The following is a 115,099-nucleotide window of genomic DNA, read 5'->3' as shown; positions in this document are numbered from 1 at the left end:
ATGGAGAAAGAGTATGCCTACTGGATGGGCGGCGTCGATGCCCTGCAGCCGGGCCAGGCCAACAAACGCGTGGTGAAACTGGATGACGGCGCGATCCTCAACCGCTACTGGGACGATCGCGACACCCCGCGCCCGGAGTCCTGGCTTGACGATGTGAATACCGCGAAAAGTAACCCTAACCGACCGGCAACCGAGATCTACCGTGATTTGCGTTCCGCCGCGGCCTCGGGATGGGACTTTAGCTCCCGCTGGATGGACGATCCGCAAAAACTCGGCACCATCCGGACCACCAGCATTGTGCCCGTGGACCTGAATGCTCTGATGTTCAAGATGGAAAAACTGCTGGCCCGGGCAAGCCAGGAAAGCGGCGATGCCGCCAGCGCAAACAAGTATGAGGCGCTGGCCACCGCGCGCCAGAAAGCCATCGAGAGCCACCTGTGGAATGATAAAGAGGGCTGGTACGCCGATTACGATCTGAAGAGTAAGAAGGTACGCAATCAGCTCACGGCTGCGGCCCTGTTCCCGCTTTACGTGAAGGCGGCGGCGCAGGATCGTGCCGATAAAGTCGCCGCGGCAACCTCCTCACGTCTGCTACAGCCGGGCGGAATAGCGACCACCACCGTCAACAGCGGTCAGCAGTGGGATGCGCCAAACGGCTGGGCCCCGCTGCAATGGGTGGCGGCGGAAGGGTTGCAGAATTACGGGCAAGAGAAGGTCTCGATGGATGTGACCTGGCGCTTCCTGAAAAACGTTCAGCATACCTATGACCGGGAAAAGAAACTGGTCGAGAAATACGACGTGTCGACGACCGGTACGGGCGGCGGCGGCGGCGAGTATCCGCTGCAGGACGGCTTCGGCTGGAGCAACGGCGTGACGCTGAAGATGCTGGATCGGGTCTGCCCGAAAGAGAAACCGTGCGACAGCGTGCCGGAGAATCGGCCTGCCGCGAATGATGAGGTGGCGCCGGTGAAGGCGACGGCGCAGTAAGTGAGTATTGCCGGGTGGCGGCTACGCCTTACCCGGCCTACTTTTTAAACTCACAGGGCTTTGCTTAGAAACTGTAACTCGCCCCAAGCTGATACGTTCTGTCCCGCCCAATCCAGCAGTTGGTCGCGTCGTAGCAGGTCAGCGTCTCTTTGTTGGTGATGTTCTGCGCACTGGCCTTAAGCGTCAGCCCTGCCAGCGAAGGCAGGATTTCGCCCATCCGATATGAAGCCGCCAGATCGTACTGGGTGGTACCGCCCAGCTTACCCGCATCGTTAGCCGGTGAGATTTCCATCGGGCCGGTATAGCGCGCCCCCGCCCCCAGCATCAGCCCTTTCAGCGGCGTGTTCTCAAAGGTGTAATCCCCCCAGAGATTGAAGGCATTCTCCGGCACCTGCGTTGGACGTTTCCCTTTGTACTTATCATCTTCCGTATTGATCGCGTGGGTGTAAGCATAGTTCGCAATCAGCGTCAGGTTGTCCGTCGGGCGGCTGATGGCAGACAGCTCAGCCCCTTTGGATTCCACCTCCCCGGTCTGACGATAGTTCAGGAAGCCCGGATCGGAGGTGACGACATTTTTCTGACGGATGTTGAACACCGAGGCGGTAAAGGTAGTGGCGTAGTCGGCCAGCAGATATTTCACGCCGCCCTCCACCTGCTTGCTGGTGGTCGGTTTGACATCTTTCGCCGCGAGCGTTCCCTTCGGCGACACCGGTGCAAAGCCTTCGGAATAGCTGATAAACGGTGACAGACCATTATCAAAAGCGTAAAGCGCGCCCAGGCGTTTGGTGACGCGATCCTGAGAGACCCAGTCCTTATCACCGTTTTGCAGATAATTGGTGGTCACGGAACGATAATCGTCGTAGCGCAGGCTGCCCAGCAGATTTAAGCTCCCCCACTCCACCTGATCCTGCAGGTAGTAGCCGTTCTGCTGATAACTCAGACGGTTTTTCTGGGCGGTATACAGGCCCAGCGCGCTTTCGCCGATCTGCGAATAGTCAGGATGACGCATATCCATGCCCGGCGTGGCCGACGCGTAACGGTAGTGGAAATGGGAGTTCAGCTTCTGGTAGTCAAACCCGGCCAGCAGATGGTGTTGCCAGTCGCCCAGCGCCACGGTTTTCGTCACCTGGTTATCGATGTTGAAGCTCTGCAGATCTTCATCGGTGGTGTAGGCAAAGCGGTTGAGCTGATAGACCTCGCTTCCCGTGCCCGTCGCATAGACGCTGCGCTGATGCGTATCGACGTCGAAATAGCGCGCCTTCTGGTTAAAGCCCCAGCCGCTGTCGAACGCATGTTCAAAGCTGTAGCCCAGCATCCACTGGCGCTGCTTAAATCCGTTCCACTCATCACCGGCGTAGTCGCGCTTGCCCGCGTATTTCGAGCGCAGGTAGGCGAGCGGCAGCGGGTTCGACGGCGTCAGGCTTGGGGAGTTCTGCGCCAGCGCATCCAGAGTCAGGCGGGTTTTGCTGTCGGGTTGCCAGGTGACGGACGGGGCAACTAGGTAGTTTTCATACCGGGTGGTGTGCGGCTGATCGTCATTTTCCGTCGCTTTCCCCAGCAGACGGTAGTTCCAGTCGCTATCGGCGATCTGCCCGGTTGAGTCGAGATAGCCCTCTTTCAGGTTGCGGTTGCCGGTGTTAAATCCGAGTTCGGTTCGCGCTTCTCGCTGCGGCTTTTTACTCTGGATATTCACCAGCCCGCCCGGCGAGCCGCCGCCGTAGAGAACCGATGAGGGGCCTTTCAGGATATCAACGCTGTCAATCAACAGCGGATCGATGCGGGCTTTGGTATTGCCGGTGACGTTATAGGGCAGCTGCAGCCCGTTGTAGAACTCCTGGTCGACGGTAAAGCCACGAATTTTATATTCGCTCATGTAGGAGGTATTTCCCCGCACCTCGGTTGAGACCCCTGGTGCATAGCGCAGGATTTCATTCACGGAATTCGCATGGCGCTTGTCAATTTCCGGTGCAGAAACGGTCGTGATGACCTGCGGCGTTTTACTTTCAGCAACGGCCGATTTCGTGGCGCTGTTCGTCCAGGCCGGCAGCGCGCTGCCCTGCTCTGCGCCGGTGACGACGATAGTGGATTCTTCGGCGAATGCCGGAACATGCAGTGCGAGCGAGACGGCGCCTGCCAGGGCGCATAGCGTAAAACGTGAAGGAGTCATAATGTCGTCTTGTTGTTAGATGCGATACGGAACGACAATTATTATCATTTAGATTAACAAATCAATACACAGGCAAAAAAACGGCCCTCCGCAGAGAGCCGTTTACGTCATGTTATGCTCGTCGCAGTAACCTGAATATGCCCAGCACCACAATGGCGCCCACGACAGCGACCAGAAAACTGTGCAGGTCAAAACCACTTATGTTGCCTCCGAAGCCAAACATCGTCGCCAGCCAGCCGCCCACAACCGCACCAACGACCCCGAGTACACAGGTCAAAATAAAGCCGCCGCCATCGTTTCCCGGCATGATCAATTTCGCGATAGCGCCAGCAATAAGACCAAAGATAATCCAGGCGATGATACCCATAGCGATGCCCTCTTGCAGGTTTAACGCATGCGCAGAAAACCTTCTGCACAGCTAACATAAGTATAGGTCATCGCCGGAAAATCATTTTCTTCTCACCGACTTATCTTTGTCTAAACAGGCAAAAAAAACTCACCGGTTTGTATTAAGTTTCATCGCAGATTGCCGATAACGCTAAGACAGTCTGTCATCTATCAAGGAGCCATCCGGCGTGAGTCATTACAGTGAGCAGTTCCTCAAGCAAAATCCGCTGGCTGTATTAGGGGTATTACGCGACCTGCAAAAAGGTGAAGTGCCGCTGCGCATCAGCTGGTCGAATAATCAGTTCATCAGCAAGATCCTTGACGCCTCGCAGGAGCGGCTGGTGATTGATTTGGGCAGCCAGGAGTATGAAAACCGCGCGGCGCTGAAGGCGGAGAATATCGCCGTGATGGCCGAAACGCAGGGCGCCAAAGTGGAGTTTGTCCTGTCGCGACTGGAACTGAGCGAATATCAGGGGCTTCCGGCCTTTGTGACCCCCCTTCCTGGCAATCTCTGGTTTGTCCAGCGTCGCGAATATTTCCGCATCAACGCCCCGCTTCATCCCGCTTACTTCTGCAAGGCCAAAATGCCGGACAAAAAAGAGATCCGCTTCCGCCTCTTCGATCTGTCGCTGGGCGGTATGGGTGCGCTGATGGATACGCCGAAACCCGACGGACTGGTAGAAGGCATGCGGTTCACGCAAATTGAGCTGGATATGGGGGGCTGGGGGCGCTTTTATTTCGATGCACAGCTGATTGCCATCAGCGACCGCACCGTCGTGGACAGCAAAAATGAAACCATCACCACGCCGCGTCTGAGCTTCCGTTTCCTGAATGTCGGGCCCGGCGCAGAGCGCGAGCTGCAGCGCATTATCTACTCCCTGGAGCGCGAGGCGCGGGAACGCGCAAATAAAGTTCTGTAAGGAACATCGGGCAGCGTGACCGCCGCCCGTCTGCGGCATTACATGGCATCCATCGCTTTCTGTACTTTCCAGATATAACGAGGCGCCTGTGGTGCCGGGTGATTTTTCGCCACATGCTCAAAGAATTCGTCTTTGTCCATGCCGTTAATCTCTTCTATCGCCTCTTTGCGGTCAGAGGAGAAGGTTCTCAGCAACGCGCCGGCACCGTTAACGTAAGAGACAACCAGCGCGTACTGCATCACCTCCGGATCCTTAATGCCCTTCAGCACGCCGTGCTCCATGATGCTCAGATAGGCCGTGCCCATTGAAATGTTGCGTTCCGGATTCTTCAGCTCGCTGGTCGACGGCTGACCGCTCCAGCCCATATAGCGGTAAACTTCTTTCCCCGCCGTTGACGCTTTAAGCTGCATCAGCCCCACCGCGTTGGATTTGCTGACAAGCGTGGGGTTACCGCCGGACTCCACGGCAATGATCGCCGTGATGAGACGCGGACTAACGCCCCAGGCTTTCCCGGCTTGTTCACTGATCGGCATCCACTGCATCGCCCGCTTCACCGGCACTTCCGGGTTCCAGGGTGGGTTTTGATAATCATGTTTTGAACTACAGCCAGCGAGCAACACAATCAAAAAAGCAAACCATCTCAATTTCACGTCATCTATCCTTATAGCCGGTCATCGCGGTGCGCCGCTCTTGAAGCAGGCGGCGTATAAGCGGCATGATATAGACAATTAGTTTCTCATTCAGCAAGGAATTGCCATGTCTCAGTTTCATCTCATCGCGCCGTCGGGCTACTGCATTAACCAGGACGCGGCGCAGCGGGGCGTTCAGCGTTTGCTGGAGTCGGGCCACCGGGTAGAAAATCAGAAGATTATCCCCCGCCGCCAGCAGCGTTTTGCCGGTACCGAAGCGCAGCGGCTGAATGATATCAACAGCCTGGTCAGCCTGAAGGGTGAAAATAGCATAGTGCTGGCGGTGCGCGGCGGATATGGCGCGAGCAGGCTGCTGGAGAGCATTGACTGGCAGGGCCTGGCGCAGCGCCAGCAGCAGGATCCGCTGCTGATATGCGGCCACAGTGATTTCACCGTCATCCAGCTTGGGCTGCTGGCGCTGCATAACGTCATCACCTTCAGCGGCCCGATGCTGGCCGGTAACTTCGGCGCGCCGGAGCTGGAAGCGTTCACCGTGGAACATTTCTGGCGCGCGCTGCGTAATCCCTCCTACAGCGTGGAGTGGCGGGGCTTTGGACCGCACTGGGAATGTGAAGGCCAGCTCTGGGGCGGCAACCTGGCGATGCTGGTTTCGCTTATCGGCACGCCGTGGATGCCGCACATCGAGGACGGCATTCTGGTGCTGGAAGATATCAACGAACATCCGTTCCGCGTCGAGCGCATGCTCTTGCAGCTCTATCATGCCGGTATTCTTGAGCGCCAGTCCGCGATCGTGCTGGGCAGCTTCAGCGGCTCTGCCCCGAATGACTATGACGCGGGTTACTCCCTGGAAACCATGATTGAGTTCATTCGCTCGCGGCTGGATGTTCCGGTGATCGCCGGTCTGGATTTCGGCCATGAGCAGCGCACCGTGACCCTGGCGCTGGGGGCGCACGCCTCCCTGATCCATAATGATTCCGGCTCCCGGCTGACCATCAGCGGCCATCCTGTCATAAAGGCATAAAAAAGCCGTTATACCCCCTTAATAAAACGCTGTTGCCGTCGTTAATATGTTAGGGTTTTAGTAACAGCGTTAACATTGAGGTGGGAGTAAGAGAACATTGGATGCCGCAGCGATAATCAGCCTTTTCATTCTGGGTTCGGTCCTTGTAACCAGCAGTATTTTATTAAGTTCATTTTCATCGCGTCTCGGCATACCTATTCTTGTTATTTTCCTCGCCATCGGCATGCTGGCCGGCATTGATGGCATTGGCGGTATCCCATTCGATAACTATCCTTTCGCCTACATGGTGAGTAACCTGGCGCTGGCGGTGATCCTGCTGGACGGCGGCATGCGCACTCAGGCGAGCTCCTTCCGCGTGGCCTTAGGGCCCGCGCTGTCGCTCGCGACGGTTGGCGTGTTGATAACCTCCGGCCTCACCGGAATGATGGCCGCGTGGCTCTTCCATCTCAATATCATGGAAGGTTTGCTGATTGGCGCGATTGTTGGCTCAACCGATGCGGCAGCGGTGTTTTCCCTGCTTGGTGGAAAAGGGCTCAACGAACGCGTTGGCTCCACGCTTGAGATTGAATCCGGCAGTAACGACCCGATGGCGGTGTTTCTCACCATAACGCTTATCGAGATGATTCAGCAGCACGAAAGCGGGCTGAGCTGGACGTTTGCGTGGCATATCCTGCAGCAGTTTGGCCTGGGGATTGTTATCGGCCTGGCGGGCGGCTATCTGCTTCAGCAGACAATCAACCGCATATCGCTGCCGTTGGGGCTTTACCCGTTGCTGGCGCTGAGCGGCGGCATCCTCATTTTTGCCGTTACCACGGCGCTCGACGGCAGCGGCATTCTCGCCGTCTACCTCTGCGGGTTCCTGATGGGCAACCGCCCTATTCGCAACCGGCATGCCATTTTGCAGAACTTCGACGGTCTGGCCTGGCTGGCGCAGATCGGCATGTTCCTGGTGCTGGGGCTTCTGGTCACCCCCTCAGACCTGCTGCCCATCGCGGTTCCGGCGCTGCTGCTGTCCGCGTGGATGATCTTCTTCGCCCGTCCGCTGTCGGTATTTGCAGGCCTGCTGCCGTTTCGCGGCTTCAACCTGCGCGAGCGGATATTCATCAGTTGGGTGGGCCTGCGCGGCGCGGTGCCGATTATCCTTGCCGTCTTCCCGATGATGGCGGGTCTGGATAACGCCCGGCTGTTCTTCAACGTGGCGTTCTTCGTGGTGCTGATTTCGCTGCTGTTCCAGGGAACGTCCCTCGGGTGGGCGGCGAAAAAAGCCAAAGTGGTGGTGCCTCCCGTGGGCTGGCCGGTTTCCCGCGTGGGGCTCGACATCCATCCGGAAAACCCGTGGGAACAGTTCGTTTATCAGCTGAGCGCCGACAAATGGTGCGTGGGGGCTTCGCTGCGCGATTTGCACATGCCGGCCGAAACGCGCATTGCCGCCCTGTTCCGCGACAATGTTCTGCTGCACCCTACCGGCAGCACCCGCCTGCGCGAAGGGGACATTCTCTGCGTGATTGGCCGCGAGCGCGACCTGCCCGCGCTGGGCAAGCTGTTCAGCCAGTCGCCTCCGGTGGCGCTGGACCAGCGTTTCTTCGGCGATTTCATTCTGGAAGCCAGCGCCAGGTTTGCCGATGTGGCGCTGATTTACGGCCTGGATGAAGGTGCTGAAGACGGAGATAGCCAGCAAACGCTGGGCGAAATCATCCAGCAGCGGCTTGGCGCTGCCCCGGTCGTGGGCGATCAGGTCGAGTTTGCCGGGATGATCTGGACGGTAGCAGAGAAAGAAGATAACGCTGTGAGGAAAGTCGGTTTGAGGCCGATGGAAGAGGAAGCGGAGTAGCGTTTTTTTTGCCGGGTGGCGGCTTCGCCTTACCCGGACTACACTCGAGGATTTTGTAGGTCGGGTAAGGCGAAGCCGCCACCCGACACAAACATTTGTTACACCGTCACAACCGGCACTCTCGGTGCCAGCGCGCACATCAGTTCATACCCTACCGTCCCTGCTGCGGCTGCCACGTCATCAATTTTGATTTCGTTACCCCACAGCTCGACCGGCGAACCGATACCCGCCTGCGGGCATGGCGTCAGGTCAACGGCCAGCATATCCATTGATACGGTACCCACCGTTCCCGTGCGGACCCCATCGACCCACACAGGCGTGCCGGTCGGCGCAATGCGTGGGTAGCCGTCGGCATAGCCGCCCGCCACGATACCAATCCGCTGCTCGCCCTTTGCCCGATAGCGGCTACCGTAGCCCACCGTGTCGCCAGCCTTCAGGGTTTGCACACCAATGATTTCGCTGCGCAGGGTCATTACAGGCTTCAGTCCGCTGTTGGCGATATCCTGCCACTGGCCCGAGGGCGACGCGCCGTACAGAACGATCCCCGGACGCACCCAGTTGTAGTGCGCCTCGGGATGCCAGAGTGTGGCCGCCGAGTTGGACAGCGAGCGCGGACAGTCCAGCCCTTCTGCCGCCTGCTCAATGCGGACCATGGCATCGGCAATGCCGTCCGGTTTTTCCGCGTCGGCAAAATGCGCCATCAGCGTCATTTCACCTACGTTCTTCAGCGCGCGCAGCTGCTGCCAGACCGTATGCACCCGCTCAGGCTGGAAGCCCAGGCGGTTCATGCCGCTGTTCACCTTGAGATAGATATCCAGCGGCGCGTGGAGCTTCGCATCCTGAATCGCTTTGATCTGCCAGTTGCTGTGAACGCTGGTGGTCAGCCGGTACTTATCCAGCAGCGGCAGATCGTCGGCGTGGAAGAAGCCCTCGAGCAGCAGTATGGGCCCTTTCCAGCCGCGCTCGCGCAGCAGAATAGCCTCTTCCAGATTAAGTAACGCAAAGCCATCGGTGGCGCTCAGCGCGCTCCAGATACGGTCAATGCCGTGGCCGTAGGCATTCGCTTTCACGACCGACCACACGCGTGCGCCAGGTGCCGCCCGGCGAACAATCTGCAGGTTATCCTTCAGGGCCTGCAGGTTCAGCTGAGCCAGAACAGGACGGGACATGACAACTCCTTAGTTATGCGCGCCGTGCAGGTGCTGTGGACGCGACGGCGTAAACCCCGATTGATAGCGCGCGGCGCTTAAATCGTCAAACGGAATGGCTGGCGTGCGTCCGGAAATCAGGTCGCTCAGCAGCTGGCCGGAGCCACAGGCCATCGTCCAGCCAAGCGTGCCATGTCCGGTATTGGTCCACAGGTTTTTGAACGGCGTGCGCCCCACAATCGGCGTACCGTCCGGCGTCATTGGACGCAGGCCGGTCCAGAACGTCGCCTGCTCGACAAAGCCACCGCGCGGGAAGAGATCCCCTACCACCATCTCCAGCGTTTCACGACGCGGTTTCAGCAGCTCGGTATTGAAGCCGACGATCTCCGCCATGCCGCCTACGCGGATGCGGTTATCGAAGCGGGTAATGGCGATTTTGTAGGTTTCATCCAGAATGGTAGAAACCGGTGCGCCGCTCTCCTCTTTTACCGGAATGGTCAGCGAGTAGCCTTTTAGCGGGTAGACCGGAATATCGAGAATGCCCTTCAGCATGGCGGTGGAGTACGAGCCAAACGCCATGACGTAAGCATCCGCTTTGATCACCTCTTCGCCACACTTCACGCCGTAAATTTTTTCCCCTTCCGACAGCAGCTTGTCGACAGCGGTGTTAAAGCGGAACTTCACCCCCGCCTGCTCGCACATTTGCGCCAGACGCTGCGTAAAGAGCTGGCAGTCGCCGGTTTCGTCGTTCGGCAGGCGCAGGCCGCCCGTCAGCTTATGCGCCACTTCCGCCAGCGCCGGTTCAACCTGACCAAGCTGGCTGGCTTCCAGCAGCTGGTACGGTACGCCAGCATCTTCCAGCACGGCGATATCGCGGGTGGCATTTTCGTACTGCTGCGCCGTGCGGAACAGCTGCAGCGTTCCGCCCTGACGGCCTTCGTACTCAATCCCCGTTGACGCGCGCAGCGCTTTCAGGCAGTCGCGGCTGTATTCCGCCAGGCGCACCATGCGCCCTTTATTCTCCATGTAGTGGCGGGTGTCGCAGTTGCGCAGCATCTGCCACATCCACTTCAGCTGGAACTGCGTGCCGTCAAGGCTGATGGCCAGCGGCGCGTGGCGCTGGAACATCCATTTAATCGCCTTCAGCGGAACGCCCGGCGCTGCCCACGGTGCCGCATAGCCGGGAGAGATTTGCCCGGCGTTCGCCGCGCTGGTTTCCAGCGCAGGGCCTGACTCACGATCGATAACGGTGACGTCATGTCCCGCCTGACTTAAATACCAGGCGCTGGTTACCCCAACGACACCACTTCCCAGTATGACAACACGCATAGCCACTCCATTATGTGCAAAAGAACAATCTTCTAATTACAGATTGATAACCTAGTTGAAAATATTATTCAACATACGACTTTTTTATGGTGACTTACCTCACACATCCCCCAGCATCAGGGGATAGTGCTAATTTGGGATCTCCTGCTGCGCGTTATTTTTAACCAGCATAATATGCTGAGGGACGCCCTTTTTTTGCCGTATCAAAAACGCGAAATCGCAAAGAAAAAATTTCTGCCTCAGCACGCTTTTTAACACGTTGATCTATGCTTGAAAGGAGGCTCTCCAGACAGAGAGAGCACCCACAACGAGGGCGCGCTAATGGCTACTATTGATTCCCTGAACAAGGACAACACACGTCTGAGCGATGGACCCGACTGGACCTTCGAGCTGCTGGATGTTTACCTCGCCGAGATCGACCGGGTCGCAAAACTGTATCGCCTGGATACCTACCCCCATCAGATTGAAGTCATTACGTCCGAACAGATGATGGACGCCTACTCCAGCGTCGGGATGCCGATTAACTACCCGCACTGGTCGTTTGGTAAGAAATTTATTGAAACGGAGCGGCTGTATAAGCACGGCCAGCAGGGTCTGGCGTATGAAATCGTCATCAACTCCAATCCGTGTATCGCCTATTTAATGGAAGAGAACACCATTACCATGCAGGCGCTGGTGATGGCGCACGCCTGCTACGGGCATAACTCTTTTTTCAAGAATAACTATCTGTTCCGGAGCTGGACGGATGCCAGCTCCATCGTCGATTACCTGATCTTCGCCCGTAAATACATTACCGACTGCGAAGAGCGCTACGGCGTGGACGAAGTGGAAAAACTGCTGGACTCCTGCCACGCGCTGATGAACTACGGCGTAGACCGCTATAAACGTCCGCAGAAAATCTCCCTGCAGGAGGAGAAAGCGCGGCAGAAAAGCCGCGAAGAGTATCTCCAGAGCCAGGTGAACATGCTATGGCGTACCCTGCCGAAGCGTGAGGAGGAAAAAACGATCGCCGAAGCGCGTCGCTATCCGTCCGAGCCGCAGGAAAACCTGCTCTATTTTATGGAGAAGAACGCCCCGCTGCTGGAGCCGTGGCAGCGTGAGATCCTGCGTATCGTGCGCAAGGTCAGCCAGTATTTCTATCCGCAAAAGCAGACGCAGGTGATGAACGAAGGCTGGGCGACATTCTGGCACTACACCATCCTCAACCACCTGTATGACGAGGGGAAAGTTACCGAGCGGTTCATGATGGAGTTCCTCCACAGCCATACCAACGTGGTGTTCCAGCCGCCCTACAACAGCCCGTGGTACAGCGGCATTAACCCGTATGCGCTTGGCTTTGCCATGTTCCAGGACATCAAGCGTATCTGCCAGTCGCCAACGGAAGAAGACAAGTACTGGTTCCCGGATATCGCCGGCTCTGACTGGCTGGAAACGCTGCACTTTGCGATGCGCGACTTTAAGGATGAGAGCTTCATCAGCCAGTTTATGTCGCCGAAGATCATGCGTGACTTCCGCTTCTTCACCGTGCTGGACGATGACCGCAACAACTATCTGGAGATCTCCGCAATCCACAACGAGGAGGGTTACCGTGAGATCCGCTCTCGCCTCTCTTCCCAGTACAACCTGAGTAACCTTGAACCGAATATTCAGGTCTGGAACGTGGATTTACGCGGTGACCGCTCCCTGACGCTGCGCTATATCCCGCACAATCGCGCGCCGCTGGATAAAGGGCGTAAAGAGGTGCTGAAGCATGTGCATCGCCTGTGGGGCTTTGACGTGCAGCTGGAGCAGCAGAATGAAGACGGGAGCGTTGAGCTGCTGGAACGCTGCCCGGCGCGGTTAAATACGCTGTAGTTTTTGCCGGGTGGCGGCTACGCCTTACCCGGCCTACGGGTTTTGTAGGCCCGGTAAGCGAAGCGCCACCGGGCGAAAAAAAACCTCTCATACGAGAGGTTTTTTATTTCAGCGGCTCTGAATCGCCAAATCGCCCGGCAGCGTTTTCTGCATACGGTGCCAGATTTCACCGGAATCGTGACCGTAGCGGCGCACCGTCTCATAAACCTGATCGTGCAGGCCTTCAGAGCACAGCTTGCTCAGCTTATGGTAGAAGCCCAGCGCCAGGCTGCGGGCTTCTGGATTGGCAAAGTAGTGGCGGCCAATGCGGGTGTAGAGCCCTTTCATGCCGTTGAGGATCAGACCGTACACCGGGTTGCCGGAGGCAAACGCCAGCCCACGGAAGACGTTGTAATCGAGGGTGGCAAACGCGTCGGCGTGATCTTCCACTTCGTTGGCACTGGCCAGTACCGCAAGCGCATCTTCCGGATGCTGACGGAAAGCCGTACGAATGAAGATCGTCGCGATGTTGGTGCGAACGGAGAGCAGATTATCAATGAGCTGCGGCACGCTTTCATGATCGAGACGCGCCAGCGTTTCAAGAATGTTCAGCCCGGAGGTTTCCCAGAAGTTGTTCACTTTTGTTGGCTTGCCGTGCTGGATCGTCAACCAGCCATCGCGCGCCAGTCGCTGAAGCACTTCACGCAGCGTGGTGCGAGTGACGCCAATCAGTTCAGAGAGTTCGCGTTCAGCCGGAAGAATGGACCCCGCAGGGAAACGATTATTCCAGATGCTTTCAATGATGTACTCTTCCGCGAAACCCGCCGGGCTCTGCGCCTTAATGACCATAGTGAGATTTCCATTACACAGCTTTAGCAAATTGGACTCATCATACCAGAGGCACGCAGTGGCAGGTAGCGCGGCAAAGAGAGAAAAGAGGGATCGCCGTTTCATTTTTGTGAAATTTACACTGCAGCGTTATCCGCCTCAGGCCCGCGATTTTTGCGTATACTGATGTTTTGTCTTACTTGACGGGGAAGGACGTCTGTCGTGGAAATTTCATTTGGGCGCGCGCTGTGGCGCAATTTTTTAGGCCAGTCTCCTGACTGGTACAAGCTTTTACTTCTGGTGTTCCTGGTCGTAAATCCCCTCCTCTTTAGCGTGAACCCGTTTATGGCCGGGTGGCTGTTGGTGGCGGAATTTATCTTCACCCTGGCGATGGCGCTGAAATGTTATCCCCTTCTGCCGGGCGGACTGCTGGCGTTTGAGGCCGTCGTCATCGGCATGACCCGCGCTGAGCACGTCAAGGCCGAGCTGGCATCCAATCTTGAAGTGCTTCTGCTGCTGATGTTTATGGTGGCGGGCATCTACTTTATGAAACAACTGCTGCTGTTTATCTTCACGCGCCTGCTGCTCAGCATTCCGTCGAAAATGTTCCTCTCGCTGGCATTTTGCCTTGCGGCTGCCTTCCTGTCGGCCTTCCTGGACGCGCTGACGGTGGTCGCGGTAGTGATAAGCGTAGCGGTGGGGTTTTACGGTATTTATCACCGCGTGGCCTCCTCTCGTCCGGGCGAGGATTTGCAGGATGACAGCCACGTCGATGCGCATAACCGTGAGGTTCTGGAACAGTTTCGCGCCTTCCTGCGCAGCCTAATGATGCATGCCGGCGTCGGTACCGCTCTGGGGGGCGTGATGACGATGGTGGGCGAGCCGCAAAACCTGATCATTGCCAAAGCGGCGGGCTGGCACTTCGGTGATTTCTTCCTGAGAATGGCGCCGGTGAGCGTGCCGGTGCTGATCTGCGGTCTGGCGACCTGTCTGCTGGTGGAGAAGTTTCGCCTCTTTGGGTACGGAGCACAACTTCCGGAGCCGGTGCGCCAGGAGCTGCATAAATTTGATCTGCAGAGTCGACGCCAGCGGACGTGCCAGGAGACGCTGCGCCTGATTGCTCAGGGGATCATCGGCGTCTGGCTGATCGCCGCGCTGGCGTTCCATCTGGCTGAAGTGGGGCTGATTGGCCTGTCGGTCATTATTCTCGCCACCACCTTTACCGGCGTAACGGATGAGCATGCCATCGGCAAAGCCTTTACCGAAGCCCTGCCGTTTACCGCCCTGCTGGCGGTCTTCTTTGCGGTCGTGGCGGTGATTATCGACCAGCATCTGTTCGCGCCGATTATTGCCTTTGTCTTAAAGGCGTCGCCGGATGCTCAACTGTCGCTGTTTTACCTGTTTAATGGCCTGCTCTCATCGATCTCAGATAACGTCTTTGTCGGGACGGTCTACATCAACGAGGCCAAAGCGGCCATGGAGCAAGGCGTTATCAGCGCCGGACAGTTTGAGCTGCTGGCCGTGGCGATCAACACCGGTACCAACCTGCCGTCGGTGGCGACGCCAAACGGCCAGGCCGCCTTCCTGTTCCTGCTGACCTCCGCCCTCGCCCCCCTCATACGTCTTTCTTATGGCCGGATGGTGTGGATGGCGCTGCCCTACACGCTGGTGCTCACGATCGTGGGATTGCTTTGCGTCAAAATTACCCTCATTCCCTGTACGCAATGGTTGATACAAGCGGGTATACTTGCGGCGCAGTAAATACTGCAACTCGGGCAGTTCGCTGCCCGTTTGCCTTTTCGCACGATAAACATCCAATTACGTTTTATTTCGCCAGGTACAGGTGGCGCGAAAAACGAATTCGTTTACACTGCGATTTCTAAGCATGTTCCAGGGAAATGATTATGTTGAGATTTTTAAACCAGTGCTCCCGCGGTCGCGGAGCGTGGTTGTTAATGGCCCTGACCGCCTTTGCGCTGGAAATGGTGGCGCTATGGTTCCAGCACGTAATGGGACTGAAACCTTGCGTACTCTGTATTTACGAACGCTGCGCCCTGTTCGGCATTATGGGTGCGGGCCTGGTGGGCGCGATTGCGCCGAAATCGCCGCTTCGCTACGCCGCTATCGCGATCTGGCTGTACAGCGCCTGGAAAGGCATTGAACTCTCCTGGCAGCACACCATGATGCAGCTGCATCCGTCACCGTTTATGACCTGCGATTTTGCCGCCCGCTTCCCGAGCTGGCTGCCGCTGGATAAATGGCTGCCTCAGGTGTTTGTTGCATCCGGTGACTGCTCCGTTCGCCAGTGGGAATTCCTGACCCTCGAGATGCCGCAGTGGCTGGTGGGCATTTTTGCCGCCTACTTCGTCGTGGCGCTGCTGGTGCTGATCGCTCAGCCGTTCAAACCGAAGAAACGCGATCTATTTGGGCGCTAATTCGCCCGGCGGCGCTTCGCTTGCGCGGGCCTACGGTTTTGTAGGTCGGGTAAGCACAGCGCCACCCGATATAATAAAAAACCCGCCTCGGCGGGTTTTTTAATCTCAGCGCGTCGGGTGGTTCATGATGTGGTCTTCCCAGTCACGCACCTCAGACTCTTTCACCGCAATGTGACGCACGGAGATACGCTCGCCGTGCATCGCCGCTTTTGAACCGGTCAGCAGCGGATGCCAGGCCGGCAGGTCTTTCCCTTCCGCCAGCAGGCGATACGCGCAGGTATGCGGCAGCCATTCGAAGGTGGGCAGATTATCCCGGGTTAACTTGATGCAGTCCGGCTCGAACTCAAAGCGGCGCTCATAGTTGCGGCACTGGCAGGTCTTAATGTTGAGCTGCTTGCAGGCAACGTTGGTGAAGTAGATTTCATCCGTGTCTTCATCCATCAGCTTGTGCAGGCAGCACTGACCGCAGCCGTCGCATAAGGATTCCCATTCCGCGTCCGTCATGTCGTCGAGAGTTTTGCTTTGCCAGAAAGGGATGTCGTTCATCAGGATGTCCACACGTCAAAAGAAAGCGCACCTTATAACGAGTCTGGCACGTCGTTGCAAGTTTTGCCGCCCTTTTCAGGCGGCAAGAGGAAGTTACAGCACGCGGGTTTTCAGCGACAGGCCGTTAAAACCGACCTCCAGTTCATCACCGCTCACGAGCGGACCAACGCCTTCCGGCGTGCCGGTCAGGATCACATCACCCGGCTTCAGGGTAAAGAAGCGGCTCATGTAGGCGATCAGCGGCACAATCTTATGGATCATGTCTGCCGTGGTGCCCTGCTGGCGGATTTCACCGTTAACCTTCAGGCTGAGCGGGGTATCCTGCGGATCGCCGGTAAATTCGCTCACCGGCACAAACGCCGAAATCGGGCAGGAATTATCAAACCCTTTGGCTTTTTCCCACGGCTGTCCGGCTTTCTTCATTTTGCCCTGCACGTCGCGTAGCGTCAGATCCAGCGCCACGCCGTATCCGGCAATCGCTTTCTGAACATGCTCTTCGGAAGCCTGACGCAGCGTCGCGCCGATCAGCACGGCGAGTTCAACCTCGTGATGCACCGAGCCGAGCCCCTGCGGCAGGGCCAGCGGCTGGCGGATATCGCAAAGCGCCGTTTCAGGCTTAATAAACAGAACCGGCTCCTCTGGCGTCGCACTGCCCATCTCCTGAATATGTTTTGCATAGTTGCTGCCCACGCAAACCACTTTGCTGACGGGATAATCCAGTAATGCACCTTGCCAGTTATGATGTTGATACATGGTCGACCCCTAAACGGTTGATGTGTTGTGCTCAAAAACAGTTGAGACTATTTTTTTCCGTTCGCCTCAAGATGCTGTTTTAATAAATTCTCCGGTGGTGGCGGAAGCTGTAAATAATAGCCCTGCTCGGCTAATGCCGTTTTCACTTTCTCCAGATCGGCATTCACCAGTTTCTTGCGACCATCAAGCGGCAGCAGCATCGCCATCTGCGGTCGGCCAAAGCTCTTCATTAATTCTTCAGGCACGCGTGAAAAATCGTCTTTCTTTTCGACATAAAGATAGGTCTGGTCACGGGTTGTACTTCTGTAGATCACACAAAACATGTTTTTACTCTGAATTAATGGGTGGTTGCTTGCCTCAATATACTCCTGACTATAACATGCCTGATACTCTTCGGAATATCGCAGCGAGTGGTTGCGGTTAATAGCAAATTGAGTAAGGCCAGGATGTCAAACACGCCCATCGAGCTTAAAGGCAGTAGCTTCACCTTATCAGTGGTACATTTGCATGATGCAAAACCCGAGGTTATTCGTCAGGCGTTAGAAGACAAAATCGCCCAGGCTCCCGCCTTTCTGAAGCACGCCCCTGTTGTGATCAACGTCAGCGGTCTTGAGGCGCCGGTTAACTGGAAACTTCTCCAGCAGGCCGTCTCCTCTACCGGACTGCGTATTGTCGGCATCAGCGGCTGCAAAGATACTGAACTGAAAGCGGAAATCGACCGTGCGGGGCTGCCGCTTCTGAATGAAGGCAAAGAAAAAGCCCCCCGTGCGACACCCGTTGCCGTCGAAACGCCCCCTCCTGCGGCGCAAAACGTTACAACCATCACAAAAACGCGAATGATTGATGTGCCGGTTCGTTCCGGTCAGCGCATTTATGCACCAAACTGTGATCTGATTGTTACAAGCCACGTCAGCGCTGGCGCTGAGCTGATTGCAGATGGCAATATTCACGTATACGGTATGATGCGTGGACGTGCGCTCGCGGGTGCAAGTGGCGATCGGGACGCGCAAATATTTTGTACTCACCTGACGGCGGAACTGGTGTCCATCGCAGGTGAATATTGGCTGAGCGACAAGATCCCAGCCGAATTTTATGGCAAAGCGGCTCGCCTGCTTCTGGCAGACGACGCGTTGACCGTTCAACCGTTGAATTGATCCCTTTTTAACAAGGAATTTCTATGGCACGCATTATTGTTGTTACTTCGGGTAAAGGAGGCGTTGGCAAGACCACCTCCAGCGCGGCCATCGCTACTGGTTTGGCCCAGAAGGGAAAGAAAACCGTCGTTATCGACTTCGATATCGGCCTGCGTAACCTCGACCTCATCATGGGATGTGAGCGTCGCGTCGTGTATGACTTCGTGAACGTCATTCAGGGCGATGCCACGCTGAACCAGGCGCTGATTAAAGACAAGCGCACCGAGAACCTCTACATTCTCCCGGCCTCTCAGACGCGTGACAAAGACGCCCTGACCCGTGAAGGGGTAGAAAAGGTGCTCGACGAGCTGAAAAAAATGGAGTTCGACTTCATCGTCTGTGACTCCCCTGCCGGCATCGAAACCGGTGCCCTGATGGCGCTCTACTTCGCTGATGAAGCGATCATCACCACCAACCCTGAAGTTTCATCCGTGCGTGACTCAGACCGTATTCTCGGGATCCTCGCCTCTAAATCCCGTCGTGCGGAAAATGGCGAAGACCCGATTAAAGAACACCTGCTGCTCACCCGCTACAACCCGGGCCGCGTGAATAAAGGTGACATGCTGAGCATGGAAGACGTGCTGGAGATCCTGCGCATTAAGCTGGTGGGCGTTATCCCGGAAGATCAGTCCGTGTTACGCGCCTCTAACCAGGGCGAGCCAGTGATCCTGGATACAATGGCAGATGCAGGTAAAGCTTACGCCGATACCGTTGACCGTCTGCTGGGAGAAGAACGTCCTTTCCGCTTCATTGAAGAAGAGAAGAAAGGTTTCCTCAAACGCCTGTTCGGAGGATAAGTTATGGCATTACTGGACTTTTTTCTCTCGCGGAAAAAGAACACCGCCAACATCGCAAAAGAACGTCTGCAAATTATCGTTGCGGAGCGTCGTCGTAGCGACGCCGAGCCTCACTACCTGCCGCAGCTGCGTAAGGACATCCTGGAAGTGATCTGTAAGTACGTGCAGATTGACCCGGAGATGGTGACGGTGCAGCTGGAACAAAAAGACGGGGATATTTCGATTCTGGAGCTGAACGTGACGCTCCCGGAAGCGGAAGAGTCGCGTCCGTAGGTTTGTGATTTCGTAGCCCCGGTAAGCGCAGCGCCACCGGGGGAATATGCCGGGTTATCCCCCGGCATATTTTTATCGCGGATAACCTTCCAGCAACGTATTCAGGCGATCGGCCATCAATTCCCCGCGCCATCCCGCCATCATTTCCGGTACGCCATTCTGCGGCTTCAGCTTCCAGTGCCAGTTCAGTAGCTGGTTAATCTGACGGCGTGAGGCAAGCAGTTCCGCGCTCAGCTTGCTTTCCGTTGCCACAGTCTGCACCAGCGCTTTGATATCTTTAAACGCTTTGCGATAGCCCGGCATGTCCATCAGGTTCAGCAGCGGTTCCGGCAGCGCGTCGTCGGGTAATTCTTGCGCTTTTGCGACCAGCGCCAGCAGGGTTTTGCCGTGGAAACGGATCTCACTGCCCGAAAGCCCAATGCTGTCCAGCTCGCCAAGGCTGCCCGGCATATAGCGCGCCACCGCCCAGAGATGCTCTTCGCGGACGACAAAGTTAACGGCCAGATCGCGCTCGCGCGCTTTACGCAAGCGCCAGTCTGCCAGCAGCTGCAGGCATGCCAGCTGACGCGTGCGCAGCTGCCAGGCGTTGCTGATGTCGCGCCAGGCCTCTTTCGGATCCACCACTTCCTGACGACGCTGCTGGGTCATACGGCACTCATCCAGCGCAGCCGGGAGCCATCCGGAGGCTTCCGCCTCTTTCATCAGCTGTCCGGCGATCGGCAGCAGGTAAAACACGTCAGCCGCCGCATACTCCAGCTGGCGGGCGGTAAGCGGACGCGCCAGCCAGTCGGTACGGGATTCGCTTTTATCCAGGGTCAGGCCCGTATACTCCTCCACCATGGCGGCAAAGCCCCATGAGAGCGGGCGACCGCTGAACGCCGCGAGGATCTGCGTATCAATCAGCGGCTGAGGCATGATGCCAAAGGTATTCAGAAAGACTTCCAGATCTTCACTGCCTGCATGCAGGTATTTCGTGACGGCGGTATCGAGCAGCAGGTCGCGCATCGGCGTCCAGTCGGTAATGCCGAGAGGGTCGATCAGCGACACGTTTTTACCGTCGTACATCTGAATCAACCCCAGCTGCGGATAGTACGTCCGGGTACGGACAAACTCGGTATCCAGGGCAATGGCAGGAAAGTCGCGCGTCACTTCGCACAGCGAAGCCAGCTCGTCGTTGGTCGTGATCATCTGGTAATTCAAATCGGATTCTCTTTTGTTTGCGCCCATAAAAAACGCCGGCTTAACCGGCGTCTGGGCGATTAACGTGTAGCTCAGGCCTTATTGTCTACTTTGGCACGGGCTTCGTCACGTAATTCTCGTCGTAATATCTTCCCGACGTTGGATTTCGGCAGCTCATCGCGGAATTCCACCAGCTTCGGCACTTTATAGCCCGTCAGCTGACGACGACAAAACGTTACCAGCGCTTCCTCGGTGAGAGAAGGATCTTTCTTGACCACAAATATCTTCACCGCTTCACCGCTGCTGCCGGAAGGCACGCCGACCGCTGCCACTTCGAGTACGCCGCTGTGCTGCATGACCACGTCTTCGATCTCATTCGGATAGACGTTGAAGCCGGAGACCAGGATCATATCTTTCTTGCGATCGACAATGCGCAGGAAGCCCTCGTCATCCATCACCGCGATATCACCGGTATGCAGCCAGCCGTCTTTGATGATTTCGTCAGTCGCGTCGGGACGCTGCCAGTAGCCCAGCATCACCTGTGGACCTTTGACGCACAGCTCACCCGGCTCACCCGGCGCAACTTCATTATCGTTATCATCGACCAGTTTCGCTTCCGTGGAAGGAACGGGCAGACCAATGCTTCCGCTGTGGTAGTCGATGTCATGCGGGTTAACGCTGACCAGCGGCGCGCATTCCGTCAGGCCATAGCCCTCCAGCAGATACTGGCCGGTGAGCTTCACCCAGCGCTCGGCCACCGCCTGCTGAACCGGCATACCGCCGCCCGCAGAGAGGTGCAGCGTGGAGAAGTCCAGCTGCTGGAACTCTTTGTTATTAAGCAGCGCGTTGAAAAGGGTATTTACCCCGGTCATGGCGGTGAACGGGTATTTTGCCAGCTCTTTCACCAGCCCCGGGATATCACGCGGGTTGGTAATCAGCACGTTTTGACCGCCCAGCTCAATAAACAGCAGACAGTTCATGGTCAGTGCGAAAATGTGGTACAGCGGCAGCGCCGTGATGACCAGCTCTTTGCCGGGATGCAGCAGCGGCCCGTAGGTTGCGTTGACCTGCTCAAGGTTCGCCAGCATGTTGCGGTGGGTCAGCATTGCGCCTTTCGCCACGCCGGTGGTACCACCGGTATACTGCAGGAAGGCGAGATCTTCTGAGACCACTTCCGGCTTGACGTACTGCATCCGATAGCCCGCATGCAGCGCGCGGCGGAAGGAGATAGCGTCCGGCAGATGGTATTTTGGCACCAGACGTTTGACGTATTTGACGACAAAGTTAACCAGCGTGCCTTTGGCGGTAGAGAGCTGGTCCCCCATGCGCGTCAGGATGACGTGTTTCACCTGGGTTTTGTCGACCACTTTTTCCAGCGTATGGGCAAAGTTGGACACAATGACAATCGCAACCGCGCCGCTGTCGTTCAGCTGATGCTCCAGCTCGCGCGGGGTATACAGCGGGTTGACGTTGACGACGATCATCCCGGCACGCAGGATACCGAACAGCGCCACCGGGTATTGCAGCAGGTTCGGCATCATCAGCGCGACGCGATCCCCTTTTTGCAGCCCCAGCCCTTCCTGCAGATACGCCGCAAACGCCCGGCTGCGCTCCTCCAGCTTACGGAACGTCATCACCTCGCCCATATTCACAAATGCGGGCTGGTCCGCGTAGCGCCTTACCGAGTGTTCAAATAATTCCACCAGGGATTGATAACGGTCAGGATTGATCTCAGCAGGAACATCTGCGGGATAACGGTTAAGCCAAACCTTCTTCAATGCATCACCTCTGAAATGAGTGTTCGTCGTCATCACAACCCCGATAATAAACAGTTTGTTAACATTATATTAACTCAGCGTACCAGTTTATTAATTGTTCAGATTTAAGGTTGCGAAGCGCGTCACTCTTTTTTTTCGTTTTATCCGTAAAAAAACAGAGACAGCGGCTGAGCCGCTGTCTCTTTTCTAGCAATAACAGTAAGTTACTCAGTAACGATCGTCTGTACCTGTGCAGGTCCCGGGTTATACCAGCCCCAGCCCGGGTAGCCGTAGCGATAGGGATGCGGACCCCACATCCACGGATCGATCGGCTGCGGCGGCATAATCACCTGCTGGGCCAGCCGCCAGCGCTTGTATCCGTTGACCTGCATGGTCATAAATTTATACGGCGTGTTGCCGATTTTGCCCTGCACGGCGCCGGTAATCGGCCCGACGACGGTCACCAGCTGTCCGCGAAAATCGACCGGATCGAGGAACCCGCTGACGTCCGCATAGATACGTCCCCGGGAGGCCTCGCCCAGTACAGGCCGCGCGCCGCTGTCCAGCGGAACGGTGGCGATCTCCAGGCGGGTTTTGCCCTGCTGGTTTTGTACGTCAATCACCTTACCGCCAAAGCGCGCTTCCTGGCCCACGTACAGCTCAGGCGCATTCATCACCCGAACCAGATCCTGCTGTGGCGTCGGGCTGCTGCCCTTAATCGCATCAGGAACGGAAACGCATCCGCTCAGTGCTATGGCAACCGCGCCTGCCATAATAAGGCGTACTACTTTAGTCTGAACCGCCATGATGCGACTCCTTTTTCTCAGTTCCTGTTACTGAGATTCACTCGCGGCCCGGAAGTTTCTTCCACGCGACGGTGTTTCGCAAATAAACCGGTTCCGCCTGTTCAACAGCCACGGTTTTGCCTGCTGCGAGCAACTGGCTGGCAATCGGAAGCATATCTTCCGCAGCCGGCAAAAGCATGTTGCCGTCCACCAGCGTCAACCCGGTGTCGTTCGCCATCTCAGGCCACGCTGGCCAGCCCGTGCCGACGGTCGCCCACTCGCCGGACAGCTGCTTCAGTCGTTCTGTCACCGCTTCTGGCTTAAGCACGGCCTCCGTCTCTTCACCGTGCCACACGCCCTGCTCGTCACGGATGTATTCGGCCCAGTAGACTTCGCCCATGCGGGCATCAATCGCTGCCAGGACGCGCGTTGCCCCGGTCGTGCGCCATGCGCCCTGCGCCATGGTGGCGAGGGTAGAGACACCGATCATCGGCAGTTCGGCGCCCAGCGCCAGCCCCTGCGCAATGCCAATCCCGATACGTACGCCCGTAAAGCTGCCGGGGCCGCGGCCAAAGGCCAGCGCGTCGAGGTCGGTTAAGGAGGTGTTTCCCTGGGTTAAAATGGCTTTTACCAGGGGCAGAATGCGTTGGGTGTGTTCCCGTGGGCACTCTTCGAAATGGGCAGAAACAGCACCGTCGTTCAACAGGGCAACAGAGCAAGCCTCTGTCGCGGTATCAATAGCCAGAATTCGCATCGGTCGTCGCGCTCTCGCAAGGGTCAGTCACAAAATGGCGCGCATCTTAGCACACTCCGGGGTAAATTACTCCGCCGTTGGGTTTGCCAGGAAACGCACCGCGCGTTTTATGTCCCGCGTCCGCGGCGCGGGCGGCAGGCTTGCAAGGAAAGTCGCACCGTAAGGACGCATCACCAACCGGTTATCGCAGATGACCAGCACGCCGCGGTCTGTGACGTCACGGATTAGGCGCCCTACCCCTTGCTTAAGCGTAATGACCGCATCCGGCAGTTGAACCTCGTCAAACGGATCGCCGCCGCGCAGACGACAGTCTTCCATCCGCGCCTTCAGCAGCGGATCGTCCGGGGAGGTAAACGGTAGCTTATCAATGATCACCAGCGAAAGCGTGTCGCCGCGCACGTCCACCCCCTCCCAGAAGCTGCTGGTTGCGACCAGCAGGGCATTACCGGCACTCACGAACTGCTGCAGAAGCTGGCCTTTGCTGGTTTCGCCCTGCAATAGCACCGGCAACGTCATCGTAGCGCGAAACTGCTCGGCGAGGTCGCGCATCATGGCGTGGGAGGTGCAGAGCATAAAGCAGCGGCCGTTATTGGCCTCGATCATTGGCTTCAGCATCGCCGCCAGCAGACGGGCCGCACCCGGCTGGTTGGGAAGCGGCAAATTGCGCGGCACGCAGAGCAGCGCCTGCTTTTCGTAATCGAACGGGCTGGGCAGAAGCAGCGATTCCGCCTGCTCAATGCCGAGGCGCTCGGTGAAGTGGTGCAGATCGTCATTCACCGACAGGGTTGCCGACGTAAAGATCCAGCTGCCCGGCTTCTGCGCCATCACCTCTTTAAATTTATCCGCCACCGTCAGCGGCGTCAGCGCCAGGGTAAAGTGGCGCGAAGTGCACTCGTACCAGTAGCTGTAACCCGGCTGGTTAATCTCTTTCAGCCGTTTGAGCCGCCCGCGATAGAGCGTGGCGCGCTCGAAGGCCGCATCCAGCAGCGCGGAGCGGCCGAGTGACAGTTTTGCCACGTCGTAGCAGAGCTCAAGCGCATCATCGAGCAGCAGCAGCGCGCGCTGGATGTTTTTGTCCGCCAGCAGCTCGCGCAGGTTACCACGATAGCCCGGCTCGCCGAGCTGTAAACGGAAATCCTGCGCGCTCTGCGCCAGACGGTCGGCGCACTTCTGCAGCTGCTGGGTATCTTTGAGTTCGGTCCGGTAAGCAATGGTGAAATCTTTCGCCAGATCCTGCAGCTGACGGCTGGAGAGCGACTGACCAAAGTACTGGCTGGCGATGTCCGGCAGCTGGTGGGCTTCGTCGAAGATCATCACGTCCGCTTCCGGGATCAGCTCACCAAAGCCGCTGTCCTTAACCACCATATCCGCAAGGAACAGATGGTGGTTCACCACCACCACATCCGCATCCATCGCCGTTTTGCGCGCTTTCACCACGAAGCAGTCTTTATACAGCGGGCAGTCGCTGCCGAGGCAGTTGTCGTTGGTGCTGGTCACCAGCGGCCAGGCGGGAGAGTCTTCCGGCACGCTCGCGCAGGTGCTGATATCGCCCTCTTCGGTCTGGTTCGCCCAGGCGCGAAGGATAATGACGTCGCTCAGGGTTTGCACCGGCAGGTCGCCGCCCGCCAGCGCCTGCTGCTCAAGGCGTTCCAGGCAAAGATAGTTGGAGCGCCCCTTCAGCAGGGCCAGACGGCCTTTATATTTCAGTGCCTTTGCCACGGTGGGCAAATCACGGCTGTAGAGCTGATCCTGCAGCGCCTTCGAACCGGTGGAAATAATCACCTTCTTTTTCGCCCGCAGCGCCGGCGCAAGGTAAGCATAGGTTTTACCCGTGCCGGTACCGGCTTCGACCACCAGCGGCTGAGCCTTATCGATGGCGCGTGCAACGGCGTGCGCCATCTGTCGCTGAGGCTCACGGGGTTTGAAGCCGGGGATAGCCTGCGCTAATTGACCTTCAGGGGAAAAATCGTCTGCCACGGTGCTCTCTCACTGTATTTTTGCACAGGGATTATGTCAGCCCATCCTCTCATGTGCCACCCCAAATAGTGACGACAGATGAACAATATGGCAGTCTTGCCGCCTGACGACGAAAAATAACGAGGAAACGTTTATGACAATTGTGCGCATTGATGCCGAAGCCCGCTGGTCTGATGTGGTGATCCATAACCAGACGCTCTACTACACCGGCGTCCCGGCTAACCTGGACGCGGATGCGTTCGAGCAGACGGCCAATACCCTGGCGCAGATTGACGCGGTGCTGGAAAAACAGGGCAGCGACAAATCACGCATTCTGGATGCGACGATTTTCCTGGCAAACAAAGATGACTTCGCGGCAATGAACAAAGCCTGGGATGCGTGGGTGGTGGCGGGTCACGCGCCTGTACGTTGCACCGTACAGGCCACGCTGATGAAGCCGGAATACAAGGTAGAGATTAAGATTATCGCGGCGGTTTAAGCCCGATCACTCTTCATCTTCATCCTCGAAACGCGCCACGATCCGCTCGCCGGTATGCGTGGCGCGCAGTTCTTCCGCCACCTGGGAAATCGCCTGTCCGCTGCTCATCCCCTGGGACATCAGTTCCTGAATTCGCTCAACCGCTTTCTGCTGCTGTTCATGGCTCAGAGAAGGTAAACCTGCAAACATCGTCAACTCCTGCTAAATTATTCGCGCTAATTATTTCACGCTGCCCGGTAGTATGCCACACATGAACATGCGCTTCCCCACTGTTATTACCCTGCCCTGGCGGACAGACGCCGCTGAATACTGGTTTGCCCGCCTGAGCCATCTTCCGTTTGCGATGCTGCTGCACTCCGGCCATGCGGACCATCCCTATAGCCGCTTTGATATTCTGGTCGCCGATCCGCTGAAGACGCTGACAACCGATGTTCTGTCGTTAACGGACGATCCGCTGGCGCAGCTTCAGCACGACATTAACGCGCTGGGCTTATCTGCCACACCCAACCCGGATCTTCCTTTTCAGGGGGGCGCGCTGGGCCTGTTTGGCTACGATTTGGGTCGCCGTTTCGAAACGCTGCCCGAGCATGCGCAGGCTGATATCCCCCTGCCCGACATGGCCGTGGGGCTGTATGACTGGGCGTTAATTGTCGATCACCAGAAAAAAACGGTTTCCCTGCTGAGCCATCGTGACGTGCAGGCGCGTCTGGCCTGGCTTGAGGCGCAACAGGCTGCACCCGCAGAGACGTTCACGCTGACCTCCGGCTGGCGCTCCAACATGAGCGCCGCGGAGTATGGCGAAAAATTCGCGCGCGTTCAGGCGTATCTGCAAAGCGGCGACTGCTATCAGGTTAACCTCGCCCAGCGCTTCGAGGCGACCTATCGGGGAGATGAGTGGCAGGCGTTTACCCGTCTTAATGCCAGCAATAAGGCGCCGTTCAGCGCCTTTGTGCGTCTGGAACAGGGGGCGATCCTCAGCCTGTCGCCCGAGCGTTTTATTCATCTGGCCGAGGGCACGATTCAAACCCGCCCGATTAAGGGCACGCTTCCACGCCTTGCCGATCCCGACGCCGACCGTCAGCAGGCGGAAAAACTGGCCGCCTCGCCAAAAGACCGCGCCGAAAACCTGATGATTGTCGATCTGATGCGTAACGACATTGGCCGGGTGGCCGTGCCGGGCAGCGTCCGCGTGCCGGAACTGTTTGTCGTTGAGCCTTTCCCGGCGGTGCATCATCTGGTCAGCACCATTAGCGCGCGGCTGCCTGACTCGCGCACGGCCTGCGATCTTCTGCGCGCCGCGTTCCCGGGCGGCTCCATCACCGGCGCGCCGAAGGTGCGGGCAATGGAGATCATCGATGAGCTGGAGCCCCACCGCCGTAATGCCTGGTGCGGTAGCATCGGCTATATCAGCCTGTGCGGCACCATGGATACCAGCATCACCATTCGCACGCTGACCGCCTGTAACGGAAACCTTTACTGTTCGGCCGGGGGCGGCATTGTTGCCGACAGCCAGGTCGATGCGGAATATCAGGAAACCTTTGATAAAGTTAACCGTATCCTGAAACAACTGGAGTAAACACGGGTGGAAAAAGAGAATCTGACGCTGGATGACTTTTTATCTCGCTTTCAGCTACTAAGACCGCAGGTCAACCGCGAAGCGCTGAATCAACGTCAGGCGGCCGTGTTGATCCCGGTCGTGCGTCGCGCGCAGCCGGGCCTGCTGCTCACCCAGCGTTCCGCCCATTTACGCAAGCACGCGGGTCAGGTCGCTTTTCCGGGGGGCGCGGTAGACAGCTCCGACGCCTCGCTGATTGCCGCCGCGCTGCGCGAAGCGCAGGAAGAGGTTGCCATTCCGCCAGAGGCCGTTGAGGTCATCGGCGTGCTGCCACCCGTCGACAGCGTCACCGGTTTTCAGGTCACGCCGGTGGTCGGCATTATCCCGCCGGGCCTGCAGTATCACGCCAGCGTCGATGAAGTCTCCGCGGTGTTTGAAATGCCGCTGGATGAAGCCCTCCGACTGAGTCGTTATCACCCGCTGGATATTCAGCGTCGTGGGCATGACCATCGGGTCTGGTTGTCCTGGTATCAGCATTATTTTGTCTGGGGCATGACGGCGGGCATTATTCGTGAGCTGGCGTTGCAAATCGGCCTGAAGCCTTGACTATACTTTACATTCCGCCCTCTTCTGCCAGGTTTGCGATCTGCGTCGCGCTATTAGCAAAACCCATCGTTAACCATTAGTTTAATTCATGTGAATAGTTAAGCCGAGGTCGGTGTTCCCTCTTACACTATGCGCAGTTATAACATCGTTACTGGAACCCCGGTAACCCTGTCAGGAGTGTGAAAGTGATTAGTATATTCGACATGTTCAAAGTGGGAATTGGCCCTTCGTCTTCCCATACTGTTGGCCCGATGAAGGCCGGTAAACAGTTCGTCGATGATCTGGTCGAAAAAGGATTACTGGAAAGCGTTACCCGTGTCGCCGTGGATGTTTACGGCTCGCTGTCATTAACGGGTAAAGGCCACCACACCGATATCGCCATTATTATGGGTCTGGCAGGCAACATGCCGGATACCGTTGATATTGATGCCATCCCGGCATTCATCCGCGACGTGGAAACACGCGGCCGCCTGCTGCTGGCAAACGGCCAGCAGGAAGTCGATTTTCCGCAGGATGACGGCATGCGTTTCCGTAGCGACAACCTGCCGCTGCATGAAAATGGCATGACCATTCACGCTTATAGCGGTGAAAAAGAGATCTACAGCAAAACGTACTACTCCATCGGCGGTGGTTTCATCGTGGATGAAGAGCATTTTGGCAAAGACAGCGTCGGCGACGTCAGCGTACCGTACCCGTTCAAATCGGCGACAGAGATGCTGGATTACTGCAAACAGACCGGTCTTTCCCTGTCCGGCATGGTGATGCAGAACGAACTGGCCCTGCACAGTAAACAAGAGATTGAAGACTATTTTGCCAACGTCTGGCAAACCATGCGCGCCTGTATCGATCGCGGGATGAACACCGAAGGGGTTCTGCCGGGTCCGCTGCGCGTGCCGCGTCGTGCCTCTGCTCTGCGCCGTATGCTGGTGACCACGGACAAATTCTCCAACGACCCGATGAACGTGGTCGACTGGGTGAATATGTTTGCACTTGCGGTTAACGAAGAGAACGCCGCCGGTGGCCGCGTCGTGACGGCGCCAACCAACGGCGCGTGCGGCATTGTTCCTGCGGTGCTGGCGTATTACGACCACTTTATTGAGCCCGTGACGCCGGACATCTATATCCGTTATTTCCTGGCAGCAGGTGCCATCGGCGCGCTGTACAAGATGAATGCCTCCATCTCCGGTGCGGAAGTGGGCTGTCAGGGTGAAGTCGGCGTGGCCTGCTCCATGGCGGCGGCAGGTCTGGCAGAGCTGTTGGGTGCAAGCCCTGAGCAGGTCTGCGTGGCGGCTGAAATCGGTATGGAACATAACCTCGGTCTGACCTGCGATCCGGTCGCGGGCCAGGTGCAGGTGCCGTGCATTGAGCGTAACGCGATTGCCTCGGTGAAAGCCATCAACGCCTCACGTATGGCGATGCGCCGTACCAGCGAACCTCGCGTATCGCTGGATAAGGTGATTGAAACCATGTACGAAACGGGCAAAGACATGAACGCGAAATACCGCGAGACGTCCCGTGGTGGCCTGGCCATTAAGGTGCAGTGCGACTAATACTGCCTTTCGCCCATCTGCAACGGATGGGCGAATTTCCCTCTTCTTCCTCGTCTCCTTCTGCTTTCCCCACTACACTTTCACTGTTGCGTCCGGCTTTTGTGGCTGGTGGCTTATCAGGCGACCGTTCATGCAAACTGCACAAACGATCATTAAAAACTATCGCCGAAAACGCGTTATCGTCTGTGTGACGGTTGCGCTCCTCACGCTCATCCTGACGCTGGGCATTCGCTTTATTTCCCAGCGCAACGTTAACCAACAGCGGATCCTCGATTTTACCAGCCATACCGTTCGCGCCCTTGATAACGTTCTGCTTTCGCTGGAAAACCACCGCAACGTGCTGCAGCCGCTGGTGGGACAGCCCTGCCCGCAGGTGCAGCTGGCGCTGCGACAGCAGGCAGCCATTTTGCAGACGGTACGTTCTATCGCCCTGATTAAAGACGGTATCCTGTATTGTTCGAGTATTTTCGGCAGCCGCAGCGAGCCTGTTCGTGACTTCCTTCAGGAACTCCCCGCCAGCACGGCGAAGCTGATTTTATCGACCGACCAGTGGCTGCTTAAGGGCAGCCCTGTTTTGATCCAGTGGTATCCCGTCTCCCAGGACGGTGAAGAAGGCGTCGTCGAGATTATTAATATCGACCTGATCGCCAGAATGATCCTCGAGCCCCAGCGTCCGCTCATCAATGACGTGGTGCTGACAGTCGGCGATCGTTTTTTACGCTACGGTCAACGCGTCACCGACAGCCTGACGTTTGATGAAGAGAGCGCCCTTTTCCAGCAGTCATCAACCCGAAATCCTTTCACCATTACGGTCAGCGGACCTGGCCCCGGTGAGTTAGCCTTAAAAAGCCTGCCCGCCCAGCTGCCGCTGGGGCTGATGCTCAGCCTGCTGCTGGGCTATCTCGCCTGGCTGGCGACGGCAAACCGGATGAGCTTTACGTGGGAGATCGATATGGGCATTGCGGCGCGGGAATTTGAGCTTTTCTGCCAGCCGCTGGTGAATGCCCGCACCCAGGCGTGCACGGGCGTTGAGATCCTGCTGCGCTGGAATAACCCCCGTCAGGGTTGGATCACCCCGGAGGTGTTTATCCCTCTGGCAGAAGAACATAACCAGATTGTCCCCCTGACCCGCTATGTCATCGCCGAAACGGTGCGCCAGATAGGCTACTTCCCGTCCAGCGCCGGTTTCCACATCGGCATTAACGTTGCCGCCAGCCATTTCCGTCACGCTGTACTGGTACAGGACCTGAACCGTCTCTGGTTCAGCGCCAATCCGCGACAGCAGCTGGTGATTGAACTCACGGAACGGGATGCGCTGCTGGACGCGGATTATCGCATCGTGCGCGAACTGCATCGCAAAGGCGTGAAGCTCGCTATCGACGATTTTGGCACCGGGAACAGCTCCCTCTCCTGGCTTGAGAAGCTGCATCCGGACGTTCTGAAAATTGACCAGTCCTTTACCACCGCCATTGGTACGGATGCCGTGAATTCAACGGTGACGGACATGATCATTGCGCTGGGCCAGCGGCTGAATATCGAGCTGGTTGCGGAAGGGGTCGAAACGGAAGAGCAGGCGCGCTATTTACGCCGTCACGGCGTTCCAGTCCTGCAGGGCTTTTTCTATGCGCGGCCGATGCCGCTACGGGACTTTCCAGACTGGCTGGCGGGAAGTGCTCCCCCGCCAGCGCGTCATAACGGGCACATCGTACCCTTAATGCCACTGCGTTAAGCAGACTTACTCATCTTCGTCGTGGGCAGATTGTTCTTTAACAATACGGACCATATCAACGCGATAGTCGTTGGCTTCGACAATGGTAATGTGCAGCGGCGGCAGCTCGATCACATCGCCAACACGCGGGATCTGGCCATTTACGGCGATAACCAGACCGGCAACGGTCGCGATGTCTTCTTCATCGTTGACCACGTTTTCCAGCCCCAGCGTGTGCGAGAGCGCGTGCAGGTCGGTGGTACCTTTAACCAGCCAGCCTTCGCCATCGGCAACAATTTCCGGCGTTTCGTCTTCATCCGGGAATTCACCGGCGATCGCTTCCAGTACGTCCAGCGGCGTCACCAGCCCCTGCACCACGCCAAACTCGTTGGTGACAATAACAAAGCTACCGCGAGCGCGGCGCAGCACCCCGAGCAGGTTGATCGGATCCAGCGTTTCCGGCACCACAATCGCAGGCGATGCAGCAGCAACGGCTTCGACGTCAACGCCCTCTTCCAGGGCGACCAGCATCTCTTTCGCCCGCACCACGCCGATGATCTCATCCAGTTCACCACGACATACCGGGAACAGGCTGTGCGGTGAAGAGAGCAGTTGCTGGCGAATTTCATCGACGCTCAGGTTAGCATCGACCCAGCTGATCTCCCCGCGCGGCGTCATGATGCCGCGCAGCGAACGGGAGGCCAGAGAGAGCACGCCGTTAATCATGTAGCGTTCCTGTTCCACAAACGCCCCTTCCGGGACCGGAACCGGGTTATGGTTTTCGGAATCAGACTGTACGTTCACCTGACGACGACCGCCCATCAGGCGCAGAATGGCATCCGCGGTCCTGGCGCGCAGCGGCTGATTTGACTGCTGCTTGATAAAGTTACGGCGCGCAATCTGGTTGAACAGCTCGATCAGGATCGAGAAGCCAATCGCGGCGTACAGGTAGCCTTTCGGAATATGGAAGCCAAAGCCTTCAGCCACCAGGCTCAGACCAATCATCAGCAGGAAGCTCAGACACAGTACCACCACCGTTGGATGCTGGTTCACAAAACGCGTCAGCGGTTTCGACGCCAGCAGCATGACCGCCATCGCAATAACCACCGCTGCCATCATGACCGGCAGATGGTTCACCATGCCGACCGCCGTGATCACCGCATCCAGCGAGAAGACCGCATCCAGCACCACGATCTGCAGCACCACCACCCAGAAACTGGCATAGCCTTTACCGTGCCCATCATCGTGCTGACGGTTTTCCAGCCGCTCGTGAAGTTCTGTCGTCGCTTTGAAGAGCAGGAATATCCCCCCGATCAGCATGATTAAATCACGGCCGGAGAAGGTGTAATCCATGACGGAGAACAGCGGTTTGGTCAGCGTGACCATCCACGAGATGACGGAGAGCAGCCCCAGTCGCATGACCAGCGCCAGCGAGAGTCCAATCAGACGCGCTTTATCACGTTGTTTTGGCGGCAGCTTATCCGCAAGGATGGCGATAAACACCAGGTTATCAATGCCGAGAACGATCTCCAGCACGACCAGCGTGAGCAATCCCACCCAGATTGACGGGTCCATTAAGAATTCCATGACAAGCTCCTGCTAAAGGAATGACGAAACGGTGCCCCACTCAATGTGGGCAAAACAGAGGCAGACAGAGTCGATACGTGGCGAGGATCGCCGGTGAAAAAGGCGCGAAATGGCCTGGAAGATGACTGACGTCGGTGACGGTCCATATAGTGGGCTGGAGCCCTATACTCCTGAACAATTAAACGGAGGCTAAACATATCAGAGAGACTGTGTTTTTAGCAAAGATTTACGTTCCTTTGCAAAGTTCTGTAACACAGCGGCTATACGCTACAGATAATTCTGTAACGCGTGGCTAAATTACGGATCTTCATCACATAAATTATTTTTTCACTATCTAAAATAATTCGCGGAAGTCTTAGTTTTTTGAACTCTAACCCTTATCTGAATCGATTCGGTTCGCCAATACGATTCTCAGTACGACTGCCTGGCAGGCGTATTAATGATAATAAAAGGAGGTAGCAAGTGACCATTGCTATTGTCATAGGCACACATGGTTGGGCTGCTGAGCAGCTACTCAAAACGGCAGAGATGCTGTTGGGCGAGCAGGAAAACGTCGGCTGGATCGATTTCGTTCCCGGTGAAAACGCCGAGACGCTGATAGAGAAGTACAACGCTCAGCTCGAGAAGCTGGATACCAGCAAAGGCGTGCTGTTTCTCGTTGATACATGGGGCGGCAGCCCGTTCAATGCTGCCAGCCGCATTGTCGTCGATAAAGAGCACTATGAAGTTGTCGCCGGGGTCAATATTCCCATGCTGGTGGAAACCCTTATGGCACGCGACGACAATCCGTCCTTCGATGAGCTGGTTGCACTGGCTGTTGAAACCGGCCGCGAAGGGGTTAAGGCCCTGAAGGCACAGCCGGTTGAAAAACCTGCCCCTGCGCCTGCAGCGGCACCGAAAGCGGCGGCACCGGCAAAACCGATGGGCCCGAATGATTACATGGTGATCGGCCTTGCGCGTATTGATGACCGCTTAATCCACGGTCAGGTAGCCACGCGCTGGACCAAAGAGACCAACGTTCGACGCATTATCGTGGTCAGCGACGAAGTGGCCGCTGATACCGTACGTAAAACCCTTCTGACTCAGGTTGCTCCTCCTGGCGTTACCGCGCACGTTGTGGATGTCGCCAAGATGATTCGCGTTTACAACAACCCGAAATATGCGGGCGAACGCGTGATGCTCCTGTTCACTAACCCGACAGACGTTGAGCGCATTGTTGAAGGCGGCGTGAAAATCACCTCCGTTAACATTGGTGGTATGGCATTCCGTCAGGGCAAAACGCAGGTCAACAACGCCATTTCAGTCGATGCGAAAGATATCGAAGCATTCAACAAGCTGAATGCACGCGGTATTGAGCTGGAAGCCCGTAAGGTTTCCACGGACCAGAAACTGAAAATGATGGATTTGATCGGCAAAGTTGGGAAATAAGCCCGCGCCGGTTTTTCACATAATGCTTATGTAATAGGAGAAGTACAATGGAGATTACCACTCTTCAGATTGTGCTGGTGTTCGTGGTCGCATGTATTGCGGGTATGGAATCCGTACTTGATGAATTTCAGTTCCACCGTCCTCTGGTGGCCTGTACGCTGATTGGGGCCGTTCTGGGTGACATGAAAACCGGTATCATCATCGGTGGTACCCTGGAAATGATCGCCCTGGGCTGGATGAACATCGGTGCGGCGGTTGCGCCCGATGCCGCGCTGGCCTCTATCATTTCTACCGTTCTGGTTATTGCCGGTCACCAGAGTATTGGTGCTGGTATCGCCCTGGCAATCCCGCTGGCAGCCGCAGGCCAGGTTCTGACCATCATCGTTCGTACTATCACCGTTGCCTTCCAGCACGCGGCGGATAAGGCGGCCGACAACGGCAACCTCACGGCCCTGTCATGGATCCACGTTTCATCCCTGTTCCTGCAGGCGATGCGTATCGCAATCCCGGCGGTTATCGTCGCGATCTCTGTGGGTACCAGTGAAGTCCAGAGCATGCTGAACGCCATTCCTGAAGTGGTCACCGGCGGCCTGAACATCGCGGGCGGTATGATCGTGGTCGTTGGTTATGCGATGGTCATCAACATGATGCGCGCAGGCTACCTGATGCCGTTCTTCTACCTCGGCTTCGTGACCGCGGCCTTCACCAACTTCAACCTGGTTGCACTGGGTGTGATCGGTGCGGTGATGGCGATTCTCTACATCCAGCTCAGCCCAAAATATAACCGCGTCGCGGGTGCCCCAGCGCAGGCTGCTGGTAACAACGATCTCGATAACGAACTGGACTAACAGGTGAGCGAAATGGTTGATATGACAAAAACTACCACCGAGAAAAAACTCACTCCGGGTGATATTCGTGGCGTGTTCATCCGTTCTAACCTGTTTCAGGGTTCATGGAACTTCGAACGTATGCAGGCGCTGGGTTTCTGCTTCTCCATGGTACCGGCGATCAAACGCCTGTACCCGGAAAACAACGAAGCACGCCGTCAGGCCATCAAGCGTCACCTGGAATTCTTTAACACCCATCCTTACGTTGCGGCCCCCGTTCTGGGGGTAACGCTGGCGATGGAAGAGCAGCGTGCAAACGGCGCAGAGATTGACGATGGTGCCATCAACGGTATCAAAGTCGGTCTGATGGGTCCGCTGGCCGGTGTCGGCGATCCTATATTCTGGGGGACCGTGCGTCCGGTCTTCGCGGCACTGGGTGCCGGTATCGCGATGAGCGGCAGCCTGCTTGGCCCGCTGCTGTTCTTCATCCTGTTCAACGCCGTGCGTCTGCTGACCCGTTACTACGGCGTGGCCTACGGCTACCGTAAAGGGGTGGACATCGTTAAGGACATGGGCGGCGGCTTCCTGCAGAAACTGACTGAGGGGGCGTCAATCCTCGGCCTGTTTGTCATGGGCGCGCTGGTAAACAAGTGGACGCACGTGAACATCCCGCTGGTGGTATCGACCATCACCGGACAGGATGGTCAGACCCGCGTCACCACCGTGCAAACGATTCTGGATCAGCTGATGCCGGGCCTGGTCCCGCTGCTGTTGACCTTCGCCTGTATGTGGCTGCTGCGTAAGAAAGTGAACCCGCTGTGGATCATCGTTGGCTTCTTCGTCATCGGTATTGCGGGCTACGCCGTCGGCCTGCTGGGTCTGTAAGTATCAATACTATAGGCCGGGGGCTTGCCCCCGGTTTTTTTTATCTGGAGGATGAATGACTGTCACGGACATCGTACTGGTTTTATTTGTTGTTGCCCTTCTGGCTTACGCGATCTATGACGAGTTCATTATGCCCCGCCGTCACGGCGAGACGCTGCTCTCCCTTCCCCTGCTACGACGCGGCCGCGTGGATGCCTTTATCTTCGTGGGTCTCATCGCCATTCTTATTTACAATAACGTCACCAGCCATGGTGCATTATTAACCACATGGTTATTATGTGCGCTGGCATTAATGGCGATTTATCTGTTCTGGATCCGCACGCCAAAAATCATTTTTAAATCCCACGGATTCTTCTTCGCCAATGTATGGATAGAATATAACCGTATTAAAGAGATGAATTTATCCGAAGACGGCGTGCTGGTGATGCAATTAGAACAACGCCGCCTGCTTATTCGGGTGAAGAATATTGATGACCTGGAAAAGATATACAAGTTACTCGTTAAAACTCAATGAGTTAGATATATAGCAACGGCTATATCCTGTGTTTATTTTGCGCAAGAAACATAGCCGAAGCTATATCCCCACCGCTAATTTGAACGCTATTTGTTAACGATATTTTCACGATTAAAGACAAATGAAAATCGTTATCAATAAACGTTTTAAATAATGCCTTTTCATTGTTGTTTTATATTCTCAAAATATGTTAAGGTTGCGCCCGTCGTTGGGGAGTAGCCGATTTCCTGTTCACAGGAAATGTACGTGTCAACATACTCGTTGAAAAACGTGGCACGTACGGATCGCTTACCGCACATCTTATGTGCATTGCGATCAGGCGAGACCATAGATACATCAACTGCTGTTTACTGGGGGCAGTGATGTGTCATATGGATATCCCCGGTCTGGACGCTGTTATGAATATCTCCGCTACGATCCTTCTCGCTTTTGGCATGTCCATGGACGCCTTCGCTGCTTCCATCGGAAAAGGCGCCACGCTACACAAACCTAAATTCTCAGAAGCCCTGCGTACCGGCCTGATTTTTGGCGCTATCGAAACGCTGACCCCGCTTATCGGCTGGGGACTTGGCATGCTCGCCAGCCAGTTCGTGCTGGAGTGGAACCACTGGATTGCCTTCGTCCTGCTGGTGTTCCTCGGAGGCCGAATGGTCATTGAAGGTTTTCGCGGCGGTGATGATGAACACGAGGAGCCGCAGCATCGCCACGGCTTCTGGCTGCTGGTCACCACCGCTATTGCCACCAGCCTTGATGCGATGGCCGTTGGTGTGGGTCTGGCATTTCTGCAGGTCAATATTATCGCCACCGCGCTGGCTATTGGCTGTGCAACCCTGATTATGTCCACGCTGGGCATGATGGTCGGACGGTTTATCGGCCCGCTGCTGGGTAAACGCGCCGAGATCCTCGGGGGAATTGTGCTGATTGGCATTGGCGCCCAGATCCTCTGGGCACACTTCGCCGGTTAATCTTCGCGCTGCCAGATGTGGATGCTGAAGTCCGTCTGGCAGCGAAATGTTGAATGTGCCGCCAGCGTTTCCCACACCTCCGGTTTTGCCCGCCACGCGAACGGCGTCATCTGCAATAACGCGACGGCCTCTTCCCCTTTCAGCGTCATTTCGTACGCCACCGATTCCGCCTGCTTCAGCGTAAAACCGGCCAGTTGCTCAGAATGCGGGGCATGCAGACGCACTTCGTCGTAGATCAGCCCTTTCAGCTCCATCAGATGACGCGGGCCTGGGGTCACGGTGACCACCCATCCGCCCGGCTTCACCACGCGCGCCAGCTCTTCTGCCTTACACGGCGCGTAGATACGGATAACCGCGTCCATGCTGGCATCGTCAAACGGCAGCCGGTGGCTGGAGGCCACGCAGAACGTCACGTCGGTATAACGCTTTGCCGCCGCGCGTATGGCCACTTTCGACACGTCCAGACCGAATGTCTGCGCGCCCTTCTCACGAGCAACCTCCGCAAACCGTGCGGTGTAGTATCCTTCCCCACAGCCGATATCGAGCATGGCGGTGGCTGAAGCAGGCAGAATGTCATTGAGCATCTGCGTGACGGCCTCCCGCAGCGGCAGATAGTGTCCGGCATCGAGAAACGCGCGGCGCGCCCGCATCATCTCAGCACTGTCGCCAGGATCGCGGGAACGCTTATGCTGCACCGGCAGAAGATTCACGTAGCCTTCTTTTGCCCGGTCAAACTGATGCCCCTGCGGGCAGGTATACCGTTTATCTGAGTGCGTCAGGGGGGCGTGGCAAAGGGGACAGCTGAAGGACATGGCAACTCCGGAGCATAATCAAAGGGCGAAGTGTACCGCTATTCGCCCCTGTTATAAACGCCCGGTTAGCGCATGACGATAAGGTGATCGGACCCCGCCGGTAACCCGTCAGGTTTGATATTCTCCAGACGCAGCACGTTACCCATAATCTCACTGAAGACAGGGGCAGAGACGGCCCCGCCGTAGTAAGCCCCGTTTTGCGGATCGTTAATCACCACCACAAGGGCAAAACGCGGATTGCTGGCAGGGGCAACCCCCGCCGTGTAGGCGACGTATTTATCGACATACTTCCCGCTATCGTCAATTTTCTTCGCCGTACCGGTTTTCACCGCCACCCGGTAATCACGCACGGCAGCCTTAACGCCTCCGCCGCCCGGCAGCGCAACGCTCTCCATCATGTGCTCCACTTCATGGGCAATCTCTTCCGGCATGACGCGATGCCCGATAACGGGGGGATCGATGCGGGTGATCGAGAGCGGACGCTCAAGCCCGTACCCACCAATCGTGGCGTAGACGTGGGCCAACTGGAGCGGCGTAACCATCAGCCCGTAGCCGAAGGCAAAAGTCGCGCGATCGAGCTGGCTCCAGTATTTACGCTGTGGCAACAGCCCCGAGCTTTCCCCCGTTAAGCCAAGCCCCGTATTGGTGCCAAAACCAAAGTTTCGATAGGTATCGATGAGATGCTGGACAGGCATCGCCAGCGAAAGTCGGGAAACGCCGGTGTCGCTCGATTTTTGCAGGATCCCGGTCATCGTCAGCTCAGGGTAAAAGCCCACGTCGCGAATGCGATGCCCGTCAAGGATATACGGGTGGGTGTCAATCACGCTGTCCGGCTGGACCAGCCCCTGCTGCAGAGCCGTCATCAGCACCAGCGGCTTGACGGTTGAACCGGGTTCGAACGTATCGCTGATTGCGCGGTTGCGAAAATCGTTTATCGTCGCCCCTTCACGATTATTGGGGTTAAAATCCGGGTAGCTCGCCATGGCGAGGATTTCCCCGGTTGGGATATTAATGAGCACCGACGCCCCCGACTCGGCCTTGTTCCAGGCCACGGCATTGTCGAGCGCATCTTCGGTGATGGTTTGCAGCCGCTCGTCAATACTTAACTGGATGTTATGCGCCGGTGCGGGCGCAATTTCGGTCAGGTTTTCAACCACGCGTCCATAGCGATCTTCCCTTACCTGACGCACACCCGGCTTGCCGGTGAGTTGCGCGTTGAAGCTCTTTTCCACACCTTCGATGCCCTGCCCGTCAATATTGGTGAAGCCAATCAGGTTCGCTGCCACATGGCCAGCAGGATAAAAACGGCGGGACTCATCGCGCAAATTGATGCCGGGCAGATTCAGTTTGTCGATCCACTTTGCCTGCGCAGGATCGACCTGACGGGCAAGGTAAATAAAACGGCCCTGCGGATTGGCGTTGATGCGTGCCGAGAGTGTGCCGAGGGAGAGATGCAGCGCGCTGGCCAGCGCCTGCCAGCGCTCATCAAGGCCGACGCCCCCTTTTGCCAGCACCGTTTTAGGATCGGCCCAAACGGCCTGGACAGGCACGCTCACCGCCAGGGGGCGACCCTCACGATCCATTATCATGCCGCGCGGCGCATCAATCGCCAGCTGGCGGAGGGATCGCATATCCTCCTGCTTCACCAGATTGTCAGGCTTGATGATTTGCAGCCAGGCAACGCGGCCCAGCAGAAAAGCCAGACTACAAAAAATAGCTAAACAGAGCAGAGCAAAACGCGCCGGCGTGAAATTTCCAGTTGCTGTTATCAATGTCTTCTTCACCTGAACCCCAGGGCTGTAAAACAACGCCCTGATTTAACGGGAAAAGACGGCGAGAAGGTGACGAAACAGTGCTACTAACCTCGCAGCTTTGCAACAAGTTACTAACAAGACCGCGGATGGTAATATTTTGAAAGATAAGGGACATAAAAAAGCCCCGCGACAGGCGAGGCTTTATGTCTGAGAGTGAAGTGCCGGGCACTTCAGTCAGCAGCGGTTCGATCAGATAGCAGTTACGTTAACTGCAGCTGGGCCTTTCTGGCCGTCCTGAATTTCGAACTCAACGTTCTGGCCTTCAGCCAGAGTTTTGAAGCCGTTACCCTGGATTGCAGAGAAGTGTACGAACACGTCTTTGCTGCCGTCAGCAGGAGTAATGAAACCAAAACCTTTAGACTCGTTGAACCACTTAACTTGACCTTTAATCTTTGCCATTTTGCAAAATTCCTTAGAGTGTTTTCTTAGCCCGCAGGCATTAACTGAGATAAAACTGAGACATTACTGCATGAGGCACTAATATAAGGTTCGGCAGAGAAGCGGTATTCAACGACAACGTGTTTACTCAGGACTTCTTTACTGAAAATGCCACACATAAACAGAACTGTACCTCGTTTGACCCAAAACGTGTTATCACACACTATGTTTAATATGGCAAGCCATTTTTAAACATGTCTCGATCCGCCGCACAAATTCGAACAGTGCCTGTCAGGTTTTGCACAATTATGCGCATCACGTACAGACAGCCCTGCTGCGTAACAAAGACCCAGCGTTGCTTTCACACCCGCTGTAATCTAAGACTTTTTTAACATAGCTCAATCATTACGAACCGTCCAGCAAACGGGAAAAGAAATCTTACGTCTTGATTGAGTTAGAACAATTTGTGAAAACTTATGCTTAAATCATTGTAACGCGACCAAATTGTTTCAGAGAAAAAACAGTGTTAATAACCCGCGCCCAGCTGTATTAAAATGCACCAGCGAATAAACAGCGTTATGCACCAAAATAATGAAATTTTTATGACTCTGCATCAAAAGAAGGCAAGCAAAACGTTTCGATAAAAATAAAACATTCCTGCGCGCGTTTACATCAACAATATATGCAACAATTTATCGCTTCGTTTATAAGGATAAATATTCACCAATTTTCAGTATCCTGAAAGAATGGTTAACTGGTGCTAAATTATCGAGTGCGTGAGTTAACTCCTGCACAGGTTCATCTAAGGATTCATCTGCCAGTTCGAACACGCCCCAGTGAATAGGGAACGCCAGAGGTGAGCCCAGCTGCTGCCACAATGCCACCGCAGATTGCGGATCCATATGATGGACAGCCATGAACCATCGTGGGGCATAGGCACCAATCGGTAACGCGGCGGCATCTATCTGGCCCAGGCGTTCAGGAATTAACAGCAGCTCAGGTGAATAACCGGTATCACCGCTAAACCAGAAACGGTGATGTCGTCCTTCCATCACCCAGCCGCACCATAAGGAACGATTGCGGTTCCATGGCGTGCGCATGCTCCAGTGCTGTGCCGGTACGGCGGTCAGCGTCATCCCCTGCCAGGTGAAACTCTGCCACCAGTCGAGTTCGACCACGCGTTTTGCTCCCCGGCGACGAAACCAGTCGGCGAGGCCCAAAGGAACAAAAATACTGACGTCGGGAAAGCGTTTGAGGATTCGGCGAAGGGTTGCGTCATCAAGATGATCGTAATGATTATGGGAAATGACGACCGCATCCAGCTGATGAAGTTGCTCGACAGACAGTACGGGGGGTGTCTTACGCTGGGGTCCCAGGAAAGGCAGCGGAGAAGCGCGTCGAGAAAACACCGGATCGGTAAGGATGATATTGCCGTCCAGCTGCAGCAACACGCTCGCGTGCCCGAGCCACCATACCCCATCTTCCTGAGGTTGCGTAAGCTCAACCGGTTGCCACCACTGGCGGATAAAGTCTTCATAACCCAGCGCGGGCGGCTTCGGTAATCCGGCCGCTTTACGCGCTTTACGCCAACGGTCAAGGTCGCCGGGTTGATGTCCGACAGGATCGGTATTACAAAAACCGTTTGGGGTGTGATGTTTCAGGGAGGGGTCATACCAGGGATTTTTCCAGACCACAGCCACCTCCCAGGACAAAAAGATTAACGCTCAGCCACCAGGCGGATAAAGTCGTCTTCGTCTTTGTTATCTTCAGCGACCGCGTCTTTCGGCGCGTCTTTCTCTTCCGGTTCGTTAGCCTCACACAGACGGCGTAGCAGCGCATTCTGACGTTTTTGCTGATCGAGCAGCGCTTCCAGCAGTTCGATCTGCTCGTTAGTACGGGAACTGGCGCGGTTCACGAAAAACCAGATGACCAGCCCCACAAGCAGTACCACCAAAGAAATCATCAGGGATGCTATATTCAGCAGCCCTGAATTCAGTAACTCACCCATTTCACCACCTCAATAAAAACGTCTATTTTACCACTGGCGCGAAGGAAGGAAATCACGTTGAGAAAAAATGTCTATTACCACGGAATAAACTTGTTTATTGCGCAAACGCCGCTAAAAAACTGTACATCCTGATCGCACATCACATTGATCGTCTGCGTCCATAACACCACGCACGCTATCAGCACGATAATCAGAATTACCCAGCGTATTTTTTTCACTCCACACTCCGTCTAAGGACCTGATGTAACGAGATTATCACGCTTATCTTAAACAAGGACTAACTGTGCCTCCATCGCGTTTTTTTTCAGAATCCTGCACTTGTTTCATCGCGTAAACGCTTTACGCTAGCATTACGATAACAACGATAAAAGAGGTAATGATGCGATTCATCATTCGAACAATTATTGCACTGGCCATTGTCTGGATTGGCCTTCTGTTAACGGGCTATGGCGTGCTCGTGGGGAGCACCGAAAACGCAGCCGGGCTAGGCATTCAGTGTAAATACCTCACAGCACAGGGAATGAGCACTGCCCAGTATCTGCATACTGACAGCGGGATCGTTGGCTTAACCCACTGCCCTGTACTGCGTAAAACATCCGTCGTGATTGATAATGGCTAATCAGCCAGGTGAATGACATACAAAAAACGCCGCATCAGATGCGGCGTTTTTTTCTACCAGCAGGGATTAAAACGGGTAGTCGTGATATCCCATCTGTTCAGAAATTTTCCGTGCCGCAGTGTGCAGAATAGCCACATACTCATGCAGACGCTCTTCGGAGAAACGTAAGGTTGGGAAGGAGATACTCAAGCCCGCGATCACCACGCCAAAGCGGTCAAATACCGGAACGCCGATGCAGCGCAGCCCCTCTTCCTGCTCTTCGTTATCTTCGCCATATCCCTGCTCGCGCACGCGGTCGAGCACCGTCAGCAGCGCATCCGTGCTGGTAATGGTTCGTGAGGTACTTTGCTTGTATTCCACGCCTTCAAGGATCTGCTTCACTTCCTCGCGATCGCGCCACGCCAGCAGAACTTTACCAATGGCGGTACTGTAGAGCGGGTTGCGGCGACCAATGCGCGAATACATGCGCAGATTGTACATGGAGTCGATTTTATGGATGTAAACGATGCTGTCTTCATCCAGGGCACCGAGATGAATGGTCTCTTTGGTCAGGCGAGAGATTTCACGCATCTGAATGTCAGCGCTGCGGATCAGGTCAACATTTTGTAGCGCACGCGCACCCAATTCAAACAGCTTAAGCGTCAGAGAATACTTTTCAGATTCGCCTTCCTGCGCAACGTAACCCAGGGACTTCATGGTTTGCAAAAAGCGATAAACGGTGCTTTTTGACATCATCACGCGCTGCGACAGCTCTGTAATACCTATTTCACGCTCTTCTCCAAGCGCCTGTAAGATGCCAAACACCTTCAGCACGGAAGAAACAGAATCTGGCTGTTTATCCAAATCCGCAATAGCCATTTACCACCTCATAGCGAGTGTTTTATAAAAATCAGAACCGGTTTTTATTATAAGTTCCCGTCATGTCACCTGCAATCAATCCGCGTTTACTTCGTTACAAATCTGCGACATATCGCGGCTGTAACAATGCTAAAATAGTTACCCTGAGAATAATTTCACGCTGAGCTTTTTACTCCTGATGGAAAAGAATCTTTCTGATGGCCTGCCATTACCCCAGCGGTATGGCGCAATAGCGACCATCATTATCGGTATCTCAATGGCCGTCCTTGACGGCGCGATTGCAAACGTTGCCCTGCCAACCATCGCCAGCGACCTGCATGCCTCACCCGCCAGTTCGATTTGGATTGTTAACGCCTACCAGATTGCGATTGTGGTGTCACTGCTCTCGTTCTCTTTCCTCGGCGATATGTTCGGCTACCGCCGGGTATATCAGTGCGGCCTGGTGGTTTTCACTTTTACCTCCCTGCTCTGTGCCCTTTCAGATTCACTGCATACCCTGACGCTTGCGCGTATTGCGCAGGGTTTTGGCGGCGCGGCGCTCATGAGCGTAAACACGGCGCTGATCCGCTTGATTTATCCGCAGCGTCATCTGGGGCGCGGAATGGGGATAAACTCGTTTATTGTCGCCGTCTCTTCTGCCGCCGGGCCAACAATTGCGGCGGCGATCCTCTCCGTTGCGTCATGGCAATGGCTGTTCGCCATTAACGTGCCGCTGGGTATCGTCGCCATCTTTTTTGCTCTGCGCTTTCTTCCCGCTAATGGTCCCAAAAGCAGCATGCCGCGCTTCGACGTGGCAAGTGCGGTGATGAATGCCCTGACCTTCGGCCTGTTGATTACGGCGCTGAGCGGCTTTGCGCAGGGACAATCTCTGGTGCTTACCGCCGCGGAGCTCATCGCCCTGCTGGCGATCGGCTTCTTCTTTGTCCGCCGCCAGCTCACCCTGCCAGTTCCTTTGCTGCCCGTTGACCTGCTGCGTATTCCCCTCTTTTCGCTCTCCATCTGCACGTCTGTCTGCTCGTTCTGCGCCCAGATGCTGGCTCTGGTCTCCCTGCCCTTCTTTCTGCAGAGCGTAGTTGGCCGTTCAGAAGTGGAAACCGGGCTGCTGCTCACCCCCTGGCCGCTGGCGACGATGGTGATGGCACCGCTGGCAGGTTATTTAATTGAACGTGTTCATGCCGGTTTATTGGGCGCTTTGGGGCTGGCGGTGATGGCGACAGGCCTTTTCGCGTTAGCATTGTTGCCCTCGTCGCCTTCGGATCTGGACATCATCTGGCGCATGATCCTCTGCGGCGCAGGGTTTGGCCTGTTCCAGTCCCCCAATAATCACACCATTATCACCTCAGCACCACGGCATCGCAGCGGTGGGGCAAGCGGTATGCTGGGAACCGCGCGTCTGCTGGGCCAAAGCAGCGGTGCGGCACTGGTCGCCCTGATGTTTAACCTTGCCGGACAAAACGGTAACCACCTTGCGCTCCTCACAGCAGGCGCCCTTGCCACCCTCGCGGCGGTCGTCAGTGGCCTGCGGGTGACCCAGCCCAGGGTTCAGGCATAAAAAAAGCCGGGCGGAGTGTTCTCCCGCCCGGCTTTTTATGTTTTGTTGCGTTACTTCAGGTATTCCCCACTGCGCAGCGCTTCAATACGCTTATCCAGCGGCGGGTGAGACATAAACAGCTCGCTCAGCGATTTGGATTTACCGTTAATGCAGAAGGCCATCATGCTGTTCGCTTCCTGCGGCTCGTAGGAGGTTTTCAGACGCTGCAGCGCGGCAATCATCTTCTCACGACCAACCAGCTTCGCAGAGCCGGCATCCGCGTGGAATTCACGGTGACGGGAGAACCACATGGTGATGATGCTCGCCAGAATACCGAATACCAGTTCCAGAACCATCGACACAGCAAAATAGATCAGCGGGTTGCCGTTGCTCTCTTCGCCTTCGTCACGGTTGCCGCCCATGAAGCCCGCGGCAATCTGCGCCAGAATACGGGAGATAAAGATCACGAAGGTGTTTACCACGCCCTGAATCAGGGTCATGGTCACCATGTCACCGTTAGCGATATGGCTGATTTCGTGGGCGATAACCGCTTCGGCTTCGTCACGGCTCATGTTCTGCAGCAGTCCGGTGCTGACAGCAACCAGTGACGCATCGCGACGGGCCCCCGTGGCGAACGCGTTGATATCCGGAGCATGGTAAATGGCCACCTGCGGCATGGCGATCCCGGCCTGACGGGACTGCTGAGCCACCGTATTCATCAGCCACTGTTCCATATCGTTACGGGGTTGCTCAATGACCTCACCCCCTACCGATTTCAGTGCCATCCACTTCGACATCAGCAGGGAGATGAACGAGCCACCAAAACCAAACAGCAGCGCCATAATCAACAGACCCTGAACGCTGCTCGACTGAATTCCTGTCAGGCTTAGCACGAGCCCGAAAACCACCATCACCGCGAGGTTGGTGAGCAGGAAGAGCGCGATTCGCATCATAATTTTCTTTTTACCTCAGTTTAACAAAACGCACTATGCGATTACCCACATCGTATGGGTATTGCGGCTATTTTCAAGCATCCTGAGGGCGTAAGTCACCAGAAAGACACAACTTTACACAATTGAAAATCTGGCTGACGGAAGGATAAAGTACAAAAAGAAACAGGCACAATGTCTTGTGCCTGTTGGGAGGTTATTTTGCCGGAGCGGGCTGTACGGCAGGTTTCTCTTTTTCCTGATTCGCCAGGTCGAGAGCGATATGCACCGTCTCGTCGAGATACGGATCCGGCTCCTGGTAATCTTTTGGCAGATCGTCCAGTTTCTTTAGCAGAGGCTTGCCTTCACGCTTGAAGCGATCGTTGATACGCGCCAGGCGGGTTGCATCGTCTTCGTTGTTCTCTTTTTCACGCTGAGCGTAGTTCAGAGAAACAATATTCCGCTTATCCTTCAGAGCATTGAATCGCGCAATGTCCTTCATGATGTACTGGAACTCCGGATCTTTCGCGATGCGGTCGTTATGCGCCTTCAGCAACTCAGGGCCAAACTGCGTCATATCACCCGCTTTCACGTAGGTCGCGGCATTGATGCTGTCCCACGGCAACGCGTTATCTTCAAACTTCTCGCCGGTTTCCGTCTCCTGGGTGCCAGTCGGCATGATGATGTCCGGCGTGACGCCCTTACGCTGCGTACTGCCGCCATTTACGCGGTAGAATTTCTGAATGGTGTACTGAACCGAGCCCAGCGCAGGCCATTCCGGACGCAGCATCTGATCGTAAATACGATTCAGAGAACGGTACTGCTGAACAGTGCCTTTCCCGAAGGTTGGCTCACCGACGATCAGCGCGCGGCCGTAGTCCTGCATGGCTGCGGCAAAGATCTCAGACGCGGAAGCGCTGAAGCGGTCAACGAGAACAACCAGCGGACCTTTGTAGTAGACCACACCGTCATTGTCCGCATCTTCGCGCACTTTACCGTTGTTATCGCGCACCTGAACCACCGGGCCAGATGGGATGAACAGGCCAGAGAGAGAAACCGCTTCCGTCAGCGCCCCGCCGCCGTTACTGCGCAGGTCGATGATGATGCTGCTGACGTTCTGCTTTTCAAGCTTCTGCAACTGAACTTTCACATCGTCAGTCAGCCCGACGTAGAAGCCAGGAATATCCAGGACGCCCACCTTCTCTTTACCCAGGGTTTTCACCGACATTTTCACCGCGCGGTCTTCCAGACGGATACGCTCACGGGTCAGGGTAACGATACGGGTTTTGGTGCCTTTTCCGGCTGGCAGAATTTCCAGACGAACCTTGCTGCCTTTCGGACCTTTGATCAGCGCAACCACGTCATCAAGACGCCAGCCGATCACGTCGACCATGTTCTGGCCGGTTTGTCCCACACCCACAATACGATCGCCAACGCTAATCGCTTTGCTTTTAGATGCCGGGCCACCCGCGACCATCGAATTGATCACCGTGTAATCATCGTCCATCTGCAGCACCGCGCCGATACCTTCCAGAGACAGGCTCATTTCGGTATTGAACTGTTCGGTGTTGCGTGGTGAGAGATAGTTGGTGTGCGGATCGATTTCGTGCGCAAAGGCCGTCATGGCCAGCGAGAAGACATCCTCACTGTTGGTCTGGGCCAGGCGACGAATGGCAAATTTGTAACGACGCGTCAGCGTGTCACGGATCTCTTTTTCGTCTTTGCCGGTGAGCTTAAGGCTCAGTTCGTCGTATTTAACTTTGCCGTCCCACAGCGCATTCAGCTCGGCTTCATCTTTTGGCCAGGGCGCTTTGCTGCGGTCCAGATTGAAGGTGTCGTTGCCGGTGAAGTCCATTGGACGTTCCAGCACTTTCAGCGCGTACTGATAGCGTTCGAAGCGGCGCTTTTGCGACAGGTTGTAGAGATCGTAGAACAGATCCAGCTTGCCTGAACGCAACTCGTCACCCACCTCGGATTTTCGCTTAGCGAACTGCTCGACATCGCTGGCGAGCAAAACGTTATGGCTGTAATCCAGCAAGTTCAGATAGCGGTCAAAGATTTTGGCCGAAAAGGCCTGATCGAGATCGAACTGACGATAGTGCGAACGGGTGAAACGTGAGGTCACGCGCTCGCTCACCGTCGCGTGCTGCGTCTCTTCCTTGAGTACCGGAATTTGATCAACACGCGTGATATCGTCCACTGCAAAAGCGTGACCTGTTATAGCAAACAGACCCGCCAGCGCGGTGAGCTTAAAAAAAGTGTTCATGCCAGGCTTGGCCTCCGTTTCAGAACAACAAGTGTTCTGCGCGTACAATCATTGACATACCAGAAGTCAGCTGTACACGAACGCCATCTTTGGTGATTTCCAGTACGGTGGCGTCCATAGCATTGTTACCCGCTTTTACCTTCAGTGCCTGACCGACGCTCAGGGCGTTAATGTCAGAAACCGGAGTATGGCGCGGCTCTTCACGAGGCGCACGTGGGGCTTTTGCTGCTGGTTTGTCTGCACGCGGTTTGCGATCGTTATTATCGTGACGACGCGGCGCAGGGCGTGGTTTACGCTCACGACGAGGCGCTTCTTCCTGGCCGTTTGCCGCGGCGGCTTCGCGTTTTTTCGCTTGCTGTTCTGCACGTTGTGCCTGAACGCGTGCTTTGGCTTCTTCCAGCTGCTTGCGCGCATGCTCAACGTGCTGCTCGTCAAGCTCACCGCAAGGGTTGCCGTCGAGATCCACGCGAGTCGCGCCAGGTTTGATACCGTACAGGTAACGCCAGCTCGAAGTATAAAGACGTAAGGCGGAACGCAGCTGAGTTTTGCTGAGGTTCATTTCCCCTTCAACACGTGCCACCAGATCCTGAAAAATACCGACTTTCAGGGGACGAGCTTCGCCTTCCGCGCTGAAGCACTGCGGGAAACGCTCGGCCAGAAATGCGATAACTTCTTTACTGCTATTCAACTTAGGTTGATTTTCCATGAAATTTCCTGATTACAACGGACGTTGCCAACAAGCGCAGGCATGAACAGGCGTCATTATAATGACGCTATCAGTAAATGCTACGTTATCCGTTGATTATCCTGCGACGCTCGCAAAGAATTTTTGATAATCGGTTGCTGCGAGTACGTTTTCCAGATTCGCCACCAGCTCGCGCAGCCCCTGTTCGTCCTCGGTTGTAAAGCGACTGAAGACCGTACTGTCGATGTCCAGAACGCCAATAATCTGATTTTTGACCACCAGCGGCAGAACGATTTCAGAATTACTGGCAGCATCACAGGCAATGTGTCCGTCAAACGCATGAACGTCTTCCACACGCTGGACCTGATTCTCGGCCACCGCCGTGCCGCATACGCCACGCCCAACCGGGATACGCACGCAGGCCAGTTTGCCCTGGAACGGACCGAGCACCAGCGTTTCACCTTCCAGAAGGTAAAAGCCCGCCCAGTTTACGTCAGAGAGACGTTCAAACAGCAATGCGCTAGTATTTGCCAGAGTGGCTAAGAAGCTGGTCTCACCCGCCATCAATGCCTTAAAATCGCGGTTCAGATCCGCGTAGAATTCTGTTTTGTTCATTATTCAATCACTTAGTTGTCTTACAAAATTACCGCATAGCCTATTAAAATAAGCATTAAATGCGCTCATGCTCAAGATGAATCCGTTCATGAGTTATTATAACTTTCAACAATACTTATTTGTGCGCAGCTGATGGCCTTAAAAACAACCAAAATTACGCCGACGAGAAAAATAACTGTCCATACGGTAAGCGAAGCTTTGCCTCGTGCACATTATCAGCGTTGCCCCCAGTGCGATACGCTTTTTATGTTGCCGAAGATGAAATCGCACCAAAGTGCCTTCTGTCCCCGCTGCGACGCCAAAATTCGCGATGGCCGCGACTGGTCGTTGACCCGCCTCGCCGCCATGGCCGTCACCATGCTGCTGCTGATGCCCTTCGCCTGGAGCGAACCGCTGCTGAAGCTCTATCTGCTTGGCGTGCGCATTGATGCTAACGTGCTGCAGGGTATCTGGCAGATGACCCGTCAGGGCGATCCGATTACCGCCGCCATGGTGCTATTCTGCACCGTTGGCGCACCGCTGGTGCTGGTTGCCGCCATTGCCTATCTCTGGTTTGGCAATATTCTTGGCATGAACCTTCGCCCGGTGCTGCTGATGCTGGATAAGCTCAAAGAGTGGGTCATGCTGGATATTTATCTGGTCGGCGTGGGCGTTGCGTCCATAAAAGTCCAGGACTACGCCTTTTTGCAGCCCGGCATTGGACTCTTTGCTTTCATCTGTCTGGTGTTGCTGAGCATCCTGACCCTGATCCACCTGAACGTTGAGCAGCTCTGGGAGCGTTTTTACCCTCAGCGCCCCGCCACGCGCCCCGATGAAAATCTGCGCGTCTGTCTGGGCTGCCACTATACCGGGTTGCCCGACCCGCGCGGACGCTGCCCGCGGTGCCACATTCCATTACGGCTGCGGCGCAACAACAGCCTGCAAAAATGCTGGGCCGCGCTGATCGCCTCCCTGGTGTTCCTGATCCCCGCCAATATGCTTCCGATTTCCATCATTTACGTGAATGGCGGACGCCAGGAGGATACTATCCTCTCCGGAATTATCTCCCTTGCGCACAGCAATGTCGGGGTGGCGGCGATCGTCTTTATTGCCAGTATCCTGGTTCCCTTTACCAAAGTGGTAGTGATGATTACCCTGCTCATCAGCATTCACTTAAAGTGTGAACAAGGTTTACGGACCCGCATTCTGCTTCTGCGATTCGTCACCTGGATTGGCCGCTGGTCAATGTTAGATTTGTTCGTGATTTCGCTGATGATGTCGCTCATCAATCGCGATCAGTTACTTGCTTTTACAATGGGACCCGCGGCTTTTTATTTCGGCTCTGCGGTGATATTGACTATTCTTGCTGTGGAATGGCTGGATAGCCGCTTACTTTGGGATGCACATGAGTCAGGAAACCCCCGCTTCGCCGACTGAAGCGAGAATTAAAACAAAACGCCGCATTTCGCCATTCTGGTTGCTGCCCGTCATCGCCCTGATGATTGCAGGCTGGCTTATCTGGACAAGCTATGAAGATCGCGGGAGTACGGTCACCATTGATTTCCAGACCGCCGACGGCATCGTCGCCGGACGAACGCCCGTTCGCTTCCAGGGGGTTGAGGTCGGTACGGTTCAGGATATCTCCCTTGGAAAAGGGCTGAATAAGATTCAGGTGCGGGTCAGTATCAAATCTGACATGCAGGATGCCCTGCGCAGCGAAACACAGTTCTGGCTGGTGACGCCAAAAGCCTCTCTGGCCGGTGTCTCCGGGCTGGATGCGCTCGTGGGCGGCAACTATATTGGCATGATGCCGGGCAAAGGCGAGCCGCAGGATCACTTTGTTGCGCTGGATACGCAGCCCAAATACCGTCTTAATAACGGCGATTTGATGATTCATCTCCAGGCGCCGGACCTCGGTTCCCTGAACAGTGGCTCCCTGGTCTATTTCCGTAAGATCCCGGTTGGCCGCGTGTACGATTACTCGATTAACCCGAACAAACAGGGCGTCACTATTGATGTGCTGATCGAGCGTCGCTTCACCAATCTGGTGAAAAAGGGCAGCCGCTTCTGGAACGTGTCCGGCGTGGATGCCGACCTCAGCCTGAGCGGCGCCAAAGTGAAGCTGGAAAGTCTGGCCGCCCTGGTGAACGGCGCCATTGCCTTTGACTCCCCGGAAAACTCGAGCCCTGCCACCGCTGATGACACGTTCGGATTGTACGCCGACCTGGCGCACAGCCAGCGCGGCGTGATCGTCAAACTTGCCCTGCCCGATGCTAAGGGGCTAAAAGCGGGTTCAACGCCGCTGATGTATCAGGGTCTGCAGGTCGGCCAGCTCACCAAAATGACGCTCAACCCGGGCGGGTCGGTCACCGGCGAAATGACGGTCGATCCGAGCGTGGTCGATCTCCTGCGCGAGAAAACGCGCATCGAAATGCGCAGTCCAAAGATCTCGCTGAACGATACCAGCCTCAGCACGCTGCTGACCGGCAATACCTTTGAGCTGATCCCGGGTGAAGGTCAGCCCAGCAACAGCTTCGTGATTGCTCCGGCGGATAAAGCTCTGTTGCAAAAACCGGGCGTGGTGACGGTTACCCTGAATGCGCCTGAAAGCTATGGGATTGAAGCCGGTCAGCCGTTGATTTTACACGGCGTGCAGGTGGGACAGGTGCTGGAGCGCAAGCTCTCCGCGGATGGGGTGCAATTCTCCGTCGCCATCGACCCGCAATACAGAGATCTGGTGCACGGTGACAGTAAATTCGTGGTGAACAGTCGCGTCGACGTGAAGGTGGGTCTGGACGGCGTGGAGTTTCTCGGCGCCAGCGCCAGCGAATGGGTCAACGGCGGTATCCGCATTTTACCGGGGGATAAAGGCCCCGTGCGCGACAGCTACCCGCTGTATGCTAACCTGGAGAAAGCGATTGAAAACAGCCTGAGCGATCTTCCTACCACCACGCTGACGTTAAGCGCCGAGACCCTGCCGGACGTTCAGGCGGGCTCCGTGGTGCTGTATCGCAAGTTTGAAGTCGGGGAAGTGATTACCGTTCGCCCGCGTGCCGACGCCTTTGATATCGAACTGCACATCAAGCCGGAGTACCGCAAGCTGCTGACGCCAAACAGCGTCTTCTGGGCCGAAGGCGGCGCGAAAGTTCAGCTTAACGGCAACGGACTGACCGTGCAGGCCTCTCCGCTGTCACGCGCGCTGCGGGGGGCGATTAGCTTCGATAACCTCAGCGGTGCGGGCGCGAATCTGCGCAAGGGCGATAAACGTATTCTCTTCCCGTCCGAGACCGCCGCCCGCGCCGTGGGGGGGCAGATTACCCTCCATGCGTTTGACGCCGGTAAGCTGGCGGAAGGCATGCCCATCCGCTATCTGGGTATTGATATCGGGCAGATCCAGAAGCTGACGCTGATCACCTCGCGTAACGAGGTGCAGGCCACTGCCGTACTTTACCCGGAATATGTACAAACCTTTGCCCGTACGGGTACGCGCTTCTCGGTGGTCACGCCGCAGATCTCGGCCGCAGGCGTTGAGCATCTCGATACCATTTTGCAGCCGTACATCAACGTGGAGCCAGGCCAGGGCAAGGCCCGTCGTGATTTCGAGCTGCAGGAAGCCACGATCACCGACTCGCGCTACCTTGGCGGCCTGAGCATCGTGGTGGAAGTGCCGGAAGCGGGCTCGCTGAGCATCGGCACCCCTGTGCTGTTCCGCGGTATTGAAGTAGGTACGGTCACGGGCCTGACGCTCGGTACGCTCTCCGACCGCGTAATGGTGGCGTTGCGCATCAGTGAACGCTACCAGCACCTGGTACGTAATAACTCGGTATTCTGGCTGGCATCCGGCTATTCGCTGGACTTTGGCCTGACGGGAGGCGTGGTGAAAACCGGCACCTTCAACCAGTTCATTCGCGGTGGCATTGCTTTTGCCACGCCGCCGGGAACGCCGCTGGCACCGAAAGCGCAGCCGGGTAAACACTTCCTGCTGCTCGAAAGCGAACCGAAAGAGTGGCGCGAATGGGGAACCGCCCTGCCACGTTAATCTGCAAGGCTCCGGTGTCAACGCACCGGAGCCTTTATGCTACACTGCGCACCTGAACTTTTCCCTGTGGTGTGCCCGTGGCTCAAAACTCCGTATTTCTTCCTGAACAATTCCTGGCGCAGATGCGCGAGGCGCTTCCTTCTCACCTGTCGTTAGACGATTTTATCGCCGCCTGCCAGCGTCCGTTACGCCGGAGTATTCGCGTCAATACGCTGAAAATCAGCGTCGAAGATTTTCTGGCGCTGGTCGCGCCCTACAGCTGGCAGCTTACGCCGGTACCGTGGTGCGCTGAGGGGTTCTGGATCGAGCGCGATGACGAAGACGCCGTGCCGCTGGGAAGCACCGCGGAACATCTGAGCGGTCTGTTCTATATCCAGGAGGCCAGCTCGATGCTGCCGGTGGCTGCCCTGTTCGCAGAGGGCAACGCGCCCGCTCGCGTGATGGATGTGGCCGCGGCGCCTGGCTCAAAAACCACGCAAATTGCCGCCCGCATGGGTAACCGCGGTGCGATCCTCGCCAACGAGTTTTCCGCCAGCCGCGTGAAGGTATTGCATGCCAATATCAGCCGCTGCGGTATTCATAATGTTGCCCTGACGCACTTCGACGGCCGCGTGTTTGGCGCCGCCTTGCCGGAAGCCTTCGACGCCATCCTGCTGGACGCCCCCTGCTCCGGCGAAGGGGTGGTGCGTAAAGATCCCGATGCGTTAAAGAACTGGTCCGTGGAAAGCAACCTTGAGATCGCCGCCACGCAGCGGGAGCTGATCGAGAGCGCATTCCATGCCCTGCGCCCTGGCGGCACGCTGGTCTATTCAACGTGCACCTTAAACCGCGATGAAAACGAAGACGTCTGCTTGTGGCTGAAAGCGCAATACCCGGATGCGGTCGAGTTCCTGCCGCTCGACGATCTGTTTGCCTCAGCACAGGAGGCGGCCACCCCTGAGGGTTTCCTTCATGTGTTCCCACAGATTTACGACTGCGAAGGCTTCTTTGTGGCGCGTCTGCGTAAAACACAGGCGGTTGCTCCCCTGCCCGCACCTAAATTCAAGGTCGGCAACTTCCCGTTTGCCCCCCTCAAAGGGCGCGATGCAGCACAGCTTATCGCCGCCGCCGAAAAAGTTGGCCTGGCCTGGGATGAGAGCCTGCACCTCTGGATGCGTGATAAAGAGGTATGGCTGTTCCCGGCTGAGATCGAGCCGCTCATCGGAAAGGTCCGTTTTTCCCGAATCGGTGTCCGCCTGGCGGAAGTGCATAATAAAGGCTATCGCTGGCAGCATGAGGCCGTCATCGCCCTTGCCGGACGCGAGAATACCTTTGCCCTGACGCATCAGGAAGCCGAAGAGTGGTATCGTGGTCGCGATGTCTATCCGGACAGCACGCCAACAGGCGATGAAGTGATCGTGACGTATCAGGGATACCCGCTCGGGCTGGCAAAAAAAGTCGGTTCACGACTGAAAAACAGCTACCCGCGCGAGCTGGTTCGCGATGGACGGCTGTTTACCGGTAACGATCGCACGACCTGAAAAAAAGCGCATTTTTTTACTGGCGATTTTGCTCTCCTTGTCTACGATCAAAAATGGGTGGCCGCACTGGTCATACCAGATTTTGACAACCGACCCGGAGAGCACTATGACGAAAACCAGCGTGCGTATTGGCGCTTTTGAAATCGACGACGCAGAGCTGCGCGGCGAAGCACAAGGCGATCGAACGTTAAGTATTCCCTGCAAATCCGACCCGGATTTGTGCATGCAGCTCGATGCATGGGATGCAGACACCAGCGTCCCGGCAATACTTGATGGCGAACACTCAGTCCTTTACCGTGAGCATTACGATAGTAAAACCGATGCCTGGGTCATGCGTCTTGCCTGACCTAAAGAGAACCCGCCCGAAGGCGGGTTATTTATTACTGCAGCTGCGCCAGCGTAAAGTAACCGTCAAATACGGCGCCCGTATCAATGTAGTGAAGATTGTCAAAATCATACCTTCTGTCGACAGGCGTATGTCCGAACCAGAAATGATCCGCACCGCTGATGCCCTGCCCTTTACCCACCATAAACCCCATCAACCGATCGCGGTCCCATAAAACGCGATGGGCACTGACCGGTTTTTGCCAGCAGTATTCCGCTGCCGGATAATCCGCATGGGCAATCACGTTCAGACCGTTCGCACAGGTTATCTCAATGATATGCGGTAAATCGCGACAGGCCTCGAGCAACGACAGCGCAAGCTGTTGCTGGTCGCGTTCAAGTTGCGCAAACCACATTCCGCCATTCATCATCCAGAGAGAAAAATCGTTATTATCCAGACCGTCGAGCGCCATTTGCTCATGGTTGCCCCGGACGGCACGAAACCATTTTTCACGAATTAACTGCAGGCATTTCACGCTATCAGGCCCACGATCGATCATATCCCCAACGGAAATAAGCAAATCCTCATACGGGTTAAAATGACGGCGTTTAAGCTCCTCCATAAGCCACTGATAACAGCCATGTATATCGCTGACAACCCAGACGTGACGCCACATCCCACCTTCAATTCGCTGATACATAGCTCCTCCTGTTAACAGTATAGCCGCCGCAGAAAATGCAACAGGCGGGCGTGGTCCTCACGAAGTGAAACAAACGGTAAACCAAACAGAAATAAAGATCCTCGCGCTATTAATCCCTTTTTCCTGGCTCTTTAGAATAAAGGGAGAAAAAAAGAGGGGTCTTCACGTGTCTAATACGCACCTGCATAACGATGTTTTCTATCCGCATCGCACAAATATTATTTCCGAGCTGGTGAACGGCAAACGCGTCCCGGGACCGATCTGGCGCAAACGCGAATATCGCCTGAAGTTCCTGTTACGTTCGCTGGTGTTCTGGTCTTCTACCCATCGCATGCTGGAGGCGCTTTCTGGTCGCGACGATTTCGACAAACTGCTGGCCTCTCAAATTACATTGCCAAGCAAAACCCACCGGCAGTACCTGATGCGCGGTTTGACGGCTAACGATCGCGCCGACGCGATCGTTAGCCATTATTACTGGATTGATAGCCTGAAAGAGAGCTGCCTCGCCCAGGCCCTGACCAGCCCGCAGGAGCAACCCGTTGCGCAGTTCCATGCAAAAGACGGTGTTATCTATACGGTCAATGCGTCCTCTGCGGGGAAAGCCGAGCGTGAAGGTGAAAGCACGCTGTGGCTTCGCGACAACGAGGATACGCTGCTGGCCAGCCTGACCTTTAGCGTCGCGCGCAGCAATGGTCAGCAAGTCATGGTCATTGGCGGGCTTCAGGGTCCCCGCCGCAGCGTAACGCGTGACGTGATTAAACAGGCCACCCGCGCCTGCCACGGCTTGTTCCCAAAGCGCGTGTTGATGGAAGTGCTTTTCCAGCTGGCTGCACAGTCCTCTGTCCGGGCGATTTTTGCCGTCAGCGATGAGGGCCACGTATTCCGCGCGTTGCGCTATCGCCTCAGCAAAGGCCGCCATTTCCACGCCAGCTATGATGAATTCTGGGCATCTCTGGACGGTAAAAAACTCTCCGCTTTCTGCTGGCAGCTGCCGCTGCAGATGACACGCAAATCCCTTGAAGAGATCGCCAGTAAAAAACGCGCTGAATACCGCCGTCGCTTTGAGCTGCTTGATGAAATTGAGGCATCGGTTAAGTCGCACTTTTAGACCCCGTACCCACTTTGTTGAATTGCAATAGAAAAATTAACAAGGCAGGCAAACGGGCTGAATTTAGCTATGCCGTATTGTGAATTACAAAAAAGTTCTTAAGGGATGCTCTGTATCGTAAAGGTAGTGTTCGAAAACGATTTCTTTTACGCCACAATTAACCTTTTATTATTCAAATAGTTAAGCATTAAAAACCCGTCAAGTACGGGTTTTTAATGCTTACCAATACATCCATTCGGTCTGAATGTCGGTGTGCGCTGAGTTCCAAAATATTATCAAACTGAAGAACAAGCAGAGAGCTTTAATTCAGTTACATGCTTTTGCATAAAGTTCATTAAATGCTTTGATCTGAGATCGAACTTCATCGACCAGAAATTTATCATCAGTTGCGTAAGCTATCGGTCGTCGTGAATACTTGAAGCCCAGAACCAAATGATATGGTTCGGCAGCAATAAAACGAGCACCTATTTTTCGGCCTAGTTGAGTCTCACCAGAGAGAATACCGCAAACATAGGGATGCCCTTCAGAATGATGTAATGACATTTCCGTAAAAGAAACTGGCTTGGTTGTATCTAAGTCGCTGTCACAGAGACCAATCATCATTTTCCTTGTTTGCTTATCTTCAAAATTTCTTGCTAGCTGCTCTTTGAACACATTGCAACTATCAGGATTTCCTGCCCCGCGCTTAAAGAATTCAATCACTGCAGGTTTTACAGCTTCAAAATTGTATTGTTCTTGAGCATGACTGCCCTGGGCCACGGTTAAGAGTATAAACAGGAGTAAATTCTGTGTCTTCATGGACGCCATTCCCTAAAAATATCTCTTAACATATCGGCAGATTTTGGATTTACCCAACTTATTTTATCCAAATGTTCGAACCCCGCTCTGCGGAGAAAGAAAACCTGGACCGCTAACTCCTGACGGTCTTCCCCGGGCGTTCGAGAGATAAGGGATTCACCCGGGTTGAAATTCGGACCTTACTCGCCACCTTTCCATGAGAGCAGAAGCCTCGCGAACAGACCCTATGAAAAGGAGCGCGGAGAGGAGTTTGCTCAATGCTTGCTCGGCCACAAAAATTTAACAATGACCAAAAAATACCTGGACGTACGCGGTGCAGATTATGTTATGGTTTAGACAGGATATGGAATATTCGAGTAATTTTCTGGGCATTTCGGGTAAAGACCGAAAAACGCTTGAGAAACAAATAGATAAAAAGAGACCGAATACGATTCCTGTATTCGGTCCAGGGAAATGGCTCTTGGGAGAGAGCCGTGCGCTAAAAGTTGGCATTAATGCAGGCTAAGTCGCCTTGCCTTTTAAGAATAGATGACGACGCCAGGTTTTCCAGTCCACAGCTAAAGCGGTCGGAAAAAAAGCGCCAGAGCATCATAAAATGTGAAAAACCGCAGTGCTTTCGCAAGCATCTGCGGTTTTTTATTGGAAACCTGAACGTTAGCAGAGCTTGTCGGCGCGCTCGATAAACGGGGCCAGACTCATTTTCTGGCCCGGATTCGCCGGGTCATCGATCTGAATAATGCTAATCGGCTGGCCGCTGCTCTTTCCGCTGGCCACCTGCTGATCGGCGGTTTCATTTAACGGGTATTGCACCAGCGTGCTCGGGTTGATGGCATACAGCGCATGGCCCGGACGGCAGGTCAGCATCACCTCTTCGCGGTTGAACGCCCATTTATCCTTACCCACTTCAAAACGGCTGACGGTGATAACCTGCGGTGCGGCAAACGCGCTCCCCGTGCAGGCCAGCAATATGAGAGAAAGTACTGTCTTTTTCATATGATATTTAACCTTGTCAGAAGGGTTCCCAGGTGGCGAACAGACTGACCGTTGCCAGTACCAGCACCCCCAGCACCACTTCTGCCTGTGTCATCCTGATAAAAATCTGTTGTGCTCGCCCGGTCTCCGGACGAAACCGTGGCACCAGAAAATACCGATTTGCCAGCGCAATTACCACCATCAACGCCACCAGCGCACATTTGAACAACAAAAACTGCACGTAGCCAGCCTGCCAGGGAATATGGACGCCCAGTATCATGAGCGCATTGATCGCTCCGCTGAGCAGCACGCCCGCGACGGCATAATGGCCCACGCGCGAGAAGCGCATCATGGTATAGATGGCGGCATTCTGCCAGCGCCCTTTCGCCAGACGCATACAGAACAGCAGGGGCAGTAATCCGCCCAGCCAGGCTGCGGCACAGATCAGGTGAAAAGCGTGATTAAGGCGCTGCAACGCCCCCATCGGACCGTCGTTCATCGCCGCGTGCCCTACCCCCGCCAGCAGGATAAGCTGCCCCATGGCGAGCAGCAGCAGCCGCGAACCTTTCAGCGGCGCGAGCCATGCTGCAGCGACAGTCATCGCAGCGAGAATCATTTGCCACAGCCAGACGCCGCCAAACTGTGTCCTCATCACGCCGTACCAGACCTGCGGGGCAAACACATCTCCCCAGCCGTTACCCATCAGTCCGCCCTGAAGCATAAACATCAGGAGTGCAGCCGCCAGGCTCACTAAGGCCGCCACTTTCTGCTGCAGCTGGAAACGCCGGGACATCAGCCGCTGGAGAGAGGAAGGGGCAAACCAGACGCTGTAAAGCGCGTTGCCAAAAACCAGCATCAGCGCCCCGAAATGGATAAAGCGCAACCCGATATAACACAGCGCCAGCATGCTATTTCACGCTAAAGTGATAGCTGCCTTTGGTTTTATGACCGTCTACAGAGACGACATGCCAGTCCACCTGGTACGTCCCTGACGTCAGCGTTTGTTCCAGCGGAACGGTGAGTTGCGTCTTGTTCTTTTCGTCTCGCGTAGCGGTACCCGTTTTGATGACCTGCTTTTGTGCGTCCGTCACCACCACACCGCTAAATCCCGGTTCGATGCCTTCTGAAAAATGCAGTGTAAGTGCCTGCGGAGCGCTCACCACGCTGTCCGCTGCCGGGATCGGCTGCTTAAGATGCGCATGCGCCAGCGCGGAGGAGGTCATCATTGTAGAGGTCAGAAAAACCAGTGCGCATACCGCGCGGGAAGCGGAGAAACCCATCGCAATCATTCCTTTTTGTTATGTCTGTATGCTAAAGAATAACGCTGTATAATAAACGAGTCGAGGAACATCCTGCCTCCGCTTGTCATCGTCGTGCAATCGCGGTAACGTTGCCGCCGCAGAAAAAGGAGAAGGTAATGAAGATCAATCTGGCCGCCCTTCCACAGGACGAGATGGATAAAGTGAATGTCGATCTCGCTGCCGCTGGCGTCGCGTTCAAAGAGCGTTACAACATGCCTGTCGTGGCTGAAGTCGTTGAACGGGAACAGCCCGCCCATCTGCGCGACTGGTTTCGCGAAAGACTCATCGCCCACCGTCTCGCCTCGGTTAACCTCTCCCGTTTACCGTACGAACCTAAAGTTAAATAAGCTTAACGAGCCGTTACACTTCCTTACGCTGAATCTGGCAGGATAAGAAAACCCTGATAAATTTAGGTGTATTCTTAAATCTCTGCGACTCAGTGTATAAGGAAGTCACGATGTCACATTGGAATATAGCGGCAGCCCAGTATGGTGGGCAGCATCAGAGTGTCGATGACCATATCACGCACCACCTGCGCTTCATCGCCGAAGCAGCACGGCAGCGGTGCGATCTGCTGGTGTTCCCTGAACTTTCATTAACAGGCTCGGGTAACACTACGCTACCTCCCCCACCCAATGACGCGCAGCTGGAACCGCTGCTGGACGCGGCGCATTTTTACCGGATTACCGTGATTGCCGGGCTCCCCCTGGAACGGAACGGTCAGCGCCAGAAAGGCCTCGCGCTCTTCACGCCCGCCCGTCACCGCATCCTGCGCTACCCGCAAGGTAGCGGTGCCAGCCTGGTGCCGGGGGAGAAACAGCTCAGCATTATTGATGCGCATGCCGATTCCCCCAATCTCGATCCCAGAGCGTCGCTGTTTACCAGCAGCCAGTCCGTGGAAGATCACCGCTGGCGGCAGTCCATCAGTACCCTGCAGCGCTTCGCGCATAAATATGCCATTGCGGTGCTGATGGCGAACGCCTGCGGCGGTAGCGCGCTGTGGGATGAAAAAGGCCAGCTGATCGTCCGCGCCGATCGGGGCGAGCTGCTGTTAACCGGCACGCTCGGCGGAGAGGGTTGGCAAGGCGATATCATTCCTTTAGGCTAGGCGTTTTAAGCTCAGGAGTGTTCAATGCTGCGCGTCATCGATACCGAAACTTGCGATCTTCAGGGCGGAATTGTGGAAGTGGCCTCTGTCGACGTGGTTGATGGGAAAATCGTCAACCCTATGAGCCATCTGGTGCGTCCCGACCGCCCCATCAGCCCTCAGGCGATGGCTATTCATCGCATTACCGAATCGATGGTGGCGGACAAGCCGTGGATCGAAGAGATCATTCCCCACTATTACGGTAGCCCCTGGTACGTCGCGCATAACGCCAGTTTTGACCGCCGGGTGCTTCCTGAGATGCCGGGGGAATGGATTTGTACCATGAAGCTGGCGCGTCGCCTCTGGCCGGGCATTAAATACAGCAATATGGCGCTGTACAAGTCCCGCAAGCTCAGCGTCCGCACGCCTGAAGGGCTTCACCATCACCGGGCCCTGTATGACTGCTATATCACCGCCGCGCTACTCATCGATATTATGAACACCTCGGGCTGGACGCCGGACGATATGGCAACGATTACCGGACGCCCCGCACTGCTGACCACGTTTACTTTTGGTAAATACCGGGGCAGAGCGGTGTCGGATATTGCGGATAAAGACCCGGGCTATTTACGCTGGCTGTATAACAACCTCGATAAAATGAGCCCGGAACTGCGCCTGACGCTGAAGCACTATCTGGGCGAAGCTTAACGCTCCGCACGGCCTGGCAGCGTCTCCTGCGCCAGGCCAATCAGGAAGGCATATTCCAGAGCAACCCCTTCGTAGGATTTAAATCGACCCGATTTCCCGCCGTGACCGGAGTCCATATCGGTACACAGCAGCAGCAGGTTGTCGTCGGTTTTCAGCTCCCGCAGTTTCGCCACCCATTTTGCCGGCTCCCAGTACTGCACCTGAGAATCATGCAGACCGGTGGTGACCAGCATGTGGGGATAAGCTTTCGCTTCCACGTTATCGTACGGGCTGTACGTTTTCATATAGCGGTAGTAAATCTCATCCTGCGGATTCCCCCACTCTTCAAACTCCCCTGTTGTAAGGGGGATGGATTCATCGAGCATGGTCGTCACCACATCGACAAACGGCACCTGCGCGACAATTCCCTTAAAGCGCTCGGGGCGCTCGTTGATCACCGCCCCCATCAGCATGCCCCCCGCGCTGCCGCCCATGCCAAAGCAGAGCTGCGGATCGCCATAGCCCTGCTCAATCAGCGCATCACAGACGTCAAGGTAGTCATTGAAGGTGTTTTTCTTTTTCAGGAATTTCCCGTCCTCATACCAGTGCTGCCCCAGCTCACCGCCGCCGCGAATATGGGCGATGGCGAAAACAAAGCCGCGGTCGAGCAGGCTTAATCGGCTGCTGCTGAAATCGGCATCCATGCTTGAGCCGTAGGAGCCGTACCCGTACACCAGGATCGGGTTTTTGCCTTTCTGGAAATGGGCTTTGTGATAGACGAGCGAGACGGGGACCTCGACGCCATCCCGGGCGGTGACCCACAGGTGCTCGCTGCGGTAGTTTTCAGACTCAAACCCTTTGACCTCGGTCTGTTTAATCACCTGGCGCTGCCCGGTATCCATGTCCAGCTCAAACAGGGTGTCCGGTGTGGTCATCGATGAGTAACCGTAGCGCAGCCGCGAGGATTCAGGTTCCGGGTTGAAACCAATCCACGTCACATAGGCCGGGTCGTCGAACGCGATCCCCACCACTTCCCGCGTTTTACGGTTGATTTGCCGGATACTGGTCAGCCCGCGCTGACGCTCCTCCACCACCAGCCAGTCGGTGAACAGGGTGAACCCTTCCAGCATCACCTGATCCCGCGCGGGAATAAGCACCTCCCACTTGCGCTCATCGCGCACTTTGGTTTTATAGAGACCAAAGTTTTTACCCTCGCGATTCGAGCGCAGATAAAAGCTGTGCTGGAAGTGATCCAGGCTGTACTCATGATCCTTCCGGCGCGGCAGGAAACAGAGCGGCTGGGCGTCGGGCAGCTCGGCATCCAGCAGCAGGACTTCCGACGTCGTGGCGCTGGCCAGGAAGATAATCACATAATGGCGCGAGGAGGTTTTATGCAGGCTGACATAGAACGTTTCGTCTTTCTCTTCATAGACCAGCTCGTCGTCTGCAGAGTCCGTTCCCACGGTATGCCGCCATACCTGATAGGGCAGCAGCGTAGAGGCATGCTTTTTGACGTAGTAAACCGTCTCGGAATCATTCGCCCAGACAAAATCCGGGGAGACGTTTTCCAGCATTTCAGGATACCAGTTGCCGGTGTCCAGATTGCGAAAACGCAGGCCGTACTGGCGACGCGAGAGATAATCCTCCGCCAGCGCCATTACCGCGTTATCCGGTGAAATGGACATGCCGCCCAGAGTATAAAACTCGCTGTGGGCGGCGCGCTGGTTGGCATCCAGCAGAATATCCCACGCATCCCATTCGGCGCTCAGCACCGACTGACGCTGGTAGATGGGATACTCGTTGCCGGGCTCGTAAATATGGCGGTAGCGATAGCCGTTTTTGGTCCAGGGCGCCGAGATATCGCGCTGAGGAATGCGCTGCACCATCTCATTCAGCAGCTGGTCCTGAAGCGTCTGCTGGCTGGACATGACCTTGCGGCCGTAGTCATTTTCCTCGTGCAGGTAGTCGAGCACCTCTGGCCGGGAGCGCGAATCGTCCCGTAGCCAGTAATAGTTGTCTATACGCGTATCGCCATGCGTGGTGATCGCATAAGGTATACGTCGGGCTTTCGGTGGCATGTCATCATTCTTTTTAGTTTTACACCCTATAAGGTTGGCAAAACCCACGCATGATGCAAGCGAAACCGGATCGCAACGGCGAGCACTAGCCCTGTAACGCCTGTTTTTGTTCCCGGATATCCCGCTCAATGCCCTCACGCACGTCCTGGGGGATCTTCAGCGCGTCTCCAAGCGCATTCAGGTAGCTGCGTTCCATAAAGTGATCGATATCGATGGCGGCACAGCTGAGGAAATAGAGTTCAAGCGCCTCTTCCTCATTTTTCACGCTTTGCGCCAGACGCTGCGGCTCCAGAGGCTGTTCAATGGCCTGCGCCACCAGCGCTCTGCCCTTCTCTTCAACGCCAGCTTCACGCAACTGCTGTTCGATCGCCAGTCGCTCCTTATCGTCAATATGCCCGTCACTTTTCGCGGCAAAAACCAGCGCCAGGATCAACCGTTCAGTACGCAGATCCAGCGGCGAGGTATGCTCGCCATAATGCGGTTCGTCGCTGTGCGCGGTTCGGACCCTGTCCTTGTATTTATTCCACAGGACGGTGCCCGCAATGGCGCCCCCACCGGCCAGCAGCGCGCCTGTCCCGTACTTTGCCAGCAGCTTGCGCGAGGATTTATTCGCGACCAGCAGGCCAGCCAGCCCGCCGAGCGCCCCGGGTACCAGCAGTTTACTGAGGTCCCGCTCGCCGGAAGACGATGTTTTCTGCCCTAACAGTGATTGCAATTGATTTAGCCAGCCAGACATGATTTCCCTCACTTAACGGTGAATATGTTCCACAGCGTAAGCGAGCAGGCGTCAGGAAATGTCTGGCCGGGCTAAAGAAGCGCAAATTTCTTCCTCCCGCGCTTAGCGGTGCACAAGACAGACGCAAACGTTTTCGTTTATACTGCCCGCAACTTTTTCAGGGGGATTGTTATGATTCGTTTAGGAACCGCGCTGCGACCTGCGGCGACGCGAGTGATGCTGTTGGGATCGGGCGAGCTGGGAAAAGAGGTCGCCATTGAGTGCCAGCGTTTAGGCGTGGAAGTCATTGCCGTAGATCGTTACGCCGATGCGCCCGCCATGCACGTCGCCCATCGTTCTTATGTGATTAACATGCTGGATGGCGATGCCCTTCGCGAGCTGATTACGCGCGAGAAACCCGATTTCGTTGTACCGGAAATTGAAGCTATCGCCACCGATACGCTGATTGCGCTTGAGCAGGAAGGCCAGCGCGTGGTGCCCTGCGCGAAAGCCGCAAAGCTAACCATGAACCGCGAAGGCATTCGTCGCCTGGCGGCGGAAGAGCTGGAATTGCCCACCTCGGGCTATCGTTTTGCTGGCGATAAGGCCGCATTCCAGCAGGCCGTAGAGGAGATTGGTTACCCGTGCATCGTTAAGCCGGTGATGAGCTCCTCCGGTAAAGGACAGAGCTTCATTCGCGACAGCAGCACGCTGGACAAGGCGTGGGATTACGCCCAGCAGGGTGGCCGCGCCGGTGCCGGTCGCGTCATCGTCGAAGGCGTGGTGAAGTTTGATTTCGAGATAACCCTGCTGACCGTCAGCGCCGTTGACGGCGTCCATTTCTGCGACCCGATTGGCCACCGCCAGGAAGATGGCGATTACCGCGAATCCTGGCAGCCGCAGCAGATGAGCGCTCTGGCGCTGGAGCGTGCGCAGGCGATCGCCCGTAAAACCGTCCTGGCGTTGGGCGGCTATGGCCTGTTCGGCGTGGAGCTGTTTGTTTGCGGCGATGAGGTGATTTTCAGCGAAGTCTCCCCTCGCCCGCATGACACCGGCATGGTCACGCTCATTTCGCAGGATCTTTCCGAGTTCGCTCTGCACGTGCGCGCCTTCCTCGGCCTGCCCGTCGGCGGTATCCGTCAGTTCGGCCCGGCCGCCTCGGCGGTGATCCTGCCGCAGTTAACCAGCCAGAACGTTACGTTTGATAACGTCGACGCGGCGGTGGGTGCCGGGTTGCAGGTACGTTTATTCGGTAAGCCGGAGATCGACGGAACCCGTCGTCTTGGCGTGGCATTAGCCACCGCGGATAACGTTGACGACGCCGTGGCAAGAGCGAAAGCGGCCGCAGCAAGCGTTAAGGTAGAGGGATAAAAAAACGGGCCGAAAGGCCCGTTTTTCATGCGACGAATGACTTACTGCTTCGCGCCTTCCACCGCTTCGCGAGCCAGTTTTGTGATGCGATCCCAGTCGCCCGCTTCCAGCGCATCCGCCGGAACCAGCCATGAGCCACCGATGCACAGCACGCTTTTCAGCGCCAGGTAGTCACGGTAGTTGGCAGGAGAGATACCGCCTGTCGGGCAGAAGCGTACCTGAGAGAATGGACCCGCAATCGCCTGCAGCGCTTTGGTGCCGCCGTTCGCTTCCGCCGGGAAGAATTTAAACTCTTTCAGACCGTAGTCCATGCCCAGCATCAGTTCAGAGACGGTGCTGATACCCGGGATCAGCGGAATAGTGCCTTCGGTCGCGGCCTTCAGCAGCGACTCGGTCAGGCCCGGGCTGATGGCAAACTGTGCGCCCGCTTCGGTCACTTCAGCCAGCTGTTTTGCGTTCGTCACGGTACCCGCACCGATGATGGCATCCGGCACTTCTTTAGCAATGGCGCGAATGGCATCCATCGCGCAGGCGGTACGCAGGGTCACTTCCAGAACGCGAACGCCGCCCGCAACCAGCGCTTTCGCCATCGGTACAGCGTGCTCCAGCTTGTTTACCACGATAACCGGCACGACAGGGCCCGTGGTCAGGATTGCTTCTGCACTTGTTTTCCAGTTTTTCATCAGAGTTTTCTCTCGCCAGATCGTTAAAATCAAGTCGTCTTAAAACGTAATACAGGTTGCGCCCTGCTCAGCACCGGAGAGTTTCTCACGCAGCGCGCCAAACATTTCGCGTCCTGTTCCCACGCGCGACGCGCTCAGGTCAGGAATATGGGGCTGACGTGCCGCCAGTTCGGCATCATCCACCAGCAGGGTTAACTCGCCTGTCTGACCGTTAACGCGGATCATGTCACCGTCACGCACTTTCGCCAGCAGGCCACCGTCGTACGCTTCCGGCGTCACGTGGATGGCTGAAGGCACTTTACCTGAGGCGCCAGAGAGGCGTCCATCGGTCACCAGTGCAATTTTGAAACGGCGGTCCAATAATACACCAAGTGGTGGCATAAGTTTATGTAATTCTGGCATCCCGTTGGCTTTAGGCCCCTGATGACGCACCACCACCACGCAGTCTTTATCGAGCAGACCGGCGTCAAAGGCAGGTAATACGTCGTGCTGGCTTTCAAATACCACCGCCGGCGCTTCGATAATCTGGTTCTCTTCCGGTACGGCAGAGGTCTTCATCACCGCGCGACCGAGGTTACCGCTGAGCACTTTGGTGCCACCGTGAGGAGAGAACGGTCTGTCGATGGTGGCGATAACCTGCGCATCAAGAGACGCGCTCGCCCCTTCACGCCAGTCCAGCTCGCCGTTGTTCAGCCATGGCTCCTGGGTGTAGCGTTGCAGGCCAAAGCCCGCCACGGTGTTGACATCTTCGTGCAGCAGACCGCCTTTCAGCAGCTCGCGCATCAGCAGCGGTACGCCGCCCGCGGCCTGGAAGTGGTTAATGTCCGCCGGGCCATTCGGGTACAGGCGTGCCATCAACGGCACCACGGAAGAGATCTCGGAGAAGTCATCCCAGTTAATCAGAATGCCCGCAGCACGCGCCATGGCCACCAGGTGCATGGTGTGGTTGGTTGACCCACCGGTTGCCAGCAGCGCGACAATCCCGTTGACGATGACCTTTTCGTCGACCATTTTGCCCATCGGCATCCATTCGTTGCCGTTGCCGGTAAGACGCGTGACCTGACGGGCCGCAGCCTCGGTCAGCGCTTTGCGCAGCGGCGCGTCCGGCTGGATAAAGGATGAGCCCGGAAGCTGCATCCCCATAAACTCCACCACCATCTGGTTCGTGTTCGCGGTACCGTAGAACGTACAGGTGCCCGGCGCATGGTAGGACGCGGCTTCCGCCTCCAGCAGCGCCTGACGGTCTGCTTTCCCTTCCGCGTACAGCTGGCGGATACGGACTTTTTCTTTGTTCGGCAGTCCGCTTGCCATTGGGCCCGAGGGCACGAAGATCGCAGGCAGATGACCAAACGACAGCGCGGCCATCACCAGGCCCGGAACAATCTTGTCGCACACGCCGAGATAGAGCGCACCATCAAACATGTTGTGTGACAGACCCACCGCCGCGGACATGGCAATCACTTCGCGGCTCAGTAGGGAGAGCTCCATACCGTCCTGACCCTGCGTTACGCCGTCGCACATGGCGGGTACCCCACCCGCCACCTGGCCGACCGCATTCACGCTGTGCAGCGCTTTACGGATGATATCCGGATAAACCTCATAGGGCTGGTGCGCGGAGAGCATATCGTTATAGGCGGTAATGATAGCGATATTGTTACGCAACATGCTTTTCAGCGACGCTTTATCGTCAGGCTGGCAGGCGGCGAAGCCGTGCGCCAGGTTACCGCAGGCCAGTTGAGATCGGTGGACGGTGTTGCTCTTTGCCTGCTCAATCCGGGCGAGGTAGGCCGAACGGGTCTCTTTCGAGCGCTCAATAATGCGCTGTGTTACGCGTAACAATGTCGGATTCATAAAAGCTCCTCTCATTTATCTGTCCGGGCTCGGGAGTTTACAAAGTCGCTGGCAGTTGTTAACAACGCTGAAACGCTTGCTGTCCGGAGCTCAGGGGCAAAATCACTTCCGGCAGTGTAATAAAAAAAGCTCCGCGGGTGAATCCACGCGGAGCTTAAAAGTTGAAAATTGTGCCACGAGCTGTGTTAGATCATGTTACCGGTAAAATAACACTTTCGGGCTAGCGGATTATCTTACTCAAACTCATTCCAGGAGCGGCCATCGCGGGTGATCATCGCCACCGACGCGACAGGTCCCCAGGTACCCGCCTGATACGGTTTTGGCGCATCCTGATCGGCAGCCCAGGCTTCGGTGATGGAGTCGACCCATTTCCACGCCTCTTCCACTTCATCGCGACGCACGAACAACGCCTGAATACCGCGCATGGTTTCCAGCAGCAGACGCTCGTACGCATCGGCCAGGTGCGTCTGGTTGAAGGTTTCGGAGTAGCTCAGATCCAGCTTGGTGGTCTGCAGGTTGTGTTTATGATCCAGGCCCGGCACTTTGTTCAGGATCTGGATATCCACGCCCTCGTCCGGCTGCAGACGAATGGTCAGCTTGTTCTGCGGCAGCTCCTGCCAGGACTCTTTGAACAGGTTCAGTTCCGGGTTCTTAAAGTAGACAACCACTTCGGAACATTTCGCAGGCAGACGCTTACCGGTGCGCAGGTAGAACGGAACACCCGCCCAGCGCCAGTCGTCGATATCCACGCGGATCGCCACGAACGTCTCGGTATTGCTGGACTTGTTCGCGCCCTCTTCTTCCAGGTAGCCCGGCACTTTTTTGCCCTGCGCAAACCCGGCGGTGTACTGGCCGCGAACGGTCTTCTCACGCACGTTGGAGCGGTCGATGCGGCGCAGCGATTTCAGCACTTTCACTTTTGCGTCACGGATGCTGTCCGCCGTCAGGTCAGACGGTGGAGACATGGCAATCATGCACAGAATCTGCAGCAGGTGGTTCTGGATCATGTCGCGCATCTGGCCAGCCTGGTCAAAGTAACCCCAGCGGCCTTCAATACCCACCTCTTCTGCCACGGTGATTTCCACGTGGTCGATAGTGCGGTTGTCCCAGTTATTCACAAACAGGGAGTTGGCAAAACGCAGGGCCAGCAGGTTCAGTACCGTCTCTTTACCGAGATAGTGGTCGATACGGTAGACCTGGCACTCTTCAAAGAACTCGCCCACCTGGTCGTTGATTTCACGCGAGGTTGCCAGCGACGTACCCAGCGGCTTCTCCATCACGACGCGCGCCGGTTTGGCGTTCAGTTTGGCTTCGCCCAGGCCTTTGCAGATGGCGCCGAAGGTGCTTGGCGGCATGGCGAAATAGTTAATCGTGACACGGTTTTTCTGATCCAGCATCGCGCCTAAGCGGGTAAACGCGCTGACGTCATTAACGTCCAGGTTGCAGAAATCGAGACGTCCACTCAGGGTATCCCACAAACTTTCATCAATTTTTTCCTTCATGAAAGTTTCGAGCGCCTCGCGGACAACTTTGGTATAAGCGTCCTTGTCCCAGTCGGCGCGCCCTACACCCAGGATACGGGTATCCGGATGAATTTGGCCCGCTTTCTCCAGTTGATACAGGGAAGGCAGCAATTTTCGGCGTGCAAGATCGCCTTTCGCGCCGAAAATGACCAGGTCACATGCCTGGGCTGTTTGCGTTACCGCCATGTCATTCTCCTCAGTTGGATCACCTGGTACTTCTGCCAGGTATCGTTGTAATTTTATTACAATGCACTGTACTGCTTTTACGTCATTCCCGAAACCATTAGCGCTTATCGTCGCGTGCGATACCGCGATTTTTCACCCTTCGGATGATTTCGACGGCTTAATGACGCAACAACCGTCGTTTCTTTGCGCAACAGGGTCATAGCAAAACCCGACACCGATCAAGTAATGAAAAAAAACAACAACATTATCTTGTCGATTGTTACCCTTAATGGAAGCCACAAGGGTAATATCGGCTAAATCGAATCACGATTTCATCAATTTATGAAATCGTTTACACCCATGAGCATCCTGTTAACATGAACATGCTGGAAAAAATCCAGTTTCAACTGGAACACCTTAGCAAATCCGAGCGAAAAGTGGCCGAGGTCATTCTCGCCTCTCCCGCTCAGGCGATTCATTCAAGCATCGCCGCTCTGGCACAGGAAGCGAGTGTTAGCGAACCCACGGTCAATCGCTTTTGCCGCAGCCTGGAAACGCGCGGCTTTCCTGATTTTAAACTGCATCTGGCGCAAAGTCTGGCTAACGGCACCCCTTATGTTAATCGTAATGTGGATGAAGACGACAGCGTTGATGCCTATACCGCGAAAATTTTTGAGTCGGCCATGGCTTCGCTCGACCACGTCCGTCAGTCACTGGACATGAGCTCCGTGAATCGCGCGGTGGATTTACTCACCCAGGCCAAGCGAATTGCGTTCTTTGGGCTCGGGTCGTCGGCAGCCGTCGCGCATGACGCCATGAACAAATTTTTCCGCTTTAACGTCCCGGTGATTTATTCCGATGACATTGTCCTGCAACGCATGAGCTGTATGAATTGCAGTGAAGATGACGTCGTGGTACTGATTTCGCATACCGGCCGCACCAAGAGTCAGGTTGAGCTGGCGCAGCTGGCCCGTGAAAACGATGCCATGGTGATTGCCCTCACAACGGCAGGCACGCCGCTGGCGCGTGAGGCAACACTGGCGATCACCCTCGACGTGCCGGAAGACACCGACATTTATATGCCGATGGTCTCCCGCCTGGCCCAGCTCACCGTGATTGACGTGCTCGCGACCGGTTTTACCTTACGTCGGGGGGCAAAATTCCGGGATAACTTGAAGCGGGTCAAGGAAGCGCTGAAGGAATCGCGTTTTGATAAAGAATTGCTTATAAAGAGCGATGTTCCCTGATAGTTGATAACGAAGACGTCACGAATAATGACGATGTAACGATTTACGGCATTCGGTCCCCTCGCCGCTGCCTTGCAGCAGATGAAGGCCGATTCAATGTTCACGCAACACCAAAGTTGTTTCAGTCAACGGAGTATTACATGTCCAGAAGGCTTCGCAGAACCAAGATCGTAACCACCTTAGGCCCGGCCACCGATCGCGATAATAATCTCGAAAAAATTATTGCCGCCGGTGCCAACGTGGTGCGTATGAACTTCTCTCACGGTACGCCAGAAGACCATAAATTACGTGCCGATAAAGTGCGTGAAATCGCAGCAAAACTGGGCCGCCACGTTGCTATCCTCGGTGATTTGCAGGGTCCAAAAATTCGTGTCTCCACCTTTAAAGAGGGGAAAGTTTTCCTCAATATCGGCGACAAATTCCTGCTGGATGCCAACCTGGGCAAAGGCGAAGGCGATAAAGAAAAAGTCGGTATCGACTATAAAGGCCTCCCGGCTGACGTCGTACCTGGCGATATCCTGCTGCTTGATGACGGCCGCGTACAGCTTAAAGTGCTGGAAGTTCAGGGCATGAAAGTGTTCACCGAAGTCACCGTCGGCGGCCCGCTCTCCAACAATAAAGGCATCAACAAACTGGGCGGCGGCCTCTCTGCAGAAGCGCTCACCGATAAAGACAAAGCGGACATCGTGACGGCTGCGCTGATCGGCGTTGATTACCTGGCTGTCTCCTTCCCGCGCTGCGGCGAAGATCTGAACTATGCGCGTCGCCTGGCACGCGATGCAGGCTGCGATGCCAAAATCGTCGCCAAAGTTGAGCGTGCGGAAGCCGTTTGCGATCAGGATGCCATGGACGACGTGATCCTCGCGTCTGACGTGGTGATGGTTGCGCGCGGCGACCTGGGTGTGGAAATCGGCGACCCTGAGCTGGTCGGTATTCAGAAAGCCCTGATTCGTCGCGCACGTCAGCTGAACCGCGCGGTGATCACCGCCACTCAGATGATGGAATCGATGATCACTAACCCGATGCCAACCCGTGCCGAAGTCATGGACGTGGCAAACGCCGTGCTTGACGGAACCGATGCGGTGATGCTCTCCGCAGAAACCGCAGCAGGTCAGTATCCGGCAGAAACCGTGGCCGCCATGGCGCGCGTCTGCCTGGGCGCTGAAAAGATCCCAAGCATCAACGTCTCTAAACACCGTCTGGACGTGCAGTTCGACAACGTGGAAGAAGCGATTGCGATGTCGGCAATGTATGCGGCAAACCATCTTAAGGGCGTTACCGCGATCATCACCATGACCGAATCTGGCCGTACCGCGCTGATGACCTCGCGTATCAGCTCGGGTCTGCCGATCTTCGCCATGTCCCGTCACGAACGTACGCTGAACCTGACGGCGCTCTACCGCGGCGTGACGCCGGTTCACTTCGACAGCACCAATGACGGCGTGGCCGCCGCGCACGATGCCGTAAACCTGCTGCGCGACAAAGGCTATCTGGTGTCCGGTGATATCGTCATTGTGACCCAGGGCGATGTGATGAGCACCATCGGCTCAACCAACACCACCCGCGTTATGACCGTCGAGTAATAACGTCTCTGTTAAAAAGCCCTCTCCAGATGGAGAGGGCTTTTTTTATTTCGTTGGATACAGCTCTTTGCGTTTATACGGCTCTGTTTCGCCCGGTTTGCGCGTTTTAAGCAGCTTCAAAATCCACGTGTACTGTTCGGCATGCGGTCCCACCAGAATCTCCACCTCTTCGTTCATCCGACGCGCAATGGTGTGGTCATCGGCGGTGAGCAGATCGTCCATCGGCGGACGAACCTCAATACTCAGGCGATGCGTTTTGCCGTCATAGACCGGGAACAGCGGGATCACCCGGGCACGACACACTTTCATCAGGCGACCAATCGCGGGGAGCGTCGCTTTATAGGTCGCAAAGAAATCGACAAACTCGCTGTGCTCGGGGCCGTGGTCCTGATCCGGCAGATAGTAGCCCCAGTATCCCTGACGTACCGACTGAATGAAGGGCTTAATGCCATCGTTACGGGCATGCAGGCGTCCACCAAAACGACGACGCACCGTATTCCAGACAAAATCGAAAATCTTATTGCCCTGATTGTGGAACATTGCCGCCATCTTCTGGCCCTGAGAGGCCATCAGCATCGCCGGAATATCAACGCCCCAGCCGTGTGGGACAAGGAAAATGACTTTCTCGTCATTGCGACGCATCTCCTCGATGATTTCCAGCCCTTTCCAGTCAACGCGATCGACAATTTTATCCGGCCCTTTCAGCGCCAGCTCCGCCATCATCGCCATGGCCTGCGGTGCGGTGGTATACATCTCATCAATGATTGCCTCGCGCTCGGCATCACTCTTTTCCGGAAAACAGTAATAGAGGTTGATCTGCGCGCGACGGCGGGCACTCTTGCCAAAACGCCCGGCCAGACGGCCAATTTTACCCAGGACAGGATCGCGGACGGAAGCCGGCAGCATCGCTATCCCCGCAAAGGCATAAACGCCAAGCCAGGCGCCCCAGTTGCGCGGATGACGAAAGGATTTTTCAAACTCAGGAATGTATTCAATATTGTTTTTTTGGGTTTCCATGCTGGATCCAGGGTCTGATGACGCAAAAAATTATTCAGATAGTGTAGCGAGGCAGTCGTCCGCGCACAAAAGAAAAAGCCGGCGTCAGTGTGCGCCGGCTTTTTTAACAAAAACAGAGGGCTTAGTCTAAGCTCAGCTGCGGCAACACCTCTTTCACCTGCGCCAGATAATCAGTACGATCTTTACCTGTCAGGCCTTCGGTGCGCGGCAGTTTCGCCGTCAGCGGGTTCACTGCCTGTTGGTTAATCCACACTTCATAGTGCAGGTGCGGGCCGGTAGAGCGTCCGGTATTACCAGAGATCGCAATACGATCGCCACGTTTCACCTTCTGGCCCGGTTTAACCAGCAGCTTACGCAGGTGCATGTAGCGGGTCGTATACGTACGGCCATGACGTACCGCAACGTAATACCCGGCTGCACCGCTACGTTTGGCCACCACCACTTCACCATCCCCTACCGCCAGAACCGGTGTGCCCTGCGGCATGGCAAAGTCAACGCCACGGTGCGGTGCGACACGCCCGGTTACCGGGTTCAGACGACGCGGGTTAAAGTTGGAGGAGACGCGGAACTGTTTAGCCGTCGGGAAGCGCAGGAAGCCTTTTGCAAGGCCCGTACCGCTGCGGTCGTAGAACTTACCGTCTTCAGCACGGATCGCGTAATAATCTTTGCCCTCGGAGCGCAGACGCACGCCCAGCAGCTGGCTTTGCTCGCGCTTGCCGTCAAGCATTTCGCGGGACATCAGAACGGAGAACTCATCGCCCTTCTTCAGTTTGCGGAAATCCATCTGCCACTGCATGGCTTTGATCACCGAACTGATTTCAGCGCTGGTCAACCCTGCATCACGCGCGCTGGAAACAAAGCTTGCCCCCACGGTGCCTTTCAGAACGCTGTTAACCCAGTCGCCCTTCTGCATTTCGCTGGTCATTTTAAAGCCCGTCGCCGTGCGATCGTAGGTGCGGGTTTCGCGGCGGGACATTTCCCAGGTCAGACGCTGCAGATCGCCATCGGCCGTTAACGTCCAGGAGAGCTGTTGCCCAATTTTCAGGTTGCGAAGATCTTTATCTGCCGCCGCCAGCTGGCTGATATTCCCCATGTCGATGCCGTACTGGTTCAGCACGCTGCTCAGCGTGTCCCCGGTAGAAACAACATATTCGTGAATACCCGCTTCGTTCTCGGTTTTATCGTCCAGTTCATCCTGTGGAATTGCTTCATCTTCCTGAGCCGACTGGTCGATAGGCTCACTGGCTTCAGGCAGCAAAGAACGGATTTCGCTCTTTTCAAGCTCGATGGTTTTGATAATAGGGGCAGAACTCGGGTGGTAAACATAGGGCCGCCAGACGGCGACCGCTAAGGTGAGTACTGTAAGCGACCCCAGCATGACGCGGTGGGGTCGAGGCAGATTGTTAAATGCCAGGGCGACAGAGCGGGCTATCTGTTGCACGTATTCACTTCCTCGTTAATCTCCTTTCAGGCAGCTCGCATACTGGTTCGCCAGTTGGCTGAGGAACTGCGAATAGCTCGCTTTGCTCAACTGGATATTCGTTCCTAGCGGGTCAAGGGTCCCCATGCGCACGGATGTCCCCCTGGCCACGGCTTCTACGACCGCTGGCCTGAACTGTGGCTCAGCAAAAACGCATGTCGCTTTTTGCTCAACCAGCTGTGTTCTGATTTCATGTAAACGCTGCGCACCAGGTTGAATTTCAGGGTTGACGGTAAAATGACCCAGCGGGGTCAAACCGTAGTGTTTTTCGTAATAGCCGTAGGCGTCATGAAAAACGAAATACCCTTTTCCTTTCAACGGTGCGAGCTCATTACCAACCTGCTTATCGGTTGCGGCTAATTGTGCCTCAAAATCTTTCAGGTTGGCGTCTAGTTTGGCTCGACTTTGCGGCATAAGTTCCACTAATTTGTCATGGATTGCAACCGCTGAAAGCCGCGCTATCTCTGGGGATAACCAAAGATGCATGTTGTACTCGCCGTGATGGTGATCTCCATCACCTTTTTCACCGTCGGCAGCATGATGGTCATGTTCGTCGCCGTCGTCATCCGCCCCTTTCATGAGTAACGGTTTCACGCCGGGGAGGTCGGCAATCGCGACCTGTTTTTCACCCGCCACCTGTTTTGCTGACTTCTGCATAAACGCTTCCATTTCCGGACCGATCCAGACAACTAAGTCCGCGTTTTGTAAGCGTTTTACATCGGAAGGGCGCAGGGAATAATCATGCTCCGATGCACCATCCGGGAGCAGAACCTGGGTTTCTGTTACCCCGTCAGCAATGGCTGACGCGATGAACCCGAGTGGTTTAAGCGAAGCGACAACCGCAGCGTTAACATCTTGTGCGGTTGTACCCCAAAGGGCAGCGGATAATGCTGCGAAAAGAAGCGTATTTTTATGTAACATAATGCGACTAATCATCGTAGTGAATGCGTGGAATGTGATATTATAACATTCGTTGACTTCTTCAAGCTTAAAATGACATGACGACATTGGTTTCCCTTGAAAATATTTCGGTCTCATTTGGCCAGCGCCGCGTCCTCTCTGACGTGTCGCTCGATCTGAAGCCCGGCAAAATTCTGACGCTGCTCGGCCCCAATGGCGCAGGCAAATCCACTCTGGTGCGGGTGGTGCTGGGTCTGGTCGCACCCGATGAAGGCGTGATCACGCGCGAGGAAAAATTGCGCATCGGCTATGTGCCGCAAAAACTGCACCTCGACGCCACGCTGCCGCTGACGGTGAGCCGTTTCCTGCGCCTGCGTCCCGGCACGCGTAAAGCCGATATTCTCCCGGCGCTGAAGCGCGTGCAGGCGGGCCATCTTGTCGATGCGCCGCTGCAAAAACTGTCCGGCGGAGAAACGCAGCGCGTTTTACTTGCCCGCGCGTTGCTCAGCAGCCCGCAGCTGCTGGTACTGGATGAGCCGACGCAGGGCGTAGACGTCAACGGCCAGGTCGCGCTATACGACCTCATTGACCAGCTGCGCCGGGAACTGAACTGCGCGGTGCTGATGGTATCCCACGACCTGCATCTGGTGATGGCAAAGACTGACGAAGTGCTGTGTCTTAACCACCATATCTGCTGCTCCGGCACGCCTGAAGTGGTCTCCATGCATCCGGAATTTATTTCCATGTTCGGCCCTCGCGGCGCTGAACAGCTCGGCATCTATCGCCATCATCATAATCATCGCCATGATTTGCAGGGACGAATCGTTCTGCGTCGGGGAAATGGACACTCATGATTGAACTGTTACTGCCCGGCTGGCTGGCCGGGATTATGCTTGCCTGCGCCGCGGGCCCGCTCGGCTCGTTTGTGGTGTGGCGCAGAATGTCTTACTTCGGTGATACCCTGGCGCACGCGTCCCTGCTGGGCGTGGCTTTTGGCCTGCTGCTGAACGTCAACCCGTTCTACGCGGTGATTGTGGTCACGCTGCTGCTGGCGGCCGGTCTGGTCTGGCTGGAAAAGCGCCCTCACCTCGCCATCGATACCCTGCTTGGCATCATGGCGCACAGTGCCCTGTCGCTGGGCCTGGTGGTGGTCAGCCTGATGTCGAATATCCGCGTGGATCTGATGGCTTACCTGTTCGGTGACCTGCTGGCCGTCACGCCAGACGATCTCATCGCTATCGCGATTGGCGTTGTGGTGGTGCTCGGCATTCTGCTCTGGCAGTGGCGTAACCTGCTGGCCATGACCGTCAGCCCGGACCTGGCGTTTGTCGACGGCGTGAAGCTGCAGCGCGTTAAGCTGCTGCTGATGCTGGTAACGGCGTTAACCATTGGCGTGGCGATGAAGTTTGTCGGGGCGCTGATTATTACGTCACTGCTGATCATCCCTGCGGCTACGGCGCGTCGTTTTGCCCGTACGCCGGAGCAAATGGCCGGTGTGGCCGTGATTGTCGGAATGATTGCGGTAACGGGTGGACTCACCTTCTCGGCGTTCTATGACACGCCTGCCGGGCCGTCCGTGGTGCTGAGTGCGGCGGTGCTGTTTATCTTCAGTATGATGAAGAAGACCGCGCAGTAGTGGACATGTCCCCGGTGGCGCTTCGCTTACCGGGGCTACAAATTATCGCTGCTTACGGCATTGCCGGTGGCGTAATGCCGAAATGATTCCACGCCCGCACCGTCGCCATGCGGCCACGCGGTGTGCGCTGCAAGAAGCCCTGCTGGATCAGATACGGTTCAAGCACATCCTCAATGGTTTCACGCTCTTCCCCGATTGCCGCCGCCAGGTTATCCAGCCCGACCGGGCCACCAAAGAACTTGTCCAGCACCGCCAGCAGCAGCTTGCGGTCCATGTAGTCAAAACCTTCGGCATCGACGTTCAGCATATCCAGCGCCTGCGCGGCGATCTCAGCGGAGATCGAACCGTTGTGCTTCACCTCAGCAAAGTCACGCACGCGGCGCAGCAGGCGGTTGGCAATACGCGGCGTACCGCGGGAACGCTTCGCCACTTCAAACGCACCTTCTTCGCTCATCTCCAGCCCCATATAGCGGGCGCTGCGGCCAACGATGTGCTGGAGGTCGGCCACCTGGTAAAACTCCAGACGCTGCACGATACCGAAACGGTCGCGCAGTGGAGAGGTCAACGACCCGGCTCGCGTCGTTGCGCCAATCAGGGTAAACGGCGGCAGATCGATTTTGATGGAGCGCGCAGCCGGACCTTCACCAATCATGATATCCAGCTGATAATCTTCCATCGCCGGATAGAGCACTTCTTCCACCACCGGTGACAGACGGTGGATCTCATCGATAAACAGCACGTCATGCGGTTCGAGGTTGGTCAGCATGGCCGCCAAATCGCCCGCCTTCTCCAGCACCGGGCCGGAGGTGGTGCGCAGGTTTACGCCCATTTCATTAGCGACGATATTCGCCAGCGTGGTTTTGCCCAACCCCGGAGGGCCAAAAATCAGCAGGTGATCGAGCGCATCGCCGCGCAGTTTTGCCGCCTGGATAAAAATCTCCATCTGGGAACGAACCTGCGGCTGGCCAATGTACTCATCAAGCAGTTTTGGGCGAATCGCGCGATCCACCACATCCTCTGCCTGAACAGTGCCTGCCGAAACCAGGCGGTCTGCTTCAATCATCCTTTACCTCACAATGCAGCGCGCAGCGCTTCACGAATCAGGGTTTCACTGCTGGCGTCCGGTTTGGCAATTTTACTTACCATGCGGCTGGCCTCCTGAGGTTTATAGCCCAGCGCCACCAGCGCGGCAACCGCTTCCTGCTCGGCGTCATCATCCGTCGCAGGCGCGCCTGGGGAGGTCAGCACCAGATCGGCCGCCGGCGTGAAGAGATCGCCATGCAGGCCTTTGAAGCGGTCTTTCATCTCGACAATCAGGCGCTCTGCCGTTTTCTTACCAATGCCAGGAAGCTTAATCAGCGCAGCAGGATCTTCACGCTCAACGGCATTCACAAACTGTGGCGCTGACATGCCGGATAAGATCGCCAGCGCCAACTTTGGCCCGACGCCGTTGGTTTTAATCAGCTCGCGGAACAGCGTGCGTTCCTGTTTGTTGTTGAAGCCGTACAGCAGCTGAGCATCTTCACGCACCACAAACTGAGTAAAGACAATCGCCTCTTTGCCCGCGTCCGGCAGCTCGTAGAAGCAGGTCATCGGCATATGGACTTCATAGCCCACGCCACCCACTTCCAGCAGCACTAACGGGGGTTGTTTTTCAATGATGATGCCTCTGAGTCTGCCTATCACGTGACGCTCCTGCGTTCTGGAAGAAATTAACTGCCGACATAATAAAAAAAGGCTGGATAAACATCCAGCCTGATTTGTCATTATCGTAACCTGCCTCGCGCCAGATTGAGCCGCGACTCGCTCATTTGCATCGCGTTCTGGCTGACGTGACAGTGGGTAATCGCAATCGCCAGCGCATCCGCGGCGTCAGCCTGCGGGTTTGCAGGGAGCTTCAGCAGGGTACGCACCATGTGCTGCACCTGACTTTTCTCCGCGCTACCGATGCCCACCACCGTCTGCTTGACCTGACGTGCCGCGTATTCAAATACCGGCAAATCCTGGTTTACCGCAGCCACGATGGCCACCCCGCGCGCCTGACCGAGCTTTAGCGCCGAATCGGCGTTTTTCGCCATAAAGACTTGCTCGATGGCGAAATAGTCCGGCTGAAACTGGGTGATGATCTCCGACACGCCCGCATAAATGAGCTTCAGGCGCGACGGCAGATCGTCCACTTTGGTGCGAATACAGCCGCTGCCGAGGTAGGTTAACTGGCGTCCCACCTGACGGATAACGCCATATCCGGTGACGCGTGAGCCTGGGTCAATCCCGAGAATAATCGACATCACGCGTCTCCTGTAACGGATCTACACGCTCTCATTAGAGAGTCGCTGCAACCTCATCAGAGATTTCACCGTTGTGGTACACTTCCTGAACGTCGTCGCAGTCTTCGAGCATGTCGATCAGACGCAGCAGTTTTGGTGCAGTTTCCGCATCCATGTCCGCTTTGGTGGACGGGATCATGGAGACTTCAGCGTTGTCCGCTTTCAGGCCAGCCGCTTCCAGCGCATCGCGCACGGCACCCATCTCTTCCCACGCGGTGTAAACGTCGATAGCACCGTCGTCAAAGGTCACCACGTCTTCCGCACCGGCTTCGAGCGCCGCTTCCATGATCGCATCTTCGTCGCCTTTCTCGAAGGAGATGACGCCTTTTTTGCTGAACAGGTACGCAACGGAACCGTCAGTGCCCAGGTTGCCACCGGTTTTGGTGAACGCGTGGCGCACTTCCGCAACGGTACGGTTACGGTTGTCGGACAGGCACTCAACCATTACCGCCGTACCGCCAGGACCGTAACCTTCATAGATGATGGTTTCCATGTTCGCGTCTTCATCGCCGCCCACGCCACGTGCGATAGCACGGTTCAGGGTGTCACGCGTCATGTTGTTGGACAGCGCCTTATCTACCGCCGCACGCAGACGCGGGTTAGACGCCGGGTCGCCGCCACCCAGACGCGCTGCCGTCACCAGCTCGCGAATGATTTTGGTAAAGATCTTACCGCGCTTGGCATCCTGTGCCGCTTTGCGGTGTTTGGTGTTGGCCCACTTACTATGACCTGCCATAAAAAGTTCTCCAAAAATCGCGCCTTTTCAGGCTGCGTTAATTACAAATTCTTCAATCGCCTGCCGGTTGCTCCACGACTTGGTCAGTGCGGCGGCATCCGCCGCATTCACCCAGCGGTAGGTCAGGTGTTCGGTAAACACGATCTCCCGTTCATGGGGGAGCGCGAGACAGAACCACGATTCCGTATTGCGCTCGGTACCCGGCGCGTAGCGATGACGTAAATGGCTAAAAATTTCAAACTCCACCGTGCGCTGACAGTCCTTCAGGGTCAGTTGCTCGCGGGCAACGTCAATGGCGACCTCTTCCTTTACTTCACGCGCGGCGGCCTGCGGCGCGGTTTCCCCCTCTTCCAGACTGCCGGTAACCGACTGCCAGAATTCAGGGTCATCGCGCCGCTGCAACATCAGCACCCGCTTCGTGTCTTCTGCATAAATGACCACCAGGACCGAAACGGGGAGCTTATATGTCATATCAGTTTTTCTCTTCCTTCTTCACCACCTCAATGCCCAGCTCAGCCAGTGCGGCAGGGTTGGCAAAGCTTGGCGCTTCGGTCATCAGACACGCGGCGGCAGTGGTTTTCGGGAAGGCGATCACATCACGGATGTTATCGGTGCCGGTCAGCAGCATGGTCAGACGGTCAAGACCGAAAGCCAGACCCGCGTGCGGAGGCGTACCGTATTTCAGCGCGTCCAGCAGGAAGCCGAATTTCTCACGCTGCTCCTGCTCGTTGATGCCCAGGATGCCGAACACGGTCTGCTGCATTTCACCGCTGTGAATACGCACGGAACCGCCGCCCACTTCGTAGCCGTTAATGACCATATCGTAGGCGTTGGCGACCGCCTCTTCCGGTGCCGCTTTCAGCTCTGCCGCCGTCATCTCTTTAGGCGAAGTGAACGGGTGGTGCATCGCGGTCAGGCCGCCCTCACCGTCGTCTTCAAACATTGGGAAGTCGATAACCCACAGCGGCGCCCATTTGCTCTCGTCGGTCAGGTTCAGGTCTTTGCCGAGCTTCAGACGCAGCGCGCCCATCGCATCCGCAACGACTTTCTTGTTGTCTGCACCGAAGAAGATCATGTCGCCGTCCTGCGCGCCGGTGCGCTCCAGGATCGCTTCCACGATGTCTGCGTTCAGGAATTTCGCGACCGGGCTGGTGATACCTTCCAGACCTTTCGCACGCTCGGTCACTTTAATATAGGCCAGACCTTTCGCGCCGTAGATCTTGATGAAGTTACCGTAGTCGTCGATCTGCTTACGGCTCAGAGCCGCGCCGCCCGGTACACGCAGCGCTGCTACGCGGCCTTTGGCGTCGTTAGCCGGGCCCGCGAATACCGCGAACTCCACGTTTTTAACCAGATCAGCTACGTCTACCAGCTCCATTGGGTTACGCAGGTCTGGTTTGTCAGAGCCATAGCGACGCTCGGCTTCCGCGAAGGTCATGATTGGGAAATCGCCCAGCTCAACGCCTTTCACGTCATTCCACAGGCTACGCACCAGAGCTTCCATCACTTCACGCACCTGCTCGGCGGTCATGAAGGAGGTTTCCACATCGATCTGGGTAAATTCAGGCTGGCGGTCAGCACGCAGGTCTTCGTCGCGGAAGCATTTCACGATCTGATAGTAGCGATCGAATCCGGACATCATCAGCAGCTGTTTGAACAGCTGTGGAGACTGCGGCAGCGCGTAGAATTTGCCTTTATGAACGCGGGATGGCACCAGGTAATCGCGCGCGCCTTCCGGCGTGGCTTTGGTCAGCATCGGGGTTTCGATATCGAGGAAACCGTGGTCATCCATAAAGCGACGCACCAGGCTGGTGATTTTCGCACGGGTTTTCAGGCGCTGAGCCATTTCCGGGCGACGCAGATCCAGGTAGCGGTATTTCAGACGCGCTTCTTCGGTGTTGACGTGGTTGGAGTCCAGCGGCAGCGCTTCAGCACGGTTGATGATCGTCAGATCGGACGCCAGCACTTCAATGGCACCCGTCGCCATGTCGGCGTTAACGTTTTTCTCGTCACGCGCACGTACGGTGCCGGTGACCTGAATGCAGAACTCATTACGCAGCTCAGAGGCCAGCTTCAACGCATCTGCGCGATCCGGATCGAAGAACACCTGAACGATACCTTCGCGGTCGCGCATATCGATAAAGATAAGGCTACCAAGATCACGACGACGATTGACCCAACCACACAGGGTGACCTGCTGTCCGACGTGGGACTGACGCAGCTGCCCGCAATATTCTGTACGCATGAGATATCCCTTAATTAGCCGCAGGCTAAATGTCGCCTGGTATGCAGGCTACTATGTCGCAGCTTTCTGTATGTCACAACTGGATGAAAAAAGGCGGCTATTATACTGGAAATTCCGCCGGACGATAAGAGCGAACCACGGCCAGGCGGTCGTTTGCTGCACTCTTATTGCGCATTCTCACAAAAATTAACAAAATTATGCGACCAATAACAGGCCATCACGTCGTATGGTGTCTGGAAGTGATTAATTTAACGGGAGTAACGATGTTAACCCTTGATGCCAGAAAAACCGCGCTTGTAGTCATTGATTTACAGGAAGGCATTTTGCCCTTCGCCGGTGGCCCGCATACCGCGGACGATGTAGTCAGCCGCGCCGCCCGCCTGGCGGAAAAATGCCGCGCCAGCGGTGCCCCGGTTGTCATGGTGCGCGTCGGCTGGTCTGCGGATTACGCCGAAGCGTTAAAACAGCCCGTTGATGCGCAGGCACCCGCCCGTGCCCTGCCGGAAAACTGGTGGACGTACCCGGTCTCGCTTGGCAAACGCGACAGCGATATCGAAGTCACTAAACGCCAGTGGGGCGCATTTTACGGCACCGATCTTGAGCTGCAGCTCCGCCGTCGCGGCATTGACACCATTATCCTGTGCGGTATTTCCACCAACATCGGCGTGGAGTCGACTGCCCGCAACGCGTGGGAGCTCGGTTTTAATCTGGTGATCGCCGAAGATGCCTGCAGCGCGGCCTCCGCGGAACAGCACCAGGGCAGCATGACCCACATCTTCCCGCGCATCGGCCGCGTGCGCAGCACGGATGAGATTGTCAGCGCGCTATGATGTATGTCGGTTTACCCCAGTGGTCGCACCCGAAATGGGTGCGCCTTGGCATCACCAGCCTTGAAGAGTATGCCCGACACTTCAACTGCGTCGAGGGTAACACTACCCTCTATGCGCTCCCGAAAGCCGAGATTGTTGCGCGCTGGCGGGAACAAACGACCGACGACTTCCGCTTCTGCTTCAAGTTTCCGGCGACCATTTCTCACCAGGCCGCGCTGCGAAACTGCGGTGAGTTGACCGACGAATTCTTTGCCCGGATGGCGCCTCTGGCAAACCGCATTGGCCAGTACTGGCTGCAGCTTCCGGCCGTCTTTGGCCCGCGCGACCTGCCCGCACTGTGGACGTTTCTGGACGCCCTGCCCCGGGAGTTTACCTACGGCGTGGAAGTTCGACACCAGGACTTCTTTGCGAAGGGCGAAGCAGAAAAAGCGCTCAACCGCGGCCTTCTCGAGCGTTCCGTTAACCGGGTGATCCTCGATAGCCGTCCGGTGCACAGCGCGATACCGCACAGTGAGGCCATCATTGAGGCGCAGCGTAAAAAGCCAAAAGTGCCCGTTCATGCTGTGGTGACCGCGAAGAACCCCATGGTCAGGTTTATCGGCAGCGATAACATGCAGCAAAACCAGGCGCTGTTCGCCGTCTGGCTGGAAAAACTGGCCTCGTGGGAACACACCACCACGCCGTATCTCTTTTTGCACACGCCGGATATTGCCCAGGCCCCCGAACTGGTCGATGCTCTGTGGCAGGCCTTGCAGACTGCGGTGCCGTCCGTGGGCAGCGCCCCTTCCATCCCACAACAATCTTCTCTTTTCTGATATCACCCCCTATCATAGTGAAGTGCCATCTGCCAAAAACAGGGAGTTTGTATGGTCAGCGCGCTGTATGCGGTGTTAGGTGCATTACTGCTGATTAAATTTTCATTTGATGTTGTGCGCCTCAGAACGCTCTACCGCGTCTCCTACGGTGACGGCGGATTTTCCGAACTGCAAAGCGCAATCCGCATTCACGGCAATGCGGTCGAATACATCCCCGCGGCCTTAATCCTGCTGCTGTTTATGGAGATGAATGGCGCAGAAACCTGGATGGTGCACATCTGTGGCCTGCTGCTTATCGCTGGCCGCCTGATGCACTATTACGGTTTTCACCACCGCTTAATCCGCTGGCGTCGTTCCGGCATGAGTGCGACCTGGTGTTCACTTTTGCTGATGGTGCTGGCTAACCTGTGGTATATGCCGTGGGAGTTGGTTTTCTCCCTCCATTAGCGCACAATACGCCACTTTATTTTTCCCGGATTTTTACGTTATGTCAGATCGCGACACGCTTTTTTCCGCGCCTATCGCCAGCCTGGGCGACTGGACCTTCGATGAACGGGTAGCCGAAGTCTTCCCGGATATGATCCAGCGCTCTGTTCCCGGTTATTCCAATATTATCTCTATGATCGGCATGCTGGCTGAGCGCTTCGTTCAACCCGGCACGCAGGTCTATGACCTGGGCTGCTCGCTCGGCGCGGCAACGCTGTCGGTTCGTCGTAACGTTCACCACGAAGGCTGCCGAATCATAGCCGTCGATAACTCCCCGGCGATGGTTGAACGCTGCCGTCGCCATATTGACGCCTACAAAGCCCCTGTGCCAGTGGACGTGGTGGAAGGCGATATCCGCGAGATTGAGATCACTAACGCGTCGATGGTCGTGCTGAATTTCACGCTGCAGTTCCTGGTGCCGGAAGACCGCCAGCTGCTGCTGGACAAAATTTATCAGGGGCTGAATCCTGGCGGCGCGCTGGTGCTCTCAGAGAAATTCAGTTTTGAAGATGCCGAGGTTGGCGAGCTGCTGTTCAATATGCATCACGATTTCAAGCGTGCGAACGGCTACAGCGAGCTGGAGATCAGCCAGAAGCGCAGCATGCTCGAAAACGTGATGCTGACGGACTCCGTAGAAACCCACAAGGCGCGCCTGCGTCAGGCCGGATTTGGGCATAGCGAACTGTGGTTCCAGTGCTTCAACTTTGGTTCGCTGGTGGCGCTGAAAGCGGGGAAACCGGCATGATCGAGTTCAGTAACTTCTATCAGCTGATTGCCAAAAATCAGCTCTCACACTGGCTGGAGACGCTGCCTGCGCAGATTGCCGCCTGGCAGCGCGATCAGCAGCACGGCCTGTTAAAGCAGTGGGCGAATGCGGTGGAGTTTCTGCCCGAGCTGACCCCGCATCGTCTGGATCTCCTGCACAGCGTCACCGCTGAGAGTGAAGAACCGCTTCCGCCAGGACAGATCAACCGTATTGAAACGCTGATGCGCAACCTGATGCCGTGGCGCAAAGGACCGTTCTCGCTGTACGGCGTGAACATCAATACCGAATGGCGCTCAGACTGGAAATGGGATCGCGTTCTGCCCCACCTTTCCGACCTGACCGGGCGCACCATTCTGGACGTGGGTTGCGGCAGCGGTTACCACATGTGGCGCATGATTGGCGCGGGTGCGCATCTGGTGGTGGGTATTGACCCGATGCAGCTGTTCCTGTGCCAGTTTGAAGCGGTACGTAAGCTGCTGGGTAACGACCAGCGCGCCCACCTGCTGCCGCTGGGTATTGAGCAACTGCCCGCTCTGAAAGCGTTTGATACCGTGTTCTCCATGGGCGTGCTGTACCACCGTCGTTCCCCGCTGGAGCACCTGTGGCAACTGAAAGATCAGCTGGTCAGCGGCGGCGAGCTGGTGCTGGAGACGCTGGTCATCGAAGGGGATGAACATGCCGTTCTGGTGCCGGGCGATCGCTACGCGCAGATGCGCAACGTTTACTTCATCCCTTCCGCGCTGGCGCTGAAGAACTGGCTGGAGAAATGCGGGTTTGTGGACGTGCGGATTGCCGATGTCAGCGTGACCTCAATCGAAGAGCAGCGCCGCACCGACTGGATGATCACCGAATCCCTGGAGCAGTTCCTCGACCCAACCGATCACAGCAAAACCATCGAAGGCTATCCGGCCCCGATGCGAGCGGTGTTGATTGCGACAAAGCCGTAACCTGTTAGCCGGGTGGCGGCTGCGCCTTACCCGGCCTACTCCCGATTTTCCAGGTCCGGTAAGCGAAGCGCCACCGGGCGCAGGAGAAAAAAAGGCCCCTGTTGAAATTGCAGGGGCCTGGTACAAGCAAGCATCATATTGGGCGACATGATGCGCGGTAAAAATCGGTACGTTGCTACACGTGATGGCGCTCAATCAGCGACTTCATTTCCGCAACCGACTCTCCCTCGACACCGTAGCGTGAATACTCATCCGCTTCAGCATCCGTCGACATAGACAATCCTGTATTGCGATAACGCATGGGTGACGGCATCCATTTGCCTGCCGAGCTGTGCAGCTCTTTTACCCCGGCGTTTAAAAACAGTTCCAGATTGCTGGCACGGACTCCCGCACCCGCCATTATTATTGGAGCGCGGGAATGTGCGTTTAGTTCCGTAATTAATTGCATTCCTTTTTCTGCGGACGCCTGTTGACCCGAGGTCAGAACGCGCGCCACGCCAAGTTCTCCAAGCGTTTCAAAGGCCTGAAGCGGATCTTTACACATATCAAATGCGCGATGAAACGTGACGGCCAGCCCCTTCGCGGCGCTCATGACCTGACGCATGCGCGGGAGGTCGATATTACCGTATTCATCCAGCAGGCCGGTGACCAGCCCCGGGAACCCCAGGTCGCGAACGAGGGCGATGTCTTCAAGCATGGCACCGAACTCGCCCGCCGTGTAACAAAAATCACCGCCGCGCGGACGAATAATCGGGTGAACGGGAATGGTGACGGCCTGACGGGCGGCCCTCAGCACACCGTAAGAAGGCGTCAGTCCGCCCTCTTTGGGTGCCGCACACAGTTCAATGCGGTCAGCCCCGTGTTTTTGCGCGGTGACGGCGCACTCCACGCTGTAACAGCAAATCTCCAGCAGCGCCATTTAATCCTCCTTTACTCCCACCAAACGCGCCATCATGACATGCCGTCCGCTTTCAGTCCCGGCGGGAACTCACATCTCTTGCGCTTCACTGGCAACGATCTGCTCAATGGTCCAGGGATGAAACTTCACCGTGACCTTCCCGTCCGTGACGGCCAGCGTCGGATTCGGTAATCGCTCGCGCTCACCTTTGGGTGAACTGGTCTTCACAAAAATCCCTGGCTGGCTTAAGCCTTCGTCAGCTAACAGGGCCAGCGCACGGGCGTTTAATGTCTCCGGCTCGCCCGGCAGGACAATTTCAATGTGCTCCCACCCTTCGTGCGGATAGCGCTTCTCGCCCGGCCACGGCAGTTCAACCACGGTGAATTGCCAGTGGGCCACGTTCACCGGCTCACGCAGCCTGAACAGGCAAATAGGCCGACCGTTAATGATGTTCTCGGACAGTAACTCGCCGCACTGTTCAAACCCACGACGCCAGCGCTCTGCGGTGGCATTTTGATGGCAGCGCAAAGAGATGTGATCGGCCTCAAGCGGCGCAATATCCAGACCCAGACGGGTGGCAAGTTCTGTGAACGCCTGGGTGAAACGCGGTAAATCTGCGGAAATATCATGCAGTTCGTCAATGGATTGCCAGTTCGCCATAAGTCACTCTCTTTTCGTGTCGCAAAGCCGCTAATTTACTCTGTTGCCCTGTTTTGACCAACCGCAGAATCCGGCTTTTTATGACTGCATGTTTATGCACACCTTCTTAGCCTGGATTCTGAGCAATCTTCAGGCCCCGCGATGCTGACGGCAGAAGGCATTTGCAGTATACTCCCGCCCTAAATTCTCTAACTGGCGCGGGTGGTTGTGAGCCCGCATCAAAAAAGTAAGGTATCCAGGTGAATATTCAGGCTCTTCTCTCCGAAAAAGTCAGTCAGGCACTGATTGCCGCAGGTGCGCCTGCGGATTGCGAACCGCAGGTTCGTCAGTCAGCAAAAGTACAGTTTGGCGACTATCAGGCTAATGGCGTGATGGCAGTGGCTAAAAAACTGGGCATGCCGCCGCGACAGCTCGCTGAGCAGGTACTGACGCATCTGGATCTCGCCGGCATTGCCAGCAAAACCGAAATCGCCGGCCCGGGCTTTATCAACATCTTCCTTGAGCCTGCCTTCCTGGCAAGCCACGTTGACGCGGCGCTGAAATCTGACCGTCTGGGTGTTTCCCAGCCGGAAGCGCAGACCGTCGTGATCGACTACTCTGCCCCGAACGTGGCGAAAGAGATGCACGTTGGCCACCTGCGCTCCACCATCATCGGTGATGCCGCGGTGCGCACGCTCGAGTTCCTCGGTCACAAGGTGATCCGCGCGAACCACGTGGGCGACTGGGGTACCCAGTTCGGGATGCTGATTGCTTACCTGGAGAAACAGCAGCAGGAAAACGCGGGCGAAATGGCGCTGGCGGACCTGGAAGGGTTCTATCGCGAAGCCAAAAAACACTACGACGAAGACGAAGCCTTTGCCGAGCGCGCGCGCAGCTACGTGGTAAAACTGCAGGGCGGCGATCAATACTTCCTCGAGATGTGGCGCAAGCTGGTTGACATCACCATGTCTCAGAACCAGCTGACCTATAACCGTCTGAACGTCACCCTGACCCGTGACGACGTGATGGGTGAAAGCCTGTATAACCCAATGCTGCCCGGCATTGTGGCTGACCTGAAAGCGAAAAACCTGGCGGTTGAGAGCGAAGGCGCAACGGTTGTGTTCCTTGATGAGTACAAAAACAAGGAAGGCGAACCGATGGGCGTGATCATCCAGAAAAAGGATGGCGGCTATCTCTACACCACGACCGACATCGCCTGTGCGAAATACCGTTACGAAACGCTGCATGCCGACCGCGTGCTGTACTACATCGACTCCCGTCAGCACCAGCACCTGATGCAGGCGTGGACGATCGTGCGTAAAGCCGGTTACGTGCCGGACAGCGTTCCGCTGGAACACCACATGTTCGGCATGATGCTGGGCAAAGACGGCAAGCCGTTCAAAACCCGTGCGGGCGGGACCGTGAAGCTGTCCGACCTGCTGGACGAAGCGCTGGAACGCGCCCGTCGTCTGGTGGCCGAGAAGAATCCGGACATGCCGGCCGACGAGCTGGAAAAACTGGCCAACGCCGTGGGTATCGGTGCGGTGAAATACGCTGACCTGTCCAAAAACCGTACCACCGACTATATCTTCGACTGGGATAACATGCTGGCGTTTGAAGGCAACACGGCGCCATACATGCAGTACGCCTATACCCGCGTGCTGTCGGTCTTCCGTAAAGCCAATATCGACGAAAGCGTGCTGGCGAATGCCACCGTGACCATCACGGAAGATCGTGAAGCACAGCTGGCAGCGCGTCTGCTGCAGTTCGAAGAGACGCTGACCGTGGTCGCACGTGACGGCACGCCGCACGTGATGTGCGCTTACCTGTACGATCTGGCGGGTCTGTTCTCCGGCTTCTACGAGCACTGCCCTATTCTCTCAGCGGAGAATGAATCGGTCCGCAACAGCCGCCTGAAGCTGGCGCAGCTGACGGCGAAGACCCTGAAGCTGGGTCTGGATACCCTGGGTATCGAAACCGTAGAACGTATGTAAAGCAAAAAACCCGGCGCAAGCCGGGTTTTGTTTTGTAGCCCCGGTAAACACAGCGCCACCGGGGATATCCACAGGTTCAGAAGTATTTACGCAAATACTCCGTCAGACACAGTGTCGCCATCGCCTGCCCATACGGCATTGAGGTCAGCGGGATTTGACGATAAAACTCAAGATCGCTCCCCATGCCCGTGCCGAACGACGTTTGCAGCAGCTCGCCTTCCGGCGAGATATTCCTGACGATACCGCGAATTGCTTTTTCTGCCACCTCAGCATACTCCGCGCCAACATAGCGCTTGCGCACGGCTTTCAGAATGCCGTAGGCAAACCCTGCCGTGGCGGACGCCTCAAGATAAGAATGTGGATCGTCAAGCAGCGTGTGCCACAAACCACTCCCGTCCTGACACTTCGCCAGCGCGGCAATCTGCGCGTTCAATACCTGCACCAGGTAGCGGCGCACGGCGTTGTTTTCCGGCAGATCCACCAGTTCGAGGAAGTCCGGGATCACGATGGTGAGCCAGCTGTTGCCACGCGCCCAGCGGGCACGGGCAAAGTTATGATTACCGTCATAGCTCCAGCCGTGGAACCACAGTCCGGTCTCCCGGTCCATCAGATTCTGCACGTGCAGCAGGAACTGATACACCGCCTCTTCAACGTACTCCGGTTTGTTGAGCAGCTTGCCGATTTTCGCCAGCGGCAGCACCGTCATCATTAGCGTGTCGTCCCACATCTGCTGATGGTTCTCTTCCGCCAGGGTGATGTGCTGCATCCCGCCGTGTTCAGTGCGCGGCATCTCCGCCATCGCCCATTCCGCCCAGCTTTCCAGCCACGGCAGCCAGGCCTGATTTTGGGTCTCTTCGTAACGATAAGCGAGCGTCAGGAACGGCGACATGGTATTCACGTTTTTGGTGGTTGCGCCTTCCGCAAAGCGGTCGGCAAACCAGCTGTCGATGATGTCGCGCATCCCTTCGTCGCCGGTCTGGCAGTAATACTGCCAGATACCATACAGGCCGACGCCGTGCGTCCACTCCCATCCGGCCCAGCCTTTGGTGTCGATCACGCGCCCGTCGTCCAGCCGCAGCAAAAATTCACCCGTTTTGTCGCGGATATTGACCAGATTATGCGTCACCTTTTGAATCAGCGATTTCAGCTCGTCCCGGGCGATAAAGCGCTCTGGCTGACGTAATAACGGGCTATGTTTGACAGGCCAAACTTTCATTATCTTAACCTCTGTTGTATGTCGAATTCAGTACCGCGCGATCCTTAAGAGAAGGTGCCGCTGGCTTATTACGATTCAGATAACCGATGTTGTTATTGCCCCACAGTGACTCATAAGGCATACCGGCCAGCATCTCGACGGTGGCGCGGGCGTGTGGCGTCGCTGACTCAGGCATCGCATGACCACTCTCACGCATTTTCGCGGTCTCCTCGCGCAGCGTGCTGTGGGTTTGCAAATTGAGTTTGAAGCGCAGGGAAACAAGAAAGCCGCAGAACAGCACCAGGATGGTGCCCACGCTCAGGATCATCAAAATGGTGTGGCTCACTTCCGCAGGCTGCACTTTCTGACCACTGACAAAGCCGGACATCTGCATCACGATGCCCACCAGCATCACCGCACCGGCCTGCGACGCCTTGCGGGTCAGGGTCATGATGCCCGCGAAAATCCCTTCGCGGCGCTGGCCGGTGATCACTTCATCCACGTCAGCAATGTAGGTGTAGGTATTCCATGGCACGTAATTGATACCGCCACGACCCAGCCCTGCGACCGCAGAGATCAGCAACAGCAGAGCGTAGACGTCGCTCAGGCCAGCATAATAGAGTACGGCGTACGAGAGAGACGCCAGGCCAAACAGCACCACAACCATGCGGTAGGACGGTGCAGGCCCGAAACGGATACACAGCGGGATCATGGCGATAACCGCAATGAACTGGAAGATAGCCATCGTGCCCAGCAGACTGGACGCCATTGACGCTTCCTGCATCAGCACGAACACCACGTAGTAGGTGAATACCGCGTTAAACACGTCCTGCGCGATATAGCCGCCGAGGTACATGCCCAGATGCTGACGGAAAATTTTGATACGCAGCGTGGAGCTTAACTCAACGATCAGCCGGTTGAGGCTCTGCCCCAGCGTCAGTTTTTTCTTCTCTTCTTCAGCACGCAGCGCCGCTTCAGACCACTCTTCGCGCGGGCGCTCCCAGGTGAAGCACCAGACGAAGGTCAGCATCAGCGCGCAGAGCACAGAGAAGACCTGGCTTGCGTAGAAGAAGGAAACCGCGTTGTCTTTCCCGAAGTGGGTCAACAGGATCCCCGGCAGGAAGGAGGCGAGAATGGCGGACATCTGCGCCATAGAGATGCGCGCCCCGGAGAACTTCGTTTTCTGTTTAAAGTCGTCAGTCATTTCCGGCACCAGCGTTTCGTACGGCACCAGAATCATGGTGTAGACAATATCAAACACCAGATAGGTCAGCAGGTAATACCAGAAGCTCATGTCCCCAACCCACATCAGCGAGTAGCTGAACACGCACGGAATACCCAGCAGGATAAAGAACTTACGACGGCCAAAGCGCTTACCGAGCCAGGTCGTACCAAAGTTATCGGTTAAAAAGCCCATTAACGGGCTAACCACGGCATCCAGCACCCTTGCCGCGGCAAAGATGAACGTTGCTTCGATCGGTGTGAGCCCGCAGAAGGTGGTATAAAAATATAAAAGCCAGGCCGCCGTCAGGGCGGTGGTACCCGCCCCAAGGAAATCACCTGATCCGTACGCAAGATAATTCGCGAGTCCAATTTTACGTGTTTTCATTGCCGTCAACCCTAATCAGTTTTGGGAGACTCCCTGCAAGCAAGCCTCGTCCGGGAGCTTTAATACGGCTACAGTAATTGCATCGGATTGTTGATACCTTTCTGTTTCTGCCATTGCAAAGAGGGGGAATGGCAAAAATACAAAGAGTATGGTTACGCGCGTCACTGATTTATAAAACAGTGTTTCTTTTTGATCAAAAGGCGAGGTCAGTTTTGAGAGCCAGCCATCAAAATTGCCTGATGGCTGGTGAAAAGGCAGGGTGTTAGCGGTAGTTCACGATGACAGAATTGCTCTGCACCTTCAGCGCCGGGATCAAACGTCCTCCGCCCGGCACTTCCCAGATGAAACGCAACGGCTCAATAGCTGGCACGCCGTTGAACGCCTGCGTTGTTCCATTTTCGCCGTCGATTTCGGTACAGCGCGTCTGAGAGCAGAGGCGCACCCGCAAGCCCGCTGGCGTAGGGCCAATCAGCCGGTAGTTCCAGACCACAAGGCCCATCTGACCGGAAACCTCTTCCGAAGGCGACAGCGGGTTAGACGACATGGCAACACCGCGGTTGCTGAGGGTCACCCCCATGCTGCTCGCCTGCCAGGTACCTCCCCCGGCAGCCTGCGCTGCCAGCGGGAAGAGCACTATCCAAAGCCACTTACGCATTATTTTCCTCCAATCGTCGCGGTCATGCGGATATGACGGTTATCCGACAGCTCCAGATTCGACAGCACGACCAGCTGGTTCAGGCTGCGACGCAGGAAGCGCGACAGCAGCGGACGCAGCGCGTGGTTCACCAGCAGCACCGGCGGCGCCCCCAGCATCTCCTGACGCGCCAGCGCCTCCTGGGTTTGCGCCAGCAGACGGTCCGCCAGGCCCGGCTCCAGGCCGCCCCCGCCTTGCAGAGCCTGCAGCAGCAGACGCTCAAGCGGCGTATCGAGGCCGATCACCTGCACTTCCCCGGTTCCCGGGAACCACTGCTGGGTGATTGCCCGTCCCAGCGCCACGCGCACCACCGCCGTCAGCTCGTGCGGATCGCTTTGTATCGGCGCGTGCTCGGCAAGGGTTTCCAGAATGGTGCGCATATCGCGGATCGGCACCTTCTCGTCGAGCAGGTTTTGCAGCACCTTATGCAGCGTGGTTAAGGTCAGCACGCCGGGGACCAGATCTTCCGTCAGCTTCGGCATCTCCTGCGTGACGCGGTCCAGCAGCTGCTGCGCTTCCTGACGGCCAAACAGCTCCGCCGAGAATTGCCCAATCAGGTGATTAAGATGGGTTGCCACCACGGTACTGGCTTCCACAACCGTATAACCCTGGATCTGCGCCTGCTCTTTCAGCGCGCTTTCAATCCAGATCGCGGCCAGACCAAAGGCCGGGTCGATAGTTTGCTCGCCCGGCAGCGTGCCTGCGGCGGTGCCGGGGTTAATCGCCAGCCAGCGGCCCGGATAGGCATCACCGCTGCCGATTTCAACGCCTTTCATCAGGATGCGATAGCGCGCGGGCGGCAGGTCCATATTGTCGCGGATGTGAACCACCGGCGGCAGGAAGCCCATGTCCTGGGCGAATTTTTTACGGATACTGCGGATACGGCCGAGCAGCTCGCCGTCCTGCTGGAAATCGACCATCGGGATCAGGCGATACCCGACTTCCATTCCCAGGGAATCTTCGAGCTGAACGTCGTTCCAGGTCGCTTCAACGGCCTGGGTATTCTCCGGCATTTTGACCGGAACAGGCTCCGCTGCCGGTTTGGTTTCACGGCCACGCATCCACCAGGCAAGGCCCAGCAGCGCCGCCGTAAACAGCAGGAAAACGAGGTTTGGCATACCCGGCACCAGACCGAGCAACCCGAGAACCGCCGCGGCCAGCAGCATCACGCGCGGGTTACTGAACAGCTGGCCAACCATCTGCTCGCCAACGTCCTGATCGGTGCTCACGCGGGTCACGATGACACCCGCCGCAGTGGAAATCACCAGCGCCGGGATCTGCGCGACCAGACCGTCACCGATGGTCAGCAACGTATAGCTTTCCGCCGCGTGGCCCATGTCCATCCCGTGCTGCAACACGCCCACCAGCAGGCCGCCGACCACGTTAATCACCATGATCAGAATGCCCGCGATGGCGTCACCGCGGACAAACTTACTCGCACCGTCCATGGAGCCGTAGAAGTCCGCCTCCTGCGTCACTTCCGCACGGCGCTTTTTAGCTTCATCTTCAGCGATAAGACCGGCGTTCAGATCGGCGTCGATCGCCATCTGCTTGCCGGGCATCCCGTCGAGCACAAAGCGCGCGCCCACTTCCGCAATACGCCCTGCACCTTTGGTGATGACCATAAAGTTGATGATCACGAGGATGACGAACACCACGATACCGATAGCGAAATTACCGCCCACCAGGAAGTGGCCGAACGCTTCCACCACTTTACCTGCCGCTGCCGCCCCGGTGTGACCTTCCATCAGGATGATACGCGTGGACGCCACGTTCAGCGCCAGTCGCAGCAAGGTGGTAAACAGCAGGATGGTCGGGAACGCGGCGAACTCCAGGGTACGCTGGGTGAACATCGCCACCAGCAGCACCATAATGGACAGCGCGATATTGAAAGTGAAAAGCAGGTCGAGGATGAACGCCGGGAGCGGCAGTACCATCATCGACAGAATTAGCAGGATCAGAATCGGCCCGGCCAGGATCTGCCATTGGGTCGATTTCAGGTTGCCGGGCAGGCGCAACATTGCCACCAGATTAGCCATCAGTGTCCTTCTCGTTCATAAAATCCAGCGCGGCAGGCACCGGAAGGTTCTCAGGTTTCACAGGCCGTTGACCGCCGGCCAGACGCCAGCGCTTCAATTGCCACACCCAGGCCAGCACTTCCGCCACGGCGGCGTAGAGTTGTCCCGGGATCTGTTGTCCAATATCCGCATGGCGGTACAGGGCACGCGCCAGCGGAGGCGCTTCGAGGATCGGCACGCGGTGTTCGGTGCCAATTTCCCGGATACGCAAAGCGATCAGCCCCGCCCCTTTTGCCACCACTTTTGGCGCGCTCATTTTGTTTTCGTCATAGCGCAGCGCAACGGAGTAGTGTGTCGGGTTGGTAACGATGACGTCGGCCTTGGGCACATCATCCATCATGCGGCGACGGGCGGCGGCACGTTGCATCTGGCGGATACGCCCCTTCACGTGCGGGTCACCTTCCATCTGCTTATATTCGTCACGGATATCCTGACGTGACATCCGCAATTTCTTGAAGTGGGTATAGAGCTGGAAGATCACGTCAAAACCCACCATCGGGATAATGCTGAGCACCACCAGCAGCGCGCAGAGTCCGACCAGATTCAGGGCATTGCTCATCGCGGTGAGAGGCGATTCGCTGATGAGACGCATCATTTCCGGCCAGTGGTACCAGAGGTAAAACCCCGCTGAGCTGCCCATCAGCACCGATTTGAGAATGGCTTTGAGCAACTCGGCCCCGGTCTGTGCAGAGAACATTTTCGCAATGCCCGGCAGCGGGTTCAGTTTGGAAAATTTCGGCTGCAGCGATTTGGCGCTGAAGACCAGACCGCCGAGCATCACCGGCGAGACCAGCGCGACCAGCACAACGCCGGTGATCAGGGGCAGCAGCGCAACCATGGCCCCTTTAATCAGCTGAATAATCTGGCTGAGGATCAGATTCGGATCGTTGACCATACTGTGGTCAAAACGTAAGCCGGTTGACAGCATGCCCGCCAGCTTGCGGGCGAGCGACTCCCCGCCCCACCAGATAATGCACACGCCTACGATAAGGATCAGCAGGGAGGTCAATTCTCGGGATCGGGGGATTTGCCCTTCCTCACGCGCCTTTTCTAGTCGGTGGGGTGTGGGGGCTTCCGTTTTGTCGTCGTTCTCTTCTGCCACTGTGCACGCTCAGCCCATTACGTCACGGGTATCATGCCAGCGCAGCGGAAATCCAATGGCGGGAAAAGCCCGTTTATTCGGGCTCTTTTCGGTGATTTTGTCGCAAACCGCCTCAGGGGATGGATGCCCCCTGAGGCGGAATGGACCATCAGAAGCCGAGGCTGTCCAGCAGGTCGTCCACCTGATCCTGGCTTGCCACCACGCCCGCCTTGCTGGCGTCGAGCTGTGGACCATTGAGCAGGCTTTCGTTCTCGCGTTTTGGACGGGCTGCCGGTTCCGGGATGTTCTCCAGCAGCACCATCAGCAGTTGGCGCTCAATCTCCTGGATCACATCCATCATGCGCTTGATAACCTGACCGGTCAGGTCCTGGAAATCCTGCGCCATCATGATGTCCAGCAGTTGGGCATTGGTGAAGCTGGTGTGACCCGGCACATCCCCCAGGAACTGACGGGTATCGGTCACCAGCTCGCGGGCATCCGCCAGCTCGATAGGGTTCTCAAACCACTCGTCCCAGCGTTTGGTCAGCGCTTTCGCCCCCTTTTCCATCGCATCCTGGTGCGGCTGCGACGCTTCAACGCTGTTCAGCGCACGTTCAGCGGCCTGAGCGGTCATCTGCACGACGTAGTCCAGACGATCGCGGGCATCAGGAATCGCTTCCGCCGCTTCGGCAATCGCCTGATCCAGACCCAACTCACGCAGGCTGTCACGCAGCATGCGCGTCAGGCTGCCGATGCGGACGATGATGTCGCTCGGCGAGTGTTCTTCAACGGGTTTCATAGCAGGTTGCATCATAACCAACACCTCACATGCCGAGTTTCTCGAAGATCTTACCGAGCTTCTCTTCCAGGGTCGCCGCGGTGAATGGCTTCACCACATAGCCGCTTGCGCCCGCCTGTGCAGCGGCAATGATGTTCTCTTTCTTCGCTTCTGCCGTGACCATCAGAACCGGCATGGACGCCATTCCCGCATCAGCACGAATGGTTTTTAACAGTTCCAGACCGTCCATGTTTGGCATGTTCCAGTCGGAGATCACAAAACCAAACCCGCCAGCCTGCAGTTTGTTCAGCGCATCAACGCCGTCTTCTGCTTCTTCAACGTTGTTGAAGCCCAGCTCTTTCAGCAGGTTGCGCACAATGCGACGCATGGTGGAAAAGTCATCCACAACCAAAAACTTAAGCTCTTTATCCGCCATAAAATAATACTCCTGAGTCAAATACGTATTGCCTGTCCGGCACTGATTTTCGCCAGCATCTGCTGGCTTACCTGGCTAAGATCGACCACTTCGCTCACGCCACCCATATTGATGGCCTCGCGCGGCATGCCGAACACCACACAACTTGCTTCATTCTGCGCAATCGTCCAGGCGCCAGCCTGGTGCATTGCAAGCATTCCGGCGGCACCGTCGTTGCCCATCCCCGTCAGGATCACCCCCACGGCGTTGCGCCCCGCATGTTTCGCCACCGAATGAAACAGCACATCCACCGACGGACGGTGCCGGTTGACCGGCGGTCCGTCATGAATTTTGATTTGATAGTTAGCGCCGCTGCGCGCCAGCTCCATATGCTTGTCGCCCGGCGCGATATAGGCATGCCCCGGGAGCACGCGCTCGCCGTCTTCCGCCTCTTTCACGCTGATCTGGCACAGCTTGTTCAGGCGTTCTGCGAACGAACGGGTAAAGCCTGGCGGCATATGCTGAGTGATCAGAATACCCGGACTTGAGAGCGGCAATGGCTGGAGTACATGACGAATTGCCTCTGTTCCTCCGGTTGACGCCCCAATGACCAGCAGTTTTTCCGAGCTGAGTAAGGGACCGGCCTTCAGGGTCGCCGGCGCGGCCATCGGCGTGTGGGCGGCAAGCTTCGCCCGCGACGCGGTGCGGATCTTCTCGGCGATCATCTCGCTATACGCCAGCATCCCTTCACGGATGCCGAGCTGCGGCTTGGTGACAAAATCGACCGCCCCCAGTTCCAGCGCGCGCAGGGTGATTTCCGATCCTTTCCCGGTCAGGGAGGAGACCATCACCACCGGCATGGGCCGCAGCCGCATTAATTTTTCGAGGAAATCTATGCCATCCATGCGCGGCATCTCGACATCCAGCGTTAGCACGTCGGGGTTATATTTTTTAATTAAATCCCGCGCTACCAGCGGATCAGGCGCGGTTGCCACCATCTCCATGTCGCTGTGGCTATTGATAATTTCAGTCATGATCTGACGCATCAGCGCTGAATCATCGACAGACAATACCCTGATTTTACTCATGCTTTTTCCTTACTCAGCGCATATACCGTTTGCCCACGCAGGCTAAACTCACGCACGAGGTTGCTGAAGTTTTCCGAGTGCCCGGCAAACAGTAAACCGTCAGGCTTGAGCAACGGAACAAACCGACGCAAAATGTCCTGTTGCGTCGTTTTATCAAAATAGATCATGACGTTACGGCAAAAAATGGCGTCGAAAGGCCCCGGCACGTTGTACTGCTTATCCAGCAGGTTAACGGGCGCGAATTCGACGCAGTTCGCCAGCTCCTGGCGTACGCGTACCAGGCCTTCATGCGGGCCCGTCCCGCGCATGAAATAACGCTGCAGCTGCTGCGGCGACAGCGTTTTCAGTTCATCCTGGCGATAAACGCCGTTACGCGCCTTCTCCAGCACTTCGGTATCGATATCGCTGGCGTAGACCTTCCAGCGCCCGGGCACCATCCCCAGCGTATCGGCAAGGGTGATCGCCAGCGAGTACGGCTCTTCACCCGTCGATGCGGCCGCACTCCAGACGCGATACTCCCCGGTGCGACGGCGCGCATGCTCGGCCAGAACCGGGAAGTGGTGAGCCTCGCGGAAAAACGCCGTCAGGTTGGTGGTTAACGAGTTAATAAAAGCCTGCCACTCTGCGCTGTTCTGGTTCGCCTCGAGCATGCTCAGATAGCGGCCAAAATCATCCAGCCCCAGCGTACGCAAGCGCCGCACCAGACGGTTGTAGACCATGTCCCGCTTATGATCCGCAAGCACGATCCCCGCACGCTGGTAGATTAACTGACATATCCGACGAAAATGCGCGTCGGACAGCGCGAGGCGCTGTGTCATCTGCAACAATAATGACGTTTGCCCAGGGGGCATTGGTGATGTCATAGCGCCTTCTTAATTACATTCAGGATACAACTGGCACGGCCTGCGACCGCCCGACTTCTGTTACTGCTTCAACGTGCTCTTTCACATTAAATACCGCGACCAGCCCGGTCAGACGATCCGCCTGGCTGGCCAGCTGATCGGTTGCCGCTGCCGCTTCCTCAACTAACGAGGCGTTCTGTTGCGTCACCTGATCCATCTGGCTCACCGCCTGGGCAACCTGCTCAATGCCGCGACGCTGTTCATCCGACGCCGAGGCAATCTCGCCCATGATGTCGTTCACCCGCGTCACGGAGGTGACGATTTCGTGCATGGTTTTCGCCGCGGTATCCACAAGGGTTGAGCCCTGCTGAACGCGTGAGACCGACTCTTCGATCAGCACCTTAATTTCTTTCGCCGCGTTGGCGCTGCGGCTCGCCAGGTTACGCACTTCACCCGCCACCACCGCAAACCCCCGCCCCTGCTCCCCGGCACGCGCGGCTTCTACTGCGGCATTCAGCGCCAGAATATTGGTCTGGAACGCGATACCGTCAATCACGCTGATGATGTCACCAATTTTCTGTGAACTGGTGGCGATCTCCTGCATGGTGCTGGCGACGTGGGACGCCTGGTCGCCGCCCTTCTTCGCCGTCATCGCCGCCTGTTTTGACAGGTCAGACGCCTGACGCGCGTTATCGGCGTTCTGGCTTACCGTCGCGGTCAGCTGCTCCATACTGGCTGCCGTCTGCGCCAGCGAGGCCGCCTGCTGCTCGGTGCGGGACGAGAGATCGTTGTTACCCGCCGCAATCTCTGAGATCCCGGTGTGCATGGCATAACTGCCCTGACGCACGTCGGATACCGTTTCCCGCAGCGATCCCTGCATCGCCTTCAGGCTGGCAAAAATTGCCGAAATTTCGTTCTTGCCGAACACCGCCACCGGACGCGCCAGGTCGCCTTTCGCAATACTGTCGAAGTGGCTGCTGATAATGGACAGCGGCTGCACAATCATTCTGCGCGACCAGAGCAGCGCGGCACCGGTCAGCAACCCTGCCAGTATCACCACCACGGCAAAGATGACGCCCGACATGTGATAGCTTTGGCGACTCTGTTCACCGGCACGCTGGACAGACTGGTTAATATCCTGCTGCCACGCGTTAAAGCTGCCGTCAAACGCGGCCTGCGAGGCCTGAACCGGCGCGGTCATAAAGTCCGACAGCTGGTTGTTCTCAAGCCACGTCGCCTGATGGTCCAGATCGCTGTACCACTGTTCAAAATGGGTCTTCATGGCGGCCTTCAGCGCTTTCTCTTTCTCGCTACCGGTGGCCTGTGCCGTAAAGGCCTTAAACTGTGCGTCAGCCTGTTTCAGGCTGTCGCGCGCGGTGGCCATCAGCGCCTTAATGTCATCCGGCGGATAACTTAGCGCGGTTAAGGTTCCCGCCTTGTTCAGCGCAGTGCTTGCCTGCAACAGCACGGCACGGGTTTGTGCCAGTGCGGAGCGCTGCTGATTACTCGCCTCAACGTCCTGCAAATTCTGATAGCCATCGCGAAACGCCCAAAAAGACAACCCGTTACTGCCAACCTGCAACACACCGCAAAGGATCAGAATCAAAAACAGTGTGGTCGAGATACGAATACGATTTAACATCCACGCTCCCATCAAGCGGCAAGCAGCCGCGGTTTAATTGTCAGTCAAAATGTTTCCCAGTTTTCATCTTGTCCGGTCGTCGCGGTACGCGTACGGTTTGCAGCCGGTTCAGCGGCTGGCGCGCGGTACGTCGCCTGCGGGGTGACCGTGTTTCCAGCGAGTGAAGCGAGACGAAACGCCGAGACGGCCATCTTCAGACGGCTTGCCTGGTCTTCCAGCGCAGCGGCCGCCGCAGCGGACTCCTGCACCAGCGCGGCGTTTTGCTGTGTCACGCGATCCATTTCCGATACCGCCAGAGCAACCTGGTCGATACCACGACTCTGCTCATCAGACGCAGAGGCGATTTCACCCATGATGTCCGTCACGCGGGTGACAGCATTCACGATGTCATTCATGGTCTCCCCGGCGCTTTCCACCAGCACGGAGCCGGTATCCACGCGGGAGACGGAATCTTCTATCAGCGACTTGATCTCTTTTGCCGCGTTGGCGCTGCGGCTGGCCAGGTTGCGCACTTCCCCGGCCACCACGGCAAACCCGCGTCCCTGCTCACCCGCACGCGCCGCTTCCACGGCGGCGTTCAGCGCCAGAATGTTGGTCTGGAAGGCAATGCCGTCGATGACGCTGATAATGTCGGCGATTTTCTTCGAGCTCTCGGCGATGTCGTGCATGGTTTTCACCACGCCATCCACCACGCGACCGCCGCGCTGTGCCGTCTCGGAGGCGCTTTCCGCCAGCTGAGACGCCTGGCGGGCGTTATCGGCGTTCTGCTTCACGGTCGCGGTGAGCTGCTCCATGCTGGCCGCCGTCTCTTCCAGGGCGGACGCCTGCTGTTCGGTGCGCGAAGAAAGGTCGTTATTGCCCATCGCAATTTCGCTGGTGCCGGTATAGATGGCATCCGTGCCGCTACGCACGTTGGCGACGGTATCGATTAGCGAACGCTGCATATGGTCAACGCTGTTTGCCAGCTCGGTGATCTCATTACGCCCGGACACGGTCAGCGTTTTGGTCAGGTCACCGCCGGCAATGTCACGAATGTGGGCAATGACGCGACCGAGAGGGTTCAGCAGGATATGGCGAATGCCGTACCAGACCGCGATCAGCACAATGACCAGCGCCAGCGCCAACACCGCCATCTGCCATTTCGCAAAGCGGTAGTCATTCTGGCTTTCAGCAAACGCGGAGTGATACAGATCGCCACTGACCTTCGCGTACTCCCCCAGCGCCGCGCCGAGGGCGTTTTGCATCCCCTGCGTCGGCTGCGCGAAATAGGCGTCCATGTTGCCGCTCTCAAGGAACTGAATCAGCTCTGCCAGACCGGCATGATAGGCGTTGTATTTTTCGTCAATGTTCTGGCTCACCTGCTCCATCGCAGGCTGCGGGGTAATCTTTTTGAAGGCGTCGTAATGTTTTGCGGCGTCAGCGAGGGTGGCACGGGCATTTTTCAACAGATCGGTTTTCGCGCTGCTCTGCTGATTGTTGGGATCCATCATCATGCGCGCGGACGAGCGGCTCAGGTTGATACGCGTTTGCAGCATCAGATCCCACGTTGAGGTGAGCTCACTCTGCTGCAGGCGGAGATCGTTCGAGGCCGCAAAGCTGTCCTGGTTCTGTTTTAATGACGAGAAAAAAAGCCCGCCGGAGATGAGCTGAAGAAGTGCGAAAATGACCAGCACCATCATGAGCATTGTGACAACGCGGATACGGTTCAACATACAACACCTTCTCATAGATTTATTAACGGTGTTATCGGCACAGCCAACAGGAACTTTACATTTGCGAAAGGGAAAAGCGCGGGGTTAGAAAGCCACGTCGACAATCAGCGTATCGGTGTAGGTTCCGGCGGGTGGCGTGGCCTGATTGGTCAGCACTTTCGCGGTGTAGTTGTAGGTACGCAGGAGACCATCGGTACTGACCTGCGACGACGTCGCGCTGGTCCAGCGTTCGCTGCCGCTGCCGCCCCAGCGGTTACCCGTGGCTTCTTTATAGATGTCATAACTCAGGTAGTTACTGCCGCTTACCATCCGGCGCACGTTATTCAGCGCGTTAGCACCGTTGTTAATGCCGATGGTATACGTACTGCCTTTGGTACAGGTGACGGCAATCGCCTGCGAGACGGTAGGGAAACTTTGCACCAGCGGCGCACTGTTGAAGTTGACGTCCGGCGTGGTCATGGCGCTGCAGTCGTTGGTCACGGTCAGGTTAAGGAGGATGGTGGTCGTCGCCGTGCCCGTCTGATTGATTGAGCAAATACCGAGCGCGCCCACGGAGCAGACGCTGTAGTTAACGCTGAAGGTTAACTGCACCTGATACGGCCCGGCAGAAACGTTCTGTCCGGCGACGGTACGGAAATAGAGCGGGATGTTGTACTGCTTTGACCCCAGCAACCCCAGCAGCGTATTCCCGCTCCAGGTATACGATTTACTTATCTGTACCTCGCTGCTGCTCGCGCAGCCCGCGAGTCCGCACAGCCGGGTGGGGATCACGTCCGTGATGGCCGCGTTGTCCGTGCGCTTCATGGTGGCCCGACTGCTGCCCGAGACCGATGCCGCGGTATAGGTCAGCGTCACCGAGTCGCTGGTCAACAGATTCAGTATGGCATCGCAGGCCACCACCAGCGTGCCGGTGGTTTCCACCTCCCCGGTTCCGCTGAGCGCAAACGACGTGACGCTGCCAAACGAGGCGTTGACCGTACTGACGGTACACGCTGCCCAGCCGCCACCGGAAAACAGCAGCAGTATTAACAGCAGCAGGCGCTTCATGGCGCCTCCCGGCACACCAGCGGACCGTAGGTTTGCAGCTTGTGCTCCGGGTTGGCTCCCACGGTCAGGGTAGCCCTGCAGCGTTTTCCATCAGGCGCGATCACCTCCAACGGGTTAACATCACTAAGATTTTCCAGCCAGGCGATGCCGTCATACCCCACCACCGCATTGCTGCGCGAAGCGCGTCGGACCTGGCTTCCCACCGGCAGCGCCTGGCCGCGTACATCGTGCAGAATGACGCTTGCCACCCGCTCCTGCTCCATTGGGAAATCAACCAGATAGCCGCTGTGACGCCGGATCGCGATCCGCCGCTCGGTCTCTTTCAGACGGGTATCCGCCGGCAGGTTCAGGGTATCAATGCGGTAGCTAGCCGGATAATACGCCGACACCCCGCTGACCAGCAGGTAACCGTTGTTATTCGTTTTACCGACGGGCTGATTCTCATAGCTGACGGGCACGTCCGGATGACCGTCGGTACTGATGACGACAAACGCATCGTTGATCTTATTCGCGGCAAACAGCTCGCCGTCCATCAGAACAATCGCGCCCATCGCCTCGCCCCACCAGGTCATCATGTCCCTTTCGCCGTAGCCGCCGCCCTGCAGTTCAATATTGTTATTACGCCAGCCCAGCGTGCCCTGTTGATAATCACTGGATTTTGACTGGTTGGCCCAGGCCATGTTCCAGCTAAAGCCGCCGTCAGACGGCATGGCGTGGTTATAGTTGATGCGCTGGGTACTACCGGCATCCGGGGTGTTTTCAACGGTGAACGCGGCGCTGTCGCGTGCCCCCAGCGGCACCTGCAGCGACAGCGCGACCGTCCAGTCTCCCCGCTGCTGGTCCCGGCTTCCGGCGAGGTAAATACTGCTCGCGCCCCACAAATTGCGGCTCCATGAGAGATTAAGCAGCTCGGTTTTTTGACTGTCAAAACTTTCCACGCCGATCCAGGCCGCGCCGATGTTGCCGTACTGTCCCAGATTGAAGGTCAGAGAATACTGGTCCGTATTGCGGCTGAAGCTGGCGATGGGTTTATTGTTCTCGTCATACACCGTCGGCTGGTCGTAAAGGGCCAGATTGCCAAAACCGCGGTCACGGCGCGTGTGCTGAGTGGCGATGCTAAACTCGCTGGTGCTGTACTGGTAACCCCAGTTGATTTGCCCGCCCGTATCCCCGCGCATGCGGCTCTGCGAGTAAGCGGTATTCACCACGCCAAACTGGCCGAGTTTTATCACCGTCCCTGCCCCGCCCAGCGCCAGCTCCTGCGCCCCTTCCGCATGCCCTTCCAGGGTCAGCCAGTCCGTCACCCCGTAGCGATACGAGCCGCTGCCTGCCGCGGAGCCGTAGTCAAAATTCCTGATACCGTAATTACGCCGCAGGCTGCCCAGCGTCACGGCGCCGTCGCTCAGCCCTTTTTTAAGCAAGTCGCTGGTGACGTAAAACGGCAGCGTGGTGCTGACCTGTCGCCCCAGCGCATCCGTCGTGACCAGCACCGCATCCCCGGCGCCGTTGATATAGGGCAGATTGGTCAGGGTGAAGGGGCCCGGCTGAAGCTGGGTTGAGCCGGAGCGATACCCGTTGATAAAAAGATCGACCGAGGTGGGTACCGCCGCTTCCCCGGCGAACTCGGGCAGCGGCCACGTCACCAGGTCAGGCCGCAGGGAGAAATCCCGCCCGACGCTGATCCCCCCCATCCGCACGCTGGAACTCCAGCTCAGGGCATCGCTGATCACGTCCCCGACGCTCCAGCTCATCGCGTCATCCTCATTGGTGAACAGCAGGGTTGTGTCATAGCGGACATACCCCTCCTGCTGACCCTCGTTGCCGGTGAAATTTTCGCGGGCATAGCCGGTGGAGGAAAACGAACCGTTCTCGTTAAAGTAGCGGAACTCATGCCAGAGGGAAGCCTGTCCGCCGATGTGCTCCGTGTGGTTGGTGTAAAGATCGTAATTGAGCAGCGCGCCGCGCCCGAAGTGCGGTTTGGCCTGCGTCGCTTGCGCGCTGAACGGCGTCACGCGGGACGCGACCCAGTCGCGGGGAACGGTCAGCAGCAGGCGCTGCGCGGCGCTGTCATACTCGACCCGAACCTGAGAAAGCGAAGAGAGATTTACCTCGCCGGCAGGAACATGTTCCGGTGGCAGCCCCGCACGCAGCAGGTCGGCGCTGGAGATAAAGAAAGCGCCTTTACGCTGCGTCACGGGCACGACCAGACCGGTGTCGTAGTGGTTAAGCACGAGGGCAAGCTGGAAGACCGCTTCATCATGTATCGCCTGTGCCTGGGGCGGCGGCGGCAGGCTGTCATCGCCGGGCTCAGCCCAGGTCGCGGAACTGACGCAAAGCAGTATCATCATCGCCGGCTTCAGTTGACGGGCGTCGACTGCCATTGTGCGTCCCTGGCATTAATCTGCGCGCTCATCCGCTCTGGCTGACGAACGCCCGCGGGTACCGGCCAGCTGCGGGTGCTACCGGGAAGTACGTAACCCAGCAATCCCTCCGCAACCGTGCGTTTCTGCCCTCCCTGCTCCAGCGCCACCTGGCTCAGCCTGACATGGACATCCCCCCGATTCCGGACCTCCAGTGCCGGCTGCCCATCCGTTCGCGTCACCCGCCAGCTCAGGTTTCGGGTCTCCGCCAGCGCGTGATGCGCCCCCTCTTTTATGGTCGGGATCCCCTGACCATACACAAACAGCGGAATGGAGTAACGCATCTGCAATTTGAGGCCGATGGTGGGTTCTGCTTTGGCATCAGGCTGAGGAATTTCATCCACGATAATGCGGTAGGCTTGTTCGATGCCTGCGGGAACGGGCGCCTGCTTAATAAGGCGGATAAGCTGCTTGCTGCCTGTGCCAATCGTGACGATGGGCGGGCTGGCGACCACATCCTGCTGTGCGGTGTAGCGCTCGTGTCCGTCCTCCTGTTTCCAGCGCACAATGCGCACCTGCATCGTTGTGGCGCTGTTTCCCTGGTTCTGGATCCACAGTTCCGTGGCGTTGGCGTCTGCCGCAAGCCACGGGTCGATCGGCCAGAGCAGAATGGTGGCTGCCGCCTGCGCCTGACCGGTTGCCACAGCCATTCCCAACGCGCCCGCCAGACAAACAGGTCTGAAAATTGGCTTCATCAACACTCTCCCTTTATTACCATGACAAGGTCACGGTGAGCTGATCGGAATACGTTCCTGCCGGGCTAAATCCGGTCAGTAGCGCCACGCCAAAAAGCGGCAGCGCGATGTTATTGCTGTTGCTATAGGTCACCGGTATCGCCTGGTTGACGCCAATCTCGCTGTTCGCGGCCAGCGAGCTGCTGCTGTAAAGCCGATATCCCACCACGTCGGCGCCGTTCGAGCGTTTCATGCGGCGAACGGTTGAATAATTCTGGCCGCCATTAATGCTCATGCTCAGCGCCACGCCTGGCGTGCAGGCGATAGACAAGGCCCCGTTTGGCACAAAACTGGTGCTGACCGGTGCGCTCTCAACGCCGTTATGGGTGCCAAAATCCAGCGTCCCGAGAAGCCCTCCGCTGCCGGTGGTCACCACACATCCCGGGACGATGGTCGCGCTGACTTTAAAGGACTGTGATGTCACCGCATTCGCCGCGGGCGTCATCAGCAATCCGACGATCAGCGCGAAAAAAGGCTGCACGTGTCCCTCTGCGCATATGCGCAGACCTGTGAGAGTTGCCTTCATGGCGGTGCAGGACTAATAGGTGACGCTGACGTTAATCGTGTCTGTGTAGGTTCCGGGTACGACCGTCACGCTGTTACCGCCGCCGGTAATACGTCCGTAGAGGGTGTAACTGTCTACCCCTCCCGCCGTAGAGGCGATCGGCAACGCGGTGTTATTGGCAATCACGCTGTTAAACCCGCTGTCGCTGTACAGGCTGTACGCCACGCCCTGTGCCGCGTTGGCGGTGTTAACCAGATAGCGGGCAGGTGTTCCTGGGGTGCCAACAACGGTACCGGGAGCGGTGGAGTTGGTGTTGCCAGTGATCGCCACCGTATAGCTGGCGGTCGTACATTGAATGGTGAAGGTGTTTCCGCCGCTGGCGCCGGTGAGCTGGGTGGTCAGAGTGGAAAACGTTGCGGGATGGGTGCCGAAATCCAGTGTCCCGAAGTTAATGCCGTTTTGCGTGGGCGATCCGTTTATCAGACAGCCGTTCGTGAGTGTCAGCGTCGCGCCGATGGTGCCGCTACTGGTGACGGCCAGCGCCTGATGGACCGTTGTCGCAGTCAGTAAGGTGCCTGCGCAGATCAAAAGGAGTTTTCTTTTCATTTACCACCCTCCAGAAGACGTCTCCGTTCCCTTGCCACATTTTATTTATTTCGTTCAAGATGTTAGCCCCGCTTAATGTTCCTCTGAGGGGGGTTATTGAGAATTTAGTTTACGGATATCGCTTCGACCACCTGCCCCTTAACGCATAAGCACTTTGTCTTATTGACTTCTTATTTCCTTAAATAACATGCAGTTAAAATCATTTTTTCCGCTTTTTTAATTTATTTTCTGAGAATATATCCATTAAAGTGTGATGCGGATCACAATATATCGTCATGGCAATAACAACAAAATTAATAAAACTTAAAAAGGAGTTGTATCCCCCTACGCTTTGCGTCAATTTATGTGCCGAATAATTTCCCGCGTCGTAATAAAAAATTTATATGTATCGCCGCGGGCTACATCTGAAGCGCATAGAGGGTCTTTTTTCGTGGCAAGTGCAAACAAACTCACACTCTTCATCGTGATATTCATGCTGGCGGGTATTCTTTCAGGGGCAGCAATTCATGAATATGCATCTGCGGATGCCATCAAAGCCTGGTCGGATAATATTACCCTTCTGACCGATATTTTCCTCCGACTGATCAAAATGGTCATTGCCCCCCTGGTGTTCAGTACGCTCACCGTCGGCATTATGAAGCTGGGCGAAACCTCTACCATTGGCCGCGTGGGCGGCAAAGCGATGGTATGGTTTATCAGCTCATCCGTGCTCTCTATTCTGGTCGGCCTGTTTATCGTCACGCTGGAGCATCCGGGAAGCGGGCTGAACCTGACCGTCCCGACTGAGGCGGTGGATACCGGTCTGGCCGTTGGGGGCATGACGCTGAAAGCGTTCCTGTCACACACCATTCCAACCAGCATCGCGGGGGCGATGTCGAACAATGAGATCCTGCAGATTGTGGTGTTCTCCATGTTCTTCGGCATTGGCGGCGCGTCGCTGGGGCAGAAATTCAATGCCCCACTGGTGGCTGCGCTGGACGTGGTTTCCCATATCATGCTGAAGGTCACGGGTTATGTGATGTACGTTGCGCCGCTGGCCATTTTCGCGGCAATCTCCTCCGTTATCGCCACGCAGGGTCTGGGTATTCTGTTGAACTATGCCTCCTTTATTGGCGGCTACTATGTTGCCATTCTTCTCACCTGCATGGTGCTGCTGGCCGTGGGTTACATGGTGCTGAAAAAAGAGGTGTTCCGCCTGGTCAGCATGCTGAAAGATCCGGTTCTGGTGGCGTTTACTACCAGCAGTTCTGAAGCGGCCTACCCTAAAACGCTGGAGCAGCTGGAGCGTTTTGGCTGCTCGCGCAACATCGCCTCTTTCGTGCTGCCGATTGGCTACTCCTTCAACCTGGTGGGGTCGATGGTGTACTGCTCTTTCGCCTCAATGTTTATCGCTCAGGCGTACAACATTCACCTGAGCTTCTCTGAAGTGACGGTGCTGATGCTGACCCTGATGCTGGCCTCAAAAGGGATTGCGGGCGTACCGCGCTCCTCGCTGGTGGTGCTGGCCGCGACGATCCCAAGCTTCAACATTCCGGTCGCTGGTATTTTGCTGCTGATGGGGATCGACCACTTCCTGGACATGGGCCGTTCCGCGATTAACGTGTTGGGGAATGGTATTGCGACCGCGATGCTGTCGCAGAATGAAGGTGCGCGGGAAGCGGACGCTGAGCTGGTAAAGCAGGAAGCTTAAGGGTATGAAAAAGCCGGGTGGCGGCTTCGCCTTACCCGGCCTACAAATGGCTCGAACACGTAGGCCGGGTAAGCGTCAGCGCCACCCGGCTTTGTTTTAGGCTACGTGACTCGCCGCGATATCCAGCAGCGCCATCTCATCGCTGTTCAGCAGCTTCTCAATGTTCACCAGAATCAGCATACGCTCGCCGAGCGCGCCCAGACCGGTCAGGTATTCGGTCGACAGCGTGACCGCAAACTCCGGCGCAGGACGAATCTGGTCAGAGGTCAGGGAAAGCACGTCAGACACGCCATCCACCACGATACCCACCACGCGCTGCCCCAGGTTCAGGACGATCACCACGGTGTTGTCGTTGTAATCAACGTCGCCCTGGCTGAACTTCACGCGCAGGTCCACGATGGGCACAATGACGCCACGCAGGTTGGTGACACCTTTAATAAACGCAGGCGTGTTAGCGATGCGGGTAACCTGGTCGTAACCACGGATTTCCTGCACTTTCAGGATATCGATGCCGTACTCTTCATCGCCTAAAGTGAATACCAGAAATTCCTGTCCTGATGGCTCGCCCGCCAGTTTCGTTACATTACTCATACCGGTCATGTTATTACCTTCTACTTAATCAGGCGGCTGTGTACGCCACACGTTGTTCACGATTTAATCCCTGAAGCGCCGACACATCGACGATCAGCGCCACGCTACCATCACCCAGAATGGTGGCGGCAGAAATACCCGGCACTTTGCGGTAGTTGCTTTCGAGGTTCTTCACCACCACCTGGTGCTGGCCAATCAGCTGATCGACCAGCAGCGCATAGCGGCGGCCCGCGCTTTGCAGGATCACCACGATACCCTGCGTGGCCTCGGTCTTCGCCCCGTCCACTTCGAACACTTTCCACAGTTCCACCAGCGGCAGGTACTCACCGCGAACCTCGAGCACGCGCTCGCCGCCCGCCAGCGGATGCAGATCTTCCTCACGCGGCTGCAGGGATTCCATCACCGCGTTCAGCGGCAGGATAAAGACTTCGTCCGCCACCTTGACGGACATGCCGTCGAGGATCGCCAGCGTCAGCGGCAGCAGGATGCGAATGGTGGTGCCGGAACCCTGTTTAGACTGGATTTCAACGTGGCCGCCCATCTCCTGGATGTTACGTTTCACCACGTCCATGCCCACGCCGCGCCCGGAGACGTCGGTCACCTGCTCTGCGGTAGAGAAGCCCGGCGCGAAGATCAGCATGCCCACTTCTTCGTCGGTCATGTTTTCATTGACCGCCATCCCCTGCGAAATCGCTTTTGCCAGGATGCGCTCGCGGTTCAGACCGGCGCCGTCATCGGTCACTTCGATACAAATGTTCCCGCCCTGGTGTTCCGCAGAGAGAATCAGGTTGCCGACCGGCGATTTCCCGGCGGCAATGCGGTTTTCCGGCAGTTCGATACCGTGGTCGAGGCTGTTACGCACCAGGTGCGTTAACGGGTCAATGATGCGCTCGATCAGGCTCTTATCCAGTTCGGTTGAGCTGCCCATCAGGGTCAGTTCAATCTGCTTGTTCAGCTTGCTGGCGAGATCGCGGACCAGACGCGGGAAGCGGCTAAAGACATATTCCATCGGCATCATACGGATGGACATGACCGATTCCTGCAGGTCGCGGGCGTTACGCTGCAGCTGGCCCATGCTGGTAATCAAATCCCCGTGGGTGACCGGGTCGAGTTCGTTTGAACGTTGCGCCAGCATCGACTGGGTGATCACCAGTTCGCCCACCAGGTTAATCAACTGGTCAACCTTCTCAACGGCAACACGGATGCTGGTCGACTCGCTGGAGCGCGCGGCAGGTTTTTCACCACGGCCCGGCGCAGCAGCTTCTTTTGGCACCGCCTTCAGCGCCGGGGCCGCTGGGGCCACAGCCGGTGCGGCGGCCTGGGCTACAACAGCCACCTCTTCCGCAGCCACAGGGGCGTCAACCGCGACAGTTTCGGTTTCGAAGGCGATTTGATCGGCTTCAATCACAAAGCACAGCACCGCCACGATATCGTCCTGGCCAATACCGTCATCAAGCGTCGCGGCCAGGCTGTCTTTGCCTTTTACCACGTTGCTTAATTTCGCCAGGTTACCCAGCTCTTCTTCCAGCAGGTTAACTTCATTCTCTTTCAGGCGAGACAGCACAACGCGCAGCTTGCCTGCCGGTGCGTCAGCAGGGGCAGACGCCTGCGCGGCAACCGTATCCACAACGCTCAGTTTTGCGGCAGGAACCACGGCTGCGGCAACCTCACCTTTTGCTTCCAGCGCGAGCTGGCGCAGCGCATTGCAGATGTATTCAAAGCTGGCGGCATCAGGCTCTGCCGAACTTTTATAGGCGTCGAGCTGTTCCTGCATAATATCTTTGGTTTCCAAAAACAGGTTGATAATGTCGGTATTGAGCTGCATCTCACCGCGTCGTGCTTCATCAAGCAGGTTTTCCATTAAATGGGTCGTTTCCTGCAGGATGGTAAATCCAAACGTTCCGGCTCCGCCTTTAATGGAATGCGCCGCACGGAAGATGGCATTGAGCTGCTCGGAATCCGGTGCTTCGGGCACCAAATCGAGCAAGTGTTGCTCCATATCGGCCAACAATTCGTCGGCTTCATCAAAGAATGTCTGGTAAAAATCGCTAATATCCATGCTCACGCTATCACCTCGGATTGGCTGGTGGCGATGTTGGAACGGCAGCCGAAGGAACGGCCCCAGGCTGTTTTAAATCGTCCAGTGACTCATTCTGACTTTCGGCGTTTTCATGCAGGATGGCCTGCTCCGCCTGCTGGTTCAGCACTAAAAGACTGATACGACGGTTGATGGCATCATCCGGCCCGCGGTCGGAAACGCGCATGGTTGCGGCCATGCCGACTACGCGCAGTACCTTGCCATCATCAAGCCCACCTACCACCAGCTCGCGACGCGAGGCGTTGGCACGATCGGCAGAAAGTTCCCAGTTGCTGTATCCCTTCTCCCCACTGGCGTACGGGAAATCGTCCGTGTGTCCTGACAGGCTGATTCGGTTAGGAATGCCGTTCAGCACAGGTGCAATGGCGCGGAGAATATCGCGCATGTACGGTTCAACTTCCGCACTCCCGGTTTTAAACATCGGGCGGTTCTGGCTGTCGATGATCTGGATACGCAGCCCTTCCTGCACCAGATCAATCTTCAGATGCGGTCGCAGCGCGCGCAGCTTCGGATCCGCTTCAATCAGCTGGTCGAGATCGCCACGCAGTTTCTTCAGGCGCGCCTGTTCCATCTTTCTCTTCAGCTCGTCGATGTTCGGCTCTTTTTTCACCTCACCCTTCTGCTGGGTGTAATCATCGCCGCCGCCCGGGATCGGGCT

At 56.5% G+C, this 115,099-nt stretch carries 109 protein-coding genes, 1 pseudogene and 1 riboswitch (2 of these 111 cut by a window edge); of the genes and pseudogenes, 42 read left to right on the top strand and 68 right to left on the bottom strand.

The window, feature by feature from the left end; all coding sequences use genetic code 11:
• Positions 1–987, top strand: partial view of an alpha,alpha-trehalase gene (locus BFG58_RS01105; RefSeq protein ID WP_069719009.1) — the 3' portion only. It extends 699 nt beyond the left edge of the window; the window shows 987 of its 1,686 coding nt (coding positions 700–1,686); the start codon falls outside the window, past its left edge; its stop codon occupies positions 985–987.
• Between the two features lie 64 nt (positions 988–1,051).
• Here the strand turns inward: BFG58_RS01105 and BFG58_RS01100 are convergent, their stop codons facing one another.
• Both BFG58_RS01100 and BFG58_RS01095 read right to left on the bottom strand, forming a co-directional pair.
• Positions 1,052–3,154, bottom strand: coding sequence for a TonB-dependent siderophore receptor (locus tag BFG58_RS01100; RefSeq protein ID WP_069719008.1), 2,103 nt, complete (start codon positions 3,152–3,154; stop codon positions 1,052–1,054).
• Between the two features lie 112 nt (positions 3,155–3,266).
• Entirely contained in the window at positions 3,267–3,521 is a 255-nt protein-coding gene (locus BFG58_RS01095) for a GlsB/YeaQ/YmgE family stress response membrane protein (protein ID WP_008502662.1), read from the bottom strand.
• A gap of 208 nt (positions 3,522–3,729) precedes the next feature.
• Here BFG58_RS01095 and BFG58_RS01090 point away from each other — a divergent pair, with 208 nt between their 5' ends.
• Positions 3,730–4,461 (top strand): flagellar brake protein, encoded by a 732-nt coding sequence (locus tag BFG58_RS01090; RefSeq protein ID WP_048029456.1) that lies wholly within the window; start codon positions 3,730–3,732, stop codon positions 4,459–4,461.
• A gap of 38 nt (positions 4,462–4,499) precedes the next feature.
• Here the strand turns inward: BFG58_RS01090 and emtA are convergent, their stop codons facing one another.
• Positions 4,500–5,111, bottom strand: a complete 612-nt coding sequence (emtA, locus tag BFG58_RS01085; RefSeq protein ID WP_024909815.1) for a membrane-bound lytic murein transglycosylase EmtA — start codon at positions 5,109–5,111, stop codon at positions 4,500–4,502.
• A 106-nt stretch (positions 5,112–5,217) separates the two neighbouring features.
• Here emtA and ldcA point away from each other — a divergent pair, with 106 nt between their 5' ends.
• Both ldcA and BFG58_RS01075 read left to right on the top strand, forming a co-directional pair.
• Positions 5,218–6,132 (top strand): muramoyltetrapeptide carboxypeptidase, encoded by a 915-nt coding sequence (gene ldcA / locus BFG58_RS01080; RefSeq protein ID WP_069719007.1) that lies wholly within the window; start codon positions 5,218–5,220, stop codon positions 6,130–6,132.
• Between the two features lie 97 nt (positions 6,133–6,229).
• Positions 6,230–7,963, top strand: a complete 1,734-nt coding sequence (locus BFG58_RS01075) for a potassium/proton antiporter (protein ID WP_045908249.1) — start codon at positions 6,230–6,232, stop codon at positions 7,961–7,963.
• Between the two features lie 98 nt (positions 7,964–8,061).
• On the opposite strand, the gene dadX is transcribed toward BFG58_RS01075, so the two are convergent.
• Entirely contained in the window at positions 8,062–9,132 is a 1,071-nt protein-coding gene (gene dadX / locus BFG58_RS01070; RefSeq protein ID WP_008500515.1) for a catabolic alanine racemase DadX, read from the bottom strand.
• A 9-nt stretch (positions 9,133–9,141) separates the two neighbouring features.
• A complete protein-coding gene (locus BFG58_RS01065) occupies positions 9,142–10,440 on the bottom strand; it encodes a D-amino acid dehydrogenase (RefSeq protein WP_045908248.1) in 1,299 nt (432 codons plus the stop codon).
• A 321-nt stretch (positions 10,441–10,761) separates the two neighbouring features.
• Between BFG58_RS01065 and BFG58_RS01055 the strand changes: the two genes are divergently transcribed.
• On the top strand, positions 10,762–12,294 hold the full coding sequence (locus tag BFG58_RS01055; protein WP_023293929.1) for a SpoVR family protein: 1,533 nt from the start codon (positions 10,762–10,764) through the stop codon (positions 12,292–12,294).
• 108 nt (positions 12,295–12,402) lie between these two features.
• Here the strand turns inward: BFG58_RS01055 and fadR are convergent, their stop codons facing one another.
• Positions 12,403–13,122: a fatty acid metabolism transcriptional regulator FadR gene (gene fadR, locus BFG58_RS01050; RefSeq protein ID WP_008500512.1), complete on the bottom strand. Its 720-nt coding sequence runs from the start codon at positions 13,120–13,122 to the stop codon at positions 12,403–12,405.
• 201 nt (positions 13,123–13,323) lie between these two features.
• Between fadR and nhaB the strand changes: the two genes are divergently transcribed.
• On the top strand, positions 13,324–14,862 hold the full coding sequence (nhaB, locus tag BFG58_RS01045) for a sodium/proton antiporter NhaB (RefSeq protein WP_069719006.1): 1,539 nt from the start codon (positions 13,324–13,326) through the stop codon (positions 14,860–14,862).
• A gap of 143 nt (positions 14,863–15,005) precedes the next feature.
• A complete protein-coding gene (gene dsbB / locus BFG58_RS01040; RefSeq protein ID WP_045908244.1) occupies positions 15,006–15,536 on the top strand; it encodes a disulfide bond formation protein DsbB in 531 nt (176 codons plus the stop codon).
• A 105-nt stretch (positions 15,537–15,641) separates the two neighbouring features.
• Here the strand turns inward: dsbB and BFG58_RS01035 are convergent, their stop codons facing one another.
• From BFG58_RS01035 to BFG58_RS01025, 3 genes are all read right to left on the bottom strand, one after another.
• Positions 15,642–16,082 (bottom strand): YcgN family cysteine cluster protein, encoded by a 441-nt coding sequence (locus BFG58_RS01035; protein WP_045908282.1) that lies wholly within the window; start codon positions 16,080–16,082, stop codon positions 15,642–15,644.
• A 93-nt stretch (positions 16,083–16,175) separates the two neighbouring features.
• Entirely contained in the window at positions 16,176–16,835 is a 660-nt protein-coding gene (locus BFG58_RS01030; RefSeq protein WP_024909871.1) for a fumarylacetoacetate hydrolase family protein, read from the bottom strand.
• 47 nt (positions 16,836–16,882) lie between these two features.
• Positions 16,883–17,158, bottom strand: coding sequence for a YcgL domain-containing protein (locus tag BFG58_RS01025; protein WP_008500507.1), 276 nt, complete (start codon positions 17,156–17,158; stop codon positions 16,883–16,885).
• A 123-nt stretch (positions 17,159–17,281) separates the two neighbouring features.
• Here BFG58_RS01025 and minC point away from each other — a divergent pair, with 123 nt between their 5' ends.
• The 3 genes from minC to minE are packed head-to-tail and all read left to right on the top strand — an operon-like array spanning position 17,282 to position 19,098.
• The gene (minC, locus tag BFG58_RS01020; RefSeq protein ID WP_048029452.1) at positions 17,282–17,989 is read left to right on the top strand and encodes a septum site-determining protein MinC; all 708 of its coding nucleotides are present in this window, start codon (positions 17,282–17,284) and stop codon (positions 17,987–17,989) included.
• A gap of 23 nt (positions 17,990–18,012) precedes the next feature.
• Entirely contained in the window at positions 18,013–18,825 is an 813-nt protein-coding gene (minD, locus tag BFG58_RS01015) for a septum site-determining protein MinD (RefSeq protein ID WP_008500505.1), read from the top strand.
• 3 nt (positions 18,826–18,828) lie between these two features.
• The gene (gene minE / locus BFG58_RS01010) at positions 18,829–19,098 is read left to right on the top strand and encodes a cell division topological specificity factor MinE (protein ID WP_008500504.1); all 270 of its coding nucleotides are present in this window, start codon (positions 18,829–18,831) and stop codon (positions 19,096–19,098) included.
• 72 nt (positions 19,099–19,170) lie between these two features.
• Here minE and rnd read toward each other — a convergent pair whose 3' ends face one another.
• The 5 genes from rnd to BFG58_RS00985 form a co-directional block, all read right to left on the bottom strand.
• The gene (rnd, locus tag BFG58_RS01005; RefSeq protein ID WP_111967062.1) at positions 19,171–20,298 is read right to left on the bottom strand and encodes a ribonuclease D; all 1,128 of its coding nucleotides are present in this window, start codon (positions 20,296–20,298) and stop codon (positions 19,171–19,173) included.
• 71 nt (positions 20,299–20,369) lie between these two features.
• The gene (gene fadD / locus BFG58_RS01000; protein WP_074180385.1) at positions 20,370–22,055 is read right to left on the bottom strand and encodes a long-chain-fatty-acid--CoA ligase FadD; all 1,686 of its coding nucleotides are present in this window, start codon (positions 22,053–22,055) and stop codon (positions 20,370–20,372) included.
• 203 nt (positions 22,056–22,258) lie between these two features.
• Positions 22,259–22,840, bottom strand: coding sequence for a Slp family lipoprotein (locus BFG58_RS00995; protein WP_028018678.1), 582 nt, complete (start codon positions 22,838–22,840; stop codon positions 22,259–22,261).
• 37 nt (positions 22,841–22,877) lie between these two features.
• Positions 22,878–23,573 carry a tRNA (adenosine(37)-N6)-threonylcarbamoyltransferase complex dimerization subunit type 1 TsaB gene (gene tsaB / locus BFG58_RS00990; protein ID WP_069719005.1) on the bottom strand — a complete coding sequence of 232 codons (696 nt, stop codon included), beginning with the start codon at positions 23,571–23,573 and terminating at the stop codon, positions 22,878–22,880.
• A gap of 66 nt (positions 23,574–23,639) precedes the next feature.
• Entirely contained in the window at positions 23,640–25,550 is a 1,911-nt protein-coding gene (locus BFG58_RS00985) for an ATP-dependent DNA helicase (protein WP_023325496.1), read from the bottom strand.
• Positions 25,551–25,683: 133 nt separating this feature from the next.
• Here BFG58_RS00985 and BFG58_RS00980 point away from each other — a divergent pair, with 133 nt between their 5' ends.
• The gene (locus BFG58_RS00980; protein WP_008500498.1) at positions 25,684–26,028 is read left to right on the top strand and encodes a RidA family protein; all 345 of its coding nucleotides are present in this window, start codon (positions 25,684–25,686) and stop codon (positions 26,026–26,028) included.
• A 6-nt stretch (positions 26,029–26,034) separates the two neighbouring features.
• Here BFG58_RS00980 and BFG58_RS00975 read toward each other — a convergent pair whose 3' ends face one another.
• Positions 26,035–26,217: a YoaH family protein gene (locus BFG58_RS00975; protein WP_008500497.1), complete on the bottom strand. Its 183-nt coding sequence runs from the start codon at positions 26,215–26,217 to the stop codon at positions 26,035–26,037.
• A gap of 61 nt (positions 26,218–26,278) precedes the next feature.
• Here BFG58_RS00975 and pabB point away from each other — a divergent pair, with 61 nt between their 5' ends.
• From pabB to BFG58_RS00955, 4 genes are all read left to right on the top strand, one after another.
• Positions 26,279–27,604: an aminodeoxychorismate synthase component 1 gene (gene pabB, locus BFG58_RS00970; RefSeq protein ID WP_069719004.1), complete on the top strand. Its 1,326-nt coding sequence runs from the start codon at positions 26,279–26,281 to the stop codon at positions 27,602–27,604.
• A 6-nt stretch (positions 27,605–27,610) separates the two neighbouring features.
• Positions 27,611–28,189, top strand: coding sequence for a CoA pyrophosphatase (locus BFG58_RS00965; protein WP_045908238.1), 579 nt, complete (start codon positions 27,611–27,613; stop codon positions 28,187–28,189).
• A gap of 185 nt (positions 28,190–28,374) precedes the next feature.
• Positions 28,375–29,739 carry an L-serine ammonia-lyase gene (gene sdaA / locus BFG58_RS00960; RefSeq protein WP_069719003.1) on the top strand — a complete coding sequence of 455 codons (1,365 nt, stop codon included), beginning with the start codon at positions 28,375–28,377 and terminating at the stop codon, positions 29,737–29,739.
• Positions 29,740–29,869: 130 nt separating this feature from the next.
• Positions 29,870–31,468, top strand: a complete 1,599-nt coding sequence (locus tag BFG58_RS00955; RefSeq protein WP_069719002.1) for a cyclic diguanylate phosphodiesterase — start codon at positions 29,870–29,872, stop codon at positions 31,466–31,468.
• Positions 31,469–31,474: 6 nt separating this feature from the next.
• Here BFG58_RS00955 and yoaE read toward each other — a convergent pair whose 3' ends face one another.
• Positions 31,475–33,034: a CNNM family cation transport protein YoaE gene (gene yoaE, locus BFG58_RS00950; RefSeq protein ID WP_069719001.1), complete on the bottom strand. Its 1,560-nt coding sequence runs from the start codon at positions 33,032–33,034 to the stop codon at positions 31,475–31,477.
• A 462-nt stretch (positions 33,035–33,496) separates the two neighbouring features.
• On the opposite strand from yoaE, the gene manX reads away from it, so the two are divergent.
• The 5 genes from manX (at position 33,497) to mntP (ending at position 37,653) form a co-directional block, all read left to right on the top strand.
• Positions 33,497–34,462, top strand: coding sequence for a PTS mannose transporter subunit IIAB (gene manX, locus BFG58_RS00945; RefSeq protein WP_045908235.1), 966 nt, complete (start codon positions 33,497–33,499; stop codon positions 34,460–34,462).
• Between the two features lie 47 nt (positions 34,463–34,509).
• Positions 34,510–35,310: a PTS mannose transporter subunit IIC gene (manY, locus tag BFG58_RS00940; RefSeq protein WP_024909729.1), complete on the top strand. Its 801-nt coding sequence runs from the start codon at positions 34,510–34,512 to the stop codon at positions 35,308–35,310.
• Positions 35,311–35,322: 12 nt separating this feature from the next.
• Positions 35,323–36,174: a PTS mannose transporter subunit IID gene (locus BFG58_RS00935; RefSeq protein WP_006810994.1), complete on the top strand. Its 852-nt coding sequence runs from the start codon at positions 35,323–35,325 to the stop codon at positions 36,172–36,174.
• Positions 36,175–36,229: 55 nt separating this feature from the next.
• Positions 36,230–36,688, top strand: coding sequence for a DUF986 family protein (locus tag BFG58_RS00930; protein ID WP_048029444.1), 459 nt, complete (start codon positions 36,230–36,232; stop codon positions 36,686–36,688).
• A 198-nt stretch (positions 36,689–36,886) separates the two neighbouring features.
• A riboswitch (yybP-ykoY riboswitch) is annotated at positions 36,887–37,076 on the top strand.
• Between the two features lie 10 nt (positions 37,077–37,086).
• Positions 37,087–37,653, top strand: coding sequence for a manganese efflux pump MntP (gene mntP / locus BFG58_RS00925; protein ID WP_045908281.1), 567 nt, complete (start codon positions 37,087–37,089; stop codon positions 37,651–37,653).
• Here mntP and rlmA read toward each other — a convergent pair.
• The 7 genes and pseudogenes from rlmA to mgrB all read right to left on the bottom strand — a co-directional run bounded on the left by rlmA (position 37,650) and on the right by mgrB (position 42,883).
• A complete protein-coding gene (gene rlmA, locus BFG58_RS00920; RefSeq protein WP_063621978.1) occupies positions 37,650–38,465 on the bottom strand; it encodes a 23S rRNA (guanine(745)-N(1))-methyltransferase in 816 nt (271 codons plus the stop codon). The genes mntP and rlmA overlap by 4 nt on opposite strands.
• A 65-nt stretch (positions 38,466–38,530) precedes the next feature.
• A complete protein-coding gene (ftsI, locus tag BFG58_RS00915) occupies positions 38,531–40,249 on the bottom strand; it encodes a peptidoglycan glycosyltransferase FtsI (RefSeq protein ID WP_069719000.1) in 1,719 nt (572 codons plus the stop codon).
• A 219-nt stretch (positions 40,250–40,468) separates the two neighbouring features.
• The gene (gene cspE / locus BFG58_RS00910; protein ID WP_001062678.1) at positions 40,469–40,678 is read right to left on the bottom strand and encodes a transcription antiterminator/RNA stability regulator CspE; all 210 of its coding nucleotides are present in this window, start codon (positions 40,676–40,678) and stop codon (positions 40,469–40,471) included.
• A 13-nt stretch (positions 40,679–40,691) separates the two neighbouring features.
• Positions 40,692–40,836, bottom strand: a pseudogene (locus BFG58_RS00905) (DUF2627 domain-containing protein).
• A 525-nt stretch (positions 40,837–41,361) separates the two neighbouring features.
• Positions 41,362–42,351, bottom strand: coding sequence for an MBL fold metallo-hydrolase (locus BFG58_RS00900; RefSeq protein ID WP_063621980.1), 990 nt, complete (start codon positions 42,349–42,351; stop codon positions 41,362–41,364).
• Positions 42,352–42,374: 23 nt separating this feature from the next.
• Positions 42,375–42,665, bottom strand: coding sequence for a YebO family protein (locus BFG58_RS00895; RefSeq protein ID WP_024909723.1), 291 nt, complete (start codon positions 42,663–42,665; stop codon positions 42,375–42,377).
• Positions 42,666–42,739: 74 nt separating this feature from the next.
• Entirely contained in the window at positions 42,740–42,883 is a 144-nt protein-coding gene (gene mgrB / locus BFG58_RS00890) for a PhoP/PhoQ regulator MgrB (RefSeq protein WP_006175995.1), read from the bottom strand.
• 161 nt (positions 42,884–43,044) lie between these two features.
• Between mgrB and BFG58_RS00885 the strand changes: the two genes are divergently transcribed.
• Complete coding sequence (locus tag BFG58_RS00885; RefSeq protein WP_063621981.1) at positions 43,045–43,284, top strand: YobH family protein; 240 nt, start codon at positions 43,045–43,047, stop codon at positions 43,282–43,284.
• A 66-nt stretch (positions 43,285–43,350) separates the two neighbouring features.
• Here BFG58_RS00885 and kdgR read toward each other — a convergent pair whose 3' ends face one another.
• Positions 43,351–44,142, bottom strand: coding sequence for a DNA-binding transcriptional regulator KdgR (gene kdgR, locus BFG58_RS00880; RefSeq protein ID WP_023312208.1), 792 nt, complete (start codon positions 44,140–44,142; stop codon positions 43,351–43,353).
• A gap of 178 nt (positions 44,143–44,320) precedes the next feature.
• Between kdgR and BFG58_RS00875 the strand changes: the two genes are divergently transcribed.
• Positions 44,321–45,694 carry an MFS transporter gene (locus BFG58_RS00875; protein ID WP_063621982.1) on the top strand — a complete coding sequence of 458 codons (1,374 nt, stop codon included), beginning with the start codon at positions 44,321–44,323 and terminating at the stop codon, positions 45,692–45,694.
• Positions 45,695–45,744: 50 nt separating this feature from the next.
• Here the strand turns inward: BFG58_RS00875 and htpX are convergent, their stop codons facing one another.
• The 4 genes from htpX to BFG58_RS00855 form a co-directional block, all read right to left on the bottom strand.
• Positions 45,745–46,626, bottom strand: a complete 882-nt coding sequence (htpX, locus tag BFG58_RS00870) for a protease HtpX (protein WP_014884290.1) — start codon at positions 46,624–46,626, stop codon at positions 45,745–45,747.
• A gap of 193 nt (positions 46,627–46,819) precedes the next feature.
• Positions 46,820–48,868 (bottom strand): carboxy terminal-processing peptidase, encoded by a 2,049-nt coding sequence (prc, locus tag BFG58_RS00865; protein ID WP_069718999.1) that lies wholly within the window; start codon positions 48,866–48,868, stop codon positions 46,820–46,822.
• Positions 48,869–48,887: 19 nt separating this feature from the next.
• The gene (gene proQ / locus BFG58_RS00860; protein ID WP_014884292.1) at positions 48,888–49,574 is read right to left on the bottom strand and encodes an RNA chaperone ProQ; all 687 of its coding nucleotides are present in this window, start codon (positions 49,572–49,574) and stop codon (positions 48,888–48,890) included.
• Between the two features lie 96 nt (positions 49,575–49,670).
• Positions 49,671–50,168: a GAF domain-containing protein gene (locus BFG58_RS00855; RefSeq protein WP_008500476.1), complete on the bottom strand. Its 498-nt coding sequence runs from the start codon at positions 50,166–50,168 to the stop codon at positions 49,671–49,673.
• A gap of 132 nt (positions 50,169–50,300) precedes the next feature.
• On the opposite strand from BFG58_RS00855, the gene yebS reads away from it, so the two are divergent.
• The 4 genes from yebS to BFG58_RS00835 all read left to right on the top strand — a co-directional run bounded on the left by yebS (position 50,301) and on the right by BFG58_RS00835 (position 56,052).
• Positions 50,301–51,584 carry a membrane integrity lipid transport subunit YebS gene (gene yebS / locus BFG58_RS00850; protein WP_045908227.1) on the top strand — a complete coding sequence of 428 codons (1,284 nt, stop codon included), beginning with the start codon at positions 50,301–50,303 and terminating at the stop codon, positions 51,582–51,584.
• Complete coding sequence (locus tag BFG58_RS00845) at positions 51,553–54,186, top strand: PqiB family protein (RefSeq protein ID WP_069718998.1); 2,634 nt, start codon at positions 51,553–51,555, stop codon at positions 54,184–54,186. Before yebS ends, BFG58_RS00845 begins: the two co-directional genes overlap by 32 nt.
• 77 nt (positions 54,187–54,263) lie before the next feature.
• Positions 54,264–55,706 (top strand): 16S rRNA (cytosine(1407)-C(5))-methyltransferase RsmF, encoded by a 1,443-nt coding sequence (gene rsmF, locus BFG58_RS00840; protein WP_069718997.1) that lies wholly within the window; start codon positions 54,264–54,266, stop codon positions 55,704–55,706.
• Positions 55,707–55,812: 106 nt separating this feature from the next.
• Positions 55,813–56,052, top strand: coding sequence for a YebV family protein (locus tag BFG58_RS00835; protein WP_008500472.1), 240 nt, complete (start codon positions 55,813–55,815; stop codon positions 56,050–56,052).
• A gap of 34 nt (positions 56,053–56,086) precedes the next feature.
• Here BFG58_RS00835 and pphA read toward each other — a convergent pair whose 3' ends face one another.
• Positions 56,087–56,731, bottom strand: a complete 645-nt coding sequence (gene pphA, locus BFG58_RS00830; RefSeq protein WP_045908224.1) for a protein-serine/threonine phosphatase — start codon at positions 56,729–56,731, stop codon at positions 56,087–56,089.
• A 166-nt stretch (positions 56,732–56,897) separates the two neighbouring features.
• Here pphA and BFG58_RS00825 point away from each other — a divergent pair, with 166 nt between their 5' ends.
• Positions 56,898–57,839 (top strand): VirK/YbjX family protein, encoded by a 942-nt coding sequence (locus BFG58_RS00825; RefSeq protein ID WP_069718996.1) that lies wholly within the window; start codon positions 56,898–56,900, stop codon positions 57,837–57,839.
• Positions 57,840–58,145: 306 nt separating this feature from the next.
• Here BFG58_RS00825 and BFG58_RS00820 read toward each other — a convergent pair whose 3' ends face one another.
• The 4 genes from BFG58_RS00820 to yobA form a co-directional block, all read right to left on the bottom strand.
• Positions 58,146–58,637 carry a hypothetical protein gene (locus BFG58_RS00820; RefSeq protein WP_063621985.1) on the bottom strand — a complete coding sequence of 164 codons (492 nt, stop codon included), beginning with the start codon at positions 58,635–58,637 and terminating at the stop codon, positions 58,146–58,148.
• A 654-nt stretch (positions 58,638–59,291) separates the two neighbouring features.
• Entirely contained in the window at positions 59,292–59,630 is a 339-nt protein-coding gene (locus BFG58_RS00815; protein ID WP_069718995.1) for a YebY family protein, read from the bottom strand.
• Between the two features lie 16 nt (positions 59,631–59,646).
• Positions 59,647–60,516 (bottom strand): copper homeostasis membrane protein CopD, encoded by an 870-nt coding sequence (copD, locus tag BFG58_RS00810; protein WP_069718994.1) that lies wholly within the window; start codon positions 60,514–60,516, stop codon positions 59,647–59,649.
• Between the two features lies 1 nt (position 60,517).
• A complete protein-coding gene (gene yobA / locus BFG58_RS00805) occupies positions 60,518–60,889 on the bottom strand; it encodes a CopC domain-containing protein YobA (RefSeq protein WP_069718993.1) in 372 nt (123 codons plus the stop codon).
• Between the two features lie 137 nt (positions 60,890–61,026).
• On the opposite strand from yobA, the gene BFG58_RS00800 reads away from it, so the two are divergent.
• The 3 genes from BFG58_RS00800 to exoX all read left to right on the top strand — a co-directional run bounded on the left by BFG58_RS00800 (position 61,027) and on the right by exoX (position 62,705).
• Positions 61,027–61,257 carry a DNA polymerase III subunit theta gene (locus BFG58_RS00800; RefSeq protein ID WP_008500465.1) on the top strand — a complete coding sequence of 77 codons (231 nt, stop codon included), beginning with the start codon at positions 61,027–61,029 and terminating at the stop codon, positions 61,255–61,257.
• 110 nt (positions 61,258–61,367) lie between these two features.
• On the top strand, positions 61,368–62,018 hold the full coding sequence (locus tag BFG58_RS00795; protein WP_069718992.1) for a carbon-nitrogen hydrolase family protein: 651 nt from the start codon (positions 61,368–61,370) through the stop codon (positions 62,016–62,018).
• A gap of 24 nt (positions 62,019–62,042) precedes the next feature.
• Positions 62,043–62,705: an exodeoxyribonuclease X gene (exoX, locus tag BFG58_RS00790; protein ID WP_008500463.1), complete on the top strand. Its 663-nt coding sequence runs from the start codon at positions 62,043–62,045 to the stop codon at positions 62,703–62,705.
• Here the strand turns inward: exoX and ptrB are convergent.
• Both ptrB and BFG58_RS00780 read right to left on the bottom strand, forming a co-directional pair.
• Positions 62,702–64,762, bottom strand: a complete 2,061-nt coding sequence (gene ptrB / locus BFG58_RS00785) for an oligopeptidase B (RefSeq protein WP_069718991.1) — start codon at positions 64,760–64,762, stop codon at positions 62,702–62,704. The genes exoX and ptrB overlap by 4 nt on opposite strands.
• Before the next feature lie 85 nt (positions 64,763–64,847).
• Positions 64,848–65,498, bottom strand: a complete 651-nt coding sequence (locus BFG58_RS00780) for a tellurite resistance TerB family protein (RefSeq protein WP_008500461.1) — start codon at positions 65,496–65,498, stop codon at positions 64,848–64,850.
• Positions 65,499–65,669: 171 nt separating this feature from the next.
• On the opposite strand from BFG58_RS00780, the gene purT reads away from it, so the two are divergent.
• Positions 65,670–66,848 carry a formate-dependent phosphoribosylglycinamide formyltransferase gene (purT, locus tag BFG58_RS00775; protein WP_069718990.1) on the top strand — a complete coding sequence of 393 codons (1,179 nt, stop codon included), beginning with the start codon at positions 65,670–65,672 and terminating at the stop codon, positions 66,846–66,848.
• Positions 66,849–66,889: 41 nt separating this feature from the next.
• On the opposite strand, the gene kdgA is transcribed toward purT, so the two are convergent.
• From kdgA to zwf, 3 genes are all read right to left on the bottom strand, one after another.
• Positions 66,890–67,531, bottom strand: a complete 642-nt coding sequence (gene kdgA / locus BFG58_RS00770) for a bifunctional 4-hydroxy-2-oxoglutarate aldolase/2-dehydro-3-deoxy-phosphogluconate aldolase (protein ID WP_008500459.1) — start codon at positions 67,529–67,531, stop codon at positions 66,890–66,892.
• A gap of 39 nt (positions 67,532–67,570) precedes the next feature.
• The gene (edd, locus tag BFG58_RS00765; RefSeq protein WP_069718989.1) at positions 67,571–69,382 is read right to left on the bottom strand and encodes a phosphogluconate dehydratase; all 1,812 of its coding nucleotides are present in this window, start codon (positions 69,380–69,382) and stop codon (positions 67,571–67,573) included.
• 233 nt (positions 69,383–69,615) lie between these two features.
• Positions 69,616–71,091, bottom strand: a complete 1,476-nt coding sequence (gene zwf, locus BFG58_RS00760; RefSeq protein WP_023312228.1) for a glucose-6-phosphate dehydrogenase — start codon at positions 71,089–71,091, stop codon at positions 69,616–69,618.
• Between the two features lie 356 nt (positions 71,092–71,447).
• On the opposite strand from zwf, the gene BFG58_RS00755 reads away from it, so the two are divergent.
• Positions 71,448–72,317, top strand: coding sequence for a MurR/RpiR family transcriptional regulator (locus BFG58_RS00755; RefSeq protein ID WP_069718988.1), 870 nt, complete (start codon positions 71,448–71,450; stop codon positions 72,315–72,317).
• A 140-nt stretch (positions 72,318–72,457) separates the two neighbouring features.
• Positions 72,458–73,900 carry a pyruvate kinase gene (gene pyk, locus BFG58_RS00750; RefSeq protein WP_008500455.1) on the top strand — a complete coding sequence of 481 codons (1,443 nt, stop codon included), beginning with the start codon at positions 72,458–72,460 and terminating at the stop codon, positions 73,898–73,900.
• A gap of 45 nt (positions 73,901–73,945) precedes the next feature.
• Here the strand turns inward: pyk and lpxM are convergent, their stop codons facing one another.
• The 3 genes from lpxM to znuA all read right to left on the bottom strand — a co-directional run bounded on the left by lpxM (position 73,946) and on the right by znuA (position 77,318).
• Positions 73,946–74,917, bottom strand: a complete 972-nt coding sequence (lpxM, locus tag BFG58_RS00745) for a lauroyl-Kdo(2)-lipid IV(A) myristoyltransferase (RefSeq protein WP_045908211.1) — start codon at positions 74,915–74,917, stop codon at positions 73,946–73,948.
• Between the two features lie 121 nt (positions 74,918–75,038).
• Positions 75,039–76,358: a murein DD-endopeptidase MepM gene (gene mepM, locus BFG58_RS00740; protein ID WP_048029426.1), complete on the bottom strand. Its 1,320-nt coding sequence runs from the start codon at positions 76,356–76,358 to the stop codon at positions 75,039–75,041.
• Positions 76,359–76,373: 15 nt separating this feature from the next.
• A complete protein-coding gene (gene znuA / locus BFG58_RS00735; protein ID WP_045908280.1) occupies positions 76,374–77,318 on the bottom strand; it encodes a zinc ABC transporter substrate-binding protein ZnuA in 945 nt (314 codons plus the stop codon).
• Between the two features lie 77 nt (positions 77,319–77,395).
• Between znuA and znuC the strand changes: the two genes are divergently transcribed.
• Both znuC and znuB read left to right on the top strand, forming a co-directional pair.
• On the top strand, positions 77,396–78,151 hold the full coding sequence (gene znuC, locus BFG58_RS00730; protein ID WP_048029425.1) for a zinc ABC transporter ATP-binding protein ZnuC: 756 nt from the start codon (positions 77,396–77,398) through the stop codon (positions 78,149–78,151).
• Positions 78,148–78,933, top strand: coding sequence for a zinc ABC transporter permease subunit ZnuB (znuB, locus tag BFG58_RS00725; protein ID WP_048029424.1), 786 nt, complete (start codon positions 78,148–78,150; stop codon positions 78,931–78,933). Before znuC ends, znuB begins: the two co-directional genes overlap by 4 nt.
• A gap of 52 nt (positions 78,934–78,985) precedes the next feature.
• Here the strand turns inward: znuB and ruvB are convergent, their stop codons facing one another.
• From ruvB to aspS, 6 genes are all read right to left on the bottom strand, one after another.
• A complete protein-coding gene (gene ruvB / locus BFG58_RS00720) occupies positions 78,986–79,996 on the bottom strand; it encodes a Holliday junction branch migration DNA helicase RuvB (RefSeq protein ID WP_008500449.1) in 1,011 nt (336 codons plus the stop codon).
• 8 nt (positions 79,997–80,004) lie between these two features.
• Positions 80,005–80,619 (bottom strand): Holliday junction branch migration protein RuvA, encoded by a 615-nt coding sequence (gene ruvA, locus BFG58_RS00715; RefSeq protein WP_023617042.1) that lies wholly within the window; start codon positions 80,617–80,619, stop codon positions 80,005–80,007.
• Positions 80,620–80,699: 80 nt separating this feature from the next.
• Positions 80,700–81,221: a crossover junction endodeoxyribonuclease RuvC gene (gene ruvC / locus BFG58_RS00710; RefSeq protein ID WP_003859749.1), complete on the bottom strand. Its 522-nt coding sequence runs from the start codon at positions 81,219–81,221 to the stop codon at positions 80,700–80,702.
• A gap of 34 nt (positions 81,222–81,255) precedes the next feature.
• Positions 81,256–81,996: a YebC/PmpR family DNA-binding transcriptional regulator gene (locus BFG58_RS00705; protein WP_008500447.1), complete on the bottom strand. Its 741-nt coding sequence runs from the start codon at positions 81,994–81,996 to the stop codon at positions 81,256–81,258.
• Positions 81,997–82,023: 27 nt separating this feature from the next.
• On the bottom strand, positions 82,024–82,467 hold the full coding sequence (gene nudB, locus BFG58_RS00700) for a dihydroneopterin triphosphate diphosphatase (RefSeq protein WP_008500446.1): 444 nt from the start codon (positions 82,465–82,467) through the stop codon (positions 82,024–82,026).
• 1 nt (position 82,468) lies between these two features.
• Entirely contained in the window at positions 82,469–84,241 is a 1,773-nt protein-coding gene (aspS, locus tag BFG58_RS00695) for an aspartate--tRNA ligase (RefSeq protein ID WP_032675040.1), read from the bottom strand.
• A gap of 263 nt (positions 84,242–84,504) precedes the next feature.
• Here aspS and BFG58_RS00690 point away from each other — a divergent pair, with 263 nt between their 5' ends.
• Genes BFG58_RS00690 through cmoB form a run of 5 tightly spaced genes read left to right on the top strand, consistent with a single transcriptional unit; the run spans position 84,505 to position 88,085 of the window.
• On the top strand, positions 84,505–85,071 hold the full coding sequence (locus BFG58_RS00690) for a hydrolase (protein ID WP_045908206.1): 567 nt from the start codon (positions 84,505–84,507) through the stop codon (positions 85,069–85,071).
• Positions 85,068–85,886 carry a DUF72 domain-containing protein gene (locus BFG58_RS00685; RefSeq protein WP_069718987.1) on the top strand — a complete coding sequence of 273 codons (819 nt, stop codon included), beginning with the start codon at positions 85,068–85,070 and terminating at the stop codon, positions 85,884–85,886. The genes BFG58_RS00690 and BFG58_RS00685 overlap by 4 nt, the downstream gene beginning before the upstream one ends.
• Before the next feature lie 51 nt (positions 85,887–85,937).
• Complete coding sequence (locus BFG58_RS00680; protein ID WP_021240443.1) at positions 85,938–86,333, top strand: MAPEG family protein; 396 nt, start codon at positions 85,938–85,940, stop codon at positions 86,331–86,333.
• A 40-nt stretch (positions 86,334–86,373) separates the two neighbouring features.
• Positions 86,374–87,117: a carboxy-S-adenosyl-L-methionine synthase CmoA gene (gene cmoA, locus BFG58_RS00675; protein ID WP_069718986.1), complete on the top strand. Its 744-nt coding sequence runs from the start codon at positions 86,374–86,376 to the stop codon at positions 87,115–87,117.
• Complete coding sequence (cmoB, locus tag BFG58_RS00670) at positions 87,114–88,085, top strand: tRNA 5-methoxyuridine(34)/uridine 5-oxyacetic acid(34) synthase CmoB (protein ID WP_069718985.1); 972 nt, start codon at positions 87,114–87,116, stop codon at positions 88,083–88,085. Before cmoA ends, cmoB begins: the two co-directional genes overlap by 4 nt.
• Positions 88,086–88,260: 175 nt before the next feature.
• On the opposite strand, the gene cutC is transcribed toward cmoB, so the two are convergent.
• On the bottom strand, positions 88,261–89,004 hold the full coding sequence (gene cutC / locus BFG58_RS00665; RefSeq protein WP_069718984.1) for a copper homeostasis protein CutC: 744 nt from the start codon (positions 89,002–89,004) through the stop codon (positions 88,261–88,263).
• Between the two features lie 69 nt (positions 89,005–89,073).
• On the bottom strand, positions 89,074–89,643 hold the full coding sequence (locus BFG58_RS00660; protein WP_069718983.1) for a VOC family protein: 570 nt from the start codon (positions 89,641–89,643) through the stop codon (positions 89,074–89,076).
• A gap of 239 nt (positions 89,644–89,882) precedes the next feature.
• Here BFG58_RS00660 and argS point away from each other — a divergent pair, with 239 nt between their 5' ends.
• Entirely contained in the window at positions 89,883–91,616 is a 1,734-nt protein-coding gene (gene argS / locus BFG58_RS00655; protein ID WP_008500436.1) for an arginine--tRNA ligase, read from the top strand.
• Between the two features lie 76 nt (positions 91,617–91,692).
• Here the strand turns inward: argS and BFG58_RS00650 are convergent, their stop codons facing one another.
• The 16 genes from BFG58_RS00650 to BFG58_RS00575 form a co-directional block, all read right to left on the bottom strand.
• A complete protein-coding gene (locus tag BFG58_RS00650; RefSeq protein WP_069718982.1) occupies positions 91,693–92,832 on the bottom strand; it encodes a glycoside hydrolase family 105 protein in 1,140 nt (379 codons plus the stop codon).
• Between the two features lie 4 nt (positions 92,833–92,836).
• Positions 92,837–94,420, bottom strand: coding sequence for an MFS transporter (locus tag BFG58_RS00645; protein WP_069718981.1), 1,584 nt, complete (start codon positions 94,418–94,420; stop codon positions 92,837–92,839).
• Between the two features lie 262 nt (positions 94,421–94,682).
• Positions 94,683–95,075 carry a flagellar protein FlhE gene (locus BFG58_RS00640; RefSeq protein ID WP_048029418.1) on the bottom strand — a complete coding sequence of 131 codons (393 nt, stop codon included), beginning with the start codon at positions 95,073–95,075 and terminating at the stop codon, positions 94,683–94,685.
• On the bottom strand, positions 95,075–97,153 hold the full coding sequence (flhA, locus tag BFG58_RS00635) for a flagellar biosynthesis protein FlhA (RefSeq protein ID WP_069718980.1): 2,079 nt from the start codon (positions 97,151–97,153) through the stop codon (positions 95,075–95,077). The genes BFG58_RS00640 and flhA overlap by 1 nt, the downstream gene beginning before the upstream one ends.
• Positions 97,146–98,294, bottom strand: coding sequence for a flagellar biosynthesis protein FlhB (gene flhB, locus BFG58_RS00630; RefSeq protein WP_021240449.1), 1,149 nt, complete (start codon positions 98,292–98,294; stop codon positions 97,146–97,148). The genes flhA and flhB overlap by 8 nt, the downstream gene beginning before the upstream one ends.
• Positions 98,295–98,442: 148 nt before the next feature.
• Positions 98,443–99,087: a protein phosphatase CheZ gene (gene cheZ / locus BFG58_RS00625; protein WP_008500432.1), complete on the bottom strand. Its 645-nt coding sequence runs from the start codon at positions 99,085–99,087 to the stop codon at positions 98,443–98,445.
• 10 nt (positions 99,088–99,097) lie between these two features.
• On the bottom strand, positions 99,098–99,487 hold the full coding sequence (gene cheY, locus BFG58_RS00620; protein WP_008500431.1) for a chemotaxis response regulator CheY: 390 nt from the start codon (positions 99,485–99,487) through the stop codon (positions 99,098–99,100).
• Positions 99,488–99,504: 17 nt separating this feature from the next.
• Entirely contained in the window at positions 99,505–100,554 is a 1,050-nt protein-coding gene (locus BFG58_RS00615) for a chemotaxis response regulator protein-glutamate methylesterase (RefSeq protein WP_008500430.1), read from the bottom strand.
• Complete coding sequence (gene cheR / locus BFG58_RS00610) at positions 100,551–101,417, bottom strand: protein-glutamate O-methyltransferase CheR (protein ID WP_069718979.1); 867 nt, start codon at positions 101,415–101,417, stop codon at positions 100,551–100,553. Before cheR ends, BFG58_RS00615 begins: the two co-directional genes overlap by 4 nt.
• Before the next feature lie 19 nt (positions 101,418–101,436).
• Entirely contained in the window at positions 101,437–103,038 is a 1,602-nt protein-coding gene (gene tap / locus BFG58_RS00605; protein ID WP_069718978.1) for a methyl-accepting chemotaxis protein IV, read from the bottom strand.
• Between the two features lie 44 nt (positions 103,039–103,082).
• Complete coding sequence (tar, locus tag BFG58_RS00600; protein ID WP_063621994.1) at positions 103,083–104,750, bottom strand: methyl-accepting chemotaxis protein II; 1,668 nt, start codon at positions 104,748–104,750, stop codon at positions 103,083–103,085.
• Positions 104,751–104,834: 84 nt separating this feature from the next.
• Positions 104,835–105,797 (bottom strand): spore coat U domain-containing protein, encoded by a 963-nt coding sequence (locus BFG58_RS00595; protein ID WP_063621995.1) that lies wholly within the window; start codon positions 105,795–105,797, stop codon positions 104,835–104,837.
• Entirely contained in the window at positions 105,794–108,178 is a 2,385-nt protein-coding gene (locus BFG58_RS00590) for a fimbria/pilus outer membrane usher protein (protein ID WP_063621996.1), read from the bottom strand. Before BFG58_RS00590 ends, BFG58_RS00595 begins: the two co-directional genes overlap by 4 nt.
• Positions 108,154–108,912: a molecular chaperone gene (locus tag BFG58_RS00585; RefSeq protein WP_048029413.1), complete on the bottom strand. Its 759-nt coding sequence runs from the start codon at positions 108,910–108,912 to the stop codon at positions 108,154–108,156. The genes BFG58_RS00590 and BFG58_RS00585 overlap by 25 nt, the downstream gene beginning before the upstream one ends.
• A gap of 16 nt (positions 108,913–108,928) precedes the next feature.
• Entirely contained in the window at positions 108,929–109,477 is a 549-nt protein-coding gene (locus BFG58_RS00580) for a spore coat U domain-containing protein (protein WP_045908190.1), read from the bottom strand.
• Positions 109,478–109,489: 12 nt separating this feature from the next.
• Positions 109,490–110,062, bottom strand: coding sequence for a spore coat protein U domain-containing protein (locus BFG58_RS00575; protein ID WP_008500422.1), 573 nt, complete (start codon positions 110,060–110,062; stop codon positions 109,490–109,492).
• Positions 110,063–110,492: 430 nt separating this feature from the next.
• On the opposite strand from BFG58_RS00575, the gene BFG58_RS00570 reads away from it, so the two are divergent.
• Positions 110,493–111,752, top strand: a complete 1,260-nt coding sequence (locus BFG58_RS00570; RefSeq protein WP_028015965.1) for a dicarboxylate/amino acid:cation symporter — start codon at positions 110,493–110,495, stop codon at positions 111,750–111,752.
• Positions 111,753–111,848: 96 nt separating this feature from the next.
• Here BFG58_RS00570 and cheW read toward each other — a convergent pair whose 3' ends face one another.
• The 3 genes in view from cheW to motB are tightly spaced (at most 19 nt apart) and all read right to left on the bottom strand, a layout consistent with a single transcriptional unit that may run on beyond the window.
• Entirely contained in the window at positions 111,849–112,352 is a 504-nt protein-coding gene (gene cheW / locus BFG58_RS00565) for a chemotaxis protein CheW (RefSeq protein ID WP_008500420.1), read from the bottom strand.
• Between the two features lie 19 nt (positions 112,353–112,371).
• Positions 112,372–114,408, bottom strand: a complete 2,037-nt coding sequence (cheA, locus tag BFG58_RS00560) for a chemotaxis protein CheA (RefSeq protein WP_069718977.1) — start codon at positions 114,406–114,408, stop codon at positions 112,372–112,374.
• A 4-nt stretch (positions 114,409–114,412) separates the two neighbouring features.
• Positions 114,413–115,099, bottom strand: partial view of a flagellar motor protein MotB gene (gene motB, locus BFG58_RS00555; protein WP_032658606.1) — the 3' portion only. The gene runs 243 nt beyond the window's last position; 687 of the gene's 930 nt are visible here — the last part of the coding sequence; its start codon lies off the right edge, out of view; the stop codon is at positions 114,413–114,415.

The organism is Enterobacter sp. ku-bf2, assembly GCF_001742765.1.
Classification (GTDB): Bacteria; Pseudomonadota; Gammaproteobacteria; order Enterobacterales; family Enterobacteriaceae; genus Enterobacter; species Enterobacter quasiroggenkampii.
The sequence above is the reverse complement of the archived record's forward strand: the minus strand, read 5'-3'. Positions and strand labels throughout refer to the sequence as shown.

Excerpts from the sequence above, each read along its gene's own strand:
- BFG58_RS00590 (WP_063621996.1), bottom strand. The coding sequence starts at position 108,178 with ATGGCAGTCGACGCCCGTCAACTGAAGCCGGCGATGATGATACTGCTT.
- BFG58_RS00640 (WP_048029418.1), bottom strand. The coding sequence starts at position 95,075 with ATGCGTAAGTGGCTTTGGATAGTGCTCTTCCCGCTGGCAGCGCAGGCT.
- proQ (WP_014884292.1), bottom strand. The coding sequence starts at position 49,574 with ATGGAAAATCAACCTAAGTTGAATAGCAGTAAAGAAGTTATCGCATTT.
- BFG58_RS00660 (WP_069718983.1), bottom strand. The coding sequence starts at position 89,643 with ATGGCGAACTGGCAATCCATTGACGAACTGCATGATATTTCCGCAGAT.
- BFG58_RS00930 (WP_048029444.1), top strand. The coding sequence starts at position 36,230 with ATGACTGTCACGGACATCGTACTGGTTTTATTTGTTGTTGCCCTTCTG.
- copD (WP_069718994.1), bottom strand. The coding sequence starts at position 60,516 with ATGCTGGCGCTGTGTTATATCGGGTTGCGCTTTATCCATTTCGGGGCG.
- nudB (WP_008500446.1), bottom strand. The coding sequence starts at position 82,467 with ATGACATATAAGCTCCCCGTTTCGGTCCTGGTGGTCATTTATGCAGAA.
- htpX (WP_014884290.1), bottom strand. The coding sequence starts at position 46,626 with ATGATGCGAATCGCGCTCTTCCTGCTCACCAACCTCGCGGTGATGGTG.
- BFG58_RS01030 (WP_024909871.1), bottom strand. The coding sequence starts at position 16,835 with ATGTATCAACATCATAACTGGCAAGGTGCATTACTGGATTATCCCGTC.
- cspE (WP_001062678.1), bottom strand. The coding sequence starts at position 40,678 with ATGGCAAAGATTAAAGGTCAAGTTAAGTGGTTCAACGAGTCTAAAGGT.
- ruvC (WP_003859749.1), bottom strand. The coding sequence starts at position 81,221 with ATGTCGATTATTCTCGGGATTGACCCAGGCTCACGCGTCACCGGATAT.
- manY (WP_024909729.1), top strand. The coding sequence starts at position 34,510 with ATGGAGATTACCACTCTTCAGATTGTGCTGGTGTTCGTGGTCGCATGT.
- cheY (WP_008500431.1), bottom strand. The coding sequence starts at position 99,487 with ATGGCGGATAAAGAGCTTAAGTTTTTGGTTGTGGATGACTTTTCCACC.
- BFG58_RS00615 (WP_008500430.1), bottom strand. The coding sequence starts at position 100,554 with ATGAGTAAAATCAGGGTATTGTCTGTCGATGATTCAGCGCTGATGCGT.
- BFG58_RS00800 (WP_008500465.1), top strand. The coding sequence starts at position 61,027 with ATGAAGATCAATCTGGCCGCCCTTCCACAGGACGAGATGGATAAAGTG.
- prc (WP_069718999.1), bottom strand. The coding sequence starts at position 48,868 with ATGAACACTTTTTTTAAGCTCACCGCGCTGGCGGGTCTGTTTGCTATA.
- flhA (WP_069718980.1), bottom strand. The coding sequence starts at position 97,153 with ATGGCTAATCTGGTGGCAATGTTGCGCCTGCCCGGCAACCTGAAATCG.
- BFG58_RS00935 (WP_006810994.1), top strand. The coding sequence starts at position 35,323 with ATGGTTGATATGACAAAAACTACCACCGAGAAAAAACTCACTCCGGGT.
- yebS (WP_045908227.1), top strand. The coding sequence starts at position 50,301 with ATGGCCTTAAAAACAACCAAAATTACGCCGACGAGAAAAATAACTGTC.
- ptrB (WP_069718991.1), bottom strand. The coding sequence starts at position 64,762 with ATGCCACCGAAAGCCCGACGTATACCTTATGCGATCACCACGCATGGC.
- edd (WP_069718989.1), bottom strand. The coding sequence starts at position 69,382 with ATGAATCCGACATTGTTACGCGTAACACAGCGCATTATTGAGCGCTCG.
- cheR (WP_069718979.1), bottom strand. The coding sequence starts at position 101,417 with ATGACATCACCAATGCCCCCTGGGCAAACGTCATTATTGTTGCAGATG.
- BFG58_RS00845 (WP_069718998.1), top strand. The coding sequence starts at position 51,553 with ATGAGTCAGGAAACCCCCGCTTCGCCGACTGAAGCGAGAATTAAAACA.
- BFG58_RS00875 (WP_063621982.1), top strand. The coding sequence starts at position 44,321 with ATGGAAAAGAATCTTTCTGATGGCCTGCCATTACCCCAGCGGTATGGC.
- BFG58_RS00650 (WP_069718982.1), bottom strand. The coding sequence starts at position 92,832 with ATGAAAGTTTGGCCTGTCAAACATAGCCCGTTATTACGTCAGCCAGAG.
- purT (WP_069718990.1), top strand. The coding sequence starts at position 65,670 with ATGATTCGTTTAGGAACCGCGCTGCGACCTGCGGCGACGCGAGTGATG.
- BFG58_RS00885 (WP_063621981.1), top strand. The coding sequence starts at position 43,045 with ATGCGATTCATCATTCGAACAATTATTGCACTGGCCATTGTCTGGATT.
- BFG58_RS00955 (WP_069719002.1), top strand. The coding sequence starts at position 29,870 with ATGCAAACTGCACAAACGATCATTAAAAACTATCGCCGAAAACGCGTT.
- yobA (WP_069718993.1), bottom strand. The coding sequence starts at position 60,889 with ATGGGTTTCTCCGCTTCCCGCGCGGTATGCGCACTGGTTTTTCTGACC.
- pabB (WP_069719004.1), top strand. The coding sequence starts at position 26,279 with ATGAACATGCGCTTCCCCACTGTTATTACCCTGCCCTGGCGGACAGAC.
- BFG58_RS00975 (WP_008500497.1), bottom strand. The coding sequence starts at position 26,217 with ATGTTTGCAGGTTTACCTTCTCTGAGCCATGAACAGCAGCAGAAAGCG.
- BFG58_RS00980 (WP_008500498.1), top strand. The coding sequence starts at position 25,684 with ATGACAATTGTGCGCATTGATGCCGAAGCCCGCTGGTCTGATGTGGTG.
- fadR (WP_008500512.1), bottom strand. The coding sequence starts at position 13,122 with ATGGTCATTAAGGCGCAGAGCCCGGCGGGTTTCGCGGAAGAGTACATC.
- dsbB (WP_045908244.1), top strand. The coding sequence starts at position 15,006 with ATGTTGAGATTTTTAAACCAGTGCTCCCGCGGTCGCGGAGCGTGGTTG.
- BFG58_RS00580 (WP_045908190.1), bottom strand. The coding sequence starts at position 109,477 with ATGAAGGCAACTCTCACAGGTCTGCGCATATGCGCAGAGGGACACGTG.
- BFG58_RS01100 (WP_069719008.1), bottom strand. The coding sequence starts at position 3,154 with ATGACTCCTTCACGTTTTACGCTATGCGCCCTGGCAGGCGCCGTCTCG.
- yoaE (WP_069719001.1), bottom strand. The coding sequence starts at position 33,034 with ATGGAATTCTTAATGGACCCGTCAATCTGGGTGGGATTGCTCACGCTG.
- BFG58_RS00895 (WP_024909723.1), bottom strand. The coding sequence starts at position 42,665 with ATGGGTGAGTTACTGAATTCAGGGCTGCTGAATATAGCATCCCTGATG.
- zwf (WP_023312228.1), bottom strand. The coding sequence starts at position 71,091 with ATGGCGGTAACGCAAACAGCCCAGGCATGTGACCTGGTCATTTTCGGC.
- BFG58_RS00575 (WP_008500422.1), bottom strand. The coding sequence starts at position 110,062 with ATGAAAAGAAAACTCCTTTTGATCTGCGCAGGCACCTTACTGACTGCG.
- rlmA (WP_063621978.1), bottom strand. The coding sequence starts at position 38,465 with ATGTCCTTCAGCTGTCCCCTTTGCCACGCCCCCCTGACGCACTCAGAT.
- pyk (WP_008500455.1), top strand. The coding sequence starts at position 72,458 with ATGTCCAGAAGGCTTCGCAGAACCAAGATCGTAACCACCTTAGGCCCG.
- BFG58_RS00705 (WP_008500447.1), bottom strand. The coding sequence starts at position 81,996 with ATGGCAGGTCATAGTAAGTGGGCCAACACCAAACACCGCAAAGCGGCA.
- minE (WP_008500504.1), top strand. The coding sequence starts at position 18,829 with ATGGCATTACTGGACTTTTTTCTCTCGCGGAAAAAGAACACCGCCAAC.
- pphA (WP_045908224.1), bottom strand. The coding sequence starts at position 56,731 with ATGTATCAGCGAATTGAAGGTGGGATGTGGCGTCACGTCTGGGTTGTC.
- BFG58_RS00645 (WP_069718981.1), bottom strand. The coding sequence starts at position 94,420 with ATGAAAACACGTAAAATTGGACTCGCGAATTATCTTGCGTACGGATCA.
- BFG58_RS00795 (WP_069718992.1), top strand. The coding sequence starts at position 61,368 with ATGTCACATTGGAATATAGCGGCAGCCCAGTATGGTGGGCAGCATCAG.
- kdgR (WP_023312208.1), bottom strand. The coding sequence starts at position 44,142 with ATGGCTATTGCGGATTTGGATAAACAGCCAGATTCTGTTTCTTCCGTG.
- BFG58_RS00835 (WP_008500472.1), top strand. The coding sequence starts at position 55,813 with ATGACGAAAACCAGCGTGCGTATTGGCGCTTTTGAAATCGACGACGCA.
- cmoB (WP_069718985.1), top strand. The coding sequence starts at position 87,114 with ATGATCGAGTTCAGTAACTTCTATCAGCTGATTGCCAAAAATCAGCTC.
- ruvB (WP_008500449.1), bottom strand. The coding sequence starts at position 79,996 with ATGATTGAAGCAGACCGCCTGGTTTCGGCAGGCACTGTTCAGGCAGAG.
- BFG58_RS00995 (WP_028018678.1), bottom strand. The coding sequence starts at position 22,840 with ATGGCGGTTCAGACTAAAGTAGTACGCCTTATTATGGCAGGCGCGGTT.
- BFG58_RS01065 (WP_045908248.1), bottom strand. The coding sequence starts at position 10,440 with ATGCGTGTTGTCATACTGGGAAGTGGTGTCGTTGGGGTAACCAGCGCC.
- tar (WP_063621994.1), bottom strand. The coding sequence starts at position 104,750 with ATGTTGAACCGTATCCGCGTTGTCACAATGCTCATGATGGTGCTGGTC.
- BFG58_RS01025 (WP_008500507.1), bottom strand. The coding sequence starts at position 17,158 with ATGTTTTGTGTGATCTACAGAAGTACAACCCGTGACCAGACCTATCTT.
- znuC (WP_048029425.1), top strand. The coding sequence starts at position 77,396 with ATGACGACATTGGTTTCCCTTGAAAATATTTCGGTCTCATTTGGCCAG.
- BFG58_RS00690 (WP_045908206.1), top strand. The coding sequence starts at position 84,505 with ATGTTAACCCTTGATGCCAGAAAAACCGCGCTTGTAGTCATTGATTTA.
- lpxM (WP_045908211.1), bottom strand. The coding sequence starts at position 74,917 with ATGGAAACCCAAAAAAACAATATTGAATACATTCCTGAGTTTGAAAAA.
- BFG58_RS00820 (WP_063621985.1), bottom strand. The coding sequence starts at position 58,637 with ATGAAGACACAGAATTTACTCCTGTTTATACTCTTAACCGTGGCCCAG.
- tsaB (WP_069719005.1), bottom strand. The coding sequence starts at position 23,573 with ATGCGAATTCTGGCTATTGATACCGCGACAGAGGCTTGCTCTGTTGCC.
- BFG58_RS00780 (WP_008500461.1), bottom strand. The coding sequence starts at position 65,498 with ATGTCTGGCTGGCTAAATCAATTGCAATCACTGTTAGGGCAGAAAACA.
- BFG58_RS00595 (WP_063621995.1), bottom strand. The coding sequence starts at position 105,797 with ATGAAGCGCCTGCTGCTGTTAATACTGCTGCTGTTTTCCGGTGGCGGC.
- BFG58_RS00855 (WP_008500476.1), bottom strand. The coding sequence starts at position 50,168 with ATGAACAAAACAGAATTCTACGCGGATCTGAACCGCGATTTTAAGGCA.
- ldcA (WP_069719007.1), top strand. The coding sequence starts at position 5,218 with ATGTCTCAGTTTCATCTCATCGCGCCGTCGGGCTACTGCATTAACCAG.
- BFG58_RS00685 (WP_069718987.1), top strand. The coding sequence starts at position 85,068 with ATGATGTATGTCGGTTTACCCCAGTGGTCGCACCCGAAATGGGTGCGC.
- BFG58_RS00755 (WP_069718988.1), top strand. The coding sequence starts at position 71,448 with ATGAACATGCTGGAAAAAATCCAGTTTCAACTGGAACACCTTAGCAAA.
- minD (WP_008500505.1), top strand. The coding sequence starts at position 18,013 with ATGGCACGCATTATTGTTGTTACTTCGGGTAAAGGAGGCGTTGGCAAG.
- dadX (WP_008500515.1), bottom strand. The coding sequence starts at position 9,132 with ATGTCCCGTCCTGTTCTGGCTCAGCTGAACCTGCAGGCCCTGAAGGAT.
- mntP (WP_045908281.1), top strand. The coding sequence starts at position 37,087 with ATGAATATCTCCGCTACGATCCTTCTCGCTTTTGGCATGTCCATGGAC.
- znuA (WP_045908280.1), bottom strand. The coding sequence starts at position 77,318 with ATGTTACATAAAAATACGCTTCTTTTCGCAGCATTATCCGCTGCCCTT.
- BFG58_RS01035 (WP_045908282.1), bottom strand. The coding sequence starts at position 16,082 with ATGAACGACATCCCTTTCTGGCAAAGCAAAACTCTCGACGACATGACG.
- BFG58_RS01095 (WP_008502662.1), bottom strand. The coding sequence starts at position 3,521 with ATGGGTATCATCGCCTGGATTATCTTTGGTCTTATTGCTGGCGCTATC.
- minC (WP_048029452.1), top strand. The coding sequence starts at position 17,282 with ATGTCAAACACGCCCATCGAGCTTAAAGGCAGTAGCTTCACCTTATCA.
- BFG58_RS01055 (WP_023293929.1), top strand. The coding sequence starts at position 10,762 with ATGGCTACTATTGATTCCCTGAACAAGGACAACACACGTCTGAGCGAT.
- cheW (WP_008500420.1), bottom strand. The coding sequence starts at position 112,352 with ATGACCGGTATGAGTAATGTAACGAAACTGGCGGGCGAGCCATCAGGA.
- aspS (WP_032675040.1), bottom strand. The coding sequence starts at position 84,241 with ATGCGTACAGAATATTGCGGGCAGCTGCGTCAGTCCCACGTCGGACAG.
- BFG58_RS00680 (WP_021240443.1), top strand. The coding sequence starts at position 85,938 with ATGGTCAGCGCGCTGTATGCGGTGTTAGGTGCATTACTGCTGATTAAA.
- exoX (WP_008500463.1), top strand. The coding sequence starts at position 62,043 with ATGCTGCGCGTCATCGATACCGAAACTTGCGATCTTCAGGGCGGAATT.
- kdgA (WP_008500459.1), bottom strand. The coding sequence starts at position 67,531 with ATGAAAAACTGGAAAACAAGTGCAGAAGCAATCCTGACCACGGGCCCT.
- BFG58_RS00815 (WP_069718995.1), bottom strand. The coding sequence starts at position 59,630 with ATGAAAAAGACAGTACTTTCTCTCATATTGCTGGCCTGCACGGGGAGC.
- cmoA (WP_069718986.1), top strand. The coding sequence starts at position 86,374 with ATGTCAGATCGCGACACGCTTTTTTCCGCGCCTATCGCCAGCCTGGGC.
- cutC (WP_069718984.1), bottom strand. The coding sequence starts at position 89,004 with ATGGCGCTGCTGGAGATTTGCTGTTACAGCGTGGAGTGCGCCGTCACC.
- tap (WP_069718978.1), bottom strand. The coding sequence starts at position 103,038 with ATGTTAAATCGTATTCGTATCTCGACCACACTGTTTTTGATTCTGATC.
- znuB (WP_048029424.1), top strand. The coding sequence starts at position 78,148 with ATGATTGAACTGTTACTGCCCGGCTGGCTGGCCGGGATTATGCTTGCC.
- BFG58_RS00585 (WP_048029413.1), bottom strand. The coding sequence starts at position 108,912 with ATGAAGCCAATTTTCAGACCTGTTTGTCTGGCGGGCGCGTTGGGAATG.
- cheZ (WP_008500432.1), bottom strand. The coding sequence starts at position 99,087 with ATGATGCAACCTGCTATGAAACCCGTTGAAGAACACTCGCCGAGCGAC.